Consider the following 115343-nt stretch of genomic DNA (forward strand, 5'->3'; position numbering starts at 1 on the left):
TGAGCACGTAGACGACCACTCCGCCGATGACCGCGATCGCGGCGAGCTTGATCCACACCATCGAGAGGGCGCGGTTGGGCACGCCGGCGCGGGTGCGGCGGGCGCGGTCCCAGAACGACGTGCCTGCTGAGATCGCGAGCATGATCACGAGCATGACCCATCCGCCCCACACCGGCAGGTTGCCGTTCTGCAGCGCGATGAGCTCGGGCACCTCGAGACGGAACAGGCCGCCCGGGCCGATGATCACCAGCGCGAGCCCCTGGAAGCCCAGGAACAAGCCCAATGTCACGACGAATGACGGGATGCCGACTCTCGCTACGAAGAAACCTATGAGGGCGCCGGTGAGGAACCCGAACCCGAATCCGATCAGCAGCGCGAGCGGCCACGGGATGCCGAACTGGGCGTTCAGCACGACGAACAGCGCCATGCCGACGCCGCCGGTGACACCGGCCGACAGGTCGATCTCGCCGAGCAGCAGCACGAACACGAGCGCCATGCCGAGCACGACGAGCGTGGCGGCCTGGTTGAGCAGGTTGGCGAAGTTGCGTTCAGTGAGGAAGAACGGGCTGAGGATCGAGAACAGCGCTCCGAGGACGACGAGGCCGCCGATCGCGGGGAGGGCGCCCATGTCGCCACCGCGCACACGCTGCCACCACGCGCGGATCTGGTCGCTGACACCGCCTTCGACGCCGCTGCCGATCATGTCGCTGGCGAGTGGGTCGGGAGCGGCCTCGGTGCGGGTGACGTTGCTGCTCATTCCGCGCCTCCTTCGGTGCGAACGGTCGACGTGTCGAGGATCGAGACGCCGGCGGGTGTCTTGGTGCCGGTGATGTAGCCGACCACGTCGTCGCGGGTGGTCGAGGACGTCGGGATCTGCGCGACCATCTGGCCGAGGTACAGCACGGCGATGTCGTCGGCGACCTCGAACACGTCGGCGAGGTTGTGGCTGATCAGGATCACCGCGACGCCCTGTTCGGAAAGGCGCTTCACGAGGTTCAGCACCTGCTCGGTCTGCGCGACGCCGAGGGCGGCGGTCGGCTCGTCGAGGATGACCACGCGCGCCTTCTTGAGCACGGCACGGGCGATCGCCACGGTCTGACGCTGGCCGCCCGACAGGCTGGACACTTTCTGCCGCACCGACTTCACGGTGCGGACCGAGAGTGAACGCAGCGTGTCGGAGGCCTCCTTCTCCATGCGGCCCTCGTCGAAGGTGCCGAAGGAGAGCTCCTCGCGGCCGAGGAACATGTTCTGCACGATGTCGAGGTTGTCGCACAGCGCGAGGTCCTGGTAGACGACCTCGATGCCGAGGCCCGAAGCGTCACGGGGCGCATGCAGGTCGCGGTGCTGGCCGTCGATCAGGACTTCGCCCTCGTCGTAGGGCTGGACGCCGGCGAGGCCCTTGATGAGCGTGGACTTGCCGGCGCCGTTGTCGCCCACCAGGGCGGTGACCTTGCCGGGGTGGACCTTCAGGTCGACGCCCTTCAGGACGCTGACCGGCCCGAAGGACTTCTTGACGCCGACCAGCTGGATGATCGGCTCGGCGCCGACCGCGGTGGCCGGGGTGGTGGTGATTGTGTCTGACATGCTCGCTTCCTTGGGAATGCCATGGTCCGGCGCGAAGGGGCGTCACGCCGTGCGGCGCGACGCCCCTTGCGGCTCAGTCCGCAGACTGCTCCATTACTGGGCAGTCACTCCGTACTGCTCGCAGGCTGCCATCACGTCAGGCGTGCAGACATCGTCGTAGTCGGCGTCACCGGCGGCGACCACATCCTTGACCTTGTCCGGTCCGACAAGGATCGGCGTGACCTGGATGTAGGGCGTGCCGTCGTCGAGCTTGGCCTGCGCGGTGACGTCCTCACCCTTGAGCAGGGACACGGCGGTGTCGACAGCGGCCGTGGCCTCGTCCTTGACCGGCTTGTAGACCGTGGCGGTCTGCCAGCCGAGCAGGATGTTCTGCAGGCCCGCGACGTTCGCGTCCTGGCCCGACACGGCGACGCCGGTCAGGTTGTTGTCCTGCAGGACCTTGATGACGCCGGCCGCGTTGGTGTCGTTCGCGACCCAGACGCCGTCGACCTTGCCGCCGAGCGAGGTCAGCGCCTGCTCGAAGTTGGTCTGCGACTTGGCCTGGTCCCACACCCCGGGAGGCTCGGCGGCCGCCTTGATGCCGGCAGCCTCCATGACCTCGACGGCGCCGTCGTGGAACATCGCCGCGTTGCCGTCGGTCGGGTCGCCGCCCATGTAGACGACGATCGCGGTGGCAGGGTCCTTGCCCGCGGTCTCGAGACCGTCGAGCACGGTCTGGCCCTCCATGCGTCCGACCTCGGTGTTGTCGAACGACACGTAGTAGTCCGCACCGGTGAACGGACGGTCGTAGGCGATGACCGGGATGCCCTCGGCCTTGGCCTTCGTCGCGACCGCCTCGGCAGCGCCCTGATAGTCGACGAGGAGCATGACGCCGCAGCCCTGCGTGAGCTGCTGGTCGGCGATCGTCGAGTACTTGTTGACGTCACCCTGCGCGTTCTGGATGTCGGCGTCGAACCCGGCCGCCTCCAGGCCCTCCTGGAGGTACTTGCGGTCGAAGTTCTCCCAGCGCGGCGACGAGGCCGCGTCAGGCAGGATCACGCACGCGCGGCTCGCGGCGTCGCCGCCACCCTCGGTCGAGCCGCCGTCGCCGTTGCCCCCACTGGAACAGCCGGCCAGCATCACCGCAGCGGCGCCCGTGAGGGCGGCCACGGCGAGGATCGAAGACTTCTTCATCTCTTGCCTTTCGTCATTGAAGCGGGCGAGTCCCCAGGATCGTCCCTGGCGTTCATCGCGCTGATGCGATCATCGACGACATGGATTCTTATCGTCAAGTCTTGAACATAACGCTTTGGCAACGCCCCGCATCGTGCGCGCCGCGGACCCGGGCGCACGGCGCTTAGAGAGCGTTTACCGTGCAGAATGCGTACGAAGCGAGTGAAAACCGCTGTTTTCGCGTAGGCAAAGCCACGTCAGAACCTGTACTCCCGCTGGGAGCGTTCGTCAAGTGAAGACAGCGAGCGTGATGAAGCGCTCAGGCTCGACCCGTCGCGGCGCGTGTGCGTCGCGACAGCGAGTCGACGATGACCGCCAGAACGAGCACCACGCCGGTCACCATGAACTGCACCGACGAGTCGAGGTTGAGCAGCGTCAGCCCGGACGAGATCGACTGGATCACGACGATGCCGACGAGCGCGGAATACGCCGATCCGCGCCCGCCGAAGAGGCTCGTGCCGCCGATGACGGCGGCGGCTATCGCGTTGAGGTTCACATCTCCGGTCCCCGAGCTCTGGTTCGCGGAAGCCAGCCGTGCGGCGGCGAGGATGCCGCCGACCGCGGCGAGGGTGGAGCACATCGCGAAGACCGAGAGATAGATGCGGTCCACTCTGATGCCGGCGCGCCGCGCCGCCTCGACGGACCCGCCGACCGCGTAGACCGCGCGCCCCCAGCGGGTGCGGGTGAGGGCGAAGTTCATCGCGACCACCAGCCCGAGGAAGAACAGGAACATGACGCCGACGCCCCGGTACAGATTGAGGTACCAGGTGGCCACGAGAAGGAAGGCGAGCAGCACCCCGCTCCGCAGCGCGATCTCGCCGTAGCTCTGACTCACCAGGTTCGCCGCAGCGCGCCGTCGTGACCGGCGTAGGAGCGACCAGGCGAAGGCGCCCGCCGCGAGGACCGCGACGACGTACGACGCCCACACCGGGAGGAACATCTGCTGCGCGAACTGCACGAGCCACGAGTCGAACGGGATCGCGATCGACCCGGTCTCGCCGAGCACCCACAGCTGCAGCCCGAGGAAGCCGAGCAGACCGGCGAGCGTGATGACGAAACTCGGCAGCCCGAACCTCGTGTACAGGAAGCCGTAGAGCAGCCCGACGAGGCAGCCGATCGCGATGCCCGCGATCAGCGACAGGACGAGGTTCCACTGCAGCTGCACGAACGTCACAGCCAGCACGGCGGCGGCGAGGCCCGAGACCGAGCCGACCGAGAGGTCGATCTCTCCGACGAGCAGGACGACCACGACCCCGAGTGCGATCGTGCCGATGGCCGCACACTGCATCGTGAGGTTGACGAGGTTCTCGCTGGAGAGGAACACGGGATTGAGGAGCTGGAACACGGTCCAGATCACCGCGATGCCGAGCACGACGGGCAGCGCGCCCAGGTCGCCGCCGCGGACTCGCGACACGAACGCCTCGGCCGCGTGCCGGAGGCCGCTCCCGCTCAGGAGCCGTTCGTCCACGGGCGCATCCGCGAGGCGCTCGTCGCCGTGGAGGCTCATCGCGACCCGTCCCCGCGCGGGCGGGGCCTGCGAGAGCCGGCGCGGGGCATGCGGATCACGGTGCCGCCGGCGGTGTGCTCGTCCAGCGGCGGTTCGTCGAGCGGCGGACCGGCGGGCGGCGGCGGGGCCGCAGCATCCGTCCGCTCCGGTGCGCGCCGGGTGGCCGAGTGATCGACCGCACCGGTGATGGCCGCGATGAGCGTCTCGCTCGTGACGTCGGCGACGTTGTAGACGCCGTTGTTGCGGCCGAGGCGCAACACCACCACACGGTCGGCGACCGCCATGACGTCGGCCATGTTGTGGCTGATGAGGATGACACCGTGCCCGCGCTCGCGCAGGCGCTCGATGAGGTTGAGCACCTCGGCGGTCTGCGCGACGCCCAGCGCGGCGGTCGGCTCGTCGAGGATGACGACACGGGGCTCGCCGATGAGCGACCGTGCGATCGCGACGGTCTGGCGCTGCCCGCCGGAGAGCGAGGCGACGGGCACGCGCACCGACGGGATCTTCGCCGACAGCTCGCGCAGCAGGGTCCAGGTGCGCTGCTCCATGTCGACCTCGTCGAGCGTCGCACCGTCGCGCAGCTCCCGGCCCAGCCACAGGTTGGCGACCACATCGAGGTTGTCGCACAGGGCGAGGTCCTGGAAGATCGTCTCGATCCCGAGCTCCTGGGCGTCGGCCGGGGTGTCGATGCCCACCGGCTCGCCGTCGAACTCGATCGATCCGCTGTCGGGCGGGTGCACACCGGCGAGCACCTTCACGAGCGTCGATTTGCCGGCGCCGTTGTCGCCGACGAGGGCGACGACCTCGCCCTCGTTGACCCAGAAGTCGACGTCGGTGAGCGCCTTGACCGCGCCGAAGCGCTTGCCGATGCCGCGCATCGTCAGCACGCGTTCGCGCGGGCGTCCCGCCCGCGGGTGCGTCATCGACATCCTCGCCTCGTCCTCATCGATCCCCAGCCGACCCCTGTCAGAGTCAGGACCCTACCCGATGCCCGCCGCTTCGCACGCATCCGCGTACGCCGGGGTGCAGATGTCTTCGACGGTCCAGAACCCGTCGGCCACGACGGTGTCCATGATGTCGTCGATCGTCACGGCCACCGGGTCGAGCAGAGTGGCGGGCGTCCCCTGGATCTGGAGCGGGGCGCTGACCTTCTCGCCGTGCAGCAGCTTGACCGCGACCTCGGCGGCGAGTTCGGCCTGCGGCTTGATCGCCTTGTAGACGGTCATGTACTGGTCGCCGGTGAGGATGCGCTGGATCGCCGACAGCTCGGCGTCCTGGCCCGTCACGATCGGGAGGGGATCGACGTTGGCGACCCGCAGCGCCGCGATGGCGCCGCCCGCCGTCGCGTCGTTCGCCGCGTACACGCCGGCGATGGCGCCGCCGTGCTGGGCGATCTGGCCCGACACCCACTCCTGCGCCTTCTCGGGGTTCCACCCGGGGGTGTCGTATTCGGCGAGCACGCGCAGACCGCTGCCGTCGATGATGCTGTGGGCGCCGCGCTTGAACAGCGCCGCGTTGCTGTCGGTGGGGGAGCCGTTGACCATCAGGATGCCGCTGCCCTCGTCCTCCGCGTCCACGCCCTCCACGAACGCGGTGGCCTGCAGCACCCCGACTTTCTCGTTGTCGAACGAGATGTAGTACGCCAGGTCGCCGCCGGCGATGAGCCGGTCGTACGAGATCACGGGCACGCCCTTGGCGTTCGCCGAGCTCACGATGCTCACGGCGGCGTTCGCGTCGACCGGGTCGAGCACGAGCACCCCGGCACCGGCGGTCAGTGCCGACTCCGCCTGCTGCTGCTGCTTCGCGGCGTCCTGGTCGGCGTTGGCGTAGAGCACCTCGTAGTCGCCGAGCTCGGCGACCCGGGCCTCGAACATCGGCCGGTCGAACGTCTCGTACCGTGCGGTCTTCGCGTCGGGCAGCAGCAGCGCGATCGTGTCGTCGGAGGGGGTTCCGCCCGGCGCGGGTGCGCCGGAGCACGCCGACAGCATCGCTGCGGCGAGGAGGACACCGGATGCTGCCGCCAGCGCGCGACGCCCGCTCGGGCGCCGTCGCGGCCGATCCAGTCGCGTACGGGGCATCGGACGAGCCTATGCGGTGATGGGCAGTGACGGTGCAGTCGGAAGCTGGGCGTCGACCGTGACGTGGTCGAGGGCGATCGCGATGGCGCCGCGCGTCTCGGCCCACTCCCCGAACGACGCGCCGACGATCTCGGGGAGGCCGTCGGCCGACGGGAGCGCAGTGCGCTCGAGCGAGTGACGCATCGGGGCCATGAGGATCTCACCGGCCTGGCCGAGCTCGCCGCCGACGACGATGATCTCGGGGTCGAACAGGTTGCACAGGCTCGCCGCGGCGATGCCGATGTGGCGGCCGGCGTCGGCGATCACGCGGCGTGCGGCGCCGTCACCGAGTTCGGCCGCGTGCAGCAGGTCACCGAGGCGGTGCATGCCTTCGCTCGGCGGGAAGAGCGACAGCAGTGCCGGGCCGCCGGCATAGGTCTCGAGGCATCCGCGATTGCTGCAGCGGCAGATGGGGCCGTTCTCGTCGAGCGTGACGTGGCCGATCTGGCCCGCCTTGCCGTTGACGCCGCGGAAGAGGTCGCCGTTCACGACGAGGCCGGCGCTGATCGTGTGGCCCACGCGGATGAACACCGACGATGCCGCAGACCGTCCGTTGCCCTCGCGGGCCTCGGCGAGTCCGCCGAGGTTCGCCTCGCTGTCGACGTGCACCGGGCGGCCGATGCGGATCGCCAGGCTCTCGGCCACGTCGACGTTCTCCCAGCCGCGCAGCAGGCCCGGCGTCGACACCATCCCCGTGCGGGGGTCGATGGGCGCCGGAAGGGCCAGGCCGACGCCGAGGAGGTCGGCGATGGACCCGCCGAGGGACTCCATCATGTCGCCGAGCAGCAGTGCGAGGCGGTCGAGCTCGGAGTCGTGGCGGTGGTCGAGGGGGAGCGGCAGCGACGACTGCGTCACGATGGTGCGCGCGGTGTCGGCGATCGCGATGTGCAGGTGGCGGGAGCTGTAGTGGACGCCGGCGACCAGTCCGAGACGGCGGGCGAGCGACACCAGGGTCGCGCGGCGTCCGCTGCTCGTCGTGAACGACGTGTGCAGGAGGCCCGACGCGGTCAGCTCTTTGACGATGTTCGAGACGGTGGCGGGTGAGAGGCCCGTGCTCCCGGCGAGCTCGATCTGGGTGAGGCGGCCATGGCGCTTCAGCGACTCGATGACACGCGCGCGATTGGCCTCGCGGAGCGAGGTCTGCGAGCCCGGCGGGGCTTGACGGCGTGCCACAGGTCACACTGTATCCCACGGCCGATTTCCCAGGTCGGCTGTGGGTTCACGCAGCGTCGCGGACGCGGCTCTCACGGCACGCATTAGCATCGGTACGCCATGCACACCGTCGTCGAGGCGCTCCGCGCCGCACTGCCCCCGCACGCCGTCGTCACGGACGACGAGACGCGCGACCGCCTGAGCCACGACGACGCCGAGTGGGCCGACTACGCGATGCCCGCCGCCGTCGTGTTCGCATCGTCCATCGACGACGTCGTCGCGACGGTCCGCACCGCCGCCGCGCACGGCGTGCCGATCGTGCCTCGCGGTGCCGGCACGGGGCTCTCGGGAGGCGCGAATGCGACGGACGGATGCCTCGTCCTCTCGCTGGAGCGCATGACCCGGATCACCGAGGTGAACGTCGCCGAGCGGTACGCGGTGGTCGAGGCGGGCGTGCTCAACGACGACCTGCGCCGGCACGTCGCGGGATCAGGGCTCTGGTATCCGCCGGACCCCGCGAGCCAGGCGATCTCGACGATCGGCGGCAACGTCGCGACGAACGCCGGCGGCATCTGCTGCGTCAAATACGGCGTGACGCGCGACTACGTGCTCGGCATGACCGTCGTGCTCGCCGACGGGAGCGTGGCGAAGCTCGGACGCACCACGGCGAAGGGGGTCACCGGCTACGACCTGGCCGGCCTCTTCGTCGGCTCGGAGGGCACGCTCGGCATCATCGTCGACGTCACGCTGAAGCTCCGGCCGCTCGGCGGTCGCGAGGAGCGCGCGGTGGTGGGCTACTTCCGGACGCTGACGGATGCCGGTCGCGCGGTCGCCGCCGTCACCGAGGCGGGCATCGTGCCCTCGGCCCTCGAGCTCATCGACCGCACGTGCCTGCACGCCGTCGCCGAGTGGCAGGGCTGGGATCTGCCCGAGGACGCGTCGGCGCTCCTGCTGGCCAAGGTCGACGAAGCCGGCGCCCGCGGCGAGGAGCTCGCCGCAGGCATCGAAGAGCTGTTCCGCGCCGCGGGTGGCAGCCGCGTGGAGCGCGCCGCCGACCCTGATGAGGTCGACCGGCTGTTCACCGCCCGTCGGCTCGCCTATCCCGCGCTCGAGCGGCTCGGTCCGGTGCTGACCGAGGACATCTGCGTACCGCGTGCGGCGGTCCCCGAGATGCTGGCGCGCATCGAGGCCGCCGCGGCGGACGCCGGCGTCGTGATCGCGAACATCGCCCACGCGGGCGACGGCAACCTGCATCCGCTGATCATCGCGCCGGAGGGCGACGACGACGCGAAGGCGCGGGCGAAGGTCGCGTTCGATCGCATCGTCGACGACTGTCGCTCCCTCGGCGGTACGGTGACCGGCGAGCACGGCGTCGGGCTGCTGAAGCTGCCGGGTGCGGCGGCGGAGCTGAGCCCGGCGGTGCTGCGCCTGCACCGCGCGATCAAGGACGCGCTCGACCCGGCGTCGATCCTCAACCCCGGCAAGGCCTTCCCGAACGGAGAATGACATGCCCTCGATCCGCGCCGACGACGGTGTCCGGCTGGAGTACGAAGAGTCCGGCGATCCAGCAGGCCGCCCGTTGGTGCTGCTCGCCGGGTTCAAGGCCGCCGCATCGAGCTGGACGTACCAGCTTTCCGCGCTGGAACGCGCCGGGTACCGTGTGCTCGCCGTCGACCTCCGCGGGCACGGCGCCGCCGAACGCCCGTCATCGGGTGTCGACATGGCTCGCAGAGGGCGGGACGTCAGTAACCTCCTCGAGGCACTGGATCTCCGCGGCGCGGTGCTCGTCGGCGGGTCGATGGGCGCCAGCACGATCTGGTCGTACCTCGGGCAGGAGGGCGACGGCCGGGTCGCCGCGGTGGTGAGCGTGGACCAGACGCCGAAGATGCTCAACACCTCGGACTGGCCGCACGGCTTCCACGGGTACACCGAGGGCAACGTCGACACCTACTTCGCCGAAGGGATCCCCGACACGGGGCACGGCACACCGATGCTGCGCCGCGGGAGGCGACTCCTGCGACTGCTGCGCGCCATGAAGGGCGCCGAACGGGAGTTCACCCACGGCGAGCTCGCGCTCCTGAACGACCACGCCAAGGCGGACTGGCGCCAGGTCATCGCCGCGACCGACGTGCCGGTGCTGTTCGTCGCCGGCGCCGAGAGCGAGTTCTGGCCGAGCTCCCACGCCACGGCATCGGCGGCGCTCGCCTCGCGAGGCGAGTCGGCCGTGATCGCCAAGGACGGGCACGCCGCCAACATCGAGCAGCCGAAGGCCTTCAACGCCGGGATGCTCGAGTTCCTCGCGCGCGTCGCGCCCGCCTGACTCAGCGCCGGTCGGCGGCCAGGCGGATGAGGACGATGTTTCCGGATTCGTCGACCTCGGCGACGCCGGGGTGGGCCTTCACGAACTCCGAGAAGCTCTTGTGGCCCAGGGCCTTCTCACTGAACGACGGGTCGAGCCGCTTGATGAGGCTCTTCACCGCCGAGGCGTGCTGCCACTCCACGCCTTCCTTGTCGCTCTCCAGGCGCAGCGCGCGTTCGAGGAGCGACTCGGTCGGATCGACGGCGGCCTTCCGCGAGCGCCGGCTGCCCGACGCGCGCTGCGGCGCGGCATCCTTCTTCCCCGTCGGCGGAGCCGCCACGCCGGGAAGCGCGTCGTACGAGTCGAACTGGTCGCACGCCGCGGCGAGTGACTTCGCGGTCGATCCTGCGACGCCCACGCCCACGACGAAGCGGCCGAGGCGGCGGCAGCGCTGGGCGAGCGGCACGTAATCGGAGTCGCCGGCGACGATCACCACGTGCGTGAGGTCGGGGAGGCGGAACATGTCCTCGACGGTGTCCACGGCGAGACGGATGTCGGCGCCGTTCTTCGCGTATGCGGCCGCGGGGAAGAGCTGCACCAGGTCGACGGCGCGCGCCACGAGCTGCGAGCGGTACTCCGCGTTGACCGGCGCCGACCAGTCCGCGTACGCCCGGGTGAGCACCAGGGTGCCGAACGACGTCGCGTAGTCGATGATGGCGCCGACGTCGATCGTCGCGGCGGCGAGGCGCTCGGCGATCTCGGGGTCTGAGGCATCCGTCGCGATCTTCTGACGGTCGCGCGAGTAGGAGTTCTTGCCGTGCACGCGGTCGTACCAGGACATCACGATGTTGTCGAAGTCCAGGTACACCGCCACGCGGGGGCTCAGCAGATCGGGCATGTCACTCCTCACCGGGATAGTGGACGCCGACGAGGTCGCGGATCTCGTCGAGGGTCGCCATGATCGCGACGGTCTCGTCGATCGGCAGCACGTCGGAGTCGGTGCGACCCTCGGCGAGGTACCGCTCGGCCGCGAGCGCCTGGTACTGCATGCCACGGCCGTCGATGTCGGAGCGGAACTCCTCGATCACCGTGCCGTCGGGGCTGACGAGGCGGAACGAGGTGGCCGAGTACCAGACGCTGTCGATGTCGATCCGTGCCTCGGTGCCGATGATCGTCGCGGTGTTGGGGCCGGCGCCGCGGGATGCGGAGATCGAGGTCGACAGCGCACCCGACGCGTGCGTCATGATCGTCGCGACCTCGGTGTCGGATCCGGCATCGCCGATGCGTGCGGCCGCGGCGATCGAGAGCGGCTCGCCGAGGATGTCCCACGCGAACGAGACCGGGTAGATCCCGAGGTCGAGGAGGGCGCCGCCGCCGAGATCCAGTGCGTTGATGCGGTGCGCCGGGTCGGAGGGGAGCAGCTGCGTGTGGTCGGCGGTGACGGCGCGGATCTCACCGAGGGCGCCTGACTCCACGAGTTCGCGGATGCGGACCATGTGCGGCAGGTACCGCGTCCACATCGCCTCCATCGCGAGGAGTCCGCGTTCCGCTGCCGCGTCGCGCACAGCCACGGCCTCCGCCGCGTTGAGGGTGAACGCCTTCTCGACCAGCACGTGCTTGCCCGCCTCGAGGGCGAGGAGCGCGTTCGCGGCGTGCATCGGATGCGGCGTGGCGATGTAGACGATGTCGACGTCGGGATCGGCGACGAGCTCCTCGTACGAGCCGTGGGCGCGCGGGATGCCGAAGTCGGCGGCGAAGGCCTCGGCGGTCTCGCGGCGCCGCGAACCCACGGCGGCGACGTCGAGTCCCGCGGTGCGCAGGTCGCTGGTGAACGCACGGGCGCTGCCGCCCGGTCCGAGGATCCCCCAACGGGGGGAGGAGGGCGAGGTCATGGAACGAGGCTAGCGGCGCCACGGCGTCGCGGGCCCGATCGACTAGCGGGCGACGCTCTCCGCGAGTTCGTTGCGGCTCTCGGCAACCGGGATCTGGTCGAGTGCACGGGCGAGGTCGTCGACGATGTCGCGGGCGTCCTCCAGGCCGATCGACAGGCGCACCGTGGTCGGGCTGATGTGCGCCTCGGCGAGCTGCGTCGGCGACATGTGGCTGTGCGTCATCGACGAGGGGTGCGCGACCAGGCTGCGCGCATCGCCGATGTTCGCCACGAGGCGGATCACCTGCAGGCGCGAGATGAACGCCTCGACGAGCCGGAAGTCCGCCTCGGCATCGCCCGTGGCGGGCAGGTCGAACGCGAACACCGAGCTCACGCCGTGGGGGAGGTACGCCGCGGCCTGCGCGTGCCACGGGCTCGACGCCAGCCCCGGGTGGTGCACGCGCGACACGGCGGGGTGGGTCTCGAGGAAGCGGGCGACCGTGAGGGCGCTCGCGGTGTGCCGCTCCATGCGCAGGTCGAGGGTCTCGAGACCCTGGAGCAGCTGGAAGGCGTTGAAGGCCGACAGCGACGGGCCCAGGTCGTGCACGTACTTGGTCTTGACCAGCGCGATGTACGGGGACCCGGTCTCGCCGAAGCGCTCCACGAGGCTGCCGTCCGGAACGCGAGGGTACGTCTGCGTCAGCTGGGGCCAGCGCTCGGGCTCCGCCGTGAAGTCGAAGGTGCCGAGGTCGACGACGACGCCGCCGAGAGAGGTGCCGTGGCCACCGAGGAACTTGGTGGCGGAGTGCACCACGATGTCGGCGCCGAAGTCCTTCGCGCGCTGCAGGTACGGCGTCGCGACGGTGTTGTCGATCACCAGGGGCACGCCGGCCTCCTTGGCGACGGCGGCGACCGCGCCGAGGTCCAGCACCTGCGCGATGGGGTTCGAGATCGATTCGGCGAACAGTGCGCGGGTGGTCGGCCGGACGGCGGCGCGCCACGCGTCGAGGTCGTCCTGGTCGACGAACGTCACCTCGATGCCCCAGTCGGCGAAGGTGTCCTGGAGGAGGTCGATCGTGCCGCCGTAGAGCTGGCGGGCGGCGACGATGTGCTCGCCCTGCTTCGCGAGCGCCAGGAGTGCCACGGCGACGGCGGCCTGTCCCGATGCGACACCGGCTGCGGCGATGCCGCCTTCGAGCTCGGCGACGCGACGCTCGAACACGAGCACGGTCGGGTTCGCCGCACGGCTGTAGATGTTGCCGTCCTTGCGCAGCGCGAAGAGGTCGCGTGCCTCGGCGAGGGAGCGGAACTCGAAGCCGTTGGACTGGTGGATGGAGGGGACGGCGGTGTTCTCCGCGATGCCGGAGTCGAACCCGGCCTGCACCTGCGCCGTCGCGAACGAGCGAGGGGCGGCAGGACGAGTCTGTTCAGGCATGCAGACCATTGTCGAGCCGCGGTGCCCCGGGCGGTGCTTCGTGTGTCGAACTGTTGCGCGCCCGGCCCGGGGCCGTTCGCGGGGCGGTAGCGCGCGGGCACGCGAGAATGGTCGGGTGGCGCAGCTGATCACCCCCGCAGAACTCGACGATCTCCTCCGGTCCTCCGCCGTGCGCGTGCTTGATGTGCGCTACCGGCTCGACCGCCCCGACGGCAGTGCCGAGCACCTCGAAGGTCATGTGCCGGGCGCCGTGTACGTCGACATGGAGACGGAGCTCTCGCAGCACGGCCGTCCCGATGAGGGGAGGCATCCGCTTCCTCCCCGTGAAGCGCTGCAGGCGGCCGCGCGCCGCTGGGGCATCGACGACGGCGACACGGTGGTCGTGTACGACGACGATCGCGCCCTGGGCGCATCGCGCGCGTGGTGGCTGCTGACGCGCTCCGGCATCGCGGACGTCCGCCTCCTCGACGGCGGTCTCGGCGCCTGGACCGCGGCCGGCCTGCCGCTGGAGTCCGGACCCGTCACGCCCGAACCGGGCGCGGTCTCGCTCGCGCCGATCGCCGAGCCGGTGCTGTCGATCGACGAGGCCGCCGCGCTCGCCGCCTCGGGCGTCCTCATCGACGTGCGCGCCGCCGAGCGCTACCGCGGCGAGGTGGAGCCGATCGACCCGATCGCGGGCCACATCCCGGGTGCCGTGAACCTCCCGACCGCCGCCTACATGGACGGTGAGCGATTCCGGGATGCTGCGGCCCTGCGTGCGCTCTTCGCCACGGTCGGCGCAGGCGACGGCGTGACCGCGGCGGCCTACTGCGGGTCGGGCGTCACCGCCGCGCAGGCGGTGTTCGCCGCCGAGCTCGCCGGGATGGAGCTGGGGATCTACCCGGGCTCGTGGAGTCAGTGGTCGAACACTCCGGGACGCCCGGTCGCGACCGGCCCGGCGCCCGCGGAGGTCACCGGCACCGTCTGACCGGCCGGGTCACGGCACGAGCGTGATCTTGCCCGGGACGCCGGATTCGATCGCGCGATGCGCCTCGGCGGCGTCGGCGAGCGCGAAGGACGGGCCGAGCTCCACCGAGAAGCTCCGGGCGGCCATGAGCGCGAGCGCGACGGGCACCGCCTCGGTGCGCCAGACCTGCTGCTGCGCGGTGAGCGGCTCGGGCGAGCCGCCCGAGAAGGCGCGGATGCCGAGGCCCGCAGCATCCCGTCCTCTCACAAGCGTCGCGATCCGCTGCCGGTCGGCGACGAGCTCGAGAGAGGTCTGGAGGGCCTCGTCGGTGCCGGCGGCGTCGATGGCGACGGTCACACCCTGCGGAGCGGCTGCGCGGACGCGGTCGGCGAGCCCCTCGCCGTAGGCCACCGGCAGGGCACCGAGCTCCCGGACGCGGTCGAATCGGCCTTCGGACGACGTGGCGACGACGGTCGCTCCCCACAGCACGGCGAACTGGATGAGCGCCTGCCCGACTGCACCCGAGCCGCCGTGCACGAGCAGGGTGTCTGCGCTGCCGACCGCGAGGGAGCGGAGCGTCTGGTACGCCGTGCCGATCGGGATGCCGAGCGCGGCGCCCTCGGCCGCGCTCACCTGCGGGGGCCGGGGGAAGACGTGGGCGGCGGTCACCGCGACATCCGTCGCGTACGCTCCCGACGCCCCGGCGAACACCACCGGATCGCCGACGCGGAACCCGTCGACCCCTTCGCCGACGCTGGTCACGACACCCGCGCCGTCGCCGCCGACCCGGCGCGGCGCAGTGATCTCGCCCGATGGCCGACGACCGGAGCGGAGTTTGCCGTCGATCGGGTTGACGCCGGCGGCCGTCACGCGGATCGCGAGCTGACCGGCGGCCGGCACCGGCTCGGGAACGGGGATCTCATGCAGGACCTCAGGGCCCCCGAACTCGGTGTACGCGATCGCAGTGGTCATGACGGGGGCAACTCCTGTCGTCGAGGCGGCTATTCCCTGAGGGCCTTCTGTATCCGCTGCAGCGACACGGGCTCGGCCGTGCCGAGGGACTGCGCGAACAGGCTCACACGGTACTCCTCGAGCAGCCACCGGGCGTGCACGAGCGGCAACGGGGCGTCATCCGCCGGCGGGATCACGCCGCCGGCCTCGGCGAACACGGTCGTGGCGCGTTCGAACTCGGTCATCCGCTGGCGGTCGCGGCCCGGGTTGTCGGCGAGTGCCCGCACGCGATCCAGCGCGCCGCGCAGGTAGCGGGGGAGCTGCGCCAGCCGGGCGGTGCCGGTGCGCGACACGAAGCCCGGGAACACCAGGCCCGGCAGCTGCCCCTTGATGTCGTTCAGCGCGCCGAGGAGCGTCAGCGAGTTCGCGTCCCGCATCGCGCGCTCCACGTCGCGCGCGGCCGTGAGGATGCGAGCGGTCAGCGACACCGTCTGGAACAGCTCGTCGACGACCGCGCCCGAGAGCGCGTCGCGCACCGCCTCGAATCCGGCGCGGGTGCGTACGACGGCGTCGGGAGCGGTGCGTGCGATGACGGCGTCCGCCACCGCGACGCGGGCGTCCTCGATGAGCGCCTTCGCGGACGGATACGGGGATGCCGCGAGCGCGAGCTTCTCGGCGGACGTCAGGTGCTCGAGCACATAGGCCGACGGCGACGCGACCGACAGGAGCACGAGGCGCCGGACGCCGGCCCGGGTCGCGCGGGCCGCGGCCTCGGGGGTCGTCTCGATCCGGAGCGCGACCGAGGCGCCTTCGTCGACGATCGCAGGATAGCCGCGCACGACGCCTCCGGCGACCTTCGTGTCGACGACGTCCGGCAGGTCCCCGAACGTCCAGTCGGTGAGGCCGGTGCGCTCGGTGAACGTCGACTCGGGCCGCGAGGCATCGCCGGGTGCTGCCGCGAGGCGCGACGCGGGGCCTTTGGCGAGGCGGTCGCCGCGCCCGTTCGCCGGGCTCGTCGCGGTGAGCGAACGGGACACCGATGTGCGGGCCCGATCGGCCAGCCGCGCCTGCAGCGCGGCCAGGTCGCGGTCGGAGCCCACCGCTCGCCCGCGCTCGTCGACCGCCCGGAACGACACCTGCAGGTGCCCGGGCACCCGCTCCATCTCGAAGTCGGCGGCGCTCACGGGCTGGCTCGCGACGCGTTGGATGCGCGCAGCGAGCGCGGCGCGGAGCGGCATCGGCGGAACACCGTCATGAGCCTCGGGACCCTGCCCGGCGAGGTCGGCGGCGAAGGTCGCCGCCCAGTCCGCGGCGGGGACGACGTGACGGCGGATGGACTTGGGCAGCGAGCGCAGCAGCGCCGTGATGAGCTCGTCCCGCATCCCCGGCACCTGCCAGTCGAAGCCGTCGGGGCGCAGCTGCGCGAGGAGGGCCAGCGGAACGACGGCCGTCACGCCGTCGTCGGCGGCGCCGGGCTCGAACCGGTATGCCAGCGAGAGCACCTGGTCGCCCTGCGTCCAGCGCGCCGGGAAGTCGCGCTCGTCGCCGCGCGACGCCTCGTCGACGAGATCGGCCTCCGTCATGTCGAGCAGGCGCGGCGTGCGGGCCGAGGCATCCTTCCACCAGGCCTCGAAGGAGCGTGCGTCGAACACGTCGCGGGGAAGGCGGGCGTCGTAGAAGCGGAACACCGCCTCGTCGCCCACGAGGATGTCGCGGCGGCGCTCGCGCTCCTCGATCTTCTCGAGGCGCCGGCGCAGCTCGAGGTTGCGGCGCTCGAACGCCGTGAGCTTCTTGTCGAGGTGCGACGAGTCCCACTCGCCCTCGACGAGCGCATGGCGCACGAACAGCTCGCGCGCGAACGGCCGGTCGAACCGCGCGAGCTGCACCCGGCGCTTCGGCACGATCTCGAGGCCGAAGAGCGTGACCTTCTCGTAGGCGGATGCCGCGCCCGACGCCTTGGACCAGTGAGGCTCGCTCAGCGAGCGCTTGGCGAGGTCGCCCGCGAGGGGCTCCGCCCAGGCCGGGTCGATCGCGGCGACGGTGCGCGCGAACAGGCGGCTCGTCTCGACGACCTCGGCGGCCATGACCGCGGTCGGGCGCTTCTTCTTGAGCCCGGAGCCCGGGAAGATCGCGAACCGGGTACCCCGCGAACCCAGGTATTCGGCGCCGCGCCGCTGTTCCGCGCGGTCGGAGCCGGTGCGGCCCCGCGCGGCGATCGACGTGGTGCGCTCGTCGAGGATCCCGAGGTGCGAGAGCAGCCCCGACAGGATCGCCTTGTGGAGCTCGTCAGGGTCGGCGGTGCCGGCGTTCCCGGTCCCTGAGCGTGTCGAAGGGCGCGGGGCGTTCACGAGCGCGCTGAGCTGACGGTGCACGTCGGCCCACTCGCGCACCCGCACGTAGTTGAGGTGCTCCGCGCGGCACAGGCGCCGGAACGCGCTCGAGCCGAGCTCTGCCTGCTTCTCCTGCAGGTGGTTCCACAGGTTGAGCAGGCTCAGGAAGTCGCTCGAGGGGTCGGTGAACCGCGCGTGCAGGCGGTCGGCCTCCTCGCGACGGTCTTCGGGGCGCTCGCGCACATCCTGGATCGACATCCCCGCGACGATCGCCAGCACGTCGCGCAGCACACCGGTGCGGCGCGCCTCGACGATCATGCGCGCGAACCGCGGGTCGATCGGCAGGCGCGAGATCTCGCGGCCGAGGTCCGTGAGCGTCGGGTGGTCGCGACCGGCCTTGACGGCGCCGAGCTCGACGAGGAGATCGAGGGCGGCCTTGACGCCCCGCGAATCCGGGGGAGTGAGGAACGGGAACGATGAGATGTCGCCGAAGCCGAGCGAGAGCATCTGCAGGATGACCGAGGCGAGACTCGTGCGCAGGATCTCCGGCTCGGTGAACTCGGGCCGTGTGCCGAAGTCCTCCTCGGAGTACAGCCGGATCGCGATGCCGTCGCTGGTGCGGCCCGCGCGCCCCGACCGCTGCTGCGCGGACGCCTGCGACACCGCCTCGATCGGCAGACGCTGCACCTTGCTGCGGTTGCTGTAGCGCGAGATGCGCGCCGTGCCGGTGTCGACGACGTACCGGATGCCGGGCACCGTGAGGCTCGTCTCGGCGACGTTCGTCGCCAGGATGACACGGCGCCGGATGCCGGCCACCTGCGAACGCTCGAACACCCGGTGCTGCTCGGCTGCGGACAGGCGCCCGTAGAGGGGGAGCACCTCGGTGGGCGCGGCATCCTTCGCGTACATCCCGCGGACGGCGTCCGCGGCGTCGCGGATCTCGGCCTCGCCGGGGAGGAACACGAGCACATCGCCGGACGCCTCGCGGTCGAGCTCACGGAGGGCCGAGGTGATGCCGTCGACGTCGTCGGACTCCTCTTCGCCCTTGGCCGGTCGCGCCGGCGGCCGATACCGGATCTCCACCGGATACGTGCGTCCCGACACCTCGATGATCGGTGCCGGCGTTCCGTCGGGCCTCGCGAAGTGCTTCGCGAAGCTCTCGGGGTCGATCGTCGCGCTCGTGATGACGACCTTGAGGTCGGGGCGCTTGGGGAGGATGCGCCGCAGATAGCCCAGGAGGAAGTCGACGTTGAGCGAGCGCTCGTGAGCCTCGTCGACGATGACCATGTCGTAGCGGCGCAGCAGCCGGTCGCGGTGGATCTCGTTGAGGAGGATGCCGTCGGTCATCAGCGCGATGCGCGTGTCCTCCGACACCTTGTCGGTGAAGCGGACCTTGTAGCCGACCGTCGAGCCGAGCGGCACCTGCAGCTCTTCGGCGATGCGCTCGGCGATGGTGCGCGCCGCGATGCGGCGGGGCTGGGTGTGCGCGATCCGCGTCCGCCTGAGCTCGAGCGCGATCTTCGGCAGCTGCGTGGTCTTGCCCGACCCGGTCGCGCCCGCGACGATCACGACCTGGTGGTCGCGGACGGCGCGCGCGATCTCGTCGCGCGCGGCGCTGACGGGGAGCTCCGGCGGATACGAGATGACGGGTTCGGGCGCGGACATAGCCTTCGATCGTATCCCTTCCGGCCGGTCGCCGGATCGACCCGTCCGCCGCCGCATCCGCGCGCCTAGGCTGGGAACCATGACAGTCCCCAGCGTGACCCTCAACGACGGCAACACGATCCCTCAGCTCGGCTACGGCGTCTTCAAGGTGCCGCCGGCGGACACCGAGCGGGCCGTCACCGAGGCGCTCGAGGTCGGGTATCGCCACATCGACACCGCCGCGATCTACGGCAACGAAGAGGGCGTGGGCGCGGCCATCGCGGCGAGCGGCATCGCGCGCGACGAGCTGTTCATCACCACGAAGCTCTGGAACGACCGCCACGACGGCGACGAGCCCGACGCCGCGATCGCGGAGAGCCTCGCCAAGCTCGGACTCGAGCAGGTCGACCTGTACCTCGTGCACTGGCCGACGCCCGCCCAGGACAACTACCTGCACGCGTGGGAGAAGCTCATCGAGCTGCGCGACGCCGGCTTCACCCGCAGCATCGGCGTCTCGAACCACCTCGTGCCGCACCTCGAGAAGATCGTGTCGGCCACCGGAGTGGTCCCGGCCGTCAACCAGATCGAACTGCACCCCGCCCACCAGCAGCGCGACATCACGGACTGGGCCGCCGCCCACGACGTGAAGATCGAGTCGTGGGGACCCCTCGGACAGGGCAAGTACGACCTGTTCGGTGCGGCCCCGGTCGCCGCGGCCGCCGAGGCGCACGGCAAGACGCCGGCGCAGGCCGTGCTGCGCTGGCACCTGCAGAAGGGATTCATCGTGTTCCCGAAGTCGGTGCGCCGCGAGCGCCTTGAGGAGAACCTCGACGTGTTCGACTTCGAGCTCACCGCCGACGAGATCGCCGCCATCGACGCGATGGAGCCGGGCGACGGCACGGGGCGCGTCAGCGCGCACCCCGACGAGGTCAACTGACCGCTCGCGAGCGGGAGCGGATGCCGTGAACCCTCGCCTCGCGGAAGCGACGAGCCCGTACCTGAGAGCCCACGCGGGCAATCCGGTCGCGTGGTTTCCGTGGGGCGAGGAGGCGTTCGCCGAGGCACGACGCCGGGATGTTCCGGTCATGGTGTCGATCGGCTACTCGACGTGCCATTGGTGCCATGTGATGGCCCGGGAGTCGTTCGAGGACGAGACGACCGCCGCCGAGCTCGACGCCGGCTTCGTGTCGATCAAGGTCGACCGCGAGGAGCACCCCGAGGTCGACGCCGCCTACATGGCCGCCGCCTCGGCGTTCTCTCCGAGCCTCGGCTGGCCGCTGACCGTGTTCGCGACGCCCGAGGGCCGGCCGTTCTACGCCGGCACCTACTTCCCGCCGCAGCCCCGCGCCGGCATCCCGGCGTTCCGGCAGGTGCTCGCCGCGGTGCACGAGGCGTGGACCGAGCGACGCGACCAGATCGACGAGACGGCGGATGCCGTCGCCGGTGCTCTCGCGGAGGTCCGCGACTCGACGCCTGCCTCGGAAGCGCCGCCGCCCACCGCCGATGACCTGACCGTCGCCGCACGCGCGCTCGCCGGCCGAGAGGATCCGCGGCACGGCGGGTTCGGTGAGCCCGCCGCCGGTGCCCCGAAGTTCCCCGTCGCGACCGCGCTCCGGTTCCTGCAGACCGGGGTCGTCCGCCGGCACGCGCCCGAGGCATCCGCCGTCGCCGATCGTGCCCTCACCGCGATGGCCGCCTCGCCGCTGCGCGATGCGGTGGAGGGCGGATTCTTCCGCTACGCGACCCGGCCCGACTGGACGGTGCCGCACTACGAGCGGATGCTGACCGACAACGCCCAGCTGCTCGAGGTCGCGATGGACGCGGTTCCGCCCCGCGACGACGTCGCTCGCGGCATCGCCGGGTTCCTGCGCGATGTGCTGCAGCAGCCGGGCGGCGGCTTCGGCGCCGCGCAGGACTCGGAGTCGTGGATCGACGGTGCCCGCAGCGAAGGCGGCTACTACGCCCGCGATGCGGCCGATCGCGGCGCGCTCGAGCCCCCGGCCGTCGACGGCAAGGTCGTGAGCGGCTGGAACGGCCTCGCGATCTCAGCCCTCGCACGAGCCGGGGCGCAGCTGGACGAGCCGTCGTGGATCGAGTCGGCGCGCTGGGCGGCGGACGCCGTGCTCGAGGTCAACGTCACCGCGGACGGCCGGCTGCTGCGCGCCTCCCTCGACGAGGTGCCGTCCCGCGCGCACGCGACGCTCGCCGACCACGGCCAGCTCGCCGCGGGGCTCATCGCCCTCGCCGTCGCCACGGGGGAGGTCGCCTACGCTGTGCGGGCGCGGGAGCTGATCGACTCCTGCGTCGATGAGGAGCACCGTGTCGCCGTGCCCGGCGGGGGAGACCCGGTGCTGTCCCGGCAGGGGATCGGCGCACCGGATGCCGCCTCCGACGCCGATGAGCCGTCCGGGGCCGCGTCTGTCGCGGCCGCCGCCGCGGCGCTCTGGATGCTGGGCGCGGGAGACCGCTATCGGTCGATCGCCGAGCGGCTCGTCGCGGTCCACGCGCCCGCAGCCCTCGCCCAGCCGCTCGCGTACGGCGCGCTCCTGCGGGTCGCCGCCGGTCTCGCCGGGCCGCCCCGGCAGGTCGTCGTCGTCACGGACGACGCCCGAGCCGCGCTCGCGACGGCGGCGTGCAACATCCGTGCCGATGTCGTTCCCATCGTGTCGCCTGAGCAGTCGCTCTCGTGGGCAGAAGCGGGATTCGAGCTGTTCGCCGAGAAGGGACTGCGCGACGGACGCCCGACCGCGTACGACTGCCGGGACTTCGCGTGCCGGCTGCCGGTGACCGAGGTGGCCGACCTGCAGGCCTGAGCGCGGCTCACACCCAGCTGTTGATCCACATGTGCAGGTGCCAGAAGTCGTAGGGGACGGTCATCGCGGAGATGATCGGGTACCAGAACGCCGACAGTGCGAGCGCGACGACGAGGAAGACCAGCACGAGTCGCTGACCCGTGAGCCGGCGGTACGAGTCGGCCGAGGGGGGACCGGCGATGTCCTTCAGGGCGAAGGTGAGTGCGAGCAGCATGAACGGCAGGATCAGCACCGTGTAGAACTGGAAGATCGTGCGCTCGGGCAGGAACAGCCACGGCACGTAGGTGACGGCGACACCGGTGAGCACGAGGGCGTAGCGCCAGTCGCGCGCCACCACGAAGCGGTACGCGAGGTACAGCACGGCGGCCACGCCGGCGTACCAGATCAGCGGGTTGGGCATCGTCGAGATCACGTCCACGCAGCCGCTCGGCGCGGTGCAGCCGTTCACGCCCATCGCGTCGTGGTGGTAGTACACGCCGGTGGGACGCCACAGCAGCGGCCACTGCCATGCAGGGCTGGCGTACGAGTGCCCCGACGTGATGCCGGCCGTCGACTTGTACATCGCGACGTGATAGATCCAGAGGCTCTGGAGCGGATTGCTCCCGGACTGGCGGTCGTAACCTCCTGAGCCGAACAGCCACCCCGACCACGACGCCACGTAGACGACGAGAGCGACCGGGACGAACAGCACGAACGTCGCGAAGCCCTGGCGCACAGCATCCGTCGGCCAGAACAGCACGCCCGCGCGGCGTCGGGCCAGCGCGTCCGTGACGACGAGGTACACGCCCAGGCCCGCGAGCACCCACGCGCCCGACCACTTCACGGCGCTGGCCGCCCCGAGGGCGGAGCCCGCGGCGATGATCCAGGGCCGGTTCCACAGGACGGGTCCCCAGGATGGTGGCGTCTCACCCTCGTAGCGGGCCGCGACGGTCTGGGCGATGCGCGTCATCGTGCGCTCGCGATCGCGCAGCACGAACAGGAAAGCCAGCAGCACGAAGAACGTCAGCGACGTGTCGAGCAGCGCGATGCGGCTCATCGAGATGGCGAGGCCGTCGACCGCCATCAGGAGGCCTGCCACGACGGCGAACGTGGTCGAGCGGGTCAGGCGCTTCGCGATGAGCATGAGCACCAGCACCGACGCGATGCCGAGGAGCGCCGTCGTGATGCGCCAGCCCCAGCCCGAGTCGGGGCCGAGCACCGCCATGCCGAGCGCGATGATCCACTTGCCGAGCGGCGGATGCACGACGAACGACGGATTGGTCGTGAACACGTTCACATCGCCCGAGAGGAAGCTCTCTTTCGCGCCCGCGGGCCAGGATGCCTCGTATCCGAGGTTGAGCAGCGTCCAGGCGTCCTTGACGTAGTACGTCTCGTCGAACTGGTTCATGAGGTCGTGCGCCGCGGCGAGGTTCCACAGCCGCAGGACCGCGGCGATCACCAGGACGATCGCAGGACCGAGCCACCGATACAGCCGCCGAGCGCGCGCGTCCTCGCTCAGCCGGCGGGCGAAGCGGTCGTACAGACTCGGTCGTGCCGGGGGGAGGAGCGGCGCGGCGGGCTGGTCGGCCTCGAGCCGCGGGGCATCCGTCACCCGGTCAAGTTTAGGCTGAGGGGGTGATCATCCTCGCGGCGACTCCGATCGGAAACCTCGGGGACGCGTCCCGCCGGCTCGTCGAGGCCCTCGAGGAGGCGACCATCGTCGCCGCGGAGGACACCCGCACGACCCAGCGTCTGCTGGCCGCACTCGGCATCGCGAACCGACCGCGACTGATCGCGCTGCACGATCACAACGAGAAGGAGCGGGCGCCCGAGATCGTGGAGCTCGCGCGCGAGCAGGACGTGCTCGTGCTGAGCGATGCGGGCATGCCCACCGTGAGCGACCCCGGCTACGGCCTCGTCGCGGCGGCCGCGGCGGCCGGCGTCGACGTCACGGCGATCCCCGGGCCGAGCGCGGTCGTGACGGCGCTCGCGGTCTCAGGGCTGCCGACCGACCGCTTCACGTTCGAGGGCTTCGTGGCCCGCAAGGCGGGGGAGCGCGGGGCGGCGTTCCGCGCGCTGAGCACCGAGCCGCGCACGATGGTCTTCTTCGAGGCGCCGTCGCGGGTCGCCGCGACGCTCGCCGACATGGCTGCCGCGTTCGGCGACGATCGGCGCGGCGCGGTCTGCCGCGAGCTGACGAAGCTGCACGAGGAGGTCGCGCGCGGCACCCTCGCCGAGCTCGCCTCGTGGGCCGAGGGCGGTGTCCGCGGCGAGCTCGTGATCGTCGTGGAGGGAGCGCCCGCGCGCGGCGTCGCGTTCCCCGATGCGGTCACGCAGGTGCTCGAGCTCGTCCGCGGCGGCACGCGCCTGAAAGAGGCCGCGGCCGAAGTGTCCGGACTCACCGGACACTCCAGCCGCGAGCTCTATCAGGCCGCGCTCTCCGTCCGCGGGTAGCGCCGCCGGCGGATCACGAACAGGATCACGCCGCCTGCGAGCATCGTGAGTCCCACCCACAGCGCGGTCAGGGTCACGCCCGTCGGCGGGAGGACCGCCGGCACCGGCGCACAGGCCGTCGCGGTGGCCTCCCCATCCGTGAAGAGCACCGTCGCCGCGTTGAGGAGACCGGTGCCCTCCGTGTCGGAGCCGGTCATGCAGTCCGCCTGATCGGTGGTGATCGTCGACGACACCCGCGCGGTGGCCTTGACGTCGTAGGTGTGCGTCACGCCCGCGTCGATCGTGATGCCCGTGGCGATCCGCAGATCGGTGAGGCCGTCCCATCCGGCGTTGACCGGAAGACCCTCGACCGACGACACGCTCGCCGAGACGACGGTGACGCCGCTCCCGAAGCGGAGCTTGTCGTCGAGGTCATAGGTGTCGGTGAGTGCACCCGGGTTCGTGACGGCCACCGAGTAGGCGATCGCGAACGTGCCGTCCGCCTGCTTCGTCGGACCCGAGGTGACGGTCTTCTCGATTTCGAGGGGCGCCAGATACGCGTTCACGAACGTGCAGTACACGGCGCCCTGGAGCGGGACCTCGACCGATACGGACGTCCCCTCGATCAACGGCTCGCGGTCGGATCCGACGCACTCGATGTCGTCGAGCAGCCAGCGCTCCAGCTCGCTCGTCTCGGTGACGGTGTACGAGCCGGGGGCGATCAGCCCCGTCGAGTACGGGTCGGCCTCGTCGGTCAGCGTGAACGCCTCGCCGTCGGGACCCCACTCGAAGTCGAACTCCTGAGCCGAGCCGGCGGGCAGCGTCGTCTTGTCGACGATGAGCGAGCCCCACTCCGTGTTGGTGAAGGTGCACACCACGGTCTCGCCCGGGTCGAGCACGATGTATCCGACGAGCTCCTCCGCGGTCGACGTGCCGCCCTCCGGGTCGCCGTCGACGCAGACGAGGTCGGTGTTGTCGTAGCCGTCCGGCGCGACCTCGGTGACCTCGTACTCCCCGGGGGTGACGTCCTCGAAGGTCGCTGACCCGGTGCCCTCGGAGGTCTCGATCGAGAAGTCCACGGGGTCGACCCATGTGCCGGTGAAGTCGAACACGGCATCGGGGCCCTCGACATTCTTGACGACGACGATTCGGCCGACGGCGACGTTCTCGACGTCGCAGCCGATCTGATCGCCGGGCTCGACCCGGAACCCGGTGATGTCGAGTGCCTCGGTCTCGCCGTCGGCGTGCGTGACGGTGCACACCATCTCGCCCTCGATCCAGCCGGGAAGGTCGCGCTCGGCCAGCGAGTAGAGGCCGCGCGGGGTGAGACCGGCGAATGTCGCCGTGCCCTCGCCGTTCTCCGTCACGACCGACGACACGATCGCCTCGCCCGCCGGGTCGATCGGGGTGAGCACCCACTGGAACGTCGCGTCGCCGCCGATCGCGGTCTTGTCGATCGTGATGTCGATCGGCTCCGGCGAGTTCTCGATCTCGCAGCTGATCTCGGCGCCCGGTTCCGCCCTGAAGGTGAACGAGGCGGGGTCGTCGTCCATGTCGCCTTCGAACCCGGCGCAGGTCAGCGTCCCCTGCACCCAGCCCGGGACCGGGAGCTCGGTGATCGTGTACGTCTCTCCCGCGAGGAGGCCCGTCCAGGTCGCCGTCTCCGAGCTCTCGCCGGTGCCGGAGATCGACTGCTCGCCGCCTTCCGGCGTCACGCCCTCCGACGGCGTGAGCGCGAACGGGAACGACCACTCGTAGTCGCCCGTCACGCCGGTGACGGTCTTCGTGACGGAGACGGATGCCGCCGCCGCCGTGTTCACGGCCGTGCACGAGAAGGAGGTGCCCGGGGCGAGGGTGAACTGCCAGCCGTCGTCGGCCTCGCGGTTGTCGACGACATCGCAGTCGAGCGTTCCGCCCCATCCGGACTCCGCGACCTCGACGAGGCTGTACTCGACGCCGGGAACGATGTCGGTGACCTCGATCGACGGATCGTCCGACGTCAGTGTGATCACGCGCACGTCGCCGGTGCTCTCATCGGTCAGCTCGAAGTCGAACGACCAGCCGAAGCCGTCGGTCACGCCGGTGGCGGTCTTCGACAGGTCGAGCGAGACCGGCGCGGCGGTGTTGTGGAACACGCACTGCGCGACGCCCGCGTCGGGCAGGTTCACCGTGGCCGTGAGCGTCTCGAGGTCGCTCGTCCAGCTGCCGTCGCCCGAGACGTCGCACGTGATGTTCGTCAGCGCCCAGTCGGGCAGCTCCGCGAGGATCTCGGTGATGTCGTACGAACCCGCTTCGAGGTTCTGGAGGCTCCACGTCGCCTGGCCCGGCAGCGGGTTCAGGTCGAAGGTGTCGGTCACGCCGCCGTCCGTCGGGCCGAACTGGAACGGGAAGTCCTGGTCGTACTCGAACGGGTCGGTCTCCTTGACGACCAGGATCTGACCCGGCGTGACATTGACGTAGTAGCAGGTCACGGTGTCACCGGGCGCGAGCTCGAACTCCGCCTCGGTCGTGTCGGTGAAGACCGTGTCGACACCGCCGATGGTGCAGATGAGCGAACCGAGCAGCGTGCCGTGCCGATCGCCGATCTCGTCGACCGAGTACGTGCCCGGCGTGATCCCGGTGAAGGTCCGCGAGTAGTTCGTGCCGTCGCCGACCTCGGTGTTGATCGTGAAGATCCCGTCGGCCGTGCCCGTCGGCCAGGTGCCCTGGAAGGTGAACTCCGTGTCGTCCGGCGTCCCGATGGCCTCCTTGCTGATGACGATGCTGCCCAGCTGGGTGTTCGTGAACGTGCACGAGACGTCCTGCCCGGCGACCGTGGTGACCGTCGCGGCCGCAGCGGCGGCATCGATCTGCGCGCCGCCGTCGCTGCACTCGATGGCGGGCTCGCTCATCCAGCCGTCGGGGACGACCTCGCTGATGTCGACCTCGGATCCCGGGGCGAAGGCGAACGTCGCGCTCTGCCCGTCGCTCAGGGTCGCCGCATTGCCGCCGACGTCGAACGAGAACTGCTGCGGCGACCCGTCGGGCAGCGTCTGCTTCGTCACCGTCACGGTCGACGTGGCGTTGGTGATGACGCAGTCGGTCTGCGTGTTCGGGAAGACGGTGAACGGGTCGGTCGGATTCGCCAGCACGAATTCCACGGGCTCGCCGGTGCCCGGCTGCGTGGTCGTGCAGACGGCCGACTGCTGCTGCCACGGGTCGGCGACCGTCTCCGAGAGCCGGTAGTCGGTCGCGCCCAGCACGTTCTGGAACGTGTCGGTCTCGCCGATGCCCAGGTCGTCGGCGATCTGCGTCGCGCCCGTCTCGGGCAGCACGATGCCACCGCCGGCGCGATCCACGAGGTAGTCGAATCGGTCGTCGGAGTCGTAGCCGGCGGGCACGACGTCCTTGGTGACGCTCAGCGAACCGCAGTTCGAGAGGACGAGGGGATCTGCCGCATCGAGGTAGTCCTGCGTCTGCGCGCCGAAGTCGGACCCCGTGCGCGAGAGCTCGGTCGACACCTCGAACGTGGTGCAGGCATCCGGGTTGAACAGTCCGGCCGTGGTGAGGTCGACCGCGAACTCGCCGAAGGTCGCCTGCGGCTGGTTGCCGACGGGCAGAGGCCCCTCGGTCCGGACGCCCACGGCCCACGCGAAGTCGACCGCCTGCCCGGTGGGCAGCCACTGGCCCGCTCCGTTCGGGTTGGCGCAGCCGTCGTTCGCGTTCGGTGTCCAGCGACGGAAGTGCACCGTCACGGTGCCGAGGTTTGACTCGTAGTCGAACACCACCAGCACGTCGTCGCAGCGGCCCGCGGCGGGACCTTCGAGGTTCTGCAGCAGGCTCAGGCTGCCGTTGCCGACGAGGCGCGTCCAGTACGAGTAGAGGATCGCATGGCGGGCTCCTTGTGCATCGACGACGACCTCGTAAGCCGACCCGGTGCTGCACATGTTGCCCTTGTCGTTGACGTTGGCCCCGCCGGGCGCCCACGGAATGGTGTTGGGCGTCTGCGATCCGGGCGAGCCCGTCGCATCCTGCGCGGTCGAAGGACACGCGTCGGCGAGCGTGCCGTTGTCCCACGCGAACGTGGCGTCGAGGATGCCGGTCGACGACAGCCCTGCGGCGGTGGTGTACGGCCCGGTCGGGGTGAAGGTGTAGCTGCCGTCGGGCACCGGGGTCGTCAGGAACGAGTCCCAGTCGAACGTGTTCGGCGGCGTGCCTCCCGCCTTGTCTCCGTCGAGTTGGAATCCGGTCTCGAGACCCGATGGCTGCAGGGTGGCGGCCGAGGCCGCCCCCGCTCCGGCCAGCGGCACCAGCAGGGCGCCGATGAGCGCCCCGATCGAGACCAGCGAGACGACACGAGCACGCGACATGGCGGTTTCCTCCCCAGGAAAAAGGGCCGTCGCCAGGCGCCGAGGCCCCCACAGCCTCACGTCGGGACCCGCGAGAGCGCACGGATCATCGACTGAGGGGAACATACCGGATGCCGGGGGTCTGGCGCGACCCCCGGCATCCGGGATGTTCTGCAGCTGTTATCGCCGCGTGACCGGCGCTATTTGCGCACCGTGACCGCGAGGTCCTTGCTCGTGGTCGCGCCGGCGGCGTTCGCGAAGACCACGCGGTAGGTGTGCGTGCCACGCGTGGCGCCGGTGACCGAAAGCGTCGCGCGCTGCGCGCCCGGCGTCGCCGCGACGAGCGCACCCTCACCGACGAGGCTGTCGCCCTCGTAGAAGCGGTAGGTCGTCGCGTTCGTGCCCCACCACAGGTCGGCGGTCAGGGTGTAGGTGCCGTCGGCGTCCTTGTTGTCATGGCTCAGCACGGGCTTCGCGGGGGACGCGTCGGTGACCGTGACGGTGACGGGCTGCAGCGCGGTGGTGCCCTGCGAGTTCACGAGCTCGCCGGTGTAGACGTAGACGCCGTTCTTCCTCCCGGTGACCGGGATCTCGGCCGACTGCGCGCCGGAACCGCCGTAGGTGAGCGCCACCGTGGCGATGCGCTCGCCGTTCTCGAACACGCGCAGCTTCGTCGCGTTCTCGCCCCACCACAGGTTCATGCGCACGGTGTACGCACCGTCCTTGAGGCCGGTGTCCCAGCCGTTGTCGTGCGACAGGACGCCGCGTCCCGGAGCCCTGCCCGCCGCGTCGAGCACCACGAGCCCGTCGACGGCGTCGGCCAGGGCGGTCGTCGCGCCGTCCACCGCGCTGCGGGACGGGGAATCAGCCGACAGCACGATCCGCGCCCGCTCGATCGCCGCCTGCAGCACGGCCGCGGTCGCGGGCGTGTGAGCGGACAGGTCGATGCCCTCGGCCTCCGTGAGGGCCGCGGCGAGGGCGGTGGTGTCGACACCGGTCGGCGTGGCGCGCACCAGCTCGACGTCGTCGATCGTGCCCCATGCGCCGCCCGAAAGGGCCGCGGTGACGGTGACGGTCACACTGCCCCCCGCGGGGACGTCGATCGGTGCGGTGGCCGGCACCGACCAGTTGCGCCACCCGTCCATCGAGAAGGGGATGGATGCCTCGCCCGACGCGCTCGAGACGTTCAGGCGCACGCTGCTCGCGGCATCCTCTCCGTCGCCCTGCAGTGCGCCGCGCACGATGTACGATCCGGCGGGGACGCCGTCCACGCGCTGCGACAGGGTGAAGGAGTACGCGTTCGCGGCCCAGAAGTGCGCGGAGCGCTCCCCGGTGCGCGGGTCGTCCCACGCGCCGACGGTGAGGCCCGTGCCGGTCTTGGTCCACGCGCTGTTGTCGCCTTCGAACCCGGGGCTGCGCAGCAGGTTCTTCTGTGCCACCACTACCGTGGCCGTCGCCGCGAGCCCCGACGTGGTGACGCCGGAGATCGTGTACGCGCCGGGGCCGTCGATCCAGGTGGCGGCGTCGGACCACGTGACCGGCTGCGTCTCGGACGAGCCGTCGTTGTACGACACGGTCACGGTGGCGGGAAGGACGACCGCATCGCCCTCGGCGACCGTCAGGTTCACCGGTCCGATTGCGGTGACCTCGCGCGGCGCGACGGCGCCGGTGCGCGCGTAGGCGAAGACGTTGAGCGACTCCAGCGGAGTGCCGTCGTGCGCGAACAGCGCCTGGTTGTCCCACGCGGAGCCGCCGTACCACTGGCCGGCATCGTCGGGGTCGTACTCGCCGGCGTAGCTCGAGGCCCAGCCCGAGCCGTGCGCCTCCCACAGCGCCTTGTTCGCCTCGAGCGCGGACGGCGGTCCGACGGGGAGCCACGCGGGCTCCCAGTAGAAGACGCCGATGCCGGCGGAGCCGACGTCCGCGACCGCCTGGATCACGTCGCGGACGGCATCCGCCTGCCCCTGCACGCTGACCGGGTACTGCGTGGCCTCCGTGGGGAGGTCGATGACGTTGCCGTGGCCGTCGCCGTCCTCGAGCGTGTACGCCCACGAGGTCTCGGCCACCATGACCTTCTTGCCGTAGGTGTCGGCGACGTTCTTCAGCACCGCCATGAGGTTCGTGACGGAGCCGTGCCAGTACGGGTAGTAGCTCGAGGCGAACACGTCGTAGTCGACGCCGCGCGACGCGAGGTTCGCCGCGTAGCCGGCGTAGCGCCCGCTCGACTCGGGGTTCGTGAAGTGCACCGCGACGAGGGCGCCGGGGAACACCGCGCGCACCGCCGCCGATCCGGCGGAGAAGATCTGCGCCATGCCGTCCCACCCGCTGACGCCGGCGACCGCGTTGTTGGTCTCGTTGCCGACCTGCACCATCTGCACGTCGACGCCCGCGGTCCTGAGCTCCTCGAGGGCGTCCGTCGTGAAGTCGGTCACCGCAACGGCCTTCTGAGCCACGGTCATCGACGCCCAGGCCTTCGGAGCCTGCTGCTTCGCAGGGTCGGCCCAGAAGTCGGAGTAGTGGAAGTCGACGAGCACGCCGAGTCCGGCGTCCGTCGCGCGCTTCCCGATCTCGACGGCGTGCGCCACGTCGTTGTCACCGCCGCCGTAGCCGTTGCCGTCGGCGTCGAACGGATCGTTCCACACGCGCACGCGGACGTCGGTGACGCCGGCGTCGGCGAGGACGTCGAACAGATCGGCGGGCCGCCCGGCTGCGTCGCGGAAGACGACGCCGGACTCCTCGAGCGCGATCGCCGACGACACGTCGACGCCGCTGATGAAGTCCGCCGGAAGGTTCTCCACCTTGGGGACGGTGATGCCGGCCTCGACGTGGCCGTCGTCCGCGGCGGCGGGTGCCGCCGCGAGCCCGGTGATGACCAGGGCGAGAGATGCCGCGACCGCCGCGAGGCGCGCGGATCGAGGGTGGTGAGGCACGTGGGTTCTCCGATCGACATTGATCAAGGGGGCGGGCTGAGGCTCAGCCCTTGACGGACCCCGCGGTGAGGCCGCCGACGATGTAGCGCTGCAGCGACAGGAACAGGACGAGCACGGGGATCGCGGCGATCACCGCACCGGCGGCGAACAGACCCCAGTTGGAGGCGAGCTGGTTCGAGACCCACTGGTACATGCCGACCGCAAGGGTCCAGTTCTCCTCCGAGACGAGCACGATCTTGGCGATGATGTAGTCGCCGAACGCCGCGATGAACGCCAGCAGCGCGACGACCGCGAGGATCGGCGTCACGAGCGGGAAGATCAGCCGCCAGAAGATCTGGGCGTGCGAGGCGCCGTCGATCTTGGCGGACTCGTCGATCTCGATCGGCACGGTGTTGAAGAAGCCGTACATGAGGAACGTGTTCACGCCGAGCGCGCCGCCCAGGTACACGCAGATGAGCGCGATCTTGGAGTTGAGGCCGAGGGCCGGCACGACCTCGCCGAGTCCCAGCAGCATGAGGAAGATCGCGACGAACGCGAGCGCCTGCGGGAACATCTGGATGATGAGGAGTCCGGTGAGCCCCGCACGGCGGCCCGAGAACCGGAAGCGCGAGAACGCGTACGCAGCGGCGGCACCCATCAGCACGGCGCCGACCGAGGCGATGCCGCCGATGAGGAGGGTGTTGCCCGCCCACGTCCAGAAGCTCGTCTCGCCGAGGGCGGCGTAGTTCGACAGGTCGACGACGCTGAAGAGGGCGTTGCTCGCGGCGAGCGTGCCGTTCGGGTTCAGCGACGCCGACAGCACGTACACGAGCGGGAAGATCGCGTAGAAGATCACGACGACGGCGAGCAGGTACTTCCAGCCGACGTCGAGCAGCCAGCGGCGTCGGCGTGCGGAGCGGCGGTCGCGCGGCGCGCCGGGGGTGCGGGTGGTCGGTCCCGTGGCGACATCGGTGGCGGTGGACATCACTGGAACTCCTCGAGCTTGCGGGTCTGACGGAACGCGATCGCCGAGATGCCCCCGACGACGGCGAACACGAGGATCGAGAGGGCACTCGCGAGGCCGTAGTCCGCTGCGCCGCCCGACACCCCGGAGATGTCGTAGATGGCGGAGATGAGGATGTCGGTGGCCCCGAGCGCGTACGGGGCGCCGGGGATCGCCGGGCCGCCGTTGTTGAACATGTAGATGACGGTGAAGTTGTTGAAGCTGAACGCGAACGACGAGATCAGCAGGGGTGCGGTGGCCACGAGCACGAGCGGCAGGATGATCGAGCGCAGCTGCCGGGAGCGGCCGGCGCCGTCGAGGGATGCCGCCTCGAGGGTGTCCTGCGGGAGCGCCTGCAGCGCGCCGGTACACACGAGGAAGTAGTACGGGTACGTGAGCCACAGGTTCACCCAGACGACGGCCGCGCGGGCGAGCCACGGGTCCCCCAGCCAGTTGATGTTCGCGCCGAAGAAGAACAGGTCGTTGATCACGCCGAACTCGGCGTTGAACATGCCGCGGAACAGCAGCGCCGACATGAACGCGGGGAACGCGTACGGGAGGATGTACAGCGTCCTCAGGAACCGGCGGCCCTTGAGGCGCGCGTCGTTGTAGATGAGCGCGAGCAGGAGCCCGAGTGCGAACGGCAGCACGACCGACAGCGTCGCGAAGACGAACGTCCAGACGGTGACGGACAGCAGGGTCTGCGCGAGCGCGGGGTCGGTGAACAGCCGGACGAAGTTCTCGAATCCGACGTTGACGTACCAGCCGGTCGGCAGCGCCGAGCCGTCCTCGGCGACGAACAGTCCCTTGTCGTTCGCGGTGTAGACGGTGCCGGTGGTGGTGTCGGTGATGGTCTGGGCCTCGGCATCCCATACCAGCGTCGATTCGTAGACGGCGCCCGAAGAGCCGTCCCGCGTACGGATCGAGCCGTCGTTGGGGTCTTCGGAGACCGGCACGCGCAGGCTCGCGATCTGCTCCTGCAGGGCGGCGTCGGTGATGACCGTGGCGCGCGGCACGACCTCCCAGCCCGGGACCTCCGTGGGGGCGCCGGCGCTGCCGACCTCGGCGCCGCGGGCCTCCTCGAGCGGCTGCTCGGCGGAGCCGACGAGCACGTCGCCGTTCTCGTCGACGATCGCGAAGCCGACCTCGCCCACGCGCTCGACGACCGAGAGCGGATAGGTGGGGGAGTCCTCGATGCGACGCTCGCCCTGGATGAGCGCGGCCTCGACCGCCTGCTCCTGGGTGCCGGCGTGACCGGTGCCGTAGTTGGTGAAGGCGATGTACGCGGTGTAGCCGAAGATGAAGACCTGGAAGACGAGCAGGAACGCCAGGCCCGGCAGCAGGTACTTGAGCGGCAGCGCGCGCTTGGTGAAGTAGACGATGTCGGCCGCGAGGAGCAGCACGAGCGTCGCCGAGAACACGACCCACGACTCGACGCGGAATGCGCTCAGCAGGGTCATCACGCCGAAGGCGTTGACGAGGGCCATCAAGGCGAGCTTCGCCAGGAAGCCCCAGCCGGGGCCGCGCCAGCGGCGGGCGTGCGATTCGCGGGGCGGCGTCTCCGCCGGCGCCTGGGGGAGGGTGGGGGCGTCCACCGTCATGCGTCTGCTCCTGTCACGGGGCCTCATCGCCGGGCGTGAGGGGGACCGACGGCGTCGATCCGGGAAGGGGTTGGGATCCGGGAGGCGGGGAGAGGCACTCACCCGCCTCCCGGAGCGTGTCGGCCACCGTGTCGGTGACCGGGTTCAGCCGGCCGGGATCAGCCCTCGACCGCGGCCTGGACGTCGGCGACCATCGTGTTCCACGTCGACACGGGGTCGGCGCCGCTGATGATCTGCGACTGCGCGGCGTTCCAGAGGTCCCACACCGAGCCCATCTCGGGGATGCTCGGCATCGGGACGCCGTTCTGCGCCGACGCGAGGAAGCCCGCGATGATCGGGTCGGACGAGACCTCGGTCGCCAGCGTCGACCACGCCGGGATGCGGGGGTCGGCCTCGTAGAGGGCGCGCTGCGCCTCCTCGGTGCCGAGGTAGTTCACGAGGAACTCCTGCGCGAGCAGCGCGTTCTTCGACTGCGAGCTGAGGTAGAAGCCCTGCACACCCACGAACGGAGCGGCCGTCTCGCCACCCGCCGACGGGATGGGGTTCACCGCGATGTTCTTCACGTCGGTGTAGGCGCTGATCGCCCACGGGCCCTGGATCGTGTACGGCGCCTTGCCGCTGTTGAACAGCTCGTTGTTGATGTCGTAGTCGACGGTGGTCGAGATGTATCCGGTGCCCGAGGTGCCGTTCGCGCCGAGCCACGACGCGAAGGCCTCGCCCGCGGCGCCGCCCATGCCGACCTCGGTCGTGTACGAGCCCGACGCGTCCTGCACGAAGACGGGGGCGCCGAACGACGTCTGGAAGCCGTACATCGTGTAGCCGTCACCGGTCTCGCCGGCGGTGTTGATGACGAACGGACGCTCGGCGCCGGACGCCAGGCCCTTCTGGATCATGTCGTCCCAGGATGCGGGGGCCTCGGCGCCCACGAGGTCGACGTTCTGCACGAGTGCGATCGTCTCGAGCGAGTAGGGGAGCGCGTACAGCTGGCCGTCGTAAGTCATGGCCTCGAGGGCGACGGGCTCGAACTCCGACGCCTTGTCGCCGAGGTCGATCGTGTCGACGACACCGGCCGCGACGAGCGCGCCCAGCCAGTCGTGCGCGCCGACAGTGATGTCGGGGCCCTCTCCGGTCGGCACCTGCGCGATGAAGTCGTTGCGGAGGTCCTCGAAGTTCTTCTTGACGATCTTGACGGTGGCGCCGGTCTCCTCCTCGAAGGCCTTGGCCGCGTCCTTGACCGCCGTCTGGCGCTCCTCGTCGGTCCAGACGACGAGCTCGGCGGTGCTGTCGGCCGCGTCGTCGGAGTTGTCGGACGAGCCTCCGCCGGCGCAGCCGGCGAGGACGACCGCTGCCGTGAGCGCCAGCGCTCCGAGTGCGATCTGCTTTCGCATGGTTTCCCTTTCGGTGATGTGGTGTGTGTTGCAGGGTTCGGGTGGGTCAGGGGGTGTGCGGCGTGCGGACGACCGCGACGCCGCCGGCGGGCACGACGAATTCGCCGTCGACGTCCGCGCCGGTGAGGAGCTCGACACCGGATGCCGCGAGGGGGGCGTCGTCGTCGCGGTGGTTGATCGCGATCGCGTAGTCCGCATCGTCGCCGCGGCGGATGACGACCTCGAGGCCTTCGGGGTGGCCCGAGGGTGCGACGCCGGCGTCGGCGTACACGTCGGACATGACGGTGCCGAGGCTCGCGGCATCCAATCGCGTGCTGAGGTACCAGCCGTGGCCGGTGCCGTGCGCGTGACGCGTGATCGCGGCCTTGCCGGCGCCCGGGCCGTCGGCGTACGTCGCCTTCACGTCGGCACCGTGCAGGACGAGGTCCTCCTGCCATGCGTCCGCGACGAGCGTCTCCGCGGTCGAGCCGGTCCATCCGACCGTGTGGCGCGCGCCCTCGCGGAGCGGCAGGAACTCCTCCACGACGACGCCGAGCGCGTCGCGCAGCGGTGCGACGAAGCCGCCCGGGTGCACGGCGTCGTTCTCGTCGACGATGGCCGAGAAGAACGAGACGACGAGCGTGCCGCCGGCCTCGACGTAGCGGGTGAGGTTCGCGGCGTCCGCGGCGCTCAGCAGGTACTGCGCCGGGGCGACCACGAGCTTGTACGCCGAGAGATCCTGGCCGGGCAGGGCGAAGTCCACGGTGATGCCGTCGCGCCACAGCCGCTCGTAGAACGCGCGGATCTGGTCGGCGTGCGACACGTCGACCGACGGGCGCCACTCGAGGTCCTGTGCCCAGAACGACTCGAAGTCCCACAGGATGGCGACGTCGGCCGCGACCCGGGAGCCGCGCACCTCCTCGAGGCGTCCGAGCGCGTCGCCGAACTCGACGACCTCGCGCCAGACGCGAGAGGAGGTGCCGGCGTGCGGGATCATCGCCGAGTGGAACTTCTCGGCGCCCGAGCGTGACGCGCGCCACTGGAAGAAGAGGATCGCGTCGGCCCCGCGCGCGAGATGCGTCAGCGAGTTGCGGGCCATCTCACCCGGTCGCTTGGCGACGTTGCGCGGCTGCCAGTTGACCGCCGACGTGGAGTGCTCCATGAGGATCCACGGCGTGCCGCCGCCGACCGAACGGGAGAGGTCGGCCGCGATCGCGAGGCCGATCTCGCCCTCGGGATCCGCCGCCCACAGGTAGTGGTCGTCCGACACGATGTCGACGTCGCGGGCCCACGCCCACAGGTCGGTCGTCCAGCTCTGGTTCGCCATGAAGTTCGTGGTGATGGGCTGCGTCGCGTGGGCGCGGATCGCGTCGCGCTCCGCGACGAAGCAGGCGCGCAGCTGGGCGTCGGTGAAGCGCGCGAAGTCCAGGCGCTGCGCGGGGTTGACGACGGAGGGTGCCGCCGCCGGGGCGCCGATGTGGTCCCACTCGCCGTAGCGCTGACCCCAGAACGTGGTGCCCCACGCGGCGTTGAGCGCGTCGAGCGTGCTGTACTTCTCGCGAAGCCAGCCGCGGAAGGCGCGCACCGACTGCGCGGAGTAGTCCTCGCCGACCGGCACGCCGTACTCGTTGTGGACGTGCCACATGACGACCGCGGGGTGCGAGCCGTAGCGTTCGGCGAGCGCCGAGGCGATGCGCACGATCGCCTCGCGGTAGGCGGGCGACGCGTGCGATGCCATGCCGCGCGCGCCGAAGCCCATCGTGACGCCGTCGCGCGAGACCACGCGGGCGTCGGGGTGCTCCGCGAAGAACCACGCCGGGGGAGAAGCGGTGGGCGTGCCGAGGTCGACCGAGATGCCGTTCTCGTGCAGCAGCTGGATCAGCTCGTCGAGCCACGCGAAGTCGAAGATCCCCTCGCTGGTCTCGATGAGGGCCCAGGCGAAGATTCCGACGCTGACCAGGTTGACGCCGGCCTCGCGCATGAGGGCCACATCCTCGCGCCACACCTCTCGCGGCCACTGCTCGGGGGTGTAGTCGCCTCCGTAGGCGATGCCCCGGATCTCGGGCCAGCGGTCGGGCGAGGTCATGGACGCTCCATCGGGTCGGTGCAGGTCGTACTGCGGTGCGGTTCGGTCGCGGCGGTGGCTGGGACCGGTCACAGTCTTACCCGGACGGATGCCTCGGCGCAGGCTTCGCCCGGGAACCGTTACGGAACTGTGACCGGTCACAGTCGACATCGTGTCTGCGCGCGATTCGCCCCGTCACGGGGGTAGAGTCGCTCGTCGTGGAGGAGACGACGTCCGTGCGACGCAAACCGACGATCCGTGATGTCGCGGCGGTCGCGGGCGTCTCGCGCGGCACCGTGTCGCGGGTGATCAACGGCGGGCACTGGGTGTCGCCCGACGCCCGCGTGGCCGTCGAGGAGGCCATCCGGCGCACCGGGTACACCGCGAATCACGCGGCACGGAGCCTCGCCACCGGGCGGGCGGGATCGCTCGCGTTCCTGCTCACCGAGCCGCAGCACCTGCTCTTCCAGGACCCGACGTTCGCGCTCCTCCTGCGCGGCGCGGCCGAGGCTCTCGCGCAGCGCTCCATGACGCTCGTGCTGCTGGTCGCGGGCACGCCGGCGGAGCGCGCCAACGTCGCGCACTTCGTGAGCGCCGGTCACGTCGACGGCGTGCTGCTCATCTCGTCGCACGAATCCGATCCGCTCGTCGACGAGCTGCTGGAGGCGGGCGTGCCCACCGTGTGCTGCGGCATCCCGCTCGGTCATGAGGCTCAGGTGCCGACGGTCTCGGTCGACGAGGTCGCCTCGGCCCGCGAGATGACGCGGTACCTCCGCAGTCGCGGACACCGCCGCATCGCGATGATCGCCGGCCCCCACGACACGCCGGGCGGCAAGTTCCGCCTCGTCGGGTTCGAGGAGGAGATGGGCGACGGCTTCGACCCCGTCCTCGTCGAGGAGGGCGACTACAGCCAGGAGTCCGGCGCCCTCGCGATGGCGCGCCTGCTGGAGCGCACGCGTGACATCGACGCGGTCTTCGCCGCCAGCGACATGATGGCCGCCGGCGCGATCGCGACGCTCCGCAAGGCGGGCCTGCGGGTGCCGGAGGACATCGCAGTGGCGGGATTCGACGACTCCGGTCTCGCCGCGACGCATGAGCCCGCGCTCACGACGATGCGCCAGCCCTGGGAGCGCCTGAGCAGCGAGATGGTGTCGACGCTCCTGGAGGTCATCGCCGGCGCAGCACCCGAGCCGATCACGCTCCCGACGACGCTGGTCGTCCGCGACAGCGCCTGACCCGACACGCCCGAGTGTTACTTTCGGGCGTCTGAGCGGGTCCGGACGGGGGCGTCCGGTCACAGCGGCGGCCGGGGCATCCACGCTGGCTAGACTCGTCGGGTGACTTCCGGCCCCTCGTCCTTCTACATCACGACGCCGATCTACTATCCGAGCGACGTGCCCCACATCGGCCACGGCTACACCACCGTGGCGGTCGACACCCTCGCGCGCTGGCACCGCCAGGCGGGCGACGACACCTGGATGCTGACGGGCACCGACGAGCACGGCCAGAAGATGATGCGGGCCGCGTCGGCGAACAACGTGACGCCCCAGGAGTGGGTCGACAAGCTCGTCACCGAGGCGTGGTTCCCGCTGCTGAAGACGCTCGACGTCGCCAACGACGACTTCATCCGCACGACGCAGCAGCGCCACGAGGAGCGCGTGCAGCAGTTCGTGCAGGCGATCTACGACCGCGGCTACATCTACGCCGGCGAGTACGAGGCGCTGTACTGCGTGGGCTGCGAGGAGTTCAAGCCCGAGTCCGAGATCGTCGACGGCACCGGCGCCTTCGAGGGCCTCAAGGTCTGCGCCATCCACTCGAAGCCCCTCGAGCTGCTGCAGGAGAAGAACTACTTCTTCAAGCTCAGCGAGTTCCAGGACAAGCTGCTCGAGCTCTACTCGACGGTTCCCGACTTCGTGCGCCCCGAGTCGGCGCGCAACGAGGTCGTGTCGTTCGTGAAGAACGGCCTCAAGGACCTGTCGATCTCGCGCTCCGCGTTCGACTGGGGCATCCCGCTCCCGTGGGACGAGTCGCACGTGATCTACGTGTGGGTCGACGCGCTCCTCAACTACGCCACCGCGATCGGCTACGGCGAGGACCCCGAGGAGTTCGCCCGCCGCTGGCCGGCGTACCACATCGTCGGCAAGGACATCCTGCGCTTCCACGCCGTCATCTGGCCGGCGATGCTGATGGCCGCAGGACTCGAGGTGCCGCGCGGCGTCTTCGCGCACGGCTGGCTGCTCGTCGGCGGCGAGAAGATGTCGAAGTCGAAGCTCACCGGCATCGCGCCGACCGAGATCACCGACGTCTTCGGCTCGGACGCCTACCGGTTCTACTTCCTGTCGGCGATCGCGTTCGGCCAGGACGGCTCGTTCTCGTGGGAGGACCTCTCCGCGCGCTACCAGGCCGAGCTCGCGAACGGCTTCGGCAACCTCGCCTCGCGTACGACCGCGATGATCGAGCGGTACTACGAGGGCGTCGTGCCCCCGGCCGGCGCGTACACCGACGCCGACCTGCACATCCAGAAGACGGTGGCGGATGCTGCCGCCCACGCCGACGCCGCGATCGAGCGGTTCCGCATCGATGAGGCGATCCACGCGATCTGGACGATCGTCGACGCGCTCAACCTGTACATCACCGAGAACGAGCCGTGGGCGCTCGCCAAGGACGACGCCCAGCGCGAGCGTCTCGGCACGGTGCTCTACACCGCCGCGGAAGGGCTGCGGGCCCTGGCCGTCCTGCTGTCGCCGGTGATGCCCGTCTCGACCGAGAAGCTCTGGATCGGGCTCGGCGCGGCCGAGTCGATCGGGCGCCTCGAGGACCAGCCGATCCGCGAGGCGGGCACGTGGGGCGTGCTGAAGCCGGGCTCCAGCGTCAACGGCCTCGCGCCGCTGTTCCCGCGCGTCGAGCAGTCGGTCTGATGGCGACACCCCCGGTTCCGTACCCTGAGGCGGGCTCCGACCCGTCGCAGTACGTGCGCACCCGCGAGAAGGGGTCGCGCGACGTCACGTACCCGGCGGCGCCTGCGCCGCTCGCGGTGCCGGTGTACGACAACCACGCGCACCTCGAGATCGAGGACGGGGTCGGCCTGTCGCTCGATGAGCAGCTCGAGCGCGCGAGCGAGGTCGGCGTGGTCGGCGTCGTGCAGGCCGGGGGCGACATCGACTCGAGCCGCTGGTCGGCATGGGCGGCAGCATCCCACCCCCGCGTGCTCGCGGCGGTCGCCATCCACCCCAACGAGGCACCCGCGTACCAGGCCGCCGGGCGGCTCGACGAGGCGATCGCGGTGATCGACGAGCTCGCCGCGCAGCCGCGCGTGCGGGCGATCGGCGAGACGGGCCTCGACTTCTTCCGCACCGACGAGGACGGCCGGCCCGCGCAGTTCGAGAGCTTCGAGGCGCACATCGCGCTGGCGAAGAAGCACGGCATCGCGATGCAGATCCACGACCGCGACGCGCACGACGCCGTGCTCGAGACGCTCGAGCGTGTCGGGGCACCCGAGCGCACGGTCTTCCACTGCTTCTCGGGCGACGCCGACATGGCGCGCATCGCGGGCGAGCGCGGCTACTGGCTGTCGTTCGCCGGCAACGTGACCTTCAACAACGCCCAGAACCTCCGCGACGCGCTCGCGGTGATCCCGCGCGAGCGGATCCTGGTCGAGACGGATGCCCCGTTCCTGACGCCGACCCCGCATCGCGGCCGCCCGAACGCGCCGTACCTGATCCCGGTGACGGTGCGGTACATGGCCGCCGAGCTCGGTGTCGACGTCGACGCGCTGTGCGCGCAGATCGCGGCGAACACGCTCGAGGTCTACGGGGCGTTCGAGGACTGAGGTCCGGGAGGCTGCGGTGGACGACGAGCTGTGGGACCTCACGGATGCTGCGGGCACACCCATCGGGCGGACGCACCGCCGAGGCGACCCGACGTTCCCCGAGGGGCTCTTCCACATCGTCGCGTCCGTGTGCGTCGTGCGCGGCGACGGGCTCGTGCTGCTGACGCGGCGCGCCGCGGGCAAGGACTGGAGTCTGACGTGGGAGTTCCCCGCGGGCAGCGCCCTGACGGGTGAGACGAGCGCGCAGGCGGCGGTGCGCGAGCTGCACGAGGAGACCGGCGTTCTCGTCGGCACCTCGGACATCGGGCTCGTCGGCCGGCTGACCGAGCGGACCGCGCTGTTCGACGTGTACATCGCACGCGTGGACGGGGACCCGGTGCTCGCGCTCGACCCCGCCGAGGTGTGCGAGAGCGCGTGGGTGCCCTTCGCCGAGGCGCTGCGGCGCGGCGCGGCGGGCGAGATGGCGGGCCCATGGACCCCGCGGCTCGAGCAGCTCGGCGAACGTCTGGGCGCACTCGTCCGGGCGTAACGCCACGCGCTGAGCCGCAGCATCCGTCCGGCGTGTCGGCAGTCAGTCGATCAGGGGCTTGCCGCCGGCGCCTGGCTCGTCCTCTTCGGCGATCTGCTCGGCCTCGTCCGTGTCGAGCACCGGCTTCGCGGCCGCGATGTGCGAGATCGAGCGCCACACCAGCAGCAGCGTGATGAGCGAGCCGCCGAAGGCGAACCACCAGGGCGCGGTGAGCCCCCACACCTGGGCGAGGATGCCGCCGATGAACTGGCCGATCACGAGGCCGCCGAAGACGCCGACCATGTTCACCGAGGCGATGCGGCCCTGCAGCTCCATCGGCACGAGGCGCTGGCGGACGGTCGTCGAGATGGTGCCCCACACGAACGCGTACAGGCCGAAGCCGAACATGATGACGAAGGCCACCGCCGGCGACGTGGTGAGGGCGAACGACAGGTGCATGAGCACCTCGAGCGACAGGCACACGCGCATGAGCGTCGAGAACGACACGTGCTTCTCGAGCCAGCCGAAGCTGAAGATCGCGATGATGCCGCCGAGCGCGGCCGCGGTCGTCAGGGCGCCGTACCCGACGGGGCCCATTCCCAGGTGCTCCGTGGCGTAGAGCACGAGCACGCCCCAGGGGGCGGCCCAGGTCACGTTGAACACCAGGATGATGATGACGAGCGTGCGGACGGGTGCGTTGTGGCGCAGCCACTGCAGCCCCTCGCGGATGGCGTGCGCCTTCGTGCCGCGACCGGCGTCCGGATGCTCGGGCACCGGCGTGCGCGCGATCCGCGAGATGAGCAGCACCGCCAGCGTCACGCACAGCACCTGCAGCACGAACGGCCAGAACGAGCCCACCGCGAAGAGGAAGGCGCCGAGCGGAGGCCCGGCGAGCTGGTTCGCGACGAGGTAGCCGGCCTGCATGCGGGCGTTGCCGATGCCGAGGTCGGCCGGCTTCACCAGCATCGGCAGCAGCGTGCTGCCGGCCGAGTCGGCGAAGACCTCGGCCGTGCCGTAGAGGAACGCCACGGCCAGTACCAGCCACACGGTGGCCTGCCCGCTGACGAGGAACGCCACGAGCACGGCGACGACCACGGCACGCAGGCCGTTCGCCAGCATCACGAGGCGGCGCCGGTCGTGGTGGTCGGCGACGGCGCCAGCGAGGAGGCCGAAGAGGAGCCACGGCAGGAACTGCATCATGGCGCCCGCGGCGACCAGCACGGGCGACGACGTGAGCGAGGCGATCAGCAGCGGCGCCGCTGCCAGTGCGATGCCGTCGCCGAGATTGCTCGTCCACGACGACGCCAGCAGCCACCGGAAGTCGGTCCCGAGGCGCCGTGGTGCGATCAGTTCCCCGAGCGAAGGCATCCCGCCATCCTAGGAGGGCAGAGGGTGAGACGACAGACGCGGGACGAGACCTCGGGGTTCACCCGAGGTCTCGTCACTCGACTGTCGTCTCACTCGGGGGCGGGGGCGACCCCTCCGTCTCGGCCGGGACGGATGAACAGCGTCTCGGTCTGCTCGATGTCCATGCCCTTGGTCTCGGGCACGCGCCACGCGACGTAGATGAACGACAGTGCCGCGAACAGCGCGTACATGCCGTACGTGAGCGGCAGCGACCACGACGACATCGCGGGGAACGAGATCGTGATGAGGAAGTTGGCGATCCACTGCGCACCGGCGGCGACGCCCAGCGCCTTGCCGCGGATGCGGCTCGGGAAGATCTCGCCGAGGAGCACCCACACCAGCGGTCCCCACGACGCGCCGAAGCCGACGACGAACACGTTCGCCGCGACGAGCGCGATCGGCCCCCACGGCGCGGGCAGCACCACCGCACCCTCGGAATCCGTGGTGGAGAACAGGAACGAGATGGCCATGAGCCCGAGCGACAGCGTCATCATGACGGAGCCGGTGAGGAGGATCGGCTTCCGTCCGACGCGGTCCACCAGGAAGATCGCGATCAGCGTGACGAGCACGTTGGTGATCGAGGTCACCACGCTGATCGTGAAGGAGTCGCTCTCGTCGAAGCCGACCGACTGCCAGAGGCTCGTCGAGTAGTAGAAGATCACGTTGATGCCGACGAACTGCTGGAACACCGACAGGATGATGCCGACCCAGACGATGCGCTGAAGGCCGAGCACCGGACCGCGGATCGAGACGCCCGAGTTCTTGCGGTCGGTCTCGATCGCCGTCTGCAGCTCGCGGATCGTCTGGTCGAGGTCGGCCGGCGGCATCAGGCGCGCGAAGATCGCGCGGGCCTCGTCGGCGCGGCCCTTGGACAGCAGGTACCGGGGCGACTCGGGCACCGTGAACGACAGGATGCCGTAGACCGCGGACGGGATCACGCCGACGAGGAACATCCACCGCCACGCCTCGAGCCCGAACCACAGCACGCTGTCGGCGCCGCCCGCCGCGTTCGCCAGCAGCGCGTCCGACAGGAGCGCTGCGAAGATGCCGATCGTGATCGCGAGCTGCTGCAGGGACGCGAGTCCGCCGCGGACCTGGCGGGGCGCGATCTCGGCGATGTAGGCCGGGGCGACGACCGAGGCGATGCCGATGCCCAGACCGCCGATCACGCGCCAGAAGGCGAGGTCCCAGGCGGAGAACGCGAGGCCCGCGCCGATCGAGCTCGCGAAGAACATGATGGCGCCGATGAACATCACCCGGAGGCGCCCCCACCGGTCCGACAGGTTGCCGGCGATGATCGCGCCGACCGCGCACCCGAGGAGCGCGACGGCGACGACGAACCCGGTGATGACGTCGTTGAGCCCGAAGTCCTTCGAGATCGAGTCGACGGCGCCGTTGATGACCGAGGAGTCGAAGCCGAAGAGGAACCCGCCGACGGCCGCCGCGACCGACAGGCCGATCGCTCGTCGCCCGTAGGGACTGCGGAGGGAGAACGCGTCTGCGGGGATCGATCCGGTCGAGTTCATGCTGGTCACGCTAGCGTCCGGGTCGCCGCCGCGGCAGGGGGGCGCGCGGGCAACCGCACGGCCACCCCGTACAGTGAACGCATGCCCGTGACACTCCTCGGTGCGGCCGAGATCCGCGCGCTGGCCGCCGAACTCGACGTGACGCCGACCAAGAAACTCGGGCAGAACTTCGTCGTCGACGCCAACACCGTCCGCAAGATCGTGCACGTCGCCGAGGTCGAGCCCGGCGACCGGGTCGTCGAGGTCGGGCCCGGTCTCGGGTCGCTGACCCTCGCGATCCTCGAGACCGGGGCATCCGTCACGGCCGTCGAGATCGACCACCGTCTGGCCGAGCGGCTGCCGGCCACCGCGGCCGCGCACGGCGTCGCCGACGGCGCGCTCACGGTCGTCGACGCCGATGCCCTTCGCGTGACCGCGCTGCCCGGCGACCCGACCGTGCTCGTCGCCAACCTGCCGTACAACGTCAGCGTGCCGGTGCTGCTGCACTTCCTCGAGCACTTCCCGGCGCTCGAGCGCGGCGTCGTCATGGTGCAGGCCGAGGTGGGGGAGCGGCTCGCCGCCCCGCCCGGGTCGAAGGTGTACGGGGCGCCGAGCGTCAAGGCGGCCTGGTACGGGCCGTGGCGTCTTGCCGGCACGGTGTCGCGCCAGGTGTTCTGGCCGGTGCCGAACGTCGACAGCGTGCTCGTCGGCTTCCATCGCGCGGCCGAGCCGCGCGGCGATGAGGAGCTGCGCACACGGACCTTCGCGATCGTGGATGCCGCGTTCCAGCAGCGGCGGAAGATGCTCCGGCAGGCGACGGCCGGCGTGCTCGGCGGCACGGCGGCTACGGCATCCGTGATCCTGGAGAGCGCGGGAGTCGCCCCGACCGCCCGTGGCGAGGACCTCTCGATCGAGGACTACGTGCGCATCGCGCAGGCGGCAGGGAGCGCCGCGGAGAGCTGAAATTCAGCGGATCTTCACCGTGCCGTCGGGCTTCGTACGAAACACGGCTGTAACATTCCAGCGTCCGCCGTCCCGGTTACACGGCACCTCGCCTCGCGGCGGACCGGAGTGACCCGACATGCGCACCGCCGAGTACCCGGCCCCTGAACGCATCCTGCTGCACCTGAGCGACACGCACCTGCGCGCCCCCGCGACGCCGCGCCTGTTCGATTCCGTCGACGGTGCCGCCCACCTCGCCGCGACCATCGGCGTGATCGAGTCGAGCGGCATCCGTCCTGACGCGATCGTCGTCACCGGCGACCTCGCGGACCTCGGCGAACCCGGCGCGTACGCCGCGCTGCGCGCGCTCGTCGAGCCGTTCGCGGAGCGCATCGGCGCACGCGTGCTGTGGGTGATGGGCAACCACGACGAGCGCGGGGCCTTCCGCGCGGGCCTCTACGACGAGGCATCCGATGCGCGCCCCGTCGATCGGGTCGACGAGCTCGACGGGCTCCGCGTGATCACGCTCGACACGAGCGTGCCCGGCCACCATCACGGCGAGCTTCGTGACGAGCAGCTCGCATGGCTCGCAGACGTGCTCGCGACGCCGGCGCCGCTCGGCACGATCCTCGCGATGCACCACCCGCCCGTGCCGAGCGTGCTGCCGCTCGCGGCGAGCGTCGAGCTGCACGATCAGCAGCGGCTCGCATCCGTGCTGCGCGGCACGGATGTGCGGGCGATCATCGCCGGTCACCTGCACTACTCGACGTTCGCGACGTTCGCGGGCATCCCGGTGTCGGTGGCGTCGTCGACCTGCTACGCGCAGGACCTCACGGTGCCGGTCGGCGGTACGCGGCCTCAGGACGGCGCGCAGGCGTTCAACCTCGTGCACGTGTACGACGACACCGTGGTGCACTCGGTGGTTCCGGTGGATGCGCCGAACGTCCTCGAGCACATCGACGCCGGAGAGGCCGCCCGCCGCCTGCGGGAAGCGGGGGTCGCCCCGCTCACCGTCGTGCGGAAGGATGCGCCGACCGAGCCGATCGCCGTGCTGCGCTGAGCTCGTCGCGCTCCCACGGCGCCCGGACGGGGAACATGCGCTCCAGGGCGCTGCGGATCGCGCGCACGCGGACCTCTTCGGCCACCTCGACCTCGCCGCCGTCGTTGAGGCAGAACATGTCGACGTCGCAGCGTTCCTCGAGTCGCTCCATGCGTCGAAGTCCCGCGGCGAGCGTCGTCTGCACATAGCGCACGCGCGGGAGACGGGTCGCGACCGCCCGGCCGGTGAGCAGCGCGTAGTAGTGGTAGAGGCTGTTCGTCACCGAGAGGTCGGTCGCCGACCGGAAACGGGATGCCGCCGTCCGGGCGAACTCCTCCGGGAAGGTCTGCTCGAGCTCGGCCATGACGCTGCGCCGCAGCGGAGCCGCGCAGTGCTCGAGGTCACGGACGATCGTGCGTCCGAACCGCTCCTGCAGCAGGCCGCGGTTCACCCGGAGTCCGTTGTCGTGGCCGCTGCGATGCAGAGCCGGCTCGCCGGCGCCGATGCGCACGCCGCACTCGACGAACTTCGTGACCCCGCCGGGGGTGAAGAACATCTCGGGCTCGACCGCGCGCCCGAAGAACATGTCGTCGTTCGAGTAGAGGAAGTGCTCCGCGATGCCGGGGATGCGGTGCAGCTGAGCCTCGACGGCGTGCGAGTTGTGGGTGGGCAGCACCGACGGGTCGGCGAAGAACTCCTCGCTGCGCACGATCGTCACCTTCGGGTGATCGAGCAGCCAGACGGGCGCGGGCGAGTCCGTCGCGATGAAGATGCGCCGGATCCACGGCGCGTACATGTGCACGCTGCGCAGCGCGTAGCGGAGTTCGTCGACGTGGCGGTAGCGCGCCGGACCGTCGTCGCCTTCGCCCACCACGTATTCGGAGAGCTGGGCCGCGCGCTGACGCCGGAACTCGCTCGACGACCCGTCCACCCACGAGAAGACGATGTCGACGTCCTCCGTGACCTCGAGCGGCTGGGGGTCGAACATCCCGGCGATCGTGCGCCAGGTGCGCCCGTGACGTTCGACCCTCTCGTAGGCGACGTCCTCGACCGCGGTGCGACGGCGCAGCACGGCGTTGTCGCGGGGTGCCTCGATCACTTCGTCCTCGAAGCGCCAGAACTCCAGGTGCACGCCCAGCGACGGTCCGTAGCGCAGCGAGCCGGAGCGGCTGAGACGCGGACGGTAGACCCGCACCGCCGTGGGCGCGTCGGGCACGTCCGCGACGTCGCAGGCGAGGAGGGGTGCGCGTCCCTTTGTCTTGACGTACAGCGGCTCCTGCGTGCAGACCGCGGCGAGCGCCGCCTGCGCCGCCTCGCGATCGCGGAGGTCCACGACGAGCGCAGGCACGGTGTGGTCGTGACGCACCAGGAGCGCCTCGATGCCGGCGTCGGCGAGGGCGTCGGCGACGAGCAGCAGATCGGCTTCGCGGGCTTCGTGCGGCGCGACGTCGTCGTGGACGAGATGGAGGATGCCGCGGTCGATGACCACGTCGCCTCGCTCCGAGAGCACGCTCCACGGGTCCGTCGCGCGCGGCAATGCGGACAGCAGGGTCATGCGGTCCTCCTCTCGTCGGTCGGGAGGCGCTCCGATGCGAGCGTTCCCCGGTGTCGCCACGATAGGGAGCGTCCGTTACGACCACGTTTCGGATGTAGACCCTTGACACGGGGCACGCCGGTGTGCCGCGTCCGCGCCACCTGCGCGCGTGGGCCGACCTCGCTAGCCTGGACCGGTGACCGAAGACGCGCGCTACCTGTCCCGTGGAGGAGACCTCCACCGCCCCTACACCGCCGACGCCGACCGTTACACCGGCGCGGACTACCGCCGGGTCGGCACCTCCGGGCTCACCCTGCCGCCCGTGTCGCTCGGACTCTGGTGGAACTTCGGCGACAACATCCCGTTCGACAACCAGCGGGCGCTGCTGCGCCACGCGTTCGACCGCGGCATCACCCACTTCGACCTGGCGAACAACTACGGCCCGCCCTACGGCACCGCCGAGACGAACTTCGGGCGCATGATGCGCGAGGACTTCGCCCCGTACCGTGACGAGCTCATCATCTCGTCCAAGGCCGGCTACGACATGTGGCACGGCCCCTACGGCAACGGCGGCTCGCGCAAGTACCTCATCTCCAGCGCCGAGCAGTCGCTGAAGCGCATGAGCATCGACTACGTCGACATCTTCTACTCGCACCGCGTCGATCCCGATGTCCCCGTCGAGGAGACGGTGGGCGCGCTCGACACGCTGGTGCGCCAGGGCAAGGCGCTCTACGTCGGCATCTCGTCCTACAGCGCCGAGCGGACAGCGGTCGCGGCATCCGTCGCCCGCTCGCTCGGCACCCCGCTCGTCATCCACCAGCCGGCGTACTCGATCCTGAACCGCTGGGTCGAGGACGGCCTCACCGGGGTGCTCAAGCAGGAGGGGATGGGCGCGATCGCGTTCACCCCGCTCGCGCAGGGACTGCTCACCGACAAGTACCTCGGCGACGGCTCGGCTGAGCGCGCGCAGCAGCGCGGGTCGCTGCCGAACGGCTCGCTGAGCGAGAAGGGACTGTCGACGCTGCGGTCGCTCGACGTCATCGCGAAGGAGCGCGGGCAGACGCTCGCGCAGATGTCGATCCAGTGGGTCCTGCGCGACCCGGTCGTCGCGTCCGCGCTCATCGGCGCCTCGCGTCCGGCGCAGCTCGACGAGAACCTCAAGGCGCTCGAAGGCCCCGCCTTCACCGTCGAGGAGGAGGAGCGGATCGACGCCCTGTCGGACGGCATCGACGTGGACCTCTGGGCGGAATCGGCGAACCGGTGAGTCAGGCTCTCGCCGCGGACGGCGTCCGGGTGCGGGCGCCGGGCAAGCTCAACCTCTTCTTCGAGGTCGGCGGCGTGCACGAGGACGGGTACCACGACGTCGCGTCGGCGTACCAGGCGGTGTCGCTGTACGAGGACCTGTGGGCATCGCCCTCCGACGAGTTCACGGTGTCGATCTCGGGCACCGTCGATGTGACCGGCGTCCCCGCAGACGACCGCAACCTGGCCGTCCGCGCCGCACGGCTCGTCGCGCAGCGCATCGGCCACGCGGGCGGCGTGCACCTCGACATCGTGAAGCACGTGCCGGTCGCGGGCGGCATGGGCGGAGGATCGGCGGATGCTGCGGCCGCCCTCGTCGCGTGCGATGCGCTGTGGGGGGCCGAGCTCGGCACCGCCGAGCTGCACAAGCTGGCCGCACGCCTCGGCGCCGACGTGCCCTTCGCCCTGATGGGCGGGACCGCAGTCGGCACCGGGCGCGGCGACCAGCTGAGCCCGGCGCTCGCGAAGGGCCGCTTCGACTGGGTGGTGGTGCCGTCCGACGCGGGACTCTCCACCCCCGAGGTCTACGCGCACCTCGACGAGCTGCGTGCGCGGCCCGACATCGACGCAGGCGCCCGGGTGCCCGCAGTCGCGCCCGGCGTGCTCCACGCGCTGCGGGCCGCAGACCCCATCGCGCTCGCCGAGCACACGCGCAACGACCTGCAGATCGCTGCGCTGTCGCTGCGCCCCGAGCTGCGCGAGGTGCTCGAGCTCGGCGAGGAGTCCGGCGCTCTGGCCGGAATGGTGTCGGGGTCGGGCCCTACGCTGGCCTTCCTGACCGTCGACCCCGAGTCGGCGCTCGAACTGCAGATCACCTTGTCGGCCGCAGGCTACGAGGCGCTCCACGTGCACGGGCCGGTCGCCGGCGCGCGCGTGGTCACCTGAGCCGGCCCTCGACCGGCCGCACATCCACCTGAGCCCGCACGGGCGCGGAGAGGAAGAAGCAATGAGCACGTCCGTTTCGACATACGGCCGCATCGGCGAGACCGAACGCGCCGCCTTCCGCGCGGGCCCGGTCGACGAGGAGTCGGCCGGCCGGCTCGCCGCGAACGCACTGGACTACCGGCGCATCGCCGTCGACAGCGACGAATACGTCGGCTGGCTGCAGTCGGTCTCCCGCGGCTTCCAGGACGGGGAGCGCACGGCGGAGCAGATCGCCGCGTCGCGAGAGCGCAGCGGCTACCGCCGGCTCACCGGCGTGTACGACCCGGAGTCGCCGATGGACGCCCCCGTCGCGACGATCGCATCGTGGCTCGGCGAGCTCACGGTGCCCGGCGAGGCGATGATCCCCTCGTGCGCGATCTCCGCCGTCACGGTCGCGCCGACGCACCGGCGCAAGGGAGTGGCCCGCGCGATGCTCGAGGGTGAGCTGCGGGCGGCCCAGGCGGCCGGCATCCCGATGGCGATGCTCACGGTGAGCGAGTCGCCGCTGTACGGGCGGTACGGGTTCGCGCCTGCCGCGGCCGGCGCCTCCTGGAGGATCGAGACGAAGCGCGCGGGCTGGATCGGCCCGCAGCCCGCCGGGCGGATCGACTTCATCAGCCGCGAGCGTGTGCGCGAGCTGATGCCGGCCCTGCACGAGCGGGTACGGCACCGGCACCCGGGCGAGATCGAAGTACCGGGGAGCCACTGGGACGGGTTCGCCGGCACCAACCCCGCCGCCGAGAAGACCGCCGAGAAGCGCGCGGTGCAGTACTCCGACGCCGCGGGCGAGGTGCGGGGGGTCGCGGTGTACGCGGTGCGCGAGAACCACGACGACTTCACGAAGGCGACCGTCTCGGTCCACTACCTGCTGGCCGAGACCGACGACGCGTACGCGGCGCTGTGGCGGTTCCTCCTCGAGCTCGATCTCGTGGCCGAGGTGCACGCGGGGGAGCTGTCGGTCGATGAGCCGCTGACGTGGATGATCGCCGACCAGCGCGCGGCGAAGGTCAGCGTGCGCGACCACCAGTACGTGCGGATCATCGACGTCGTCGCCGCGCTCGAGACCCGTCGCTACGGCGGCCCCGGCACGCTGGCGCTCGATGTCTCGGACTCGCTCGGCATCGCCGCCGGCCGCTACCTGCTCGAGGCCGACGAGCGCGGCGCCGCCCGCGTGCGGAGCCTGGGCGACGGCGAATCGATCGATGCGCCGACGCTGGCCCTCGGCGTCGCCGAACTGTCCGCCACGTACCTCGGTGGGGTCTCCATCGCGACTCTTGCCGCGGCGGGACGAGTGACGGTCGCGGATGCTTCGGCCGAGGCATCCGCGGACGTGCTCGCCCTGGCGACCCGCGTGCTCGGCTGGCACACGGCGCCGCGCCTGAGCATCTGGTACTGAGCGATCCGGCGCAGGAGGGGACGGAACCGGACGAAACACGGCGATCGGGTGCTTTAGGCTAGCCTTACCTGTCTGTTTCCGAGGGGTTCCCCATGCCTTCACGCCTCCCGTCTTCCGCGCGCCTGCGCCATTTCCTCGTCGTACCGGTGGTGGTCGCGGGCCTCGCCCTGGCCGGCTGCGCCGGCGGAGCCGCGGGCGATGACGCGGCCGATCCGGACGCCCTCGTCGTGTACAACGCGCAGCACGAGCAGCTGACCGAGGAGTGGGCCGACGCGTTCACCGCCGAGACCGGCATCGAGGTCGTGCTCCGCAACGGCGACGACAGCGAGCTGGCCAACCAGCTCGTGCAGGAGGGGAAGGCCTCCAAGGCCGACGTGTTCCTCACCGAGAACTCCCCGGCGATGTCGCTCGTCGAGGACGCGGACCTCTTCGCCCCCGTGGACGAGTCCACGCTGGCGCTCGTGCCGGAGCAGTTCCGTCCCGGGTCCGGCCTCTGGACGGGGATCGCGGCCCGCTCGACCGTACTCGTCTACAACCCCGAGCTGATCTCGGAGAGCGAGCTGCCGGCATCCCTTCTCGACCTCGCCGACCCGAAGTGGAAGGGCAAGTGGGGCGCCGCTCCCGCGAAGGCCGACTTCCAGGCCATCGTGTCGGCAGTCCTCGCCACCCAGGGTGAGGACGGCGCGCGCGACTGGCTGGACGGCATGGCCGAGAACGCGGTCGACTACCGCAACAACATCGTCACGATGAAGGCGGTCAACGCCGGCGAGGTGCCGATGGGCATCATCTACCACTACTACTGGTTCCGCGATCAGGACGCCGCCGCCGAAGACAGCGGCAACACGAAGCTGCACTACTTCGGCAACCAGGATCCGGGTGCCTTCGTCAGCATCTCGGGCGGCGGCGTGCTGAAGAACGCCCCCCGCGCCGACGAGGCGCAGCAGTTCCTCGCGTTCATCGCGGGGGAGCAGGGGCAGAAGATCCTCGGCGAGGGCTACAGCTTCGAGTATCCCGTCGCCTCCGACGTCGCGGCCAAGCCCGAGCTGCCCCCGCTCGCCGAGCTCGACGCACCCGTGATCGACCCGTCCACGCTCAACGGGCCCGCGGTCATCGAGCTCATGACGGAAGCCGGACTCCTCTGACCCAGCTCGAGACGCGAACACCCGCGCGCGGCAGGACCGAGAAGCGTCCGCCAGCCGGGCTGGTCGTCGTCGTCGCGGTGCTGGCCCTCGGCGCGCTGATCCCGATCGGCTACGTCGTGCAGGCGGCGTTCGCGATGGGGTGGGACCAGCTGTCCGCCCTCGTCTTCCGGCCGAAGGTCGCCGAGCTGCTCGTCAACACGGTGCTGCTCGTGGTGATCGGCGTACCGGCGACCGTCGTCCTCGGCGTGGGCGGCGCCTGGCTCGTCGAACGCACGACGCTGCCGGGCCGCGGGGTCTTCAAGGTCGCCCTGGCCGCTCCGCTGGCGATCCCCGCGTTCGTCGCGAGCTACGGCTGGGCCAGCGCCATCCCGTCGATGAACGGGCTGTGGGCAGCGGTGCTGGTCGCGACGCTGGCCTACTTCCCGCTGGTGTACCTGCCCGCCCTCGCGGCGATCCGGGGTCTGGACCCCGCCCTCGAGGAATCGGCGCGCTCGCTCGGCATGGGCTCGTGGGCCGTGTTCTTCCGTGTCGTCGCGCCGCAGCTGCGCCTCGCGGTGCTCGGCGGCGCCCTCGTGGTCGCGCTTCACCTCCTGGCCGAGTACGGCGCGTTCGCGTTCCTGCGGTTCGACACGTTCACCACGGCCATCGTCGTCGCGTACGAGAGCATGTTCGCCGGCCCCAATGCGGCAGCGCTCGGGCTGGTGCTCGCGCTCCTGTGCCTGATCCTCCTCGGCGCCGAGTCGGCCGCCCGCGGCCGCGCCCATTACGCCCGCGTCGGCGGCGGCTCTCCCCATCCGGCGGAGAGCCTGGGGCTCGGCCGGCTGACGGTGCCGGCGCTCGCCGCGGTGGCCGCGGTGCTCGCCGGCGCTCTCGTGGTGCCGCTGACGAGCGTGGTCCGATGGCTCGTGAGAGCGGACGCCGCGGCCTTCGGCGATGTCGGCATCGCGGCGCTGCAGACGCTCGGCCTCGCGCTTGCGGGTGCGCTCTGCACCATCGCCGTCGCCCTGCCGTTCGCGTGGCTGGCGGTGCGCTATCCGGGACGTCTGTCACGGCTGCTCGAGGGCGCCGCCTACCTCGCCAGCAGCCTCCCGGCGATCATCGTGGCGCTCTCGTTCGTGGCGGTGACGCTCGCCTTCGCGCCGTCGCTGTACCAGACGGCGTTCACCGTGGTCGCGGCCTACGTCGTGATCTTCCTGCCGCGGGCGCTCGTGCCGCTGCGCGCCGGACTCTCGCAGGTGCCGGAGTCGCTGGAGGAGGCCGCGCGCGCCCTGGCGGTGCCTCCGGCCGCCGCCCGGCTGCGGGTCACCGTGCCGCTCCTGCTCCCGGCGATCGGCGCGGGCGCCGCCCTCGTGGCGCTCGGCGCGGCCAACGAGCTCACCGCGACGCTGCTGCTCGCCCCGACGGGCACGAGCACGGTGGCCACGAGCTTCTGGTCGGCGGCATCCGCCCTCGACTACCCGACCGCCGCGCCCTACGCGGTGCTGCTGGTGCTCCTGTCGGTGCCCGCGGTCGCCCTCATGTTCACGCACGCGACGGGGAGGACCCTCAGATGACTCTTCGGCTGGAGGGCGTGTCGAAGGCGTACGGCGGCACCGAGGTGCTGCGCGACGTCTCGCTCGATGTTCCGCGCGGCACGCGCCTCGCACTCGTCGGCGCCTCGGGAAGCGGCAAGACCACGCTGCTGCGCCTGGTCGCAGGATTCGTCGACCCCGACGCCGGCGTGATCAGCCTCGGTGATCGCGAGCTGTCGGGGCCCGGAAGGACCGTGCCCACGCACCGGCGCGGCATCGGCTACGTCGCCCAGGACGGCGCGCTCTTCCCGCACCTGTCGGTGGCCCGCAACATCGCCTTCGGGCTTCCGCGCGGACCCGGCCGCGCCGCGCGCGTGCGCGAGCTGCTCGAGCTCGCGTCCCTGCACCCGGACCTCGCCGCGCGCATGCCGCACGAGCTGTCCGGCGGTCAGCAGCAGCGGGTGGCCCTGGCGCGCGCCCTCGCCCAGAATCCCGGGGTGATCCTGCTCGACGAGCCCTTCAGCGCGCTCGACACGGGCCTGCGATCGGCGACGCGCGACGCCGTGGTCGACGTGCTGGAGCGCAGCGGGGTCACCGCCGTGCTGGTGACCCACGATCAGCACGAGGCCCTGTCGTTCGGGCACCAGGTGGGCGTTCTCGTCGGCGGCCGCCTCGTGCAGTCCGGCGACCCGATGGCCGTGTACGACGCACCGATCGACGCGAGCGTGGCGCTGTTCCTCGGCGATGCGCTCGTCGTTCCCGCGCGCTCCGACGCGGACGGCGTCGAGTGCGGATTCGGCCGGCTGGCCGTGCGGCACGATCTGTCGGGCGGAGCGTCGCGCGTTCGGGCGATGGTGCGGCCCGCACAGTTGCGCGTGGCCGCGGCGGCGCACGGGGCGGCAGCCACGCTGGCGCCGGTGGCCAACGGCACCGTCATCGCGGTGCGTCCCGCCGGGTCGACCGCCGACCTGCGACTCCGTGTCGGCACCGGGGAGTTCGAGGCCGAGCTCATGTACCGCGTGCCGCAGCACCGTGCGGCCGCGTTCGCGCCGGGCACGGCCGTGCGCGTGATCGTCGAGGGCGGCGTCGTGCTCTACGCGGCCGCGGGTGAGACCACCGCGACGGGAAGCATCATCACGCGCGGCGCAGCCGCCGGCTGAGCGGTGCCGTCGCGCGGCGCAGCCACGCCCACCCGGCCGCAGCACCGGCGCCGGCGCTGACGTACAGCCGGTACGCGATCACGCCGACGACGAACGACAGCAGGGTGCCGAGCCACGGTGCGCTCTGCTCGAACGGCGGGTACACCTGCCAGTGCGTGAGGTACACGAACAGGGATGCTCCGGCTACGGTGACGACGAGCGGCACCGCGAGGCGGGGGAGCGGGATGGCCCTCACCCAGACGAGGGCGAGGATCCCGCCCGCCACGATCGCCTCGCGCCACGGCTCGCCGAAGAAGCCGAACGTCGCCGCGACGGCGACCACGGAGACGAGGATCCGCCGGGCGCTCGTGTCCGCGCGCGCGACGAGCCATCCGAGGGCCACCAGCCACAGGACGACCGGTGCGGAGTAGCGCTCCACGTACTCGGCGGTGGGCCCGGCGATCGCGAAGCGGGCGACGAGCGCGACCGCGAGCGCCACCAGCGCGAACCCGAACGGCGCCCGGCGCTCGAGCCGGTCGACGCGGCGCACTGCGAGGAGCGCCGCCGCGCCTGCGAACGACCAGAGCATCGCCTCGAGGAACCAGAACTGCCACTGCTCGTTCCACCGGCCGTCGCCGGGGACGAAGTTGTTCACGAGCGCCGCGGTCGTCGGCGCGTACTGTCCGGTGACGAGTGACACAGCGCCGATCCACAGCACCGCGGGGACCGCCAGCTGGACGGCGCTGCGCCCGAGGCGCCGCAGGCGCGCGGTGCCCGCGACGGGCGCCAGCTGGAACCTCGCGAGGTTGTAGCCGGCGACGGCGAGGAGCAGGTGCGCGCCACCCTTGAGGGCGAGGAGATCGGCGTGGGTCGCGACGATGAGGAAGATCGCCGCCGCCCGCAGCACCACCGGCGTCTCGAGACGCGTCCATGAAAGCCGGCGACGCCAGGGCCGCAGTGTCGACGCCGCCGCAGCACCCGCGGGCGCCGCATCCGGTTCCGTGCTCGCGACGGGGGACGGTGGGGGTGGAGCGGATGCCGCCAGTTCGCGCGGAGTGCGCGTCGGCCAGTCCCGGGGGAGCGTGCCGACCATGTCCTCGAGTCGCAGCGACAGCTCGACGTAGCTCAGGGAGTCGCCGCCGAGCCCCGCGAACGTGTCGTCGATGCCCGCGTCGGGCGCACTGAGAAGCGTCGCGTACAGGTCGCGCACGGTCTCGGCCGTGACGACGGCCGGAGCCGCCGGTCGCAGGGCGGCCGCGCTGTGGTCGTGCGCGGCGGCGAAGCGCACCAGGGCTGCGTAGTCGCGCTTGCCGTTCGAGGTCCGTGGGAACTCGTTCGCCGCGTAGGCGCCGATCACCCGCGCCGGCACGCCGGTGAGGGCCGCGGCGCGCTCGCGGGCCCGCGTGGCCGCGCGCTCGGAGGTCGCGAACAGGAGCAGCCGTTCGTCGGCGCTCGCCGCGCGCACCTCGGTCCCCTCGTCGGCGAGCAGGTGCTCGACGCGGTCGAGGTCGAGGCGCAGGCCGAACACCTTCACGAATCGGTTCAGGCGGCCGACGATCTCGTACAGCCCGTCGGTGCGCAGCCGCGCCACGTCGCCGGTGCGCAGCTCCGTCACGGTGCGCCCGAGCGGGAAGTCCTCCGGCCCGTAGGCGTACCCCATCATGACGTTCGGGCCCTCGTACACGAGCTCGCCGGACTCGGCGCCGTCGACGGCATCGATGCGGAAAGCGCCGCCGGGGATGGGGCGGCCGATGGCGCCGGCGTGCGTCATCGCGAGGTCGGGCGGGAGGTACGCCATCCGCGCCGTGGCCTCGGTCTGCCCGTACATCACGAACAGCTCGAACCCGCGCTCGCGGCCGAGGTGCGCGAACCGCCGCACGGCGTCAGGCGTCATCCGGCCGCCCGCCTGGGTGAGGTAGCGCAGCGACGGCAGGTCACGGCCGTCGAAGCCCCGCGCCTCGAGCATCTCGAACGTGTACGGGACGCCGGCGAACGAGGTGACGGCGTGGGCGCGCGCCCGCGTCCAGAACTCCTCGTCGGCGACGGAGCGCTCGGTGAGCAGCAGGCTCGCCCCCGTCAGCAGGTGGCTGTTGACGACGGACAGCCCGTAGCAGTACTGCAGGGGAAGCGTCGTCGCCGCTCGATCGGCCGGGGTCAGCTGGAGGTACTCGGCGATCGCCGCGGCGTTGCTGCGGACGTTCTCGGCCGACAGCCGTACGAGCTTCGGCGAGCCGGTGGAGCCCGACGTGCTCGAGAGGACGGCGAGATCGGGGTGGAACTCGTGGCGGCTGCCGGCGCGCCGCTCGTCGAGCGTCCATCCCGAGGCTCCATCGTGGGCGATCACGTCGGGGTCGAAGCGTGCGATCAGCGACGCGCGGTGTGCGCGCGCGGCCTCGTCCTCGTCGCCCGAGATCAGGAGCACCGGGTGTCCGCCTTCGAGCGCGGCGAGGTAGGTGACGATCGGCTCGACGGTGTTGCCCGCGGCGATCATCACGAGCCGGCGCACGTCGCCGAGTTCGTCCCGGCGCCGCGTCACCCGGTCACGCAGTTCCGCGTAGTCGAGCCGCGTGCCGTCGGCGATCAGCGCAGTGCGGTCAGGGTCCCCTCCGAGCAGGGACAGTCCGAGGGCGGGCGCGATCGCGGTCATAGAGTCGGGGGCTTTCTCCTGACGCGCCGATGTGGGGAGGGTCGCCGGCGCAGGTGGAAGGTATGGCTAGCCTAACCTGTCCGGTTGGCGACGCCCGCAGTATGACGCCGGGTTCCGCCCCCGGTCGCCTAGCCTTGAGGGGACATGGCACATCTTCTGGGGGCCGAGGCCCTGCACCTGGAGTTCCCGACCAAGGTCGTCTTCGACCGGGTGTCACTCGGCATCGACGAGGGCGACCGCATCGGCGTCGTCGGCCGCAACGGCGACGGCAAGTCGAGCCTGCTGGCGATGCTCGCCGGGCGGCTCGAGCCCGACGGCGGCCGCGTCACGGTGCGCGGCGGCGTGCGCGTCGGCGTGCTCGACCAGGCGGACACCCTCGACGACGCCCTCACGATCCGGGAGGCCGTCGTCGGCGAGCGCCCCGATCACGAATGGGCCGGCGACGCGCGCACGCGCGACGTCATCGCAGGCCTCCTCGGCGACCTGCCGTGGGACGGTCCGGTCGCGGGGCTGTCCGGAGGTCAGCGCCGACGCGTGTCGCTCGCGGCCCTGCTCGTGGGCGACGACGACGTCATCTTCCTCGATGAGCCCACGAACCACCTCGACGTCGAGGCGATCGCGTGGCTCGCCGATCACATCAAGCGCCGCTGGCCGGCGAACCAGGGCGGACTCCTGGTCGTGACGCACGACCGCTGGTTCCTCGACGAGGTGTGCAACACCACGTGGGAGGTGCACGACCGCATCGTGGAGCCGTTCGAGGGCGGCTACGCGGCGTACATCCTGCAGCGCGTCGAGCGCGATCGCCAGGCGGCCGTGATCGAGCAGCGCCGCCAGAACCTCGCCCGCAAGGAGCTCGCATGGCTGCGCCGCGGCGCGCCGGCGCGCACGTCGAAGCCGAAGTTCCGCATCGACGCCGCCAACGTCCTCATCGCCGACGTGCCCGAGATCCGCGACGCGACCGAGCTGCGCTCGCTCGCCGTCTCACGGCTCGGCAAGGACGTCGTCGACCTCCTCGATGCGGCGGTCTCCTACGACGGCCGTGAGGTGCTGCACCCGGTCGAGTGGCGGATCGCCCCCGGCGAGCGCACCGGCATCCTCGGCGTCAACGGCGCCGGCAAGTCGACGCTGCTCGGTCTCGTCTCGGGCGACGTGGAGCCCACCGCCGGCCGCGTGAAGCGCGGCAAGACCGTGAAGGTCGCGACCCTCACGCAGCGCCTCGACGAGCTCGAGGAGCACCTCGGCGACCCGGTGCGCGTCGTCATCTCGCGCCTGCGCACCACGTACACCTTCGGCAGCGGCTCGAAGGCGCAGGAGCTCACGCCCGGCCAGCTGCTCGAGAGCATGGGGTTCCAGAGCGCTCAGCTCTCCACGCCCGTCAAGGACCTGTCCGGTGGTCAGAAGCGCCGCTTGCAGCTGCTGCTGATCCTCCTCGAGCAGCCGAACGTGCTCATCCTCGACGAGCCCACCAACGACCTCGACACCGACATGCTCGCCGCCATCGAGGACCTCCTCGACTCGTGGCCGGGCACGCTCCTGGTCGTCTCGCACGACCGGTACTTCATCGAGCGCGTGACCGACCAGCAGTTCGCGATCCTCGGCGGCCACCTGCGCCACCTCCCCGGTGGCGTCGACGAATACCTGCGCCTGCGCGAACGCGAGCGCACTGCGGGGCCGGCGACCTCGAAGGCGGTGGATGCTGCACCCGCAGCATCCGGGTCGTCCCCTACGCCGTCGCTGTCGGGGCAGGAGCTGCGCGCCGCACAGAAGGAGGTCGCGTCGCTGGAGCGCCGCCTCGAGAAGCTCGAGACGCAGATCGCCGACGCGAAGACGGCGCTCGCCGACCACGACCAGTCGGATTACGTCGGGCTCGGCGCCGAGATGGCCCGCATCGGCGAGCTCGAGAAGGACCGCGACGGCGTCGAGGAGCGCTGGTTCGAGCTCACCGAGCAGCTCGGCTGATCCGGGGTCAGTCCGCGGCGTCGAACCCCAGGCTGAGCTTGCGCAGCAAGACGGCGAGGCGGTCGCGGTCGCCCCGTGACAGCGCGTCGAGCAGGAGCGCCTCGGCGTCGACGAGACGCGTGATCGCGGCATCCACCCGGATCTTGCCCTCGTCGGTGAGGGTGACCAGGATGCTGCGGCCGTCGTCGGGATCTGATTCGCGGCGCACCAGCCGCCGGCCGACGAGGCGGTCGATGCGGTTGGTCATCGTGCCGCTGGAGACGAGCGTCTGCTGCAGCAGCTGCTTCGGGCTGAGCTGGAACGGCTCGCCCGCGCGGCGCAGCGCCGAGAGCACGTCCCACTCCCACGGCTCGAGCTCGCTGCGCTTGAACGCGTCGCGGCGCGCGCGGTCGAGGTGGCGGGACAGCCGGTCCACGCGGGACAGCACGCCGAGGGGTGAGAAGTCGAGGTCGGGGCGCTGCGTGGTCCAGGCCTCGACGATGCGGTCCACCTCGTCGCTCTGCGCCGTCATGCCCCCATTATCCCGACCCGGCCCCCACACCCCGACGCAGGCCGCCTCCGCGGACGGGCGCGCACGGGGCATCTGGCAGACTTGACGGGCGGCGCCCGGCACCCGGGAGCGCCGCGGTCCGCCGTGGTGTAATGGCAGCACGACAGCCTTTGGAGCTGTGAGGTCTAGGTTCGAGTCCTGGCGGCGGAGCATGACCGACACGACCCGCGACAGCGCACTGGCCGTCATCGTCCTGGCCGCAGGGCAGGGCACCCGCATGAAGTCCGCGACGCCGAAGGTGCTGCACCGCATCGGCGGCCGCCCGCTCGTCGGGCACGTCCTCGACACCGCGATCTCCCTCGAGCCCGAGCGCGTGGTCGTGGTCGTGCGGCACGAGCGCGACCTGGTGGCCGACGCCGTCGTGAGTGCCGTGCCAGGTGTGGTCGTGGTCGACCAGGACGAGGTCCCCGGCACGGGCCGCGCGGTCGAGGTGGCGCTGGACGCCCTCGGCGACTTCGCGGGCGACGTGCTCGTGCTGAGCGGCGATGTGCCGCTGCTCGAGGCCGACACGCTCGCGGCGCTCGTGCGCACCCACCGCGACCGCGCCGTGGCCGCGACCGTGCTCAGCGCCTCGCTCGACGACGCCACCGGCTACGGCCGTGTGATCCGGGACGCCGACGGCGCCGTGTCGCGCATCGTCGAGCAGAAGGACGCGACGGCGGACGAGGCATCCGTCACCGAGATCAACGCCGGGGTGTACGTCTTCCAGATGCAGGCGCTCCGCACCGAGCTGGCGCTCGTGGGCACCGCGAACGCGCAGGGCGAGAAGTACCTGACGGACGTCGTGGCGCTGCTGCGCGGCGACGGCCTCCTCGTCGCGGCGCAGACGGCTCCGGATGCCGCGGCCGCCCTGGGCGTCAACGACCGCGTGCAGCTGGCCGAGGCCGCCCGCATCCTGAACGCGCGCACCGTGCGGCGCTGGCAGCTCGAGGGCGTGACCGTCCTCGACCCGGCGACGACGTGGATCGACGTGGACGCGAAGCTCGCGCCGGACGTCACGGTGCTGCCGAACACGCACATCCTGCGCGCGACCGTGATCGCGTCCGGTGCGATCATCGGCCCCGACACGAGCCTCGTCGACTGCGAGGTGGGGGAGGACGCCACCGTCACCCGCACCGACGCGACGCTCGCCGTGATCGGCGCGAAGGCCACCGTGGGGCCGTTCGCCTACCTGCGTCCGGGCACGTACCTCGGCGACAAGGGCAAGATCGGCACCTTCGTCGAGACCAAGAACTCGACGATCGGCGAGGCGAGCAAGGTGCCGCACCTGTCGTACATCGGCGACACGACGATCGGCAAGCACGTCAACCTCGGCGCCGGCGCGATCACCGCGAACTACGACGACCTGCACAAGCACCGCACCGAGATCGGCGACGAGGTGCACTCCGGCTCGCACAACGTCTTCGTGGCGCCCGTTAGGATCGGAGACGGCGCGAAGACCGGGGCAGGGGCGGTCATCCGCAAGGATGTGCCCGCCGGTGCCCTCGCTCTCAGCGTCGCCCCTCAGCGCAACGTCGAGGGGTGGGTCGAGAAGAACAGACCGGGTACCGGAGCGGCGGATGTCGCCGCCAAGGCCCGCAGCGCACAGAAGGCGGACGATGGCGCGCAAGAAGAAGACCGTTGAGCTCGACCGGGCGAATGACATCGCCCCGGGACTCGTCGCGAAGACGAAGAAGCGTCTCGTGGTCGCACGAGGCAGCTCCCATCCCGAGCTCGCGGCCGAGGTCGCCGCACAGCTGAGCACGGAGCTGGTGCCGACCGAGTACCGCACCTTCGCGTCGGGTGAGATCCTCACCCGATTCGAGGTCTCGATCCGCGGCTGCGACCTGTTCCTCATCCAGAGCTTCGGCCCGCCGGTGAACGAGTGGATGATGGAGACCCTCATCATGCTCGACGCCGCCAAGCGGGCGTCGGCCAAGCGCATCACGGTCGTCGCGCCGTACTTCCCGTACTCGCGCCAGGACAAGAAGGGCCGCGGTCGCGAGCCGATCAGCGCCCGCCTCGTCGCCGACCTCTTCAAGACCGCGGGCGCCGACCGCGTCATGAGCGTCGACCTGCACGCCGCGCAGATCCAGGGCTTCTTCGACGGACCCGTCGACCACCTGTTCGCCAAGCCCGTGCTGCTCGAGTACTTCGAGAACACGCTGAGCGCCGAGGACCGTGAGCGCCTCACCGTCGTCTCGCCCGACACGGGCCGTGTGCGCGTCGCCGACCAGTGGTCCGACAGCCTCGGCGCGCCGCTCGCGATCATCCACAAGCGCCGCGACCCGAATGTCGCGAACCAGGTCACGGTCAACGAGATCGTCGGTGCCGTCGACGGACGCGTCTGCCTCCTCGTCGACGACATGATCGACACCGGCGGAACGATCGTGAAGGCCGCCGAGGCGCTCAAGGCCAACGGCGCGGTCAAGGTGATCGTCGCCGCCACCCACGCGATCTTCAGCGACCCGGCAGCTCAGCGCCTGCAGAGCCCCGCGGTCGATGAGGTCGTCGTGACCGACACGGTGCCGATCCCCGCCGAGAAGCGCTTCGCGACGCTTACGATTCTGCCTATCGCACCCCTGCTCGCACGTGCGATCCACGAAGTGTTCGAGGACGGCTCCGTCACCAGCATGTTCGACGGGGCCGCCTGACGCCGGCGCCGAGTCGAGACAGCGACTCCGCGGAGGCGACGGAAGGACGAAGCAGAGATGTCGCAGCCGCTCGACTCCGCACCCCTGACGGAAGCCCGGCTGACCGTCGCGCGTCCGTGGGCGATCCCCGTCGACGACGTGCTCGCGCATCTCGCTGCGGACGCGGCCGGCCTGCGCGCCGCTGACGCGGCGGAACGCCTCGAGATCGCGGGGCCCAACCGCCTCCCTGAGCCGGTGCGCAAGCCGGCGTGGCTGCGGTTCCTCGCGCACTTCAACGACACGTTGATCTACATCCTGCTGGGCGCCGCGGTCATCAAGGCACTCATGGGCGACTGGCTCGACTTCTGGGTGATCATGGTGGTCGCGATCATCAACGCGGTCATCGGGTACGTGCAGGAGGGTCGCGCCGAGAAGGCGCTCGCGGGCATCCGCGGCATGCTGTCTGCCGACGCCAGCGCGCGGCGCGACGGCGGCTGGGTCACCGTCCGCGCGGCGGACCTCGTGCCCGGCGACGTGGTGCGGCTGATGCCGGGCGACAAGGTGCCGGCTGACCTGCGACTGCTGCAGGCGCATCAGCTGCGCATCGACGAGGCCGCGCTCACGGGGGAGTCGGTGCCGTCGTCCAAGACGACGGATCCGGTCGCGGCCGACGCGGGCGTGGGCGACCGCGGATCGATGGCCTTCTCGGGAACGATCGTGAGCGCCGGTCAGGGCCGTGGGGTGGTCACCGCGACCGGTCCGACGACCGAGCTCGGCCGCATCCAGAGCCTCGCCGACGAGGCCGACGCGCTGGCCACGCCGCTCACCCGTCAGCTCGACAGCTTCGGCCGCGTGCTCACCGTCGTGATCCTCGGCATGGCGGCGGTCATGATGATGATCGGGCGGTTCCTCCACGGGATGCCCTATGACGAGCTGATCTCGGCGGCCATAGGCTTCGCGGTCGCGGCGATCCCCGAAGGCCTCCCCGCGCTCGTGACGATCACGCTCGCCATCGGCGTGCAGCAGATGGCCCGCCACAACGCCATCACGCGCAAGCTCCCCGCCGTCGAGGCGCTCGGCTCCGTCACCACCGTCTGCTCCGACAAGACGGGGACCCTCACCCGCAACGAGATGACGGTGCGCCACATCGTCACCCCGCTCGCGGACTATGACGTCACCGGCCTCGGCTACGCGCCCGAGGGCGAGATCATGACCGCGGACGGAGAACCGGATGCCGGGGGCCGCGGCGATCTCGCCGCGATCCTCGCGATCGCGACCCTGTGCAACGACGCGCACATCGTGCGCGCCGACGACGGCTCGTGGAGCCTCGTGGGCGAGCCCACCGAGGGTGCGCTCAAGGCCGTCGCGATCAAGGGCGGCGTCGGGAGCACCGGAGGGCGCCGGGTCGCCGTCATCCCGTTCGATTCCGCCAACAAGCTCATGGCGACGCTCAACGAGGGCGCGCGCTCGGGAGGCGAAGCGGGTGAGGTGTCGCGCGCGATCCTCGTGAAGGGCGCGCCCGACCGGCTCCTCGAACGCTCGCTCACGCAGCGCGGCGCGAACGGCTCCGAGCCGCTCGACCTGGTGCGTTGGGACGAGGCGGTCGCGAGGCTCAGCGGCCAGGGCCTGCGCGTCCTGGCGGCCGCACGCAAGCCGGTGCGTCCCACGACGGACGAGTTCGCGCTCGACGACCTGGTCGACCTCGAGTTCATCGGTCTGTGGGGCATCGTCGATCCGCCCCGGCCCGAGGCCGTCGAGGCGATCGCGGACTGCCACACCGCCGGCATCCGGGTGAAGATGATCACCGGCGACCACGCCGGCACCGCCCTCGCGATCGCGCACGAGATGGGCCTGGCGGGTGCGGACGCGGAGGTGCTCACCGGCGCGGAGCTCGAGGCGCTGAGCCAGGAGCAGCTGCGCGAGGTGGTGCGCGACGTCGACGTGTACGCGCGCACCAGTCCTGAGCACAAGATCCGCATCGTGCGCGCGCTGCAGTCGCACGGCGAGGTCGTGGCGATGACCGGTGACGGCGTCAACGACGCTCCCGCCCTCACGCGCGCCGACGTGGGCATCGCGATGGGCATCAAGGGCACGGAGGCCACGAAGGAGGCGGCCGAGTTCGTGCTCGCCGACGACAACTTCGCGACGATCCGCAGCGCCATCGCCGAGGGCCGGCGCATCTACGACAACCTGCGCAAGTCGATCGTGTTCCTCCTGCCCACGAACGGGGCGCAGTCCCTCGTGATCCTGGTCGCGGTCGTGTTCGGGCTCGCGCTGCCGCTGACCAGCGTGCAGGTGCTCTGGGTGAACATGGTCACCGCCGTGACGCTCTCGCTCGCCCTGGCGTACGAGCCGGCCGAGCGCGGCATCATGCGCCGTCCGCCCCGTGCGTCCGGCGGTCCGATCATCAACCGCGGCGAGCTCGGCTTCATCCTCATCGTGTCGCTGCTGATCGGCGGCGCCGCGATGGGCGTGTTCTACGGGGTGTACGCGGCGGGAGCGGATCTCGAGGTGGCGCGCACGGAGGCTGTCCTGATGCTCGCGTTCGGGCAGCTCGCGTTCCTCTTCAACTGCCGGTTCCTCACCCGTTCGAGCCTCACCCTCGACGTGCTGCGCGGCAACAGGGTGGTGTGGTGGTCGGCGCTCGCGCTGGTGGTGCTGCAGCTCATCTACACGTATGTGCCGTTCATGAACGTGCTGTTCGAGTCGCGGCCGCTGCCCGCGGCATCCTGGATCCTCCCGATCGTCGTGTCGATCGGCATCTTCCTCGCGGTGGAGGTGCTGAAGGCGGTGCTGCGTGCGCGGCGGGGCTCATCGGGCTCTGCTGCAGCGCTCAAAGGCGGCTCATAGGCGAGCTTGAAAGGATCCAATCCGACGCGGACATCGCGTCGACGCCACGAGCCCGACCCGAGCCAGGAGGACCGTCATGATCCGCACCGCACTCGCTTCCCGCCCCGTCCGCGCCGGCGCGGCCCTCACCGCCGTCGCCGGCATCGCCCTCCTCTCGGGCTGTGCCGCGACCGCCTCCGAGGCCGAAGAGCCCACCACGCCCGACACCGGATCGTCCTCGTCGACCGACACCGGCTCGACCGGGTCCGACACCGGTTCCGGCTCGTACGCCGATGGCACCTACACGGCGGACGGCTCGTACGCGACTCCCGAGTCCGTCGAGACGATCAGCGTGACGGTGACCCTCGAGGACGACGTCATCACCGCCGTCGAGGTGACCGGCGACCCGCAGAAGCGCGAGTCGGAGCAGTACCAGGGCCAGTTCATCGGCGGCATCGCCGACGTGGTGGTCGGGCAGGACATCGACGACCTCCAGGTCAGCCGTGTCGCCGGATCGTCGCTCACCAGCAACGGCTTCAACGAGGCCATCGAGGCGATCAAGTCCGAAGCGGCGAGCTAGCCCATGAGCACCGTGCCGGCGTCGTGGCGCTTCGACGCCATCGGCACGACATGGGAGATCGTCACCGAGCGTCCGCTGCCCGCGGCGGTGCGCGACGAGGTGACCGCGCGGATCGACGCGTTCGACCGGGCGTGGTCGCGGTTCCGCGACGACTCCGACGTCCGTGCGCTGGCCGGCGGCGCGGGATCCCTTCCTTCGCCCGAAGACGCCGCGCCCATGCTCGACGCCCTCGCCGCCGTGTCGGACGCGACCGGGGGAGCGGTGAACCCGCTCGTCGGAGACTCGCTCGACGCGCTCGGCTATGACGCGCACTACTCGTTCCATGACGCCGGACCGGTATCGGCGCCGGTCGACTGGCGCGAGCGGCTCACCTGGCGGGACGGTCGGCTCGCCCTCACCGAGCCCGCGACGGTCGATGTCGGCGCGCTCGGCAAGGGGCGTCTCGTCGACGTCGTGCTCGGCGTTCTGGTGCGCACCGAGTCCGGCGACCTCACCGTCGACGCCGGCGGCGACCTCGCCGTGCGAGGGCGGCCGCAGCGCATCGGGCTGGAGCATCCGTTCGATCCGCGGCGCGCGATCGGCGTGTGGGAGGTGACGGACGCCGCGCTCTGCGCGTCGGCGATCAACCGGCGCGCGTGGCCGTCGGCGACGGGCACCACCCTGCACCACGTGCTCGACGCGCGCACCGGGCAGCCGGTGCGGACATACGCGGCGACGTGGGCGGTGGCGGCCGACGCGATGACGGCCGACGCGATCGCGACCGCGCTGTTCTTCGACGGCGGCCCGCGCCTCGCGCACGAGTGGGGCGTGGAGTGGGTGCGCATGACCACCGACGGCCGCGTCGAGTGGTCGCCCGGCTGCCGCGCCGAGCTGTTCGTGCGAGCAGATAGCGTTTAAGGGTGACCGAGTCTTCCTCCGGACACGTCGTCGCGGTCTCCCGCGACGACGCGCATCGTTTCAGCAAGCCGACGCGCGAGAGCATCACCCTCATCGCCGGGATCGGCGTCGAGGGCGACTCCCACGCCGGCGTCACCGTGCAGCACCTCTCGCGCATCAAGCGGGACCCCACGACACCCAACCTCCGGCAGGTGCATCTCATCCACGCCGAGCTGTTCGACGACATGGGCGACCGGGGCCACGAAGTGACACCCGGCGCCCTCGGGGAGAACATCACGACCGCCGGCGTCGACCTGCTCGGGCTGTCGCGTGGCACGCGGCTCGAGCTCGGCGAGGACGCGGTGATCGAGATCACCGGGCTCCGCAACCCCTGCGCGCAGATCAACGGACTCTCGGAAGGCCTCATGAAGGAACTGGTCCACGTCGACGACACGGGCGCCACGGTGCGCCTGGCGGGCGTCATGTCGGTCGTGCTCGTGAGCGGCGTCGTCCGCGCGGGCGACAGCATCCGTGTCATCCCGCCTGCGGGTCGCTTCGAGCCCCTGCAGCCGGTGTGACCCGATGACGAACCTCACCGCTCTCTGGAACCGTCTCTTCGCGGTGCTCGGCCGCGTGTCGATGTACCGCCTCGTCTACCTGGCGCTCGCGGCGCTCGCCGTCGTCGCGCTGCTGCTGTCGTTCTTCGATCTCGTCGGCCCCGACCCGCTGCAGCTGATCGCGACGCTCGCCGTGCTGTCGGCCGTGTGCGTGGGGGTGGATGCTGCGGCCCAGCGCGTGCTGAACCTCCCGTGGCGTCTCGAATCATCGCTGATCACGGCGCACATCCTGCTGTTCGTGCTGCGTCCGACGTACGAGCTCGTTCCGCTCGTCGGGATCGCGATCGCCGCCGCCGTCGCGTCGCTGTCGAAGTACGTCCTCGCTTGGCGCGGCCGCCACATCTTCAATCCCGCGGCGGTCGGCGCCACGGTGCTCACGCTGCTGAGCCTGGCGTGGCCCGACCTGGGCGCGTCCTCGTGGTGGGTGGGCACGCCCGCCCTCGCGGCGCCCGTGATCCTGCTCGGCCTCGCCGTGCTCGTGCGCACCGAGAAGGTGCGCGTCATCCTCGTGTTCCTCGTGACCGCCGTGGCCGTCGCGGTCATCCGCACGTCGGTGCAGTACCAGGACGCGGGCCTCGAGATCGAGGTGCTCGACCTGCTGTGGCCCGTGCTGTGGTCGTCGCCGTTCCTCTTCCTCGGCGCGTTCATGCTGTCGGAGCCGCTGACGCTCCCGCCCCGGCGCTGGCAGCAGTTCGTCGTCGCCGGCGTCGTCGGCGTGCTCGCCGGGTGGCCGATCGCGATCGGCGACATCACGCTCGGGCAGGAGCGCGCGCTCCTGATCGGCAACCTGGTGGCCTTCGCGTTCGCCGTCCGCACGGCCGTGCGGCTCACGCTCGTCGCCCGCGCCGAACCGACCCCCTCGGTCCAGGAGCTCACGTTCCGCGTGCACGACCGGCTCGCGTTCCTGCCCGGCCAATACCTCGAGCTCGAGGTGCCGCACCGCCACCCCGACGCGCGCGGCACCCGCCGGGAGTTCAGCATCGCGTCGGCGCCCGCCGACCTGCCGTTCGTGAAGGTCGCCTTCAAGGAGGGCAAGACCACGAAGCCGCTGAGCTCCTACAAGAAGGCGCTCGCGCTGGTGGAGCCGGGCGACGAGCTCGCGATCACCGGCGTCTGGGGCGACTTCCTGCTCCCCAAGCGCGATGCCGCGCCGATCCTGATGGTCGCGGCGGGCATCGGCGTGACGCCGTTCGTGTCGCAGCTCGGCCAGGGAACCGCGAAGGGCGTGGACCGCGACGTGGTTCTGGTCTACGTCGCGTCGGATTCCTCGGAGCTGGCCTACCGCGACGAGATCGAGGCATCCGGAGCCCGCGTCGTGGTGTTCACGCGCGACCGGCCCGCCGACCTCCCGGCCCACTGGATGTGGGCGCAGGGGGTCCGCCTGGACGCCGAGGGCCTCGTGCGCGTGGTCCCCGACATCGCATCGCGCCACGCGTACATCTCAGGCCCTGCGGGCCTGATCGCCGAGCTCGCCCCCGCGCTCGAGAAGGCCCGCTCGATCACGACCGACGCCTTCAGCGGCTACTGACCCGCGGTCCACGCCCGCTTCCGGCGCCCGCCGTCTCGGCCTGCCGCCTCGGCCCGGCGCCTCGGCCTGCCGCCTCGGCCTGCCGCCTCGGCCCGACGCCCCGTGCCGACGCCTCGTGCCGGCGAGGGTGCAGCTGGTGGACGAGAGGGTGGTTGGTTCCCTACCTCTCGGCGATCAGCTGCACTCTCGCGGAAACGGGAGGTGCCGCCGGGACGACCGGGCAGGGGTCAGGACGCTACGGGGTCGGCGGGGCGGGCCGGCAAGCGGACCTCGAAGGTCGTGTCGCCGGGCTTGCTGGCGACACGGATGCTGCCGCCGTGGGCGTCCACGATGGCCCGGGCGATCGACAGGCCGAGGCCGGTGCCGCCGGTCTGGCGGGCACGGGAGCGGTCGGCGCGCGAGAAGCGCTCGAACAGCTCGTCCTTGAGGGACGGATCGATGCCGGGGCCGTCGTCGTGCACGCGGAGGATCGCGTCCTTGCCGTTGCGGGAGACGCTCACGGTCACTGTCGTGCCGGCCGGCGTGTGGGTGCGGGCGTTGGCGAGCAGGTTCGCGGCGACCTGGTGCAGGCGCCCGGTGTCGCCGGCGATGAGCACCGGCTCGTCGCCGACGTCGAGCACCCACTCATGGTCGGGTCCGGTCGGGGTGACATCGCCGACGGCGTCGATCGCGAGGCGTGTCAGGTCGACGGTGCCGTACACAAGCTCCTGGCCCTCGTCGAGCCGCGCGAGCAGCAGCAGGTCCTCGACGAGCGAGGTCATGCGCAGCGACTGCGCCTGGATGCGCTCGAGCGACGCCTCGGTCGTCTCGAGGGCCGTGCTCTGACCGCGGCTGAGCGCGGTGAGGGACAGTTCGGAGTAGCCGCGGATCGACGCCAGCGGTGTGCGCAACTCGTGGCTGGCGTCGGCGACGAAGCTGCGCATGCGCTCCTCGTTGCGCTGGCGCGCGGTGAGCGACTCGTCGACGTGGTCGAGCAGGGTGTTGAGGGCCGCGCCCACGCGGCCGACCTCGGTGCGCGGGTCGGACTCGCGCACGGGGACGCGCTCGGCGATCGAGACCTCGCCCTGGTCGAGCTGCAGCACCGACACGCGTGCCGCGGTGTCGGCGACGGCGCGCAGCGGTGCGAGCCCGCGGCGGATCGTCCACGAGGTCGCGACGGCGAGCAGCAGCAGGCCGCCCGCGGTGAGGAGTCCGATCGTGATCAGCATGCGCGTGAGGGTCTCGGTGATCCCGGCACGCGACAGGCCGACGATGATGGTCGTGCCGCCGAAGGACACGCCTTCGATGCGGTACGTGCCGAGGTCGTCGATCGTGGCGACGAACTGCCCGCGCTGGTTCTGGATGCTCTTGCTGATCTCGGCGATCTGCTCGTCGGTGAGGGCGACGATGTCGCCGTTCGCGTCGACGACGGCTGCCGTCGGTGCGTCCGGGAGCGACTCGACGGCCAGGAAGTAGCCGGACTGGCGCGGTTGCTGCTCGAGGATCTGCTCCGCCGTCAGTCCTCCCGCGACGGGACCCCGCAGATACTCGACGCTCTGACGCTCGGCCTTCACCTCGGCGTCGAGCTGCTGCTCCAGCACCTGCCCCAGGATCGCGCTCGTCGCGACCGCGACGAGCACCAGGATGAACGACGTGATGCCGACCACGGTGACGATCAGCTTGCGCTGCAGGGTCCAGGGTGCGCGGCGGGGGAGGGTGTCTTCGGTGTCCTGCGCGGGAGGAGTGGATGCCTCGGCCTGCGCGCCCGCGTCGGTCGAGGCTGGGCCCACGCGCCCGGAGGCTCCACCCGGCGCGCCAGCGCCGCGTGGAGGGGGCGTGGGGACCGTCGTCCCCGTCGTGGTGGGGTCGGGAGTCTTCTGGTCCGTCACTGCGGCGCCTTGATCATGTAGCCGACGCCGCGCACCGTGTGGATGAGGGGTTCGAGTCCCGCGTCGATCTTCTTGCGCAGGTACGAGATGTAGAGCTCGACGACGCTCGAGCGGCCGCCGAAGTCGTAGTTCCAGACGCGGTCGAGGATCTGCGCCTTCGACACGACGCGGCGCTGGTTGCGCATGAGGTAGCGGAGCAGCTCGAACTCCGTCGCGGTGAGCTCGATCTCGGTGCCGGCGCGCTCGACCTCGTGGCTGTCCTCGTTGAGGGTGAGGTCGCCGACGCGGAGGATCGGCTCGGCGCCTGCGGCGTGCGCGGTGCCGGCGCGGCGCATGAGCCCGCGCAGGCGCGCGACGACCTCTTCGAGGCTGAACGGCTTGGTGACGTAGTCGTCGCCGCCCGCGGTGAGCCCGGCGACGCGGTCGCTGACGGCGTCCTTCGCGGTGAGGAACAGCACCGGCACGTCGTCGCCCGCCTGACGCAGCCGCTGCAGCACGGACATGCCGTCGAGGTCGGGCATCATGACGTCGAGCACCATCGCGTCGGGCTCGAAGTCCCGCGCGGACTGCAGCGCCTCGAAGCCGGAGCCCGCGGTGCGGACCTCCCATCCCTCCATGCGCAGCGCCATCGACAGCAGGTCGGTGAGCATCTGCTCGTCGTCGACCACGAGGACGCGGAGGTTCGAGCCGTCGGGACGCAGCAGGGCGGGTGCGGGGTTGGTCATGCGTCCATTGTGCGGGCCTTCCTATGCGATTCCTATGGAGCCCGCTATGCGCCGGCTGTGAAATCCGCGACGGTGCGGACGAAGGACGGATGCCGCGTTCCATAACTCCCTCATAGCTCCCACTGACGGCGCGCATCACGCCGCTTCGTAGCGTCACGTCGACGGCCGGCATTCCGCCCGCCAAGAGGAGACCCATGTACTTCACCTATCTGCGGCGGGAGCTGGCCGGCCGCAAGAAGCAGACGATCATCGTGGCCGCCGGCCTCGCGATCGCGATCGCCCTCGTGATGATCGTGAACTCGCTCGCCGCGGGCGTGAGCGCCGCGCAGGCGGAGGCGCTCGAGTCCGTGTACGGGGTCGGCACCGACCTCACCGTGACCGGTGCACAGGCGGAGCCGGGCCAGGGCGGTGCCCGGTTCGACTTCGGCGAGGACGGCGGCTCGACCACCGACGACGGCACCACCGAGCTCAGCCAGTCGCGGCTCGTGACCGAGCCGATGCGGTCGACGCTCGACGCGTCGACGCTCGACACCGTGACGGGCGTCGAGGGCGTGTCCGCGGCATCCGCAGCCCTCAGCCTCACCAACATGACGTTCTCCGGGGAGCTGCCGCAGCGTCCCGATGACTCGACGGACTCCGGCACGGGCACCCAGGGCCAGCCCCCGCAGCAGGGCGAGGGCGGGGGCGGCGGCTTCGGCGGCGGCTCGTTCGGCGTCGACTCGTTCACGGTGCTCGGCATCGACCCGTCGGCGGACGCCGTGGGCCCGCTCTCGGCGGTCGAGGTCTCGGACGGCCGCGGCCTCGAGTCGTCCGACGAGGGCGCGTACGTCGCCGTGCTCGACGCGACCTACGCCTCGACGGCGGACCTCGCGGTCGGCGGCACGATCGACGTCGGCGGGCAGGAGTTCGAGATCGTCGGAATCGTCGCCTCGACCTCGGACGAGGCCGACACCGCCTCCAACGTGTACATCCCGCTGGGCGTCGCGCAGGAGCTCTCGGGCGCCGGTGACGTCGTGTCCACCGTGTATGTGCAGGCCGAGTCCTCCGACGCGATCGCGTCGGTGCAGACGGCGCTCCAGGAGGAGCTTCCCGACGCCACCGTCAGCTCGCAGGCCGACCTCGCCTCCACCGTGTCGGGCTCGCTCTCGAGCGCTTCGACCCTCATCACGAACCTCGGCACGTGGCTCTCGCTGATCGTGCTCGCCGTCGCGCTGGTGCTCGCCGTGCTCTTCACGATCTCGGGCGTCTCGCGCCGCACACGCGAGTTCGGCACGCTCAAGGCCATCGGCTGGTCGAACGGCCGCGTGGTCGGGCAGGTCGCGGGGGAGTCCGTCGTCCAGGGTGCGATCGGCGGTGTGGTCGGCCTCGTCATCGGCTTCGCCGGGATCGTCGCGATCAACCTCATCTCGCCCACCATCTCCACGGCGCCCGCGGCGCAGAGCTTCGGCCCCGATGGCGGTCAGACAGGCCCGATGGGCGGTGGCGGCGGTGCGTTCGGCAACGCCATGCAGTCCGCGGGAACCGACATCGTCCTGTCGGCGCCGATCACCCTGTGGGTCGTCGTCGCGGCGGTCGGCATCGCGGTGCTCGGCGGCCTGGTCGCCGGCGCCTTCGGCGGCTGGCGCGCAGCCCGGCTCAGCCCCGCCGAAGCCCTGCGATCGGTGGGCTGAGGCATTCCATGTCCGACACCATCCCCACCGCACCTGAACCCACCTCACCGACGGGAGAGCACGTCATGACCATGATCGACACCGAGCCGGCTGCGGCCCCGGATGCTGCGCCCCAGGCGCAGTACCGCCTCGAGGGCGTCACCCGCACCTACACGCAGAAAGGCCGGGTCGTGAAGGCGCTCGCGGGCGTCGACCTCACCATCGACGCGGGCGACTTCGTCACGATCCAAGGACCGACCGGGGGCGGCAAGTCGACGCTGCTGCAGCTGCTCGGCGCGCTCGACCGCCCGACCACCGGCTCGGTGCACCTGGGCGAGATCGACATCGCCACCGCGAACAACCGCGAGCTCGGCCGCATCCGCGCGCACGAGATCGGCTTCGTGTTCCAGGGGTTCAACCTCATCCCCACCCTCACCGCGCACGAGAACGTCGACATGGCGCTCGAGCCGCTGGGGCTGTCGAAGGACGAGCGCACCGCCCGGGTCACCGAGGCGCTCACGCACGTCGGCCTCGCCGAGCGTGCCGACCACCGCCCCGGCGAGCTGTCGGGCGGTCAGCAGCAGCGCGTCGCCATCGCCCGGGCGATCGTCAAGCGGCCGCGCGTGCTCCTCGCCGACGAGCCGACGGGCAACCTCGACGAGAGCATGCGCGACGAGATCCTCGCGGTGCTCCAGTCGCTCAACGACGAGGGGCTCACCCTCATCGTCGTGACGCACGATTCGGCCGTCGCGCGTCGCGCCCGGCGCCGTCTGCGCCTCGACAAGGGCACGGTGCGCGACATCACGCGCTGATCAGGGCGGGGTCGGGGGTCATCCGGCCGAGCGGACGAAGGCCGCGATGCGATCGAAGAGCGCGTCGCGGCCTTCGTCGATCTGCTGCGCCTCGGGGTTCGCGTCGTAGTACGCGAGGATGCGCCGCGCACCCTCGTCGAAGGTGATCGTGGTGCGGAACTCGGGGACGAGCTGCTGAACCTTCGACACGTCGAAGACCATCGAATGCGCCTTGTCGCCGATGAGGGTCGGCCCGAGTTCGGGCTCGAAGGCGGCGATCGTGTCGGAGGCGACGTGCACGAGGTCGGGGGAGGCCACACCCGCGGCATCCGCCAGCCACCCGTAGATCTGGTTCCAGCTCGGCGCGTGCGTGCCGGTGATCGTGAACGCCTCGCCGATCGCGGCGGGGTTGCCGAGCAGGCCCGTGAACGCGACCGCGAAGTCGTCGCTGTGCGTGAGCGTCCACAGGCTGGTGCCGTCGCCGTGCACGATGACCGGGCGCCCCTCGCGCATGCGGGCGATGTCGGTCCAGTGGCCGAGGGTCGGCAGCAGCCGCTCGTCGTAGGTGTGGGACGGGCGGATGATCGTGACGGGCAGACCGCGCTCGCGGTGGGCGGCGACCAGCACGTCTTCGCACGCGATCTTGTCGCGCGAGTACTGCCAGTACGGGTTGCGCAGCGGCGTCGACTCGGTCACCGGCAGCCGGCGCGGCGGCTTCTCGTACGCGGAGGCGGAGCTGATGAACACGTACTGGCCGGTGCGTCCCTCGAACAGGTCGAGGTCGGTCGCGATGTGCTCGGGTGAGAACGCCAGGAACTCGGCGACCACGTCGAAACGACGATCGCCGATCGCGGCGCGGACGGCCGCGGCATCGCGGATGTCGGCCTCGATGAGCTCGACCTCCGGCGGGAGGGGCCGCCGGGCGCCGCCGCGGTTCAGGACCGCGACGTCGTGCCCGAGGGCGACGGAGCGGCGCACGCACGCCGCGCTGATGGTTCCGGTGCCGCCGATGTAGAGGATGCTCGTCACCTTCGCGAGCCTACGCCGGTCCGGCCACAGGCCACGGCCGCGGGGGACTCCGGCGAGTGAACCCTGGTCGATGTCGGCGCCGACCCCTAGCCTGGCCGTCATGAGCAACGACGACCTCAGCACCGGCTCCGTCGGCACCGTCATCCGTCCGGGCGATTCCGAATGGGAATCCGCCCGCCGCTTCCACTCCGGCATCGGCTCGCCCGCCGCCGTCATCCGCGCCGCCGCCGTCGACGACGTGCGCGGCGCCCTCCGCTACGCCTCGGCGGAGCGGCTCGACATCATGATCCGCGGCGGCGGTCACAGCGCCTGGGGCGGGGTGCCCGGTGGCCTCACCCTCGACATCTCGGCGCTCGACGACATCGAGGTCGACGGCACCCGCGTCCGCGTCGGCGGCGGAGCGCAGTGGGGCGCCGTCGCGCACGCGCTCGCCGAGCGCGGGCTGGGCATCAGTTCGGGCGACACCGCATCGGTCGGCGTCGGCGGGCTCACGCTCGGCGGCGGCATCGGCTGGATGGTGCGCGCGTGGGGGCTCGCGTCGGACCAGCTCGTCGGCGCGCAGCTCGTGACCGCCCGCGGTGACGTGGTGGAGGCGACGGATGACTCGCATCCCGAGCTGCTGTGGGCCCTCCGGGGCGGCGGCGGCAACTTCGGTGTCGTCACCCGGTTCGACTTCGAGGCTCATCCGCTCGACGGCGTGGTGCACGCGGTCTACGGCATCGAGGGCGACGCCCGGCCGGTCATCCGCGCGCTGCGCGATCTGATGACCGAAGCCCCGCGCGACCTCACCGTCACGTACATGGATGTGCCCGCAATGGACCCGAATGCGCCCGCAGGCGCCTCCATCACCGCAGTGTGGATCGGCACCGACGAAGAGGCCGCGCGTCGTGCGCTGGCGCCGCTCACGCGCGCGCCGGGCGTGACCGAGCGCGAGCTCGGGGTGCAGGAGTATCCCGACGTCCTCCTCGAGGCGCCCGAGTTCGACCCCGAGCAGCCGATGCCCGGCTTCGTCGGCGGCAACACCCTGCTGCCGGTGCTCGACGACGACGCGATCGAGCAGCTCGTGTCGTTCCGCGAGCGGCACCCCGCATCCGTCGCGTTCCTGCGCTCGCTGGGCGGGGCGTACGGCGACGTCTCGCAGGACGACTCGGCGTTCCCCGCTCGGGACGCGACCTGGTTCGCGATGGCCGGTGCGTTCGACGTGCCGGGCATGCTCGACGACGCGACCCGCGCGCAGGTCATCGAGGAGTGGGACGCGATCGAGGCGAAGGGGTCGGGCGTGTACGGCAACTTCACCGTCTCGACCGACGCCACGTTCGCCGAGCGGATGTACCCGCCGGCGACCATGGCGCGCCTTGCCGCGGTCAAGCGCGGGTGGGACCCGGGCAACGTGTTCTGTCGCAACCACAACGTCAAGCCCGGCCCGAACGGCCACGCCGGCTGACCCGTCAGCCCGCCCGGTGGGACCGGCGCAGGCTGAGACGCCGAGGGCGGATCCCCGTGTGGGGATCCGCCCTCGGACGTTCGCTCGAGGCGTCAGTGGGTGTCTTCGGCTTCGATCTCGGTGCGGTCGCCCGACCACAGCGTGTGGAAGGTGCCGTCCTTGTCGATGCGCTTGTAGGTGTGGGCGCCGAAGAAGTCGCGCTGGCCCTGGATGAGGGCGGCGGGCAGGCGCTCGGCGCGCAGGCCGTCGTAGTACGACAGCGACGACGAGAACGCGGGGGCAGGGATGCCGGCGCCCGCGGCGGCCGACACGATCCGGCGCCACGCGCCCTGGGCGCGGCCGAGGGCCTCGACGAAGTACGGCGCGGTGAGCAGCACGGGCAGCTCGGGCTGGGCGTCGTAGGCGTCGGCGATGCGGTTGAGGAACTGGGCGCGGATGATGCAGCCGGCGCGCCAGATCTTCGACACGGCGCCGAGGTCGATGGTCCAGTCGTACTCGGCGGCGCCGGCGCGGATCTCGTCGAAGCCCTGCGAGTACGCGACGATCTTCGACGCGTACAGGGCGAGGCGCACGTCCTCGATGAACGCGTCGGCGTCGTCGACGGTGAGGCCCTCCTCAGGGCCGGGCAGGCCGGTGGAGACCTCGCGCTGCTCGGGGTGCGACGACAGCGAGCGGGCGAAGGTGGCCTCGGCGATGCCCGACACGGGCACGCCGAGCGACAGCGCGGTCTGCACGGTCCAGGCGCCGGTGCCCTTGGCGCCGGCCTGGTCGAGGATGACGTCCACGAGTGGCTGGCCGGTGGCGGCGTCGACCTGGCGGAGCACCTCGGCGGTGATCTCGATGAGGTACGACTCGAGTTCGCCGCCGTTCCACTCGGCGAAGACCTCGGCGATCTCGGCGGGGCTCTTGCCGGTGCCGCGGCGGATCAGGTCGTACGCCTCGGCGATGAGCTGCATGTCGGCGTACTCGATGCCGTTGTGCACCATCTTCACGAAGTGGCCGGCGCCGTCGTGGCCCACGTGCGTGACGCAGGGCTCGCCCTCGGCGACCGCGGCGATGGACTTGAGGATCGGGCCGAGGGTCACCCACGACTCGTCCGAGCCGCCGGGCATGATCGAGGGGCCGTTGAGCGCGCCCTCCTCGCCGCCGGAGATGCCGGCGCCGACGAAGTTGATGCCCGTCTCGCGGACGGCCTTCTCACGGCGGATGGTGTCGGTGAAGAGGGCGTTGCCGCCGTCGACGATGATGTCGCCCGGCTCGAACACCTCGACCAGCGAGTCGATGACCGCGTCGGTCGGGCGGCCGGCCTTGACCATGATGATCGCGGCGCGCGGCTTCTGCAGCGACGCGGCGAACTCCTCGTACGAGAACGCGGGCACGAACTCGGCCTCGGGGTGAGCCGTGGTCAGCTCGTCGGTCTTGGACCGGCTCCGGTTGTACACCGCGACCGTGTTGCCCTCGCGGCTGGCGAGGTTGCGGGCGAGGTTCGACCCCATCACCGCAAGACCCACCACGCCGATGTTCGCCGTCGCGGCGGCGACGGCCTCGGGGCCCTCCGCCTCGGGAGTGGGACGCTCGACGTCCTCGGGTGCCGGCGCAGCCTCGTGCGCCTGCGTCGCCTCGTCAGGCGCCTGGTCCTGATCCGTCGAGATGTTGGTCTGGCTCGGGTTGGCGGTCGCTGAAGGATTGTCGGAAGACACACGCACTCCTGGGGTTAAGTCGTCTTTTCAGCCTAAAGTCTGGCGCGTCCGTGTTACACGGCATGGCCGAGTGCTCACGCGGCGGCGAGGCCGGTTGTGAGCGGGTCCGGGTGTGGCTGCTCGCGGCTGACGTGACGAGCCTAGCCCGGGAGTGTTGTCGGTCACCGCCGGAGCGTCATGAACCCTCGAGTCGGAGCGCCGACGCGACGAGCGCGGCCTGGTCCTCGGGGGTGAGCGCGATGTCGACGTCGATCGCCTGCTCGTCGGGCCCCGGCGCCTCGAGCGTCGCGAACTGGGAGTCGAGCAGTGCCGGGGGCATGAAGTGCCCCTGTCGCCGCATCATGCGGTCGCGCACCACCGCCGCATCTCCCGTGAAGTTCACGAATGTGACGTTGTCGCGGCGGAGGATGTCGCGATAGCTGCGCTTGAGCGCCGAGCAGGTGATGATCCCGGGTTCACCGGCCGCGCGGCGCTCGTCGATCCATGCGGCGACGAGCTCGAGCCACGGGATCCGGTCCGCGTCGGTCAGAGCGTGACCGCGCCGCATCTTCTCGACGTTGGCGGCCGGATGGAGGTCGTCGCCCTCCTGGAACGGCCATCCCAGCCTGCCGGACAGCATGGCCCCCACGGTGGACTTGCCGGTGCCGGACGGACCCATCAGAACGAGGATCGGCGGGGTCGACAGCATCCGAGTTCTCCCTTCCGTGCTCATACGAACACGCTGACGGCGAGGACGCCGAGCAGACCGACGACCGAGATGAGGCACTCGAGAACCGTCCAGCTCTTGAGCGTCTGCGGGATGCTGAGACCGAAGTACTCCTTGATGAGCCAGAAGCCCGCGTCGTTGACGTGCGAGAGGAAGACCGATCCCGAGCCGATCGCGAGCACGAGGAGCGCCGACATCGCCGGGTCGAGACCCACGGTGAGCGGCTGGAGGATGCCGGCCGCAGTGATCGTGGCGACCGTGGCGGATCCGGTCGCGACGCGGATGACGGCGGCCACGAGCCAGGCGAGGAACAGGATCGACAGACCCGACTCGGCGATGAGGTTCGCGATGACGTCGCCGATGCCGGTGTCGACCAGCACCTGCTTGAATCCGCCGCCGGCGCCGACGATGAGCAGGATGCCGGCGATCGGACCCAGTGACGAGCCCACCGACTTCGCGATCTCGGCGCGGCCGAATCCGGCTCCGCCGCCGAGCACGAAGAAGCCGACGATGACGGCGATGAGGAGCGCGATCGCGGGCGTGCCGAGGAAGTCGATGACCGCCTTGGCGGGGGCGGTCGAACCGGGCGCGACGATGTCGGCGATCGCGCGGGCGAGCATGAGCACGACGGGCAGCAGGATGCTGGCGAGCGTGGCGGCGAACGAGGGCCGACGCGTCTGCTGCTCGCCCTCGTCCTCGGCGGTGACGAACAGATCGGGCACGGGAACGCGTACCCAGCGAGCGGCGAGACCCGAGAACAGCGGGCCGGCCACGATCACCGCGGGGATGGCAATCAGCACGCCCAGGGCGAGGGTGAGGCCGAGGTTGGCGCCGAGGATGTCGATCGCGGCGAGCGGGCCGGGATGCGGCGGCACGAGGCCGTGCATGGCGGACAGGCCCGCGAGCGCCGGGATCGCGATCTTCATGAGCGGCAGACCCGAACGGCGCGCGACCAGGATGATGACCGGGACGAGCAGGACGAGTCCGACCTCGAAGAACATCGGCAGGCCGATGATGGCGCCGATGAAGCCCATGATCCAGGGGAGGCTCCGGGGTGTGGCGCGGGCGACGAGGGTGTCGACGATGCGGTCGGCACCGCCGGAGTCGGCCAGCAGCTTGCCGTAGATGGCGCCGAGGGCGATGAGGATGCCGACGCCGCCCATCGTCGCGCCGAAGCCCGTGGTGAAGCTGACGATCGTCTTGCCGGGTTCGAACCCGGCGATGATCCCGGTGGCGATGGCGCCCATCATCAGGGCGAGGAAGGGGTGAACCTTCAGCCAGGTGATCAGCACCACGATGATCGCGATGCCGATGACGGCGGCCGTGAGCAGCTGCCACGGCGGGCCGACGGGGGTCACTTCGGCCGCGGCGGCCGGCAGGGAGAGAAGTCCGGAGAGATCCATGAGCGTCCTTGATCGAAACGGGGTCAATCTTTGACCCGAGGATGCCGTTTAGTGTGACGTGATAGTCGTCGACTGTCAATATGTACGACATAAAAAGTGAGGCATGTTCGAATGTCGGACGACACGAAGCGCGTGCGGCACAATCGGACCATGGCCGACACACTTCACGGCAGCCCCGTTCACGACGCCCTCGTCGAGCGGCTCGGCGCCGCGATCGTGCACGGCGAGCACCCCGCCGGATCGCGCCTGCTGACCACTGATCTGGCGGAGTCCTCGGGCGCCTCGCGATCGGCGGCGCGCGAGGCGGTCAGGGTCCTCGAATCCCTCGGTCTCGTCCAGGTGCGCCGCAAGGCGGGCATCGAGGTGCTGCCGGTGGAGCAGTGGAACGTCTACGCCCCCGAGATCATCGCGTGGCGCCTCGACGGGCCCGGGCGCGCGCGCCAGCTGCACGAGCTGGGCGAGCTGCGCGGCGCGGTCGAACCGCTCGCGGCGCGGCTCGCGGCCGCCAACGCGACCGATGCGCAGCGCCAGGAGCTCGTGGCGGCGGCGCTGGGCATGGCGCGTCACGACCAGCAGGCGGCGGAGGCCGAGTACCTCGACGCCGACGTGCGGTTCCACCGCACGCTGCTGAGCGCGTCGGGGAACCCGATGCTCGGGGTGCTCGGGGGAGTGGTGCAGGCGGTTCTCGAAGGCCGCACGCGTCACGCGCTGATGCCGCACGAGGCGAACCCCGATGCGGTGCGCTGGCATCGCGACGTCGCGTTCGCGGTCGCGAGCGGTGAGGCGGACGCGGCGTTCGAGGCGATGTCGCGGATCGTCAGCGAATCCGATGCCGCGATGGACGAAGCCGTCGGGGACGACCTCGCCGGGAGGCCCGAGGAGCTCTAGCGCTCAGTACCCGGGCGGCGAAGTCAGTCCTTGCGGTAGCCCTGGCGGCCGAGGCTCCAGAACGCGAGCACCGTGCCGAGAGCGCCGACGGCGGCCATGGCGCCGATGAGCCAGAGAAGAGCGTGGCTAGCGAAGCCGTAGTCCATGGGGTCCTCCGTGTGAGCGGGAAGCAGGTGCGTTCTTCATCGTAGCGGGGGCGCTGGTAGACTCTTGTCCGAACTTCGGCGAGGGATGCCTCGCGCCCGTCGATCACGGCGGGCTGCGGCATCCGTGATCGACGCGGTGATGCCGGCCCACGGGCTTTCCTCACGCGCGCGCGTTCGAGTCGAAGACATCCCAAATACCCGGGCCCGCCATTGCGCAGGCCGATTCGGAACGGCCACGCGCCGCCTCAGATAAGGGCACTGCGCCCGCAAGGAGAACCCATGTCCAACGAGCCCGACACCAAGGTCCAGGCCGAGGTCCGCGAGAACTTCGGCAAGGGCTTCGCCCGCCGCCTCCGCGCCGCCGGCAAGATCCCCGCCGTCATCTACGGTCACGGCACCGACCCCGTGCACGTCGCGCTGCCCGGCCACCAGGTCTCGCTGCTCATCCGCCGCGCCAACGCCGTGCTCGAGCTCGACCTCGACGGCAAGGAGCAGCTGACGCTGGTCAAGGACGTCCAGAAGGACCCCGTGCACCAGATCATCGAGCACATCGACCTCCTCGTGGTGAAGAAGGGCGAGAAGATCCAGGTCGACGTCCCCGTCGTCGTCCTGGGCGAGCCTGCCGCCGGCACGATCGTCAACCTCGACGCCACCTCGGTCGCGCTCGAGGTCGAGGCGACCCACATCCCCGAGCACATCGAGGTCGACGTCGAGGGCCTCGAAGAGGGCACGCACATCACCGCCGCCGAGCTGAAGCTCCCGAAGGGTGCGACGCTGGCCGCCGAGCCCGAGCTGCTCGTCGTCGCCATCGCCGTCCCCGCTGCGGCCATCGCCGCCGAGGAGGAGATCGCCGAGGCCGACGCCGAGGTCGCCGCCGAGCAGGCGGAGGCGTCGGAGGCCGCGGAGGCCGCCGCCGAGTAATCGGACGCCGAGCGATCGGATCGCTTTCCAGCGAGGGGGTGCGGATGCCGCACCCCCTCGCTGCGTTTCACGAGGGCTCTGCGCCGACGACGCGGCGCGGGCTCGGGCAGGATGGATGACATGGCAGACACGTGGCTGATCGTGGGGCTCGGCAACCCCGGCCCCCGTTACGAGCTCACGCGCCACAACGTGGGGCAGCTCGTCGTCGACGAGCTCGCCGGCCGGCGCAGCGAGTCGTTCAAGGCGCACAAGGCGAACGCCCGCGTCGTCGAGACCTGGCTGCGCCCCGGCGGACCCAAGATCATCCTCGCCAAGCCCAACACCTTCATGAACGTCTCCGGCGGACCCGTCGCGGGGCTCGCGAAGTTCTACGGCATCGACGCCGACCACGTCGTGGTCGTGCACGACGAGCTCGACATCCCGTTCGACACGATCAAGCTGAAGATCGGCGGCGGCCACGGCGGTCACAACGGCGTGCGTGACGTGGCGAAGGCGCTCGACACACCGGAGTTCCCGCGCGTGCGGGTGGGCATCGGCCGCCCTCCCGGCCGCCAGGACGCCGCCGACTGGGTGCTCGACCCGTTCGGCGCCACCGAGCGCAAGAACCTTCCGATCCTCGTCGGCGACGCCGCCGACGCGGTCGAGCAGCTCGTGGCCGAGGGTCTCCTCGCCACTCAGCAGAAGCACCACGCGCCCCGCGTCTGAGCCCTGGCCGCGCGCACCGCCGCCCGAGGCGCTTCGGGCTTGCCCTTCCTCAGTTGAGGACGAGTGCCGAGATGAGGGCCGACGCAGGCGTTTCGCTCCGCATTCCGGCTCATGTCCTCAGATGAGGAGCGAGAGGGGAGCGGATGCTGTCGCTCGGGGTATCGAGCCGGGTCAGCCGCCGATGCCGGTTCCGGCGGCGAGGCCCGCGGTGAGGAAGCCCTGCACGACGGCGCCGAAGGCGATCGGGCCGAGGGCGGCGATGACGACCGCCGCGATGCCGGCGCCGCGGCCGCGTCCCTTGACGACCGCGATGATCCCCTGCACGAGAGCCCACACGCCGATCGCGGTGCCGACCCAGAACGAGACCTCGCCCATCAGCACCCAGTCGCGCACGGGCGTGAGGACCGACCAGTCGAAGTCGCCGGTGAACGGCCGTGACGAGATCTCGCGGCCGGCACCGAGCCCGATGTTGAAGCTCGCGATCGCGGCGAACAGGCTCGCGCCGATCGTGGCGACGAGTGCGAGCGCGAGGGCGACGAACCCGAGTGCGCTGCTGCGCTTCCCGGGAGCGGGGGCACCGTATGCGATGGCGGATGCTGCCGCCGGCGCCACCGGATAGCCCGCCGGCGGCGCGTATCCGGGTGGCGGCGCGTACGCCCCTGCCGGGGGAGTCGCCCATCCCTGCGGGGTCGCGGCCGCGGCGCCCGGATATCCGGGGGCGGGCGCTTCGCTCGTCGGCGCCCCGAACGGCGCCGCTCCGGGCGGCGCCCAGCCGCCGGGCTGAGCGGGCGGGGTCTGCGGCGCGTCGGGCTGGCTCACAGCCTCATCCTAGGAGCGGGGCCGCACCGCGGCGGATCTCCGTGTCCGTGGCGGGTCGTAGACTCGTGCGGTGACAGTTCCCGGGATCGTGCGCGCCCTCGAACAGGCTGAGCCTTTCCGGGACGCGCTGGCCGCGGCATCCGTAGATGCCGACTTCTCGCTCGTCGAAGGACTCGACGCTCCCCTCCTCGCGGCTCTGCTCGAGCGTCGCCGTGCCGCGGGCAAGCCGCCGATCGTGCTGCTCGTCGCACCGACCGGCCGCCGCGCCGAGTCGCTCGGCCCCGCGCTGGGCGCGCTGCTGCCGGGCGCCGAGGTGCTGCATTTCCCCGCGTGGGAGACGCTGCCGCACGAGCGCCTCAGCCCGAGTGCCGAGACGGTCGGTGCGCGCCTCGACATCCTCACGCGCATCGCGCGCTGGGACGCCGCGACGCCGCTGGTCATCACGGCGTCGGTGCGTGGTGCGATCCAGCCGCTCGCTGCGGGACTCACCGAGGTGGATCCCGTCGAACTCGTGGTGGGAGGCCGCGGCCACGACCTCGGCGATGTCTCCACGCGTCTCGTGGAACTCGCGTACCACCGCGTCGACATGGTGTCCCGCCGTGGCGAGTTCGCCGTGCGCGGCGGCATCCTCGACGTCTTCCCGCCGACCGCGCCGCACCCGTACCGTGTCGAGTTCTTCGGCGACGAGGTCGACGAGATGCGCGCGTTCTCCGTCGCCGACCAGCGGTCGCTGCCGGGGGAGGTGCGCGAGGTCACGCTCCTGCCGAGTCGCGAGCTGATGCTGACCGAGGCCGTGCGCGGCCGCGCCCGACAGCTCAAGGACGAGTTCCCCGGCCTCGCGGGCATGCTCGAGAAGATGTCGGAGGGCATCCCGGTCGAGGGCATGGAGTCGCTGCTCCCGGCCGTCGTCGACCGCCTCGTCACCCTCGTCGACTATCTGCCCGAGGGCGCCGCGGTCGCGCTCCTCGACCCCGAGCGCGCCGTGACGCGCGCGATCACCCTCGGCGAGACGAACCGCGAGTTCCTCGACGCCGCCTGGAGCGCCGCGACGGCCGGCGCGAGCACCCCGATCGATCTCGGCGCGGGCGACTTCCTGAGCCTGCCCGAGCTCCGCGAGGCGGCCCGCGATCGCAGCGGCGTCTGGTGGACGCTGAGCGCCTTCGATTCCGGGCAGGCGGATGCCGTCGCCGAGGGGCTCCTCGACGACGACATCGACGTCGCGCTCGAGGCCGCGGCCGCCATCCGGGTCCCCGGCTCGGCCGTGCCGTCGTTCCAGGGCAACGTCGAGGGCGCCACCGACCACGTGGGCGCACTGCTGGCTGACGGCTGGCGGGTCGTGGTGGCGGCATCCGGAGCCGGACTCGTGGAGCGCGCCCGCGACGTGCTCGCCGAGCGGGGCATCGCCGCACGCAAGGTCGACGAGGTGCTGCAGGCGCCCGAGCCCGGCATCGCGCACGTGGTCGTGAGCGTGCTCGAGCGCGGCTTCGAGGCGCCCGACGCGAAGCTGGCCGTGCTCACCGAGTCCGAGTTCTACGGCCGCACGATCGGCGGCGACACGCGCGTCGTCAAGAAGCTCGCGTCACGCCGCAAGGCCGTCGTCGACCCCCTCAAGCTCACTGCGGGCGACTACGTCGTGCACGCGACGCACGGCATCGGAAAGTTCGTCGAGCTGCAGCAGCGCGAAGTGTCCAGCGGCGGCCGCAACGCGGTCAAGAGCATGCGCGAGTACCTCGTGCTCGAGTACGCGCCGTCCAAGCGCGGCTACCCGGGCGACAAGCTCTACGTGCCCACCGACCAGCTCGACCTGCTGTCGCGCTACGTCGGCGGCGAGGCGCCGAGCCTGTCGAAGATGGGCGGCAGCGACTGGGCGCAGGCCAAGAGCAAGGCGCGGCGCGCGGTGCGCGACATCGCGGTCGAGCTCGTCAAGCTCTACTCGGCGCGGATGGCGGCCAAGGGCTACGCCTTCGGTCCTGACACCCCCTGGCAGCGCGAGCTGGAGGAGGCGTTCCCGTTCGCTGAGACGCCCGACCAGCTGCAGACGATCGACGAGATCAAGGCCGACATGGAGAAGCCGATCCCGATGGACCGGCTGCTGTCGGGCGACGTCGGCTTCGGCAAGACCGAGGTGGCGGTGCGTGCGGCGTTCAAGGCGATCCAGGACGGCAAGCAGGTCGCGATGCTCGTGCCGACGACGCTCCTCGTCAAGCAGCATCTCGAGACGTTCACCGAGCGCTTCGCCGGATTCCCGGTGAAGGTGAAGGCCCTGTCGCGATTCCAGACCGACAAGCAGGCGCGCGAGGTCGTGGCGGGTCTCGCCGACGGCACCGTCGACATGGTCATCGGCACGCACCGCATCCTCACCGAGAAGGTTCTCTTCAAGGATCTCGGCCTCATGATCATCGACGAGGAGCAGCGGTTCGGCGTCGAGCACAAGGACCAGCTGAAGAAGCTGAAGACGAACGTCGACATCCTCGCGATGAGCGCGACGCCGATCCCGCGCACGCTCGAGATGGCGGTCACCGGCATCCGCGAGATGTCGACGCTGCAGACGCCGCCGGAAGACCGGCATCCGATCCTGTCGTACGTCGGCGCCCGCAACGACAAGCAGATCGCCGCGGCGATCCGGCGGGAGCTGCTGCGCGAGGGCCAGGTCTTCTACGTGCACAACCGCGTGCAGTCGATCCAGCGCGTCGCCTCCGAGCTCGCCGAACTCGTGCCCGAGGCGCGCATCGCTGTCGCCCACGGGCAGATGGGGGAGCACCAGCTCGAGCAGGTCGTCGACGACTTCTGGGAGCGCAAGGCCGACGTGCTCGTCTCGACGACGATCATCGAGACTGGTCTCGACATCTCGAACGCGAACACGATCATCATCGACCGCGCCGACAAGTACGGCCTCAGCCAGCTGCATCAGCTGCGCGGCCGCGTGGGCCGGGCGCGCGAGCGGGCCTACGCGTACTTCCTCTACGACGACATGAAGCCGCTCAGCGAGACCGCGGCCGACCGCCTCGAGACGATCGCCGTCAACAACGACCTCGGCTCGGGCATGCAGGTGGCGCTCAAGGACCTCGAGATCCGCGGCGCCGGCAACCTCCTGGGCGCCGAGCAGGCCGGCCACATCGCCGGGGTCGGGTTCGACCTGTACCTCCGCATGATCGGCGAGGCCGTCGCGACCTTCCGCGGCGAAGAGACCGAGGGCCCGACCGAGCTCCGCCTGGAGCTGCCTGTGCAGGCCCGCATCCCCGAGTCCTACATCGACAGCGAGCGGCTGCGCCTCGAGGCGTACCAGAAGCTCTCTGCCGCGGCATCCGTCACCGCGCAGCCCGGTGCGATCGACCTCGTCATCGAGGAGCTCGCCGACCGCTACGGCGAGCCGCCGTCAGAGGTCGAGGGGCTGCTCGCCGTCGCGCGCCTGCGCCGCCGGGCAGGACAGGCCGGCCTCGCGGACGTCGTCGCGATGGGCCCGAACCTGCGCATCGCGCCGGCGAACCTTCCCGACTCCATGCGCGTGCGCCTGCAGCGCCTGCACCCCAAGGCGAAGCTCGTCGCCGGGGGAGAGGCGATGGTCGTGCCGCTTCCGTCGGCGGGCGGCGAGCCGCTGGGCGACGACGAGCTCATCGCGTGGGTGGCGCAGCTCATCGACCAGCTGTGGCCTGAGAAGAAGGCAGAAGCAGCGGCCGAGGCTGCGGCAGGAGCCTGAGACTGCGACGGGCCGACCACCCGGTCGAGGGTGGCCGGCCCTCGGCGGGTCGTGAGATCCGTCAGATGACGCCCTGCGCGAGCATCGCGTGCGCGACGCGCTCGAAGCCCGCGGAGTTGGCGCCGACGACGTAGTCGCCAGGGCGGCCGTAGCGCTCGGCGGCCTGGAAGGCGGCGTCGTGCACGTCGGCCATGATCGCGCGGAGCTTCGCCTCGCTGTCGTCGAAGCTCCAGCGCTGGCGCGCGGCGTTCTGGCTCATCTCGAGCGCCGAGGTCGCCACGCCGCCGGCGTTGGCCGCCTTGCCCGGGCCGAACAGCACGCCCGCGTCGCGGAACGCGTCGACGGCGTCCGGCGTGGTCGGCATGTTGGCGCCCTCGGCGACGGCGCGCACGCCGTTCGCGATGAGGGCGCGGGCGTCGTCGGCGTCGAGCTCGTTCTGCGTGGCCGAGGGGATCGCGACGTCGACGGGCACCTCCCACGGGCGCGCGCCCTCGACGTAGCGGGCGCCCGGTCGGCGCGCGGCGTACTCCGAGATGCGGGCGCGCTCGACCTCCTTGATCTGGCGGAGGAGGTCGACGTCGATGCCGGCGTCGTCGACGACGTAGCCGGACGAGTCGGATGCCGTGACCGCCGTCGCGCCGAGCTGGCGGGCCTTGTCGATGGCGTAGATCGCGACGTTGCCCGATCCCGAGATGCCCACGCGCTTGCCGTGCAGCGTCTCGCCGTGGACGCCGAGCATCTCCTCGACGAAGAACACGGCGCCGTAGCCGGTCGCCTCGGTGCGCACCTCGGCGCCGCCCCACTGCACGCCCTTGCCTGTGAACATGCCGGACTCGTGGCGGTTGGTGACCTTGCGGTACTGGCCGAACAGGTAGCCGATCTCGCGGGCTCCCACGCCGATGTCGCCGGCGGGCACGTCGGTGTGCTCGCCGAGGTGGCGGTAGAGCTCGTTCATGAACGACTGGCAGAAGCGCATGATCTCGGCGTTCGAGCGGCCGTGCGGGTCGAAGTCGCTGCCGCCCTTGGCGCCGCCGATGCCCTGGCCGGTGAGCGCGTTCTTGAAGATCTGCTCGAAGCCCAGGAACTTGATGATCGAGAGGTTCACCGACGGGTGGAAGCGGAGGCCGCCCTTGTACGGGCCGAGCACCGACGAGAACTGCACACGGAAGCCGCGGTTGACCTGCAGGCGTCCGGCGTCGTCGACCCACGGCACGCGGAACAGGATCTGTCGCTCGGGCTCGACGAGGCGCTCCAGGATGCCGCCGTCGACGAACTCGGGGTGCGCTTCGAGCACCGGCGAGATCGACTCGAGCACCTCGTGCACGGCCTGCAGGAACTCGGGTTCGTTCGGGTTGCGGGCCTCGACGGTGTCGAGGACGAGCCGGATGGACTCCGCCGAGGTGAGGGATTCGGTGGCGGACGCGGTCGAGGGCGCAGAGGGCATGGTGGAGCTTTCGAGGTGGAGCGGTGCCGGGGGTGGCGCTCCTTCACCCTATCCACGGTCGCGGCGTCGATCGGACGTGTGACGGCGGGCTACGCTGGCCCCATCCACGAAGGTCGGAGGCAGGAACGATGCGGTTCGAGCACCTCGGGGCACAGCCCCGCATCCATCCCGACGCGGTCGTGGCGGCGACCGCGGTGATCAGCGGCGACGTCGAGATCGGCGCCGACAGCCAGATCCTGCACGGTGCGGTGATCACCGCCGAGGGCGGCGCGATCACCCTCGGCGCGAACGTCATCGTGATGGAGAACGCGCTCATCCGTGCCACCGCGACCAACCCGGTGCACATCGCCGACCACGTGCTGGTCGGCCCCATGGCGAGCGTCTCGGGCGCGGTCGTCGAGGAGGAGGTCTTCCTCGCGACCGGCACGCGCGTGTTCAACGGCGCGCACATCGGCGCGCGCAGCGAGGTGCGCATCAACGCCGTCGTGCACCTGCGCACGACGCTCCCCGCCGACTCGACGGTGCCGATCGGATGGGTGGCCGTCGGCGACCCGGTGCAGATCCTGCCGCCCGACCGCCACGAGGAGATCTGGGCCGCGCAGCGCGAGCTCGACTTCCCTGGCTATGTCTTCGGCCTCGACCGCGAGACCCCCGACCTCATGGTGCAGCTCACCGAGCGGTACGGCCGCAGCCTCGCGCGCCACGCCGCCGACCGACGCGTCGACTGAAGCCGCACGGGCGGCCCTGGTCTTCGGGCCCGCCAGACCCTAAAGTCGCGGCATGGGCCGTCTGGGGACCCGTTCGAGGCTCGATCAGGCCGTGGGCGCCTTCTCGAGCAATTGGCGCAACGCCAATCTCCGGCGCGCCGAGCTGAGCTTCCTCGGCGCCTGGACGGCGGAATGGGCGTTCACGGTCGCCCTCGGCATCGTCGCGTACAACGACGGCGGGGCGCTCGCGCTGGGGCTGGTGGGGCTGCTGCGGATGCTGCCCTCCGCCGTCCTCGCGCCGGTGCTGTCGCCGTTCGCCGACAGGGGCCGCCGCGAGCGCGTGCTCGTGGTGGTGTCGGTGCTCAGGGGTGCGGCGACGGCCGTCGCCGCGATCGTCGTGGCGATCTCGGGCCCGATCGCCGTGATCTACGCCCTCGCGGTGCTGTCCACCATCGCCGCGACCCTCTTCCGCCCCGCCCACTCGGCGCTGCTGCCCACGCTGTGCCGCACCGGGCACGAGCTGGCCAGCGCGAACGTCGTGCGCGGGCTGCTCGATTCGGTCGCGACGCTCGTCGGTCCGCTGCTGGCGGCCATCGTCCTCGCGTTCTCGGACGTGTCGATCGTGTTCGCGGTGGCGGCCGCCGCCTCACTCTGGGCCGCGCTCCTGCTGTTCCGCGTGCGCTACGACGCGCCGCCGCGGCCGCCGGCGCCGCGCCCGGACCTCGTGAAGGAGGCGATCGAGGGACTCCACGCGGTCGGGCGCAGCCGCGATCTGCAGCTGATCCTCGGGCTCGCGGCGGCGCAGTCGCTCACCCGCGGGGCGCTGACAGTCTTCTCCGTCGTCGTCGCGATCGAGCTCCTGGGGATGGGCGAGTCCGGCGCCGGCGCGCTCATGGCGGCCGTGGGAGTGGGAGCGGTGGTCGGCTCGCTCGCCGCGTCGCTCCTGGTGGGCACGGGTCGGCTGGGCGCATGGTTCGCGGTGGGCGTCGCCCTGTGGGGTCTGCCCATCGCCCTCGTCGGCGTCTTCCCGCAGCAGGCGGCCGCGCTGTTCCTGCTCTCGTTCGTCGGCGTGGGCAATGCACTGATCGACCTCGCGGGGTTCACCCTCATCGGAAGGCTGGCGCCCGACGCGGTGATGGCGCGCGTGTTCGGAGTTCTCGAGAGTCTGGTGGCGATCTCGATCGGCGTCGGCTCGATCCTCGCCTCGGGGGTCATCGCGTGGATCGGCGTCGAGGCGGCGCTCGTCGTGATCGGCCTGGTGTGTCCCGTGCTGGCGCTGGCGTCGTGGTGGCGGCTGCGTCGCCTGGATCGGTCCGTCGACGCGCTCGATCTCGAGGTGTCCCTTCTGCAGCAGGTGCCGATGTTCCAGCCCCTGCCGCTGCCCTCGATCGAGCAGCTCGCCCGCGGGCTCGAGCCGGTGGAGGTGGCAGCGGGGACGCCGGTGTTCACGCAGGGTGACGTGGGCGATCGCTACTACGTGATCGAGCGGGGCACAGCCGACGTCATCGGCGACGGGAGGGTCGTCGCGACGCTCGGCGAGGGGGAGGGGTTCGGCGAGATCGCGCTGCTGCGCAGAACGCGCCGGACGGCCACCGTCTCGGCGCACACGGCCCTCCGCCTCAAAGCGCTCGCGTCCGAGAGGTTCACCGCGGTCGTGCTCGGGTACGCGCCCAGCGCCCAGGCCGCTGCGACGAGTGTCGACCGACAGCTGGATCGATTCGCACCGGGCGAACCGATCGACGAGCCTCGGCCCCGCGAGGAGCGCGGATGACAACAGCTGATCGAAAGGGACGTGAGGCATGACGACTTCGCGAACGACTCTGCTGATCGCCGACATCGGCGGCTACACCGAGTACATGGGCTCGCATCGCCTGACGCTCGCGCACGCCGAGGTCAACACGGCGAGGATGCTCCAGAGCATCGTGCGGGCGGCCAGGGGCTTCGAGCTCGTCGAGATCGAGGGCGATGGAGCCTTCCTGTCGCGCCGCGCGGGGACGCGCGACCCCGATACGACGCTGGCCGACATCCTGCAGGTCGCCGTCGCGATGCATCGCGCCTTCCACCGCGAGCGCGAGTATGTCGTGCAGAACCTCTGCCCGTGCGGGGGGTGCCGCCAAGCCCGAGACCTCAAACTGAAGTTCGTCGCGCACGTGGGCGATGTCGCGACGCAGAGCGTCAGCGGCAGGTCGAAGCTCGTGGGGATCGACGTCATCCTGGTCCACCGGCTGCTCAAGAACTCCGTCGGGATTCCCGAGTACGTGCTGCTCACCGAGGACCTGTACGCCGCCGACGCGCCCGCCCTTCCCCCGTCCGTCGGCGAGATCACCCCCGACCTCGAGGGGATCGGCAGCGTCCACGCCTACTTCGTCGACGTCGCCGATCTGGACGGTGCCGGTGCCGAGGCGCTCAAGCCCACGCTGCGATCGCGGCTGGGCAGCACGTTCTCGGCGGTGGGTCAGGGACTGCCGTACATGCTCGGGACGAAGAAGCCCCGCCGCGCCCGGTAGGGGAACAGCGAGCGGGTCGGATGCTGCGGGCCGCAGCATCCGCGAATCTTCGACGTCAGTCCCAGGCGAGGCCGCAGTCGCGGCAGCAGAACTCGAGGCGGTCGACCGAGCCGTCGTCGAGGTGGCCCCGACGCTCCCACTCGATCCGGAACCACCGCGGTTCGGTCGCCCGCACATCGAGCGACCCGCACCAGGGGCAGACTTCGGCGACGACGATCCGTGCCATGGGCGCCACGGTACGCCGGGGTCTGGGCGATCCCGGTTGCGACGCGCGGCGCGGTGCGGGTCAGCCCGTGTTCTGCAGTCCGGCCGCGACGCCCGAGACCGACAGCAGGAGCAGGCGCTGCAGCTCGGGGTCGACCGGCGCGCCCTCGGGAGCCTCTCGGAGCGCCCGGAGCGCACGCAGCTGGAGCAGCGAGAGCGCGTCGACGTAGGGGCTGCGCATCTTGACGGCACGCTGCAGCACGGGCTTGTTGCCGAGCAGCTCGGTCCCGCCGGTGATGCGGATCACCCAGTCGCGCGTGAGGTGCATCTCGTCGCGCACGAGCGCCGCGAGGTCGTCGCGGTCGCCGAGCTCGAGGTAGTGCAGGGCGATGCGGTCGTCGGTCTTGGCGAGGCTCATGGCGACGTTGTCGATGAGCGTGCGGAACAGCGGCCACTCCTGGTACGCCCGCTGCAGCAGCGGCTCGTCGCCGACCGCCTCCAGCGCCGTGCCCAGGCCGAACCAGCCGGCGAGGTTGATGCGCGCCTGCGTCCACGCGAACACCCAGGGGATGGCGCGGAGGTCCTCGAGGGACTCGACCGACAGGCCGCGGCGGGCCGGCCGGGAGCCGAGGGCGAGCAGGCCGATCTCCTCCATCGGCGTCACGCGGGCGAACCACGGCGCGAATCCGGGCGCCTTCACGAGCGAGAAGAAGCGCTCGCGGGATGCCGCGTCCATCGTCGCGGCCACGTCGGCGTACGTGGAGGCCGCGGCGCGGTTGCGCTCCTCGTTGGAGGGCGACGACGCGAGCAGGATCGCCGCGGCGACCTGGTCGATGTGGCGCATGGCGATCGCGGGGTCGCCGTAGCGGGCGAAGATGACCTCGCCCTGCTCGGTGAGCTTGAACCGGCCGTCGACGGAGTGCGGCGGCTGAGCCATGATCGCGGAGTTCGCGGGACCGCCGCCGCGCCCGAGGGCGCCGCCGCGACCGTGGAAGAGGGTGAGCTCGATGCCGTTCTCGTCAGCCCACGCGGCGATTTTCGCCTGCGCCTCGTAGAGCGCGAGGTTGGCGGCGACGGGGCCGACGTCCTTCGAGGAGTCCGAGTAGCCGAGCATGACCTCGAGGCGGCGTCCGGTGGCCTCCAGACGTGCGGCGAACTCGGGGTGCTCGACGATCTCGGCGAGGATGCGGGGCGCGGCCTGCAGGTCGGCGAACGTCTCGAACAGCGGGATGACATCCAGCACGGGCGGCGTGCCGTCGGGGCCGACCGCGTAGGCGGCGAGCTTGTGCACGTTCGCGAGGTCTTCGGCGGACTGCGTGAACGACACGATGTACCGGCCGGCGGCACGCGGGCCGTACCGCTCCTGCAGGAACCCGACGGTGCGCACGACGTCGAGCACCTCTTCGGCGAGCTCGCTGCGCGGTGCCCCCGACTCGAGTTCGGCGAGCACCTTGGCGTGCACGGCCGAGTGCTGGCGCACTTCGAGCTCGGTGAGGTGGAAGCCGTAGGTCTCGACCTGCCACAGCAGCTGCTGCAGGTGGCCGTAGGCCTGACGCGGTGCGCCGGCCTGTACGAGCGAATCCTGCACGACGCGGAGGTCGGCCAGCAGGTGCTCGGGGTCGCGGTACGCGAGGTCGGCGTTGCGGGCGCGGGTCGCCTCGATCTTGCGGGAGATGAGCAGCAGGATGCGCCGGTGCGGCTCGTCGGGGGAGCGCTTGGCGATGTCCTTCGCGGCATCCTCGTCGGCGGCCTTGAGGCGCCGCCACAGCGCGAGGAGGGCATCGCTCGGCGGGGTGGTCGACGCATCGAGCGTCATCGTGCGGCCGATGCGGCTGGTCGTGCGCGCCAGGCCGATGAGCACGTGCTCGCTCGCGATCGCGGAGGCCTTGCGGGTGACGGATGCCGTCACGAACGGGTTGCCGTCACGGTCGCCGCCGACCCACGAACCGACGCGCACGAACGGGCGCACGACCGGCGCACGCCCGCCGGCGGCGGGGCCCTGCAGGGCGTCGTCCACGCGGCGGTACACGTGGGGGACCGCGGTGTAGAGGGTGTCGTCGAACACGGCCATGACCGCGCGGACCTCGTCGGTGGGTGCGGGTTTCTCGGGCCGCAGCGGCGCGGTGCGCCAGAGGGTGTCGATCTCCTCGAGCATGCGGCGCTCGGCGCGGCGCTCGTCGGCGCCGCCGCGCAGCGACGCGTCGTGCTCCTCGAGAAGCGTCGCGAGGCGGCGGATGCTGGTGGAGACCGCGCGGCGGCGGGCTTCGGTCGGGTGGGCCGTGAACACCGGGTGGAACCGCATGCCCTGCAGGCGCTTCAGGGCGGTGTCGTCGCCGACCTCGGCGGCCAGGCGCACGAACGCGGCGGCGACCGAGTCGGTCGCCTGCTCGCGGTCGGGGCGCCCGTCGCGCTCGCGCAGCACGCGCACGCGCTGGTGCTCCTCGGCGAGGTTCACGAGGTGGAAGTACGCGGTGAACGCCCGCGCGACCTCGTCGGCGCGGGCGATCGTGAACGAGTCCGCAATGGCGGCGGCTCGGGCGAACGCCTCCGGCGTCTCGTCGGTGTACGCCTGGATCGTCGCGGTGCGCAGGCGCTCGACATCCTCGTACAGTCCCGGCGAACCGCTCTCGCGCAGCACCTGACCGAGGAGCGTCCCCAGCATGCGGACGTCGCCGCGCATCTGCTCGGGGATCGCCTGCTCCGCCTCGTACCGCCCGACGAGGTCGATCGCTTCGGTGTGGGTGAGTTCACGCATCTCTCCAGGCTAACGGCGCGGTGTTTCCCCGAAGTGACGGTGGACGCTGTGTGACGATCGGGCGGGCGAGGCGTCCGCGGGTGTGACGGGCGCGCTCGCTACACTGACCCGTGGAGCGCCGGGAAGTCTGGTCGGCACGTCCTCGTCGACCCGCGATCCCCTCCCGGAGGCCAGATGTCGCTTCTCCGCTCCGCCCGTTTCCCCGCGATCATCCTGCTCCTCGCGGCGGGTCTCGGCCTGTTCGTCGCCAACTCGGCGTGGGGCCCTGCCGTCGACGACGCGATGCACGCCTACCTCGGCATCCCGGGCGTGTTCGAGCTCAGTCTCTCCCACTGGATCAAGGACGGGCTGCTCGCGGTCTTCTTCTTCGTCGTCGCGGTCGAGCTGCAGTACGAGCTCACCGCCGGCCAGCTCAACTCGGCGCGCAAGGCGATGCAGCCCGCGATCGCGGCCGCCGGCGGCGTGCTCATTCCCATCGCGATCTACGCCGCGATGGCATGGGGGTCGGACGCCACGGCGGGCTGGCCGATCCCGACCGCGACCGACATCGCGTTCGCGCTCGGGGTGCTCGCGGTGTTCGGCCGCGGGCTGCCGTCGGCGCTGCGGGTGTTCCTCCTCGCGCTCGCGATCCTCGACGACATCGTCGGCATCGTGTTCATCGCGGTGCTGTTCACGACCGGGGTGAACGTCGCGGCGCTCGCCGGGGCCGCGGTCGCGGTCGTCGCGTTCGGCATCCTGAGCCGGCAGCTCGACACGCGCGGGCGCGTGCCGGTCGCCGTCGTCCTGGTGCTGCTCGCGATCACCACCTGGGTGCTGGTGTACCTGTCGGGTGTGCACGCCACCATCGCTGGCGTGGCGCTCGGGCTTGCGATGGCCCAGCGTCCCGCGTTGCGCGTGCGGCATGAGCTCGAGCCGTGGGTCAACGTCATCGTGCTCCCGGTGTTCGCGTTCTCCGCCGCGCTCGTGCCCATCCCGTCGGTGCCGCTGTCGGAGCTGTCGCCCGCGTTCTGGGGCGTGCTCGTCGCGCTGCCGGTCGGCAAGGTCGTCGGCATCTCGCTGTTCGGGTGGATCTCGCTGCGCATCGGGAACCGGGGAAGCGCACCGCCCCTCGCCTTCGCGGACCTGCTGGCCGCCGGCGCCCTCGGCGGCATCGGGTTCACGGTGTCGCTCCTGCTCTCCGAGCTCGCGTTCTCCGACGCGGCGGCGCTGCGCGACCAGGCGACGCTCGGCGTGCTCGCGGGTTCCGTGATTTCGCTCCTCCTGGCCGCAGGGCTCGTATCGTGGCGGGCATGGCACTATCGACGCCGGACGGCGGCAGCATCCGTGACGACGTGACCGAACCCGGTTCGCCGGGCGCGGCCGACCCGCTCCGCGAGGCGGCAGACGTCATGCACGCGGTGCGCGACCGCTGCGTGTGGACGCAGCAGATCGACCACCGCGCCCTCGTGCCCTACCTCGTCGAAGAGAGCGCCGAGCTGATCGACGCCGTGGAGGATGGCTCACGCGAGGAGCTGCGCGAGGAGCTCGGCGACCTGCTGTGGCAGGTGCTGTTCCACTCCGAGATCGCCTCGCGCGACGAGGACGACCCCTTCGACATCGACGACGTCGCGCGCGGGCTCACCGACAAGATGGTGCGGCGGCATCCGCATGTCTTCGGCGACGCCGTCGCGACGACACCGGAGGAGGTGCTGATCCACTGGAACGCCGCAAAGGCCGCGGAGAAGCACCAGCGTCGGTCGGTCCTCGACGGTGTGAGCGAACGGATGCCGAGCCTCGCACTCGCCCAGAAGCTCCTGTCGAAGGCCTCCCAGGCCGGCGTCGTAACCGCGAGAGTTCAGCTCGTCGACGAGGGTGCGGTTGGTTCCCCACCTCTCGGCGACCAGGTGCACTCTCGCGGGACCGGCGTCGGGGAACCCGCGACGGAACCCGCGACGGAGGCCGCGCTCGGCGACGCGCTCCTGGACCTCGTCGCCACCGCCCGAGCCAACGGCTGGGACGCTGAGCGCGCGCTGCGCGAACGCCTGCGACGGCTCGAGCACGACATCCGGGCCGCCGAGGGCACCCCGGAGGACCTGGAAGGATAGGGGCGTGGCATCCGTCAATCCGCCGCGCGGCATGCGCGACTTCCTCCCCGCTGAAAAGGCCCGTCGCGAGAGCGTGCTCGCCGTCATCCGCGAGCGCTACCGCGCGCACGGGTTCGACGAGATCGAGACCCCGGTCATGGAGGAGTACTCGCGGCTGCACGCGGGCATCGGCGGCGACAACGAGAAGCTCGCGTACAACGTGCTCAAGCGGGGCCTCGACGCCGACGCGATCCGCGGTGCGGCCGACGACCCGGCGGCGCTCACCGATCTCGGCCTGCGCTACGACCTCACCGTGCCGCTCGCCCGGTTCTACGCGACCAACCGCGGCCAGCTCCCGTCGGTGTTCCGCTCGATCCAGATCGCCCCGGTGTGGCGCGCCGAGCGCCCCCAGAAGGGCCGCTACCGCCAGTTCGTGCAGTGCGACATCGACATCATCGGCGACGCGTCCGCGCGCGCCGAGGCCGAGCTCGCAGTCGCGACGCTCGACACGCTCGACGCGCTCGGGCTCGAGGGCGGCAGCATCCGCATCAATGACCGGCGCGTCCTCGACTGGATGCTCGACAGCTTCGGCTTCACGTCCGACGAGCGCCCCGGCGTCCTCATCACGATCGACAAGCTCGACAAGCTCGGCCCCGACGGCATCGTCGCCGAGTTGCGCGAGCGCGGCGCGACCGCCGGCGCGGTAGACGCGTTCGAAGCGTTCCTCCGCCGCCCGATGACCTTCGAGTACAACCCCTACGGCGAGCGCCAGATCCGCAAGGCGCTGCCCGAGGACGCGCCCGACGAGATCGTCGCGCACCTCGTCGGCATCGGCGCGGCGGTGGCCGCCGCGCGCGGCTCGGCGATGGAGCTCGAGGGCGACATCCCGCTCGTGTTCGACCCGTTCCTCGTGCGCGGCATGGGCTACTACACCGGCACGATCTTCGAGCTCGCTCACCCCTCGGTCGACTACTCGCTCGGTGGCGGCGGCCGCTACGACGGCATGATCGGCCGCTTCCTCGGTCAGGATGTGCCCGCCGTCGGGTTCTCGGTCGGCTTCGAGCGCATCGTCGACCTGGTGGCGGAGCGGACGGATGCTGCAGCCCCGGCCGTCGTCCTCGTCCACGACCGCGACGTCTCCGAGGGCGAGCTCCTCGCGCTCAAGGCGGGGCTGGTGCGCCAGGGATCGCGTGTGCGTCTCGAGCAGCGGACCAAGAACCTGAAGGCGCTCCTCGAGCGCGCAGCATCCGACGGCTACACCGCCTTCGCGACGGTCGGCGCGGGAACGACGGCGGACGCCCTCGAGGTCAAGCCGCTCGGTTGATGTCAACTGATTCTTGACGCCGAGCCAGCGTCAAGAATAGGTTGACACCATGAGCACTTCGACATCCCGCAGTTCCGCCACCCCTGGCCGCATCGTCGGCGTGGCCATCGTCTCGATCGTGGTCGGTCTCGGCCTCGTGCTCCTCAGCATCGGCTTGGACTGGGACGGCTTCGGCGGGGGTGCGGTCATCGGCGTGGGCATCGGCTTCGCCGCCGTCGGCATGTACTTCTGGGGCTACGCCAACGGGCTGCGCCGGCCGTCGTCGCGCGGTACGTGGCTTCCGAGCCGGGACGGACGCGGGTGACCGATCTCGCCGACGCGATCGGTCGCGCGGTGCTCGCGGACGCCGGCATCGGCCCTGAACAGGCGCTGACCGACGGTGACCACATCGCCCTCGTCGCTGCGGGCGCGCGCGCGGAACACGAGGTGCGGGCGATCCTCCAGAGCGCCGTCACCGCCGCGCGGGCGGGCGGCGCGAGCTGGGCGCGGATCGGCTCCGAACTCGGGATGACGCGCCAGGCCGCGCAGCAGCGGTTCGGGGGCGCCGGGTCGTCCCGGGTCGCCGTCGGCGACCTGGCTGCGGAACGCTGGCTCGGACCCGTGACGGCCTTCGACGAGATGGCCGAGCTGGAGCTCGCGGGGCGCGCGGGCTGGCGCACGGTGGAGGCCGGCACCCTCGCTCATCGCATGGTGCGCACCGACACGCAGTGGGAGCACCGCCGCATCCTGTGGCGGGCGTCCCTCGCGGTCGAGCACGCCGACGGCTGGGAGGTGGGCTGCCGGGCCTTCCCGTGGATCTACCTCGTCCGGGACCGCGGGGTTCCGGCCGTCACCCCGGGGGAGTGAGCCGGCGACGCAGACGCAGGGCCCGGTAAGCGACCCCGACCGCGACGACGACCACCCCGGCCACGACGGACTGCCACGGCAGCGTCAGCGCGAGGACGAGGCATCCGATCGCCCCGATGATCTGCAGCACGACCGGGTAGCGCCGCGCGTCGCCGCGCTGGCGGAAGGCGGCGACGTTCGCGACGAAGTAGTACAGCAGCACCCCGAACGATGAGAAGCCGATCGCGCCGCGGAGGTCGACGAGCGCCACGAGCACCACGACGACGGCGGCCGCGGCGAGCTCGGCGCGGTGCGGCACGTGCCAGCGCGGATGCACGGCGTCGAGGAAGCCGGGGAGATCCCGCTCGCGCGACATCGCGAACGCGGTCCGGCTCACTCCGGCGATGAGCGCGAGCAGCGCGCCGAGCGAGGCGGCCGCGGCGCCGATGCGCACCACGACGTCGATCCACGCCCAGCCCGACTGTGCGGCGGCGTCGGCGACCGGCGCGGTCGACGCGGCGACGGCGTCGGGACCCAGTGCGCTCAGCACCGCGACAGCGACCACGGCGTACACCGTGAGCGCGATGAGGAAGGCGATCAGAATCGCCCGCGGGATGACGCGGCGCGGATCGCGTACCTCCTCGCCCATCGTGGCGATGCGCGCGTACCCGGCGAACGCGAAGAACAGCAGGCCGGCGGACTGCAGGATGCCGTAACCGCCGCCCGCCCAGACCGTTTCGGCCGTGAACCAATCCGGGGTGGAGCCCGCCGAGAAGGCGGCGGTGATGGCCGCGGCCAGCGCACCGAGCGAGATCACGACGATCACGCGCGCGGCGCCGGCGGTGCGTGTGACGCCGAACCAGTTGACGGCGGTGAGCGCCACGACGGCCGCGATGGCGACGGGGCGCTCCCACCCCGCGGGCGCGGCGTATGCGGCGAAGGTCAGCGCCATCGCCGCGCAGCTCGCGATCTTGCCGATGACGAAACCCCAGCCCGCGACGAACCCCCACCAGGGGCCGAGCTCCGCGCGCCCGTAGGCGTACGTTCCGCCCGAGGTCGGGTAGGCGGCGGCCAGCTGCGCGGCCGAGGTCGCATTGCCGAACGCGACGATGGCGGCGATGGCGAGGCCGATGAGCAGACCGGTGCCCGCGGCATCCGCTGCCGGCGCCCACACCGCGAAGACACCGGCGCCGACCATCGAGCCGAGGCCGATGAACACGGCGTCGCCGAGCCCGAGGCGGCGCTGGAGCGCGGGGGAGGTCACGGGCGAACTCTAGCCCGCGGGGAGGAATGGGCGGTTCGGGGTTCCCGGGCTGCCCCCGCGCCCGCGAGGATGGGGCCATGACGCTGCAGATCCACACCGTGCTCGCCCCGATGGGCCCGGCCACCGCCATCGAACTGACCGACGAGCAGGTCGCCGAGCTCGGCGGCGGCAAGCGCGCGGCGGTCGTCGTCGGGATCGGCGGGCGCACCGCGCGGGTGCGTCTGGGCGTGATGGGCGGGCGAAACCTCATCGGCTTCTCGAAGGCCGTGCGTGCCGAGCTGGGCGTCGAGATCGGCGACGAGGTCGACGCCACGATCGATCTCGACACCGCCGAGCGGGAGGTCGAGGTTCCCGCCGACCTGGCCGCCGCGCTCGAGGCCGCGGGCGCGCGGGCCGCGTTCGACGCGCTGACGTTCACCCGGCGCAAGGAGCTCGCACGCGGGGTGACCGAGGCGAAGCGTCCGGAGACCCGCGAGCGCCGCGTCGCCGCCGCCGTGGAGGATCTGACCGCCTCGTAGACGGCGACCCGGCTGCGGTCCGGGTTTCGCGGCCCGCCTGCGACACCACGCTGCGAAGTCCGGACTTCGCAGGACGGTCGACGCCTGTCCTGTGTGTGCGTTTGCTTGGTGGACGGGTGCGGTCCCGGAATCGCAGGGTTGCGGGGCCCAGTGTGCCGCGAAGTCCGGACTTCGCACTGCACCTGTGCGCAACGCGGCGAAGTCCGGACTGCGCACCTGCACCTGTGCGCAACGCGGCGAAGTCCGGACTTCGCGACTGAACCTGTGCGCGGAGGCGGACGGTCCGGCGAGCGATCGCGGGGGTGCACGGGCCCGCACCGGCGCGTCAGTGGGGCGTCAGCATCCGTTCACCCGGCTGTTGTCGCATGGGGGCATGGCTCGTTCGCGTGAGATCGCGCCGCGCTCCGTCGTGGTCGGCACGGCGGGAGTCGTGCTGGGCGCGGGCATCGTCTTGCTCGGCGGACGCGCGGTGCTGAAGCGCCAGGCGGCGGTCGCGCGGCGTCGCATCGGCAAGCCGCTCGGCGAGGAGGCGCTCGACGCCGACCGGGTCTGGGCTCGCCGCTTCGACGGCCCCCCGCTCGAGTTCGTCGTGCTCGGCGACTCGATCGCCGCCGGGCTCGGCGCGGAACGGCGCAAGGACACGCTCGGCGCCCGCCTGGCGAAGGGCCTCGCCCGGGCCGAGCGCCGGCCGGTGCGGCTGCGCACCGCGGCGATCGTGGGCTCCGAGTCCTCGGTGCTCGCCGCCCAGGTCGACGCGCTGCCCGCCGACTATCGTCCCGACGCCGCCGTCATCGTCGTGGGAGGCAACGACATCACGCACCGCGTGCCGGTGTCGACCTCGGTCGCTCATCTCGAGGAGGCGATCGTGCGGCTCCGCGCGCGCGGAGCCGTGGTCGTCGTCGGCACCTGCCCCGACCTCGGCGCGCTTCGCCCGGTGCCGCAGCCGCTGCGCGCCCTGGGCTCGCGGCTGTCCCGTCAACTCGCCGACGCACAGGCCGTCGCCGCAGCCCGCAGCGGAGCGCGCGCCGTGTCGCTCGGCCGGGCCGTCGGGCCGTTCTTCGTGACCCAGCCCGACGAGATGTTCAGCCTCGACCGGTTCCACCCGAGCGCGCTCGGCTATCGGCGCACCGCCGAGGCGCTGCTGCCCGCCCTCCTCGCCGAGCTCGCTTCCGCGCGGGAGGACGCGGTCAGCCCGCGCTGACCGAGGCGGCCCACTCCGCGACGCGCGCCGCGCTCTCCTCCTCCGAGAGGTCCTCGACGCGCGTCATGATCGACCACCGCACGCCGAACGGGTCGCGCACGCTGGCGTAGCGGTCGCCCGATACGAAGGTGGACGGCTCCTCGCGCACGGTCGCGCCGGCAGCGACCGCGCGGGCGGTCACCGCGTCGGCGTCCGGCACGTAGATGCCCATCGAGTAGCAGTCGTCGTCGCCCTCCGGCGCGGGGACGAGCCCGTACGCGGGCGAAGGCTCGCCGATCTGGAGGAGGCCGAGGCCGAAGTCCAGCCCGGCATGCACGACGAGCCCATCGAACTCGGTGACGTCGGTCACGCGCGCGCCGAACACGTCGCGGTAGAAGTCGAGCGCCTCCTTCGCCCCCCGGATCGCGAGGAAGGGGGTGAGGCTGGTCGCGCTGTTCGGGCGGCCGTCGGTCGTGTGAGCGCCGGTCGTGCCGGTCGTGTTCTGGATGCTCATGGGACCATGCTCGCGGCGTACGGATGCTGCGGTCTTGGAGATTCGCGACACCATCGGTCCCGGGTGTCAGACCCGCGCACTACCGTGACGGAGTGACCGATCCGACGCGCGGCGTGCTCTACCCGGAGCGACTGCCGAGCTTCACGCGGCTCGCGCCGGAGGGCGAGGCATCCACCCTCGTCGAATGGTTCTGGATCCCGCAGTGGGACCTCCCCGAGGCGGTCGTGTCGCGTCAGCCCGTCCTGGGCTACCCGGCCGCGAACCTCGTCGTCGAGCCGGACGGTGTCACGCTGTGGGGCGCCACGACGCGGGCCTCGGAGCGCGAGCTCCGGGGGAGCGGCTGGGCGGTGGGCGCTCTGCTGAAGCCCGCGGCGTTCGCCCGGCTGCACGACGCGCCGAGCGACCTGGTCGATGCGCACACCATCCTCGACGAGCCGAACCTGCTGCATGCGGTGTCGGCGGCCATGCCCGACCTCGATGCGGCGGCGGCAGTCGTCTCGGGGTGGTTGGTCGAGCGCGTCGGACCGCCGACGTCCGACGCGCGCCTCGCGAACGCGATGGCCGACCTGCTCATGAGCGACCCGACGATCCTCCGGCTCGACGACGCGGCCGAACGTCTGCGCGTGTCGGTGCGCACCCTGCAGAGGCTCGCCCACCGCATGGTCGGTCTGTCCCCGGCCGCCATGATCCGGCGCCGCCGGCTGCAGGAGGCGGCGCAGCGCGTGCGGGAGGACCCCGAGGCGGGGTTGGCCGATGTCGCCGCCGAGCTCGGCTACGCCGATCAGGCGCACCTTGCGAACGACTTCCGCGCAGTGCTGGGGCTCACGGCGACCGACTACCGAGCCGACCGCTGACCCCTAGACGCCGCTCGTCGACGCCGTGGTCACGCGCTTCTTCTCGCGCACATAGACCTCGCGGCGCACGCGCGCGACGACGTCACCCGAGGCATCGGTGATGTCGGTCTCGAACCACTCCAGCACCTTCGCCCCGCCGCGTGCCCGCCCGCGGAGCTCTTCGGCCTTCTCGCGCGGCACGGCGAAGTGCGCCGTGAGCACCCCGCGACCGGGCTTCAGGAACTCGATCTCGCCGCGGGTGTCCCACACGACGTAGTCCCGTCCGAGCTGATGCATCACCAGCATGAAGTAGTACGGGTCCGTCATCGCCGACATCGAGCCGCCGAAAGCCGTCTTCACGTAGTTGCGGGTGAAGACGTTGACATGCAGTTCGACGGTGGCGCTCGTCCAGTCGTCGGCGAATCTCCGCACGCGGATGCCGCTGAAGAGGTTGGGGATCCACAGGCTCATGCCGATGGCGAGGCGTCGAGGAGTCACGCGCATGGGCCCCAGCATGGTCGACCGCGCTCCGCGGGCCGCATTCGATTGGTCGATCTCCACAATCCGGTCCGGAAGTTGTTCTAGTTGTCATAGAATTAATGCGTGTTGGTGAGAATCGATCCCGAGAGCGATGCGCCGCTGTTCGCGCAGATCGCCGCATCCGTGCGAGCGGATGCCGCGGCCGGCCGCGTGCAGCCGGGTGATCGCCTTCCTGCGGCCCGTGAGATCGCGGCCGCACTCGGCGTCAACGTCCACACGGTGCTGCACGCCTATCAGGACCTCCGCGACGAGGGGCTCGTCGAGCTGCGGAGAGGACGCGGTGCGGTGGTCACCGCGCAGGCGGCGACCCTCGAGTCCCTCCACCACGACATCCACGACCTCGTCGCGCGGGCGCGCGCGGCGGGGCTCCCGTCCGACGCGCTCGCCGCCCTCGTGAAGGAGATCGCCGCCCATGACGAACGCAACGCCCGCTGACCGCTCCGACCCGGTCGTCCGCCGCTTCGTGCTCGTCGCGGTGTGGCTGCCCGTCGCGCTGGTCGCCCTCGCGGTCGGCGTCCAGCTTCTGCTCCTCCCGCAGGTGCCGTCGACGGTCGCCGTGCACTGGAACGCGGCGGGGGAGGCCGACGGCTTCGCGCCCGCGTGGGCCCAGCCGCTGATGACCATGGCGTTCGGGCTCGGCATCCCGTTCCTGATCGCGCTGATGACGCTGCCGGGACTGCGTCGGGGTGAGCGCGGAGCGACCTACCGCCTCATGGGCGCCACGGCGGCGGCGACCTCCGCCCTGACGACGGTGGCGTTCACCGTCACGTTCGCGATGCAGGCGGGACTGGACAGCGCCGACGACGCGCCCGCGGTCTGGGTCGCGCTCGCCGCTGCGCTCGCCGCCGGCGCGCTGTTCGGCGTGGCCGCCTGGCTCGTCCAGCCTCATCAGCAGATGACTCATGCCACGCCGGCGCCTGCCACGCCCCTCGCGCTCGCCGCGAACGAGCGTGCGGTGTGGGTGCGGGCCACCGCGATGAACACGGGAGAAGCGATCGCCATCGTCGCCGCCGTGCTCGCCGTGGCGGTCGCGGCAGTCGTGGCCTGGGTGACGGGCGCCGAGCCGCTGCTCACCTGGCTCCTCGCCGGCATCGCGCTCCTGCTCCTCGTGTTCGCCGCGACGACGCTCGCCTTCCACGTCCGCGTGGACGACACCGGCCTGCACGTCGACTCGGTGCTCGGCATCCCGCGGTTCCACGTGCCGCTCGCCGACATCGTCTCGGCGGCGCGCGTGGAGGTGAACCCGATGGGTGAGTTCGGAGGCTGGGGGCTCCGCCTCAGCACCGGGCGCCGATTCGGCGTCGTGCTGCGCACGGGGCAGGCCATCGAGGTGCTCCGCCGCAGCGGCAAGCGGTTCGTCGTGACCGTCGACGACGCCGGCACCGGGGCGGCGCTCCTCGAGGCACTCGTCGCGCGGGCGGCCGCCAGGTCTTGACGCCCGGCGGGCGGCCGGATTGGCTGAGGGGCATGGCCGATCCCACTCCCGACACCTGGCGCCGTGTAGACGCCTACCTCACCGAGCTGCTGATCGGGCACGATCCCGGTCTCGAGCGGGCGGTCGCCGACCAGAACGACGCGGGCCTCCCGGCGATCGAGGTCGCGCCGGTCAACGGCAAATTCCTCCACCTGCTCGCGCGCATGTCGGGTGCCCGTCGCGTGCTCGAGATCGGCACCCTCGGCGCGTACTCGACGATCTGGCTCGCGCGCGGCATCCCCGCCGACGGCCGGGTCGTGACGATCGAGGCCGAGCCCCTCAACGCGGAGCTCGCCCGCAGGAACGTCGACCGCGCCGGGGTGGGTGACAAGGTCGAGATCCGGCTGGGGCGTGGCGCCGACGTGCTGCCGACGCTCGAGGGAGGCGAGCCCTTCGATCTCGTCTTCATCGACGCCGACAAGGAGTCCAACACGATCTACCTCGACTGGGCCGCCCGGCTCGGACGACCGGGCACCGTCGTGATGGTCGACAACACGGTCCGCGGTGGTGAGGTCGCCAACCCCGCGACCGAGAATCCCCAGATCATCGGGGTGCAGCGCGGGCTCGAGATGCTCGGGCGTGACCCGCGCTTCGACGCGACCGCCCTCCAGACGCTCGATGCGAAGGGCTACGACGGGATCGCGATCGCGCTCGTCGTATGACGCTGAGGATGACGGATGCCTCTGGCCTCGGCATCCGTCATCACTAGACTCGTGGGCGGACCGACGACGCTCCGACGAACCACCCTCCACCAAGCAAGGAGACCCCCTGTGGCACAGATCGAGGCTGTAGGCGCCCGTGAGATCCTCGACTCGCGCGGAAACCCGACCGTCGAGGTGGAGGTGCTGCTCGACGACGGGATCGTCCAGCGCGCCGCCGTCCCCTCCGGCGCGTCGACCGGCGCTTTCGAGGCGTACGAGCTGCGCGACGGCGACAAGAGCCGCTACGGCGGCAAGGGCGTGCTGAAGGCGGTCGCGGCCGTCATCGACGAGCTCGGCCCCGCGATCGAGGGTGTCGAGGCGAGCGAGCAGCGTCTCGTCGACGAGATCCTCATCGCCACCGACGGCACCGAGAACAAGTCGCGCACCGGTGCGAACGCCATCCTCGGCGTCTCGCTCGCGGTGGCCAAGGCCGCCGCCGACTCGGCCGACCTGCCGCTGTTCCGCTACCTGGGCGGCCCGAACGCGCACGTCCTGCCCGTGCCGCTGTTCAACGTCATCAACGGCGGCGAGCACGCCGACAACGGCATCGACTTCCAGGAGTACTTCCTCGCCCCGATCGGCGCCGACACCTACGCCGAGTCGTTGCGCTGGGGCACCGAGGTCTACCACGTCCTCAAGGGCGAGCTGAAGGCGGCGGGCTTCTCGACCGGGCTCGGCGACGAGGGCGGATTCGCTCCCGACCTGCCCAGCAACCGCGAGGGCCTCGACTTCCTCATCAAGGCCATCGAGAAGGCCGGGTTCACCCCGGGCACGGACATCGGCGTCGGCCTCGACGTCGCGGCGACCGAGTTCTTCAAGGACGGCGTGTACACCGTCGAGGGCAAGGCCTGGTCGGCCGAGCAGCTGACCGACTACTACGCCGACCTCGTGGCGAACTACCCCGTCGTCACCATCGAGGACGCCCTCGCCGAGGACGACTGGGACGCGTGGAAGGACCTCACCGACAAGATCGGCAAGAAGGTCCAGCTCGTCGGCGACGACCTGTTCGTCACCAACCCCGAGCGCCTGCAGCGCGGCATCGACCTCGGCGTCGGCAACGCGCTGCTGGTGAAGGTGAACCAGATCGGCACGCTGTCGGAGACGCTCGACGCGATCGCCCTCGCCACCCAGAACGGCTACCGCTCGATGCTGTCGCACCGTTCGGGCGAGACCGAGGACACCACCATCGCCGACCTCGCGGTGGCCGTCAACGCGGGTCAGATCAAGACCGGCGCGCCCGCCCGCAGCGAGCGCGTCGCGAAATACAATCAGCTTCTGCGCATCGAAGAGGAGCTCGGCGAGGCCGCGGTGTTCGCGGGCCGCGGAGCCTTCCCCCGTTTCAAGGGCTGATGCACTGAAGACGTTCTAGCGAGAGGGGGAGCCGTGGCCAAGACGACGGCTCCCCCTTCTCGTACCCCGGCGACAGGCGCCGCTGCCGGTGCGCCTCGTCGCCGCCCCGTGAGCGCACGTCGCCCGGTCGACGTGCGGGCGTGGCTCGGCGGCATCCGTCTCTCCGGCTTCATGGTCATCATGATGGGGCTGGTCGTCCTCGCTGCCTTCGTGCTCGTGCCCACGATCGGCACCTACGTCGATCAGCGTCAGCAGGTCGCCGCGCTCGAGTCGGCGGTGCAGGTCAGCCGCGACGACGTCGCCGAACTCGAATCGCAGCGCGACCGCTGGCAGGACCCCGCGTACATCACCACGCAGGCGCGCGAGCGGCTGTACTACGTGAAGCCCGGCGAGGTGGTGTACCTCGTCGACGACGATCTCCCGCCCGAGCTCGCGCCGCAGGAGCAGGACCCGGTGAGCGACGAGCTCCAGGCCGCCGATGCGGACTGGATGGCGAAGCTGGTGCGTTCGGTCACCGAGGCCGGTCTCGCGCAGACCGTGGCGCCCGTGACCGTGGGCGTGCCCGACCCCGAACCCTCGACCACCCCGACGCCGTGAGCGACGCCGGCCGCCGGGATGACGGCGGCGCGTTAGCCCGCCGCGTGGCCCAGGACCGTCCCAGGTGGCGCCGGTAGCCTGGGCCCGACCAAGGAGCACCTCTGTGACGACCCCGCCGTACCCCTCTGTCAGCGACGCCGACCTCGCCGTGCTCCAGGAACAGCTCGGTCGTCCCGCGCGCGGCGTCGTCGGCATCGCCGCGCGCTGCGTGTGCGGCAACCCCACGGTGGTGGCGACGTCGCCGCGCCTTCCCGACGGCACGCCGTTCCCGACGTTCTACTACCTCACCCACCCCGCCGCGACGGCCGCCATGTCGGGCCTCGAGGCCGACCACGTCATGCGGGAGCTTCAGGACGAGCTCGCCGACGAGGAGGTCGCCGCCGCTTACCTGCGTGCGCACGAGGCCTATCTGCAGGACCGCGCCCAGTTCGGCGAGGTCGACGAGATCGCCGGGATCTCCGCGGGCGGCATGCCGACCCGTGTGAAGTGCCTGCACGCGCTCGCCGGCCATGCCCTCGCCGTCGGCCCGGGCGTCAATCCGATCGGCGACCGCGCACTGGCCATGTCGTCGTGGTCGCCCGAGCGCTGCGTCTGCGCGCAGCCGGGATCGGGCGGATGATCCGGCGCCTGCTCGCCGCCGTCGCCGCGGCCGCCGTCGCGACGACCCTCGTCGTGGCCGGCCCCGCGGCCGCGCAGGCGGCTCCTGCCGACGACCCGGTGCGCAGCGCCGAGTACTGGCTCACCGACTACGGCGTCGAGAAGGCATGGGAGACCACGCGCGGCGCCGGTGTGAAGATCGCGGTCATCGACACCGGGATCGGCCGCGGACCCGTCGCGTTCGACGGTGCGGTCGCCGGGGGAACGGATGTCTCGGGCGCCGGCTCACCCGATGGGCGCACGCCCGTGGGCGCCGTCGACAAGGACCACGGCAGCTGGGTCGCCTCGCTCGCCGCGGGCAGGGGCACCGGCCCGGACAGCGGGATGATCGGCGTCGCGCCCGAGGCGCAGCTGCTGTCGGTGTCGGTCGCGTTCGGCTCCTCGGCGCCGCGGCCCTTCTCCGACCAGATCGCCGACGCGATCCGCTGGTCGGTCGACAACGGCGCCGACGTCATCAACATGTCGCTCACGACGAACGTGCCGGACTGGCCGGAGAGCTGGGACGACGCCTTCCTGTACGCCTTCGAGCACGACGTCGTCATCGTCGTCGCCGCGGGAAACCGGGGGAGTGGCACGACGCGCGTCGGCGCACCCGCGACGATCCCGGGGGTGCTGACGGTGGGCGGCGTCGACCGATCGGGCAAGGCCAGCGTCGAGGCGTCGACGCAGGGCATCACGATCGGGGTCACGGCGCCGAGCGAGGAGCTCGTCGGGGTCTCCGCCGATTCGACGCTCGTCTCGTGGGACGGCACCAGCGGCGCGGCCCCCATCGTCGCCGGGATCGCGGCGCTCGTGCGGGCGGCGCACCCCGAGCTCGACGCGAACAACGTGATCAACCGCATCATCAAGACGGCTCGCCCCGCAGCGGGCGCGAAGGCCGTGCCGGACGTCCTGTACGGCTATGGACTGGTGGATGCCGCGGCCGCCGTCACCGCGAGCATCCCGAGTGTCACCGCCAACCCCATGGGCAGTCTCGAGGACTGGGTGCGCCTGTACCGCCGGGCGCCGGTCGCACCGCTGCCGGAGGAGCCGACCGCCCCCGTGGAGGTTCCGCCCCTGCCGGACGCCGATCCTGCGACGCGCGCCGCATCGCCGCTTCTTCCCGATCGGGACACCGTCATCTACGGCACCCTCCCGCTCCTGCTGGTCACTGCGACGGCTATACTGGTGGCGCTCGGCGTCACCGCTGCTGTCCGACGCATCCGATTGGCGTCCCGCGCGCCGAGCCGCTGACACAGGAGGAGTACTCCAAACCGTGACCAACACCGTGCCCAAGATCCTCATCGTCGGTGGCGGATACGCAGGCTTCTACACGGCCTGGAAGCTCGAGAAGCATCTGCGCAAGGGTGAAGCGGACGTGACGATCGTCGACCCGCTGCCCTACATGACGTACCAGCCGTTCCTCCCCGAGGTCGCCGCCGGCTCGATCGAGGCCCGCCACTCGGTCGTCGCGCTGCGCCGTCACCTCAAGAAGACGAACGTCGTGGCCGCCAAGGTGACCGGCATCAACCACGCGAACAAGGTCGCCACGATCACTCCGATCGCTGGCGAGCCGTACGAGCTCGAGTACGACCAGATCGTCGTCACCGCGGGCGCCGTCTCGCGCACCTTCCCGATCCCCGGCATCGCCGACAACGCGATCGGCCTGAAGACGATCGAAGAGGCCGTCGCGATCCGCGACAAGCTGATGTCGAACTTCGACAAGGCGTCGACCCTGCCTGCCGGTCCCGAGCGCGACCGTCTGCTGACGGTCGTCGTGGTCGGCGGCGGCTTCGCCGGCATCGAGGTCTTCGCCGAGCTCCGCTCGCTCGCCTCGTCGCTGGTCAAGAGCTACCCGCAGCTGACCTTCGACGACACGCACTTCCACCTCATCGAGGCCATGGGGCGCATCATGCCCGAGGTCTCGCTGAAGACGAGCGAGTGGGTGCTCAAGAACCTCGCGAAGCGCGGCGCCTCGGTGCACCTCGACACGCAGGTGACGGGCGCCGTCGGCGGCAACATCGAGCTGTCGACCGGTGAGACCATCCCGAGCGACCTCATCATCTGGACCGCCGGCGTCATGGCGAACCCGACGGTGGTGCGCGGCGGCGACCTGCCCGTCGAGGAGCGCGGTCGCATCCGCACCCGCGCCGACCTCCGTGTCGGCACCGAGGACGAGGTCGTCGAGGGCGCCTGGGCCGCCGGCGACGTCTCGGCTGTGCCCGACCTCACGGGCGGCGGCGTGGGCGGCTACTGCGTGCCCAACGCCCAGCACGCCGTGCGTCAGGCGAAGCTCCTCGCGAAGAACCTGGTCGCGGTGCTCCGCGGCGAGGTGCCCCGCCAGTACATCCACAAGAACCTGGGCGCCGTCGCGGGCCTCGGACTGTGGGTCGGCGTGTTCCAGTCGGGCAACATCGCCCTCAAGGGCTGGATCGCGTGGCTCGCCCACCGCGGCTACCACGGCCTGGCGATGCCGTCGTGGGAGCGCAAGTGGCGCGTCCTGTGGGGCTGGTGGAACAACTTCTGGCTCGGCCGCGACATGGTGAACCTGTCGACCGTCCAGAACCCGCGCTACGTCTTCGAAGAGTTCGCCGCGCGCCCGCGGCCGCCGCAGCCGGTCGAGGCGCCCGCCGACAAGGCTGCTCCCGCAGCCGCGCCGGCCAAGAAGGCGCCCGCGCGCAAGGCTCCGGCGAAGGCCGCGGCCGACGCCGAGAAGGTCGCCGCGAACTGACGTCGAACGCCGGATGCCGCAGGCTCGTCTGAGAAGATGAGCCTGCGGCATTCGCGTTCCCGGCGGCACGCGACCCGCCCCCGTAGCCCAACGGCAGAGGCAGGCGACTTAAACTCGCCCAAGTGTGGGTTCGAATCCCACCGGGGGTACTCCCGCCCGACCCTCGCGTTCACCGAGAAGGCCCGCTAACCTGGGCAAAACCGGCGAAAGGGTCCCGGCATGAACGAGCACAGCACGGACCGGCAGGGCGAGGCCGCCCCGAGCACCTCGAAGAGCGGGTGGTGGTGGAAGTTCACCGCGCTGTTCCTGGGTGCCCCGCCGATCGCGGTCTACGGTGCCGAGGACGAGGTCGAGCAGGAGCGCGCCGCGAGGGCGAAGGACTGATCCCGGTTCCGCCTCACGAGCCTCGCGATCCGACGCAGCGCAGCGACCGTGTGACGGCGCAGCGCCGACGGCGGCCGGGTGAGACGGCCTTCTTCGAGGGCGGTCCTGACAGCGTGGGCGACGGCCGCTTCGCGCGAGAGCGCGAGTTCATCGGTGGGCACGAAAGACGGAACGAACATCATCCTGCTCCGTGCCTCACGCCCGGCGTGCGGTGACGAGCAGGTACTCCCACTCCATCACGCCCTGGCGGAGGAAGCGGTCGCCGAGTGCGGCGATGTCCGCATCCAGCGCCGCCACCTTGGCGGGGTCCGCGGCGTTGAAAGCGTAGACGGAGATGGTCGGCCCGTAGTTCCCCTTCATGAAGTCGCGGAACTCCGCGCCGTCGGCGAAGCGATCCACGCGGAGCACCTGCTGGCTGGCCAGAAGGCCGGTGACACGATCACCGAAGAGCGTGGCGACGTGATCGGCGAGCCCCCACAGCGGTGCCGGAGACGATCCGGCCGGCGCCGGCGGCGCGTACGGCTTCATGACGGCGAACAGCTGCCCGATGAACCCGTCGGGCGTCCAGCTCAGCACGCCGATGCGTGCACCCTGTCGGGCCACCCGGAGGAGTTCGTCGGCGGACTGCTGGTGGTGCGGGGCGAACATCACCCCGATGCTCGACATGACGACATCGAACTCGGCGTCCGCGAACGGCAGCGCTTCGGCGTCGGCCGTGAGCCAGCGCACGGCGACGTCCGCGGGTGCTGATTCGCGCCCGACGTCCAGCAGTCGCGGCGTGAGGTCGGTCGCGACGACGTCGGCCCCGCGCAGCGCGGCCGGAATCGCCGACGTGCCCGTTCCGGCGGCGACGTCGAGCACGCGCTCGCCGGCGCGCACATCGAGCGCCTCGACGAGGATCCCGCCGAGGGCGCCGACGACCTCGTCGGCGACCGCCGGGTAGTCGCCGCTCGCCCACATGGCGGCGTGCTTGGTCTTCAGTGCGCGGTCCTCCTCGGTCGCGGTGATGGCGTGGTGTGCGGTGAACATCGACATGATTCCTCCCGGATGGGTTGGGTGATGGCACCACCGTAGGAATCCGGCATCGCCGCCCGCATCGGCGCCGACGCGCAACCGCGGCGCGTGGGTGCACGAAGCCGTGGCGGCTGGCGCGTAGTCGTCAGCCCTGGGAGAGGAGTCGGGCGACGGCAGCCGTCCGTGCCGCGCGACCCTGCAGACCGAGCTTCGCGTAGGCGTTCTGAAGGTGCCGCTCGACGGTGCGCACCGACAGCACGAGCTCGCCGGCGATGCCTTCGTTGTCGTGCCCGGCCGCCGCGAGCCGGAGGATGTCGAGCTCTCGCGGGGAGAGGACGGCCGACGGCACGGCCGCGGCCGGATCGGCAGAGCCGAGGGCGCGGTCGGGGGCGATGAAGTCAGTCATCTCGCTGAGGAAGTGCGGCCACGCCGGTTCGTCCTCGAGCACGATGTGATTGCTGCTGTCGAGCGCCACGAGGCGCGCTCCGCGAATCCCTGCCGCGAGTTCTCGGGCGTGGTGGAAATCGTTCATCTGGTCACCGCGGCTGTGGATGACCAGTGTCGGCAGATCGATCTCGCGCATGCGATCGCTCGCGTCGGTCACCTGACGCTCGGCCCGGGCGCTGATGGCCGTCTCGGCGTCGACCGAGACCCGCTGAAGGTCGTCGAGCCACCGCATCTGCTCCTCGGTGCCGCCGGGGATCATCATGCTGCTGAAGACGCGCCGGAACTCGGAGGTGGGGCGCGCCCACCCGACCTTGATCAGCGCCTCGAACGCCGCGTACATGTCGAGCTCTTCCGGCGTCGCGGCCGTGTGCGCACCCGCGTAGCTGCCGTAGAACACGAGCCGCGTGAGACGCTCGGGGTGGCGAGCGGCGTACTCGAGTGCGACCGGACCGCCCTGCGCCATCGCGAGGAGGGCGAACCGGTCGAAGCCGGCATCGTCGGCCACTGCTTCCAGATCGGCGACGCGCGCCTGGAGACCGTGGTCGGTGACGTGCCGGTCGGACAGGCCGTGGCCGCGCTCGTCGTACCTGATGACCGTCGCGATGTCGCCGAGACCCTCCAGGTAGTGACGCCAGACGGGGCTCTGCCAGTCGAACTGGAGGTGGCTCAGCCAGCAGGCGTCGATGAGGAGCGGCGGCCCCGATCCATGCACCGCGTAGGCGATGCCCGTGCCGTCGGCCGAACGCGCGAAACGGATGTTCTGCACGGTCTCGGATCGGCCGGTGTTCACGGAGTCAGTGTAGGAGCCGCCCGTCGGCACGGATAGGAGGATACGTTCTGCTGCGATCAGCCGTTCCAGGCGCCGGATGGCAACCTTCCACAGCCGGTCATCGGAACCGCTCCCAGCGCTCTAGGCTGG

At 71.3% G+C, this 115343-nt stretch carries 93 protein-coding genes and 2 tRNA genes (1 of these 95 only partly in view); 55 read left to right on the top strand and 40 right to left on the bottom strand.

Annotated elements, in window-relative coordinates:
* From ACFVSU_RS17265 to ACFVSU_RS17295, 7 genes are all read right to left on the bottom strand, one after another.
* Positions 1-757: the 5' portion of a sugar ABC transporter permease gene (locus tag ACFVSU_RS17265; RefSeq protein WP_387145692.1), read on the bottom strand. 512 nt of this gene lie to the left of the window's left edge; 757 of the gene's 1269 nt are visible here — the first part of the coding sequence; it begins with the start codon at positions 755-757; its stop codon lies off the left edge, out of view.
* Positions 754-1584 carry an ATP-binding cassette domain-containing protein gene (locus ACFVSU_RS17270; RefSeq protein ID WP_310292123.1) on the bottom strand — a complete coding sequence of 277 codons (831 nt, stop codon included), beginning with the start codon at positions 1582-1584 and terminating at the stop codon, positions 754-756. The genes ACFVSU_RS17265 and ACFVSU_RS17270 overlap by 4 nt, the downstream gene beginning before the upstream one ends.
* A 93-nt stretch (positions 1585-1677) precedes the next feature.
* The gene (locus tag ACFVSU_RS17275; protein ID WP_310292121.1) at positions 1678-2757 is read right to left on the bottom strand and encodes a substrate-binding domain-containing protein; all 1080 of its coding nucleotides are present in this window, start codon (positions 2755-2757) and stop codon (positions 1678-1680) included.
* A 298-nt stretch (positions 2758-3055) separates the two neighbouring features.
* Positions 3056-4303 (bottom strand): sugar ABC transporter permease, encoded by a 1248-nt coding sequence (locus ACFVSU_RS17280; protein ID WP_387145696.1) that lies wholly within the window; start codon positions 4301-4303, stop codon positions 3056-3058.
* A complete protein-coding gene (locus ACFVSU_RS17285) occupies positions 4300-5232 on the bottom strand; it encodes an ATP-binding cassette domain-containing protein (protein ID WP_310292118.1) in 933 nt (310 codons plus the stop codon). The genes ACFVSU_RS17280 and ACFVSU_RS17285 overlap by 4 nt, the downstream gene beginning before the upstream one ends.
* A gap of 51 nt (positions 5233-5283) precedes the next feature.
* Complete coding sequence (locus ACFVSU_RS17290) at positions 5284-6381, bottom strand: sugar ABC transporter substrate-binding protein (protein ID WP_387145701.1); 1098 nt, start codon at positions 6379-6381, stop codon at positions 5284-5286.
* A 9-nt stretch (positions 6382-6390) separates the two neighbouring features.
* Entirely contained in the window at positions 6391-7593 is a 1203-nt protein-coding gene (locus ACFVSU_RS17295) for an ROK family transcriptional regulator (RefSeq protein ID WP_387145704.1), read from the bottom strand.
* A 99-nt stretch (positions 7594-7692) separates the two neighbouring features.
* Between ACFVSU_RS17295 and ACFVSU_RS17300 the strand changes: the two genes are divergently transcribed.
* Both ACFVSU_RS17300 and ACFVSU_RS17305 read left to right on the top strand, forming a co-directional pair.
* Positions 7693-9078, top strand: a complete 1386-nt coding sequence (locus ACFVSU_RS17300; RefSeq protein ID WP_387145707.1) for an FAD-binding oxidoreductase — start codon at positions 7693-7695, stop codon at positions 9076-9078.
* Between the two features lies 1 nt (position 9079).
* Positions 9080-9892: an alpha/beta fold hydrolase gene (locus tag ACFVSU_RS17305; protein ID WP_387145710.1), complete on the top strand. Its 813-nt coding sequence runs from the start codon at positions 9080-9082 to the stop codon at positions 9890-9892.
* A gap of 1 nt (position 9893) precedes the next feature.
* Here the strand turns inward: ACFVSU_RS17305 and ACFVSU_RS17310 are convergent, their stop codons facing one another.
* The 3 genes from ACFVSU_RS17310 to ACFVSU_RS17320 are packed head-to-tail and all read right to left on the bottom strand — an operon-like array spanning position 9894 to position 13176.
* Positions 9894-10769 (bottom strand): NYN domain-containing protein, encoded by an 876-nt coding sequence (locus ACFVSU_RS17310; protein ID WP_056368154.1) that lies wholly within the window; start codon positions 10767-10769, stop codon positions 9894-9896.
* A 1-nt stretch (position 10770) separates the two neighbouring features.
* On the bottom strand, positions 10771-11763 hold the full coding sequence (locus ACFVSU_RS17315) for a Gfo/Idh/MocA family protein (RefSeq protein ID WP_387145714.1): 993 nt from the start codon (positions 11761-11763) through the stop codon (positions 10771-10773).
* Between the two features lie 42 nt (positions 11764-11805).
* Positions 11806-13176: an O-acetylhomoserine aminocarboxypropyltransferase/cysteine synthase family protein gene (locus tag ACFVSU_RS17320; RefSeq protein ID WP_387145717.1), complete on the bottom strand. Its 1371-nt coding sequence runs from the start codon at positions 13174-13176 to the stop codon at positions 11806-11808.
* 115 nt (positions 13177-13291) lie between these two features.
* Between ACFVSU_RS17320 and ACFVSU_RS17325 the strand changes: the two genes are divergently transcribed.
* Positions 13292-14143 (top strand): sulfurtransferase, encoded by an 852-nt coding sequence (locus ACFVSU_RS17325; RefSeq protein WP_387145720.1) that lies wholly within the window; start codon positions 13292-13294, stop codon positions 14141-14143.
* Between the two features lie 9 nt (positions 14144-14152).
* Here the strand turns inward: ACFVSU_RS17325 and ACFVSU_RS17330 are convergent, their stop codons facing one another.
* Together ACFVSU_RS17330 and hrpA are read right to left on the bottom strand one after the other, a co-directional pair.
* Positions 14153-15094 carry a zinc-binding alcohol dehydrogenase family protein gene (locus ACFVSU_RS17330; protein WP_387145723.1) on the bottom strand — a complete coding sequence of 314 codons (942 nt, stop codon included), beginning with the start codon at positions 15092-15094 and terminating at the stop codon, positions 14153-14155.
* Positions 15095-15123: 29 nt separating this feature from the next.
* A complete protein-coding gene (gene hrpA / locus ACFVSU_RS17335; RefSeq protein ID WP_387145726.1) occupies positions 15124-19068 on the bottom strand; it encodes an ATP-dependent RNA helicase HrpA in 3945 nt (1314 codons plus the stop codon).
* Positions 19069-19147: 79 nt separating this feature from the next.
* Here hrpA and ACFVSU_RS17340 point away from each other — a divergent pair, with 79 nt between their 5' ends.
* Both ACFVSU_RS17340 and ACFVSU_RS17345 read left to right on the top strand, forming a co-directional pair.
* Positions 19148-19984 carry an aldo/keto reductase gene (locus tag ACFVSU_RS17340; RefSeq protein WP_387145730.1) on the top strand — a complete coding sequence of 279 codons (837 nt, stop codon included), beginning with the start codon at positions 19148-19150 and terminating at the stop codon, positions 19982-19984.
* 25 nt (positions 19985-20009) lie between these two features.
* Positions 20010-21860, top strand: a complete 1851-nt coding sequence (locus ACFVSU_RS17345) for a thioredoxin domain-containing protein (protein ID WP_387145733.1) — start codon at positions 20010-20012, stop codon at positions 21858-21860.
* A 7-nt stretch (positions 21861-21867) separates the two neighbouring features.
* Here ACFVSU_RS17345 and ACFVSU_RS17350 read toward each other — a convergent pair whose 3' ends face one another.
* Positions 21868-23451, bottom strand: a complete 1584-nt coding sequence (locus ACFVSU_RS17350; protein WP_387145736.1) for a dolichyl-phosphate-mannose--protein mannosyltransferase — start codon at positions 23449-23451, stop codon at positions 21868-21870.
* Positions 23452-23474: 23 nt separating this feature from the next.
* Between ACFVSU_RS17350 and rsmI the strand changes: the two genes are divergently transcribed.
* A complete protein-coding gene (gene rsmI / locus ACFVSU_RS17355) occupies positions 23475-24293 on the top strand; it encodes a 16S rRNA (cytidine(1402)-2'-O)-methyltransferase (RefSeq protein WP_387145739.1) in 819 nt (272 codons plus the stop codon).
* Here rsmI and ACFVSU_RS17360 read toward each other — a convergent pair.
* From ACFVSU_RS17360 to ACFVSU_RS17385, 6 genes are all read right to left on the bottom strand, one after another.
* Entirely contained in the window at positions 24266-28621 is a 4356-nt protein-coding gene (locus tag ACFVSU_RS17360; RefSeq protein WP_387145742.1) for a hypothetical protein, read from the bottom strand. The genes rsmI and ACFVSU_RS17360 overlap by 28 nt on opposite strands.
* A 179-nt stretch (positions 28622-28800) precedes the next feature.
* Positions 28801-31530 carry a glycosyl hydrolase 53 family protein gene (locus ACFVSU_RS17365; protein ID WP_387145745.1) on the bottom strand — a complete coding sequence of 910 codons (2730 nt, stop codon included), beginning with the start codon at positions 31528-31530 and terminating at the stop codon, positions 28801-28803.
* Between the two features lie 43 nt (positions 31531-31573).
* Positions 31574-32494, bottom strand: coding sequence for a sugar ABC transporter permease (locus tag ACFVSU_RS17370; protein WP_376011683.1), 921 nt, complete (start codon positions 32492-32494; stop codon positions 31574-31576).
* Complete coding sequence (locus tag ACFVSU_RS17375) at positions 32494-34113, bottom strand: ABC transporter permease subunit (protein WP_387145750.1); 1620 nt, start codon at positions 34111-34113, stop codon at positions 32494-32496. The genes ACFVSU_RS17370 and ACFVSU_RS17375 overlap by 1 nt, the downstream gene beginning before the upstream one ends.
* A 158-nt stretch (positions 34114-34271) precedes the next feature.
* Complete coding sequence (locus tag ACFVSU_RS17380) at positions 34272-35501, bottom strand: extracellular solute-binding protein (protein WP_387145753.1); 1230 nt, start codon at positions 35499-35501, stop codon at positions 34272-34274.
* Positions 35502-35547: 46 nt separating this feature from the next.
* Entirely contained in the window at positions 35548-37566 is a 2019-nt protein-coding gene (locus ACFVSU_RS17385; protein ID WP_387145756.1) for a beta-galactosidase, read from the bottom strand.
* 197 nt (positions 37567-37763) lie between these two features.
* Between ACFVSU_RS17385 and ACFVSU_RS17390 the strand changes: the two genes are divergently transcribed.
* The 4 genes from ACFVSU_RS17390 to ACFVSU_RS17405 all read left to right on the top strand — a co-directional run bounded on the left by ACFVSU_RS17390 (position 37764) and on the right by ACFVSU_RS17405 (position 41903).
* Positions 37764-38780 carry a LacI family DNA-binding transcriptional regulator gene (locus ACFVSU_RS17390; protein ID WP_387145759.1) on the top strand — a complete coding sequence of 339 codons (1017 nt, stop codon included), beginning with the start codon at positions 37764-37766 and terminating at the stop codon, positions 38778-38780.
* Between the two features lie 102 nt (positions 38781-38882).
* A complete protein-coding gene (gene metG / locus ACFVSU_RS17395) occupies positions 38883-40463 on the top strand; it encodes a methionine--tRNA ligase (protein WP_387145763.1) in 1581 nt (526 codons plus the stop codon).
* Entirely contained in the window at positions 40463-41374 is a 912-nt protein-coding gene (locus tag ACFVSU_RS17400; RefSeq protein ID WP_387145766.1) for a TatD family hydrolase, read from the top strand. The genes metG and ACFVSU_RS17400 overlap by 1 nt, the downstream gene beginning before the upstream one ends.
* Positions 41375-41390: 16 nt before the next feature.
* A complete protein-coding gene (locus ACFVSU_RS17405; RefSeq protein WP_387145769.1) occupies positions 41391-41903 on the top strand; it encodes an NUDIX domain-containing protein in 513 nt (170 codons plus the stop codon).
* Positions 41904-41945: 42 nt separating this feature from the next.
* Here ACFVSU_RS17405 and ACFVSU_RS17410 read toward each other — a convergent pair whose 3' ends face one another.
* A complete protein-coding gene (locus tag ACFVSU_RS17410; RefSeq protein WP_387145771.1) occupies positions 41946-43250 on the bottom strand; it encodes an MFS transporter in 1305 nt (434 codons plus the stop codon).
* Between the two features lie 89 nt (positions 43251-43339).
* Entirely contained in the window at positions 43340-44815 is a 1476-nt protein-coding gene (locus tag ACFVSU_RS17415; protein ID WP_387145774.1) for a sugar porter family MFS transporter, read from the bottom strand.
* A gap of 81 nt (positions 44816-44896) precedes the next feature.
* On the opposite strand from ACFVSU_RS17415, the gene rsmA reads away from it, so the two are divergent.
* Both rsmA and ACFVSU_RS17425 read left to right on the top strand, forming a co-directional pair.
* Entirely contained in the window at positions 44897-45757 is an 861-nt protein-coding gene (rsmA, locus tag ACFVSU_RS17420) for a 16S rRNA (adenine(1518)-N(6)/adenine(1519)-N(6))-dimethyltransferase RsmA (protein WP_387145777.1), read from the top strand.
* Between the two features lie 118 nt (positions 45758-45875).
* The gene (locus tag ACFVSU_RS17425; protein WP_387145780.1) at positions 45876-46796 is read left to right on the top strand and encodes a phosphodiesterase; all 921 of its coding nucleotides are present in this window, start codon (positions 45876-45878) and stop codon (positions 46794-46796) included.
* On the opposite strand, the gene ACFVSU_RS17430 is transcribed toward ACFVSU_RS17425, so the two are convergent.
* On the bottom strand, positions 46744-48330 hold the full coding sequence (locus ACFVSU_RS17430; protein ID WP_387145784.1) for a stealth conserved region 3 domain-containing protein: 1587 nt from the start codon (positions 48328-48330) through the stop codon (positions 46744-46746). The genes ACFVSU_RS17425 and ACFVSU_RS17430 overlap by 53 nt on opposite strands.
* 175 nt (positions 48331-48505) lie before the next feature.
* On the opposite strand from ACFVSU_RS17430, the gene ACFVSU_RS17435 reads away from it, so the two are divergent.
* From ACFVSU_RS17435 to ACFVSU_RS17460, 6 genes are all read left to right on the top strand, one after another.
* Positions 48506-49573, top strand: a complete 1068-nt coding sequence (locus tag ACFVSU_RS17435) for an aldo/keto reductase (protein ID WP_387145787.1) — start codon at positions 48506-48508, stop codon at positions 49571-49573.
* Entirely contained in the window at positions 49570-50496 is a 927-nt protein-coding gene (locus ACFVSU_RS17440) for a 4-(cytidine 5'-diphospho)-2-C-methyl-D-erythritol kinase (protein ID WP_387145790.1), read from the top strand. Before ACFVSU_RS17435 ends, ACFVSU_RS17440 begins: the two co-directional genes overlap by 4 nt.
* 61 nt (positions 50497-50557) lie before the next feature.
* Entirely contained in the window at positions 50558-51931 is a 1374-nt protein-coding gene (locus tag ACFVSU_RS17445; protein WP_387145793.1) for a GNAT family N-acetyltransferase, read from the top strand.
* 92 nt (positions 51932-52023) lie between these two features.
* Positions 52024-53073 (top strand): iron ABC transporter substrate-binding protein, encoded by a 1050-nt coding sequence (locus tag ACFVSU_RS17450; protein ID WP_387145796.1) that lies wholly within the window; start codon positions 52024-52026, stop codon positions 53071-53073.
* Positions 53074-53150: 77 nt separating this feature from the next.
* Positions 53151-54626 carry an ABC transporter permease gene (locus ACFVSU_RS17455; RefSeq protein ID WP_387145798.1) on the top strand — a complete coding sequence of 492 codons (1476 nt, stop codon included), beginning with the start codon at positions 53151-53153 and terminating at the stop codon, positions 54624-54626.
* A complete protein-coding gene (locus ACFVSU_RS17460) occupies positions 54623-55744 on the top strand; it encodes an ABC transporter ATP-binding protein (RefSeq protein ID WP_387145801.1) in 1122 nt (373 codons plus the stop codon). Before ACFVSU_RS17455 ends, ACFVSU_RS17460 begins: the two co-directional genes overlap by 4 nt.
* Here the strand turns inward: ACFVSU_RS17460 and ACFVSU_RS17465 are convergent.
* Positions 55719-58370, bottom strand: a complete 2652-nt coding sequence (locus ACFVSU_RS17465) for an AMP-binding protein (RefSeq protein ID WP_387145804.1) — start codon at positions 58368-58370, stop codon at positions 55719-55721. The genes ACFVSU_RS17460 and ACFVSU_RS17465 overlap by 26 nt on opposite strands.
* A gap of 144 nt (positions 58371-58514) precedes the next feature.
* Between ACFVSU_RS17465 and ACFVSU_RS17470 the strand changes: the two genes are divergently transcribed.
* The gene (locus tag ACFVSU_RS17470; RefSeq protein WP_387145807.1) at positions 58515-60329 is read left to right on the top strand and encodes an ABC-F family ATP-binding cassette domain-containing protein; all 1815 of its coding nucleotides are present in this window, start codon (positions 58515-58517) and stop codon (positions 60327-60329) included.
* Positions 60330-60336: 7 nt separating this feature from the next.
* Here ACFVSU_RS17470 and ACFVSU_RS17475 read toward each other — a convergent pair whose 3' ends face one another.
* Positions 60337-60840, bottom strand: a complete 504-nt coding sequence (locus ACFVSU_RS17475; RefSeq protein WP_387145810.1) for a MarR family winged helix-turn-helix transcriptional regulator — start codon at positions 60838-60840, stop codon at positions 60337-60339.
* A 117-nt stretch (positions 60841-60957) separates the two neighbouring features.
* On the opposite strand from ACFVSU_RS17475, the gene ACFVSU_RS17480 reads away from it, so the two are divergent.
* The 8 genes from ACFVSU_RS17480 to ACFVSU_RS17515 all read left to right on the top strand — a co-directional run bounded on the left by ACFVSU_RS17480 (position 60958) and on the right by ACFVSU_RS17515 (position 69921).
* Positions 60958-61029 (top strand) — tRNA-Gln (locus ACFVSU_RS17480).
* Between the two features lies 1 nt (position 61030).
* Entirely contained in the window at positions 61031-62503 is a 1473-nt protein-coding gene (gene glmU, locus ACFVSU_RS17485; protein ID WP_387145813.1) for a bifunctional UDP-N-acetylglucosamine diphosphorylase/glucosamine-1-phosphate N-acetyltransferase GlmU, read from the top strand.
* Positions 62478-63512: a ribose-phosphate diphosphokinase gene (locus tag ACFVSU_RS17490; RefSeq protein ID WP_387145816.1), complete on the top strand. Its 1035-nt coding sequence runs from the start codon at positions 62478-62480 to the stop codon at positions 63510-63512. The genes glmU and ACFVSU_RS17490 overlap by 26 nt, the downstream gene beginning before the upstream one ends.
* Before the next feature lie 57 nt (positions 63513-63569).
* Positions 63570-66341 (top strand): HAD-IC family P-type ATPase, encoded by a 2772-nt coding sequence (locus tag ACFVSU_RS17495; protein WP_387145819.1) that lies wholly within the window; start codon positions 63570-63572, stop codon positions 66339-66341.
* Positions 66342-66417: 76 nt separating this feature from the next.
* The gene (locus ACFVSU_RS17500; RefSeq protein WP_387145822.1) at positions 66418-66900 is read left to right on the top strand and encodes an FMN-binding protein; all 483 of its coding nucleotides are present in this window, start codon (positions 66418-66420) and stop codon (positions 66898-66900) included.
* Positions 66901-66903: 3 nt separating this feature from the next.
* Complete coding sequence (locus tag ACFVSU_RS17505; RefSeq protein WP_387145825.1) at positions 66904-67797, top strand: FAD:protein FMN transferase; 894 nt, start codon at positions 66904-66906, stop codon at positions 67795-67797.
* A gap of 2 nt (positions 67798-67799) precedes the next feature.
* Positions 67800-68354 (top strand): MOSC domain-containing protein, encoded by a 555-nt coding sequence (locus tag ACFVSU_RS17510; protein ID WP_387145828.1) that lies wholly within the window; start codon positions 67800-67802, stop codon positions 68352-68354.
* 4 nt (positions 68355-68358) lie between these two features.
* Complete coding sequence (locus tag ACFVSU_RS17515) at positions 68359-69921, top strand: FAD-dependent oxidoreductase (protein ID WP_387145830.1); 1563 nt, start codon at positions 68359-68361, stop codon at positions 69919-69921.
* A 227-nt stretch (positions 69922-70148) separates the two neighbouring features.
* Here ACFVSU_RS17515 and ACFVSU_RS17520 read toward each other — a convergent pair whose 3' ends face one another.
* On the bottom strand, positions 70149-71789 hold the full coding sequence (locus ACFVSU_RS17520) for a sensor histidine kinase (protein ID WP_387145833.1): 1641 nt from the start codon (positions 71787-71789) through the stop codon (positions 70149-70151).
* Positions 71786-72514, bottom strand: coding sequence for a response regulator transcription factor (locus tag ACFVSU_RS17525; protein ID WP_387145837.1), 729 nt, complete (start codon positions 72512-72514; stop codon positions 71786-71788). The genes ACFVSU_RS17520 and ACFVSU_RS17525 overlap by 4 nt, the downstream gene beginning before the upstream one ends.
* A 194-nt stretch (positions 72515-72708) precedes the next feature.
* Here ACFVSU_RS17525 and ACFVSU_RS17530 point away from each other — a divergent pair, with 194 nt between their 5' ends.
* Complete coding sequence (locus tag ACFVSU_RS17530) at positions 72709-74184, top strand: ABC transporter permease (protein ID WP_387145840.1); 1476 nt, start codon at positions 72709-72711, stop codon at positions 74182-74184.
* Positions 74185-74249: 65 nt separating this feature from the next.
* Entirely contained in the window at positions 74250-74975 is a 726-nt protein-coding gene (locus ACFVSU_RS17535) for an ABC transporter ATP-binding protein (RefSeq protein WP_387146160.1), read from the top strand.
* An 18-nt stretch (positions 74976-74993) separates the two neighbouring features.
* Here the strand turns inward: ACFVSU_RS17535 and ACFVSU_RS17540 are convergent, their stop codons facing one another.
* Complete coding sequence (locus tag ACFVSU_RS17540; RefSeq protein ID WP_387145843.1) at positions 74994-75983, bottom strand: SDR family oxidoreductase; 990 nt, start codon at positions 75981-75983, stop codon at positions 74994-74996.
* Positions 75984-76083: 100 nt separating this feature from the next.
* Here ACFVSU_RS17540 and ACFVSU_RS17545 point away from each other — a divergent pair, with 100 nt between their 5' ends.
* Positions 76084-77427: an FAD-binding oxidoreductase gene (locus tag ACFVSU_RS17545; protein WP_387145846.1), complete on the top strand. Its 1344-nt coding sequence runs from the start codon at positions 76084-76086 to the stop codon at positions 77425-77427.
* 92 nt (positions 77428-77519) lie between these two features.
* Here ACFVSU_RS17545 and gndA read toward each other — a convergent pair whose 3' ends face one another.
* The 3 genes from gndA to ACFVSU_RS17560 all read right to left on the bottom strand — a co-directional run bounded on the left by gndA (position 77520) and on the right by ACFVSU_RS17560 (position 81236).
* Positions 77520-78947, bottom strand: a complete 1428-nt coding sequence (gndA, locus tag ACFVSU_RS17550) for an NADP-dependent phosphogluconate dehydrogenase (RefSeq protein WP_387146163.1) — start codon at positions 78945-78947, stop codon at positions 77520-77522.
* 355 nt (positions 78948-79302) lie between these two features.
* Positions 79303-79815, bottom strand: coding sequence for a gluconokinase (locus ACFVSU_RS17555; RefSeq protein ID WP_387145849.1), 513 nt, complete (start codon positions 79813-79815; stop codon positions 79303-79305).
* Positions 79816-79835: 20 nt separating this feature from the next.
* Positions 79836-81236: a GntP family permease gene (locus tag ACFVSU_RS17560; RefSeq protein WP_387145851.1), complete on the bottom strand. Its 1401-nt coding sequence runs from the start codon at positions 81234-81236 to the stop codon at positions 79836-79838.
* 150 nt (positions 81237-81386) lie between these two features.
* On the opposite strand from ACFVSU_RS17560, the gene ACFVSU_RS17565 reads away from it, so the two are divergent.
* Positions 81387-82124, top strand: a complete 738-nt coding sequence (locus ACFVSU_RS17565) for a FadR/GntR family transcriptional regulator (protein ID WP_387145854.1) — start codon at positions 81387-81389, stop codon at positions 82122-82124.
* 23 nt (positions 82125-82147) lie between these two features.
* Here ACFVSU_RS17565 and ACFVSU_RS17570 read toward each other — a convergent pair whose 3' ends face one another.
* On the bottom strand, positions 82148-82270 hold the full coding sequence (locus tag ACFVSU_RS17570; protein WP_262927523.1) for a hypothetical protein: 123 nt from the start codon (positions 82268-82270) through the stop codon (positions 82148-82150).
* Positions 82271-82549: 279 nt separating this feature from the next.
* Here ACFVSU_RS17570 and ACFVSU_RS17575 point away from each other — a divergent pair, with 279 nt between their 5' ends.
* Complete coding sequence (locus tag ACFVSU_RS17575; protein WP_387145857.1) at positions 82550-83191, top strand: 50S ribosomal protein L25/general stress protein Ctc; 642 nt, start codon at positions 82550-82552, stop codon at positions 83189-83191.
* Positions 83192-83311: 120 nt separating this feature from the next.
* A complete protein-coding gene (pth, locus tag ACFVSU_RS17580; RefSeq protein ID WP_387145860.1) occupies positions 83312-83896 on the top strand; it encodes an aminoacyl-tRNA hydrolase in 585 nt (194 codons plus the stop codon).
* A gap of 171 nt (positions 83897-84067) precedes the next feature.
* Here the strand turns inward: pth and ACFVSU_RS17585 are convergent, their stop codons facing one another.
* Positions 84068-84715: a hypothetical protein gene (locus ACFVSU_RS17585; RefSeq protein ID WP_387145863.1), complete on the bottom strand. Its 648-nt coding sequence runs from the start codon at positions 84713-84715 to the stop codon at positions 84068-84070.
* 70 nt (positions 84716-84785) lie between these two features.
* On the opposite strand from ACFVSU_RS17585, the gene mfd reads away from it, so the two are divergent.
* The gene (gene mfd, locus ACFVSU_RS17590; RefSeq protein ID WP_387145866.1) at positions 84786-88412 is read left to right on the top strand and encodes a transcription-repair coupling factor; all 3627 of its coding nucleotides are present in this window, start codon (positions 84786-84788) and stop codon (positions 88410-88412) included.
* Between the two features lie 61 nt (positions 88413-88473).
* Here the strand turns inward: mfd and gdhA are convergent, their stop codons facing one another.
* Positions 88474-89856 carry an NADP-specific glutamate dehydrogenase gene (gdhA, locus tag ACFVSU_RS17595; protein ID WP_387145869.1) on the bottom strand — a complete coding sequence of 461 codons (1383 nt, stop codon included), beginning with the start codon at positions 89854-89856 and terminating at the stop codon, positions 88474-88476.
* Positions 89857-89984: 128 nt separating this feature from the next.
* Here gdhA and ACFVSU_RS17600 point away from each other — a divergent pair, with 128 nt between their 5' ends.
* Genes ACFVSU_RS17600 through ACFVSU_RS17610 form a run of 3 tightly spaced genes read left to right on the top strand, consistent with a single transcriptional unit; the run spans position 89985 to position 93070 of the window.
* Positions 89985-90584 (top strand): gamma carbonic anhydrase family protein, encoded by a 600-nt coding sequence (locus ACFVSU_RS17600; RefSeq protein WP_387145872.1) that lies wholly within the window; start codon positions 89985-89987, stop codon positions 90582-90584.
* A gap of 52 nt (positions 90585-90636) precedes the next feature.
* Positions 90637-92334 carry an MFS transporter gene (locus tag ACFVSU_RS17605; protein WP_387145874.1) on the top strand — a complete coding sequence of 566 codons (1698 nt, stop codon included), beginning with the start codon at positions 90637-90639 and terminating at the stop codon, positions 92332-92334.
* Positions 92335-92362: 28 nt separating this feature from the next.
* Positions 92363-93070 (top strand): DUF2652 domain-containing protein, encoded by a 708-nt coding sequence (locus ACFVSU_RS17610; protein WP_387145877.1) that lies wholly within the window; start codon positions 92363-92365, stop codon positions 93068-93070.
* Between the two features lie 55 nt (positions 93071-93125).
* On the opposite strand, the gene ACFVSU_RS17615 is transcribed toward ACFVSU_RS17610, so the two are convergent.
* Positions 93126-93296 carry a hypothetical protein gene (locus ACFVSU_RS17615; RefSeq protein WP_375872682.1) on the bottom strand — a complete coding sequence of 57 codons (171 nt, stop codon included), beginning with the start codon at positions 93294-93296 and terminating at the stop codon, positions 93126-93128.
* 60 nt (positions 93297-93356) lie between these two features.
* Positions 93357-96029 (bottom strand): phosphoenolpyruvate carboxylase, encoded by a 2673-nt coding sequence (locus tag ACFVSU_RS17620; protein WP_387145881.1) that lies wholly within the window; start codon positions 96027-96029, stop codon positions 93357-93359.
* Between the two features lie 174 nt (positions 96030-96203).
* On the opposite strand from ACFVSU_RS17620, the gene nhaA reads away from it, so the two are divergent.
* The 5 genes from nhaA to ACFVSU_RS17645 are packed head-to-tail and all read left to right on the top strand — an operon-like array spanning position 96204 to position 100262.
* Positions 96204-97364: a Na+/H+ antiporter NhaA gene (gene nhaA / locus ACFVSU_RS17625; protein ID WP_387145884.1), complete on the top strand. Its 1161-nt coding sequence runs from the start codon at positions 96204-96206 to the stop codon at positions 97362-97364.
* Positions 97319-98113: a MazG family protein gene (locus ACFVSU_RS17630; RefSeq protein WP_387145887.1), complete on the top strand. Its 795-nt coding sequence runs from the start codon at positions 97319-97321 to the stop codon at positions 98111-98113. Before nhaA ends, ACFVSU_RS17630 begins: the two co-directional genes overlap by 46 nt.
* A gap of 31 nt (positions 98114-98144) precedes the next feature.
* Complete coding sequence (hisS, locus tag ACFVSU_RS17635) at positions 98145-99416, top strand: histidine--tRNA ligase (protein ID WP_387146167.1); 1272 nt, start codon at positions 98145-98147, stop codon at positions 99414-99416.
* Between the two features lie 49 nt (positions 99417-99465).
* Entirely contained in the window at positions 99466-99720 is a 255-nt protein-coding gene (locus ACFVSU_RS17640; RefSeq protein ID WP_387145890.1) for a hypothetical protein, read from the top strand.
* A complete protein-coding gene (locus ACFVSU_RS17645; protein ID WP_387145893.1) occupies positions 99717-100262 on the top strand; it encodes a hypothetical protein in 546 nt (181 codons plus the stop codon). Before ACFVSU_RS17640 ends, ACFVSU_RS17645 begins: the two co-directional genes overlap by 4 nt.
* Here ACFVSU_RS17645 and ACFVSU_RS17650 read toward each other — a convergent pair.
* Positions 100246-101505, bottom strand: coding sequence for an APC family permease (locus tag ACFVSU_RS17650; protein WP_387145897.1), 1260 nt, complete (start codon positions 101503-101505; stop codon positions 100246-100248). The two genes, ACFVSU_RS17645 and ACFVSU_RS17650, sit on opposite strands and share 17 nt — an antisense overlap.
* Before the next feature lie 77 nt (positions 101506-101582).
* On the opposite strand from ACFVSU_RS17650, the gene ACFVSU_RS17655 reads away from it, so the two are divergent.
* Both ACFVSU_RS17655 and ACFVSU_RS17660 read left to right on the top strand, forming a co-directional pair.
* Positions 101583-102023, top strand: coding sequence for a YdeI/OmpD-associated family protein (locus tag ACFVSU_RS17655; protein ID WP_387145900.1), 441 nt, complete (start codon positions 101583-101585; stop codon positions 102021-102023).
* Between the two features lie 373 nt (positions 102024-102396).
* On the top strand, positions 102397-103224 hold the full coding sequence (locus tag ACFVSU_RS17660) for an SGNH/GDSL hydrolase family protein (RefSeq protein ID WP_387145902.1): 828 nt from the start codon (positions 102397-102399) through the stop codon (positions 103222-103224).
* On the opposite strand, the gene ACFVSU_RS17665 is transcribed toward ACFVSU_RS17660, so the two are convergent.
* Entirely contained in the window at positions 103211-103717 is a 507-nt protein-coding gene (locus ACFVSU_RS17665; protein ID WP_387145905.1) for a VOC family protein, read from the bottom strand. The genes ACFVSU_RS17660 and ACFVSU_RS17665 overlap by 14 nt on opposite strands.
* Before the next feature lie 92 nt (positions 103718-103809).
* Between ACFVSU_RS17665 and ACFVSU_RS17670 the strand changes: the two genes are divergently transcribed.
* Positions 103810-104571: a helix-turn-helix domain-containing protein gene (locus ACFVSU_RS17670; protein WP_387145907.1), complete on the top strand. Its 762-nt coding sequence runs from the start codon at positions 103810-103812 to the stop codon at positions 104569-104571.
* Positions 104572-104574: 3 nt separating this feature from the next.
* Here ACFVSU_RS17670 and ACFVSU_RS17675 read toward each other — a convergent pair whose 3' ends face one another.
* Entirely contained in the window at positions 104575-105054 is a 480-nt protein-coding gene (locus ACFVSU_RS17675) for a PaaI family thioesterase (RefSeq protein ID WP_387145910.1), read from the bottom strand.
* Positions 105055-105153: 99 nt separating this feature from the next.
* Between ACFVSU_RS17675 and ACFVSU_RS17680 the strand changes: the two genes are divergently transcribed.
* From ACFVSU_RS17680 to ACFVSU_RS17725, 10 genes are all read left to right on the top strand, one after another.
* Positions 105154-105525: a GntR family transcriptional regulator gene (locus ACFVSU_RS17680; RefSeq protein ID WP_310292009.1), complete on the top strand. Its 372-nt coding sequence runs from the start codon at positions 105154-105156 to the stop codon at positions 105523-105525.
* Entirely contained in the window at positions 105503-106525 is a 1023-nt protein-coding gene (locus tag ACFVSU_RS17685) for a DUF1648 domain-containing protein (protein WP_387145914.1), read from the top strand. The genes ACFVSU_RS17680 and ACFVSU_RS17685 overlap by 23 nt, the downstream gene beginning before the upstream one ends.
* 32 nt (positions 106526-106557) lie before the next feature.
* Positions 106558-107226, top strand: a complete 669-nt coding sequence (locus ACFVSU_RS17690) for an O-methyltransferase (protein ID WP_387145917.1) — start codon at positions 106558-106560, stop codon at positions 107224-107226.
* A gap of 108 nt (positions 107227-107334) precedes the next feature.
* Positions 107335-108615, top strand: coding sequence for a phosphopyruvate hydratase (gene eno, locus ACFVSU_RS17695; protein ID WP_375872695.1), 1281 nt, complete (start codon positions 107335-107337; stop codon positions 108613-108615).
* 108 nt (positions 108616-108723) lie between these two features.
* Positions 108724-109212: a septum formation initiator family protein gene (locus ACFVSU_RS17700; protein ID WP_387145920.1), complete on the top strand. Its 489-nt coding sequence runs from the start codon at positions 108724-108726 to the stop codon at positions 109210-109212.
* Between the two features lie 103 nt (positions 109213-109315).
* Entirely contained in the window at positions 109316-109831 is a 516-nt protein-coding gene (locus ACFVSU_RS17705) for a DUF501 domain-containing protein (RefSeq protein ID WP_387145923.1), read from the top strand.
* On the top strand, positions 109828-111102 hold the full coding sequence (locus ACFVSU_RS17710) for a S8 family serine peptidase (protein ID WP_387145926.1): 1275 nt from the start codon (positions 109828-109830) through the stop codon (positions 111100-111102). The genes ACFVSU_RS17705 and ACFVSU_RS17710 overlap by 4 nt, the downstream gene beginning before the upstream one ends.
* A 34-nt stretch (positions 111103-111136) precedes the next feature.
* Positions 111137-112579, top strand: coding sequence for an NAD(P)/FAD-dependent oxidoreductase (locus ACFVSU_RS17715; protein ID WP_375872757.1), 1443 nt, complete (start codon positions 111137-111139; stop codon positions 112577-112579).
* Between the two features lie 76 nt (positions 112580-112655).
* Positions 112656-112728: transfer RNA gene (locus ACFVSU_RS17720), tRNA-Leu, on the top strand.
* Between the two features lie 70 nt (positions 112729-112798).
* Positions 112799-112963 (top strand): hypothetical protein, encoded by a 165-nt coding sequence (locus ACFVSU_RS17725; protein WP_387145929.1) that lies wholly within the window; start codon positions 112799-112801, stop codon positions 112961-112963.
* 195 nt (positions 112964-113158) lie between these two features.
* Here the strand turns inward: ACFVSU_RS17725 and ACFVSU_RS17730 are convergent, their stop codons facing one another.
* Both ACFVSU_RS17730 and ACFVSU_RS17735 read right to left on the bottom strand, forming a co-directional pair.
* Positions 113159-113992 (bottom strand): class I SAM-dependent methyltransferase, encoded by an 834-nt coding sequence (locus tag ACFVSU_RS17730; protein WP_387145932.1) that lies wholly within the window; start codon positions 113990-113992, stop codon positions 113159-113161.
* A 130-nt stretch (positions 113993-114122) separates the two neighbouring features.
* Positions 114123-115214 (bottom strand): alpha/beta fold hydrolase, encoded by a 1092-nt coding sequence (locus ACFVSU_RS17735; RefSeq protein ID WP_387145935.1) that lies wholly within the window; start codon positions 115212-115214, stop codon positions 114123-114125.
* Between the last annotated feature and the right edge of the window lie 129 nt (positions 115215-115343).

Origin of the sequence: Microbacterium sp. NPDC058062 (genome assembly GCF_042885375.1) — a bacterium.
Taxonomy (GTDB): Bacteria; Actinomycetota; Actinomycetes; order Actinomycetales; family Microbacteriaceae; genus Microbacterium; species Microbacterium trichothecenolyticum_C.

Excerpts from the sequence above, each read along its gene's own strand:
- ACFVSU_RS17610 (WP_387145877.1), top strand. The coding sequence starts at position 92,363 with ATGACGACTTCGCGAACGACTCTGCTGATCGCCGACATCGGCGGCTAC.
- ACFVSU_RS17275 (WP_310292121.1), bottom strand. The coding sequence starts at position 2,757 with ATGAAGAAGTCTTCGATCCTCGCCGTGGCCGCCCTCACGGGCGCCGCT.
- ACFVSU_RS17490 (WP_387145816.1), top strand. The coding sequence starts at position 62,478 with ATGGCGCGCAAGAAGAAGACCGTTGAGCTCGACCGGGCGAATGACATC.
- ACFVSU_RS17310 (WP_056368154.1), bottom strand. The coding sequence starts at position 10,769 with ATGCCCGATCTGCTGAGCCCCCGCGTGGCGGTGTACCTGGACTTCGAC.
- ACFVSU_RS17615 (WP_375872682.1), bottom strand. The coding sequence starts at position 93,296 with ATGGCACGGATCGTCGTCGCCGAAGTCTGCCCCTGGTGCGGGTCGCTC.
- ACFVSU_RS17340 (WP_387145730.1), top strand. The coding sequence starts at position 19,148 with ATGACAGTCCCCAGCGTGACCCTCAACGACGGCAACACGATCCCTCAG.
- ACFVSU_RS17505 (WP_387145825.1), top strand. The coding sequence starts at position 66,904 with ATGAGCACCGTGCCGGCGTCGTGGCGCTTCGACGCCATCGGCACGACA.
- ACFVSU_RS17655 (WP_387145900.1), top strand. The coding sequence starts at position 101,583 with ATGACGCTGCAGATCCACACCGTGCTCGCCCCGATGGGCCCGGCCACC.
- hrpA (WP_387145726.1), bottom strand. The coding sequence starts at position 19,068 with ATGTCCGCGCCCGAACCCGTCATCTCGTATCCGCCGGAGCTCCCCGTC.
- pth (WP_387145860.1), top strand. The coding sequence starts at position 83,312 with ATGGCAGACACGTGGCTGATCGTGGGGCTCGGCAACCCCGGCCCCCGT.
- ACFVSU_RS17665 (WP_387145905.1), bottom strand. The coding sequence starts at position 103,717 with ATGAGCATCCAGAACACGACCGGCACGACCGGCGCTCACACGACCGAC.
- ACFVSU_RS17290 (WP_387145701.1), bottom strand. The coding sequence starts at position 6,381 with ATGCCCCGTACGCGACTGGATCGGCCGCGACGGCGCCCGAGCGGGCGT.
- ACFVSU_RS17675 (WP_387145910.1), bottom strand. The coding sequence starts at position 105,054 with ATGCGCGTGACTCCTCGACGCCTCGCCATCGGCATGAGCCTGTGGATC.
- ACFVSU_RS17620 (WP_387145881.1), bottom strand. The coding sequence starts at position 96,029 with ATGCGTGAACTCACCCACACCGAAGCGATCGACCTCGTCGGGCGGTAC.
- ACFVSU_RS17445 (WP_387145793.1), top strand. The coding sequence starts at position 50,558 with ATGAGCACGTCCGTTTCGACATACGGCCGCATCGGCGAGACCGAACGC.
- ACFVSU_RS17710 (WP_387145926.1), top strand. The coding sequence starts at position 109,828 with ATGATCCGGCGCCTGCTCGCCGCCGTCGCCGCGGCCGCCGTCGCGACG.
- ACFVSU_RS17375 (WP_387145750.1), bottom strand. The coding sequence starts at position 34,113 with ATGACGGTGGACGCCCCCACCCTCCCCCAGGCGCCGGCGGAGACGCCG.
- ACFVSU_RS17685 (WP_387145914.1), top strand. The coding sequence starts at position 105,503 with ATGACGAACGCAACGCCCGCTGACCGCTCCGACCCGGTCGTCCGCCGC.
- ACFVSU_RS17280 (WP_387145696.1), bottom strand. The coding sequence starts at position 4,303 with ATGAGCCTCCACGGCGACGAGCGCCTCGCGGATGCGCCCGTGGACGAA.
- ACFVSU_RS17475 (WP_387145810.1), bottom strand. The coding sequence starts at position 60,840 with ATGACGGCGCAGAGCGACGAGGTGGACCGCATCGTCGAGGCCTGGACC.
- ACFVSU_RS17600 (WP_387145872.1), top strand. The coding sequence starts at position 89,985 with ATGCGGTTCGAGCACCTCGGGGCACAGCCCCGCATCCATCCCGACGCG.
- ACFVSU_RS17410 (WP_387145771.1), bottom strand. The coding sequence starts at position 43,250 with ATGCCTTCGCTCGGGGAACTGATCGCACCACGGCGCCTCGGGACCGAC.
- glmU (WP_387145813.1), top strand. The coding sequence starts at position 61,031 with ATGACCGACACGACCCGCGACAGCGCACTGGCCGTCATCGTCCTGGCC.
- ACFVSU_RS17305 (WP_387145710.1), top strand. The coding sequence starts at position 9,080 with ATGCCCTCGATCCGCGCCGACGACGGTGTCCGGCTGGAGTACGAAGAG.
- ACFVSU_RS17430 (WP_387145784.1), bottom strand. The coding sequence starts at position 48,330 with ATGACCCTGCTGTCCGCATTGCCGCGCGCGACGGACCCGTGGAGCGTG.
- ACFVSU_RS17640 (WP_387145890.1), top strand. The coding sequence starts at position 99,466 with ATGAGCACTTCGACATCCCGCAGTTCCGCCACCCCTGGCCGCATCGTC.
- ACFVSU_RS17270 (WP_310292123.1), bottom strand. The coding sequence starts at position 1,584 with ATGTCAGACACAATCACCACCACCCCGGCCACCGCGGTCGGCGCCGAG.
- ACFVSU_RS17515 (WP_387145830.1), top strand. The coding sequence starts at position 68,359 with ATGACGAACCTCACCGCTCTCTGGAACCGTCTCTTCGCGGTGCTCGGC.
- nhaA (WP_387145884.1), top strand. The coding sequence starts at position 96,204 with ATGTCGCTTCTCCGCTCCGCCCGTTTCCCCGCGATCATCCTGCTCCTC.
- ACFVSU_RS17525 (WP_387145837.1), bottom strand. The coding sequence starts at position 72,514 with ATGACCAACCCCGCACCCGCCCTGCTGCGTCCCGACGGCTCGAACCTC.
- ACFVSU_RS17320 (WP_387145717.1), bottom strand. The coding sequence starts at position 13,176 with ATGCCTGAACAGACTCGTCCTGCCGCCCCTCGCTCGTTCGCGACGGCG.
- ACFVSU_RS17725 (WP_387145929.1), top strand. The coding sequence starts at position 112,799 with ATGAACGAGCACAGCACGGACCGGCAGGGCGAGGCCGCCCCGAGCACC.
- ACFVSU_RS17605 (WP_387145874.1), top strand. The coding sequence starts at position 90,637 with ATGGGCCGTCTGGGGACCCGTTCGAGGCTCGATCAGGCCGTGGGCGCC.
- ACFVSU_RS17630 (WP_387145887.1), top strand. The coding sequence starts at position 97,319 with ATGGCACTATCGACGCCGGACGGCGGCAGCATCCGTGACGACGTGACC.
- ACFVSU_RS17535 (WP_387146160.1), top strand. The coding sequence starts at position 74,250 with ATGACCATGATCGACACCGAGCCGGCTGCGGCCCCGGATGCTGCGCCC.
- ACFVSU_RS17470 (WP_387145807.1), top strand. The coding sequence starts at position 58,515 with ATGGCACATCTTCTGGGGGCCGAGGCCCTGCACCTGGAGTTCCCGACC.
- ACFVSU_RS17385 (WP_387145756.1), bottom strand. The coding sequence starts at position 37,566 with ATGACCTCGCCCGACCGCTGGCCCGAGATCCGGGGCATCGCCTACGGA.
- gdhA (WP_387145869.1), bottom strand. The coding sequence starts at position 89,856 with ATGCCCTCTGCGCCCTCGACCGCGTCCGCCACCGAATCCCTCACCTCG.
- ACFVSU_RS17300 (WP_387145707.1), top strand. The coding sequence starts at position 7,693 with ATGCACACCGTCGTCGAGGCGCTCCGCGCCGCACTGCCCCCGCACGCC.
- rsmA (WP_387145777.1), top strand. The coding sequence starts at position 44,897 with ATGCCCGTGACACTCCTCGGTGCGGCCGAGATCCGCGCGCTGGCCGCC.
- ACFVSU_RS17370 (WP_376011683.1), bottom strand. The coding sequence starts at position 32,494 with ATGTCCACCGCCACCGATGTCGCCACGGGACCGACCACCCGCACCCCC.
- ACFVSU_RS17285 (WP_310292118.1), bottom strand. The coding sequence starts at position 5,232 with ATGTCGATGACGCACCCGCGGGCGGGACGCCCGCGCGAACGCGTGCTG.
- ACFVSU_RS17380 (WP_387145753.1), bottom strand. The coding sequence starts at position 35,501 with ATGCGAAAGCAGATCGCACTCGGAGCGCTGGCGCTCACGGCAGCGGTC.
- ACFVSU_RS17495 (WP_387145819.1), top strand. The coding sequence starts at position 63,570 with ATGTCGCAGCCGCTCGACTCCGCACCCCTGACGGAAGCCCGGCTGACC.
- ACFVSU_RS17360 (WP_387145742.1), bottom strand. The coding sequence starts at position 28,621 with ATGTCGCGTGCTCGTGTCGTCTCGCTGGTCTCGATCGGGGCGCTCATC.
- ACFVSU_RS17530 (WP_387145840.1), top strand. The coding sequence starts at position 72,709 with ATGTACTTCACCTATCTGCGGCGGGAGCTGGCCGGCCGCAAGAAGCAG.
- ACFVSU_RS17560 (WP_387145851.1), bottom strand. The coding sequence starts at position 81,236 with ATGGATCTCTCCGGACTTCTCTCCCTGCCGGCCGCCGCGGCCGAAGTG.
- ACFVSU_RS17730 (WP_387145932.1), bottom strand. The coding sequence starts at position 113,992 with ATGTTCACCGCACACCACGCCATCACCGCGACCGAGGAGGACCGCGCA.
- ACFVSU_RS17570 (WP_262927523.1), bottom strand. The coding sequence starts at position 82,270 with ATGGACTACGGCTTCGCTAGCCACGCTCTTCTCTGGCTCATCGGCGCC.
- ACFVSU_RS17555 (WP_387145849.1), bottom strand. The coding sequence starts at position 79,815 with ATGCTGTCGACCCCGCCGATCCTCGTTCTGATGGGTCCGTCCGGCACC.
- ACFVSU_RS17315 (WP_387145714.1), bottom strand. The coding sequence starts at position 11,763 with ATGACCTCGCCCTCCTCCCCCCGTTGGGGGATCCTCGGACCGGGCGGC.
- ACFVSU_RS17460 (WP_387145801.1), top strand. The coding sequence starts at position 54,623 with ATGACTCTTCGGCTGGAGGGCGTGTCGAAGGCGTACGGCGGCACCGAG.
- ACFVSU_RS17450 (WP_387145796.1), top strand. The coding sequence starts at position 52,024 with ATGCCTTCACGCCTCCCGTCTTCCGCGCGCCTGCGCCATTTCCTCGTC.
- ACFVSU_RS17330 (WP_387145723.1), bottom strand. The coding sequence starts at position 15,094 with ATGACCACTGCGATCGCGTACACCGAGTTCGGGGGCCCTGAGGTCCTG.
- ACFVSU_RS17575 (WP_387145857.1), top strand. The coding sequence starts at position 82,550 with ATGTCCAACGAGCCCGACACCAAGGTCCAGGCCGAGGTCCGCGAGAAC.
- ACFVSU_RS17400 (WP_387145766.1), top strand. The coding sequence starts at position 40,463 with ATGGCGACACCCCCGGTTCCGTACCCTGAGGCGGGCTCCGACCCGTCG.
- ACFVSU_RS17415 (WP_387145774.1), bottom strand. The coding sequence starts at position 44,815 with ATGAACTCGACCGGATCGATCCCCGCAGACGCGTTCTCCCTCCGCAGT.
- ACFVSU_RS17500 (WP_387145822.1), top strand. The coding sequence starts at position 66,418 with ATGATCCGCACCGCACTCGCTTCCCGCCCCGTCCGCGCCGGCGCGGCC.
- ACFVSU_RS17690 (WP_387145917.1), top strand. The coding sequence starts at position 106,558 with ATGGCCGATCCCACTCCCGACACCTGGCGCCGTGTAGACGCCTACCTC.
- ACFVSU_RS17565 (WP_387145854.1), top strand. The coding sequence starts at position 81,387 with ATGGCCGACACACTTCACGGCAGCCCCGTTCACGACGCCCTCGTCGAG.
- ACFVSU_RS17660 (WP_387145902.1), top strand. The coding sequence starts at position 102,397 with ATGGCTCGTTCGCGTGAGATCGCGCCGCGCTCCGTCGTGGTCGGCACG.
- ACFVSU_RS17465 (WP_387145804.1), bottom strand. The coding sequence starts at position 58,370 with ATGACCGCGATCGCGCCCGCCCTCGGACTGTCCCTGCTCGGAGGGGAC.
- hisS (WP_387146167.1), top strand. The coding sequence starts at position 98,145 with ATGCGCGACTTCCTCCCCGCTGAAAAGGCCCGTCGCGAGAGCGTGCTC.
- ACFVSU_RS17545 (WP_387145846.1), top strand. The coding sequence starts at position 76,084 with ATGAGCAACGACGACCTCAGCACCGGCTCCGTCGGCACCGTCATCCGT.
- ACFVSU_RS17425 (WP_387145780.1), top strand. The coding sequence starts at position 45,876 with ATGCGCACCGCCGAGTACCCGGCCCCTGAACGCATCCTGCTGCACCTG.